The sequence below is a fragment of the Anabaena sp. FACHB-83 genome, from assembly GCF_014697485.1.
GTDB lineage: Bacteria > Cyanobacteriota > Cyanobacteriia > Cyanobacteriales > Nostocaceae > Nostoc_B.
In genome coordinates this window covers 1-115,343 of sequence record NZ_JACJRY010000012.1, presented here as the reverse complement: position 1 = coordinate 115,343, position 115,343 = coordinate 1, and the positions used below count along the sequence as shown (strand labels likewise).

Genomic DNA, 115,343 nt, shown 5'->3' with positions numbered 1-115,343 from the left:
CGGTGCCATCAGAGGATTACGGGTTAACACATAAGATAAGCAGCACCATAAGCCAACAGTGCAGTAACAAATACCAAGAATTACGCCTAAGCTGGGAAGATCACTACTAGCAAACAATGGTACATAGATACCAATATTATTACCGCCATTGGCAATAGTCACTGCGGAAACACGATAAGTTTGAGGATCACGCAGGGTAGCCCAAAGAGATTTTTTACGGTGCTTGGTTTTAGTCGCAGAAAAATCAACTGAGACGGTTTGTACGGTTTCAGCTTCTGTTTCTTTAGTTAATAAATGATTAATTCCAATTGCGATGGGTAAAAAACCTAGTAAACCAATCCAAGCTGTGGGTAAAATCAACCCACCCAAAAAACCAGGAAGACTCGCCAAGACTAATACAGTAAAGCCTAAAAATTCACCAAGAATAATATTTTGTGGGCGGAAATGACGATTAACTTTACCAAAGAAAGCTGTCAAATATAAGTTGTCATCAAAAGTAGTTGCGATCGCAGCAGAGATGCCAATAATTATGGTACTAGTTAGCCAATTCATAGTTGTTGCGTCAGGTAATGTAACACTCCAAAATCTGGAGGATTTATTAGCAATGCCCATCAATCAAACTTGATGTGTTATTTCAGCTAGGTACCTTAGCCGCCTATGTCATAAATATTATGGCTAACCACTAAATAGGAGCAAATATTCTTTTTTGTTAAATCAATAAAAAAAGATTATTGATAGTTGTAGAGACGTTGTATACAACGTCTTTACTTGGTGTAGGAGTGTGAATGGGTGAGGTGTAGCTGGAGAAAATCAACCGCCGATGCAAGAGGATGCACACAGATGCACGCCGATAAATTTTTACAACGCTCAGTCCTGAGTGCTGAGTGCTGAGTGCTGAGTAAGAAGAAAGAGGAAGGAAGTACTTTTGCACTATGGTAAAAGCACCGCCCGATGTTAAGCGGAATCCTATTACTGAGAGAAGGTTAATACACCACCCCTGGCGATGCACTGAGCTTGTCGAAGTGTGGGTGGTCTTTTTAACTCAGCACTCAGCACTTTTAACTCAGCACTCTTCATTTGAGTAGACTAGGAAACGCCATACTGTAGCCTTCACCGAATTAAAACCTTGTTTGATACTCAATCACGGCGCGACTATCATCTTCTAAGTTAGTAGAAGCGCGTATCCGTAATTCATCGTTAATGCGGTAATTTATCCCCCACTGAAAGGGGTCATTGGCAGTTAAAATCTTGATGCTAGAAATCGAAAACTTTGTAGAAATATCCACACCAGCTTCAGCCGCTAATTCTAATGTAGAACTACTTCTCCCAGCTTCGGGATTATCAGAAATTACAGTTGGGAAGATGCGAAATTCACTCAAACCAAAAGCATTGGCAATTTGATTAAATGTTGTTTGAAAGTTATTAAATACGGCGGAACCTGCAATATTAATTAAGCCTAATGTACTATCAGCACGTCCTTGAGTATCAATAAACCCACCGCCTAATAAAGCGACAATTTCGGTTTGACTGCGTGAGGGACTGCTGGTGAGTTCGAGATTTTCGTTGAGTTTACTAGCAGGCCCTTGGACTCTTGCTTCCACGCGCACACTTTCTAATGAACCTAAGCCGCCGATGGAATTGCTTCTGCTAACATCTGATGTTTGCACTGCATCTAGGACTTTGGCAAATAACCGCACATCTAAAATGGGATCACGGGGTGAGTCAGTCCGAAATGTGGCTGTATTTTTATAGCCACCCACTAAGTTAAATTGGGTGGTAAATAAATTCACGCCACCCTTTTGCAGCCGAATTGTACCATTAGGTATAGGCTGATTTAAAGCGCCATTAACTTTTAAATTACCTGTAGCACTAAAGCTCAGAATTGGCGGACGAATAATTTGGATATTACTACCTAATGTTAATTCGAGATTATTTAATCTAGCGACATTAGCATTATTTCTCGCTTCGGGTTTATCTTGTTTATTAGCTTTGACAGCATCACCATTTGTCGCTTCATTAGTGTTAGTTGATTCTGCTAATAAAACCTGACCATCAGATAAGCGAATTTGACCGCCAATCAGGGGATTTAAGGCTGAACCTGTAATTTGTAAATTACCACTGGCACCACCTTTATATAATCCTTTGAGATTTAAATTTAATTTTTCTAAATTAACTGTCAGGGGATTACTTGCGACTTCTCCATTATTAAAGACAGGAATTTCCCCAGCCGCGTTTACTTGACCCCGACTAAATCTGCCTTCAACACCTTCTACAACAATGCGGTCAAAATTGAAATTTATCTTGCCTGTGACTTGCCTAATTTTACCGGGTAAAGCTTGGGAGGCAAAAGTGGCATCTTTGACGCTGGCAATTCCGGTTAACTCTGGGCGTTGTCTGGTTCCCCGGACTGTTAAATCAATTTCACCTTCGCCTTTTTCAAAGGCTATTTGATCTGTTAACAGATTTAGTAGTGCTAATCCTTCATTGCGGACTTTGACATCTAAACTAATTTCATTACTGGCGGGGGCGGTAGTTGCAAAGGGTAATTGATAAGGAATGCTGCCACTAATATTAACTGGTTCTGGCCCGGCAACAGAGACATTACTACCAAAGTTCAAGCGACCATTGATATAGCTAAAGCTGGCGGTAGCTGCTTCTACTGGCTTTTGATTCAGGGTTCCATCGGTAATTTCTAATTCGCCTTGGGCTTGAGGGTTGGTGATTCCACCTGCTAAGGCGGCGGAACCGTTCAAATTACCTGTGATATCAATTGGAAGTTTGACAAAGTTATTAATTAAGGCGATGGGAAAATTATTAACTCGTAACTGACCTGATTGGTCTTTACCGCCGACATTACCTGTGAAAGCTAAGAGACTATTATCTAACTCTATGCGTAACGGGCGTAACTGCAAGACACCATTTTCAAAGCTACCTTGGGCAATGATTTGTTTGGCATTGTAGTAGCGATTGCCTTCGCTTTCTTTACCCCAGGTAAAGTTCTGTCCGTTAATATTAAACTGTACTGATAACCCGTTGGCTGTGGCTGTATCTAAGGCAATATCGCCGTTAAAGGTTCCCTGCAAGTCTGCCAGTTCTGGTAATAAATTGTTATCCCGCCGTTGTTGTTGCTGTTGTGCGAGTTCTGCTTCAATTTCGTAAAAGCGGCGCAGTTGATCAAATAAAGATCGATTGGGTAAACCGCGAGAGTTGGTAGTTAAATCGGCGGCTGTGCCGTAAGCTGGTTCTGATAAACCACGCTGAAAGTCTTGGATTTCAAATATTTGGGCAACGGCTAATACATCTTGGATTTTGCCTTGGCTGATGTTGATTTTGCCTTGGAGTTGCGGCCCTTTGGGACTTTGACCCAAACTCCCCGCAAAGGCATAAATACTGTTACCTTTGACAAATTTACTACTGGTGAGTGTGGCTTTACCATTGGCAAAGCTGAATTGGGCTGTTAATTCGTTGCCTTGAATGCGTCCAATTTTTGGAGATGCGATCGCTAAATTACCATTGGCGGCAAATGTTTGTTGATTAACTTGCAAGTCGCCACTAATTAACCCAGCTACTGTACCTGTACCTAAACGCAAAGCTGGTGGTACAGGTACATTCAAGATTTGTAAGGGGAATTTCTGCACATTCAAGGCGATGTTATTGCCTTGAAATTGTCCTTTGGCTGAGGCATCTTGCCACTGTATAAAAAAGGATTGGGGGCGATTCTTGCCGTCTAAATTGAAGGCGATGCGGTCTCGATTGCCCATTAAATTTAAGTTCAAGCCGCGCCCTTGGGCAGAATCAATGCTACCTGTTAACAGTGATTCAAAAGCAATGTTTTGTACTACCAAGTCCCGTAAGGCAATTTTACCGTTGACGTTTGGTAAGGGTAACTTGCCTGTAACTCTGCCGTCAAAATCTACCTTACCTTTCAATGCCACTTGATTAGGCAAATTAATTGGTAACTGTTGCAAATTATAGTCCTGGGCTTGGACATTCAAATTTAAGGCGGTAATTTCTGGAATGCCTGCTTTCTTGGCGTTGGCTGTGATGTCTCCGGTGACATTTAAACCAGGGGCGGTGAGTTGATTAATTGCTAGTTTCTCACCATTCCAAGCGATCGCAGCTGTTAATGGTCGTTCTAAACCCGGCAAACCTTGGGATAACTGCACCTTACCAGAGGCATTGACATTCGCTAAAGTTGCCGAACCCAGCGCCCCAGCAACTTGTAATCTACCGCCCAATTGCCCCCGCAATTGCTGATTCAACTTGGTTAACTGCACATCAGCCGCATCCAAGATGGCTTGATAACGTCCTTGATTCACCTGAATATTCGTGGCGGTAATTGTCCCCCCGGCAATATTCAACTTGCCTTGACCACTAGCTTGAATGGTTTGGGGTTGGAAGGATGTCACCGAACCAGCCACGTTTAATTGACCTGTTAAATTGCCTTGGAATTGGGGCGGGATGGCTGCTAATTTTTGCAAGGGTACATTATTCGCTGCGACTTGTGCCTGATAACGACCGTCAGCCACGCGAATATTAGATGCAGTGATTGTCCCTCCTGCCACATTCAACTTAGCTTGACCACTAGCTTGAATGGTTTGGGGTTGGAAGGATGTCACCGAACCAGCCACGTTTAATTGACCTGTTAAATCTCCTTGAAATTGGGGCGGGACTTTGGTTAAGCGTTGAACTGGTACATTGTTAGCTTGAATCTGCGCTTGATAACGACCGTTATTAACTTTGATATTTGCGGCATTAATTGTCCCCCCAGCAACCGTTAACTTGGCTTGACCACTGGCTTGGATAGTTTGGGGTTGGAAGGATGTCACCGAACCAGCCACATTAAATTGACCAGCTAACCGACCGCGAATTGGTGAAGTTTTGGGTGTGAGTTCTTGGACAGCCAAATTATTTGCCACTAACTGCGCTTGATAATTGCCATTGGCAAGTTGAATATTAGTAGCTGTAACTATCCCACCAGCAACGCTAAAGTTAGCTTTGCCACTCCCACGCAGCGTTTTTAAGCTGAGGTTATCTCGGTTCCCTGCAATTTGGAAGGTTCCCGCCAAGCGCCCTTGCAAAGCTGGGGGTGCTTGTTTGAGAATACGTCCTACGTTGATATTATTGGCAACTAATTGGGCGGCAAAGTTTTGGTTTTGGAGTTGGACACTGGCAATGGCAATTGTCCCACCCGCAATCTGCACTGCTGCCCCTTGACTCCGAATTGATGTCAGTTGAAATGGCCCGCTAGTCCCAGCTAAAATCAACCGCCCGTTAAATTCTGCCCCATCCAAGGAAACGTTTTGCAGTTGATTTTTATTTACAAAGGGTTCTAACTCTACAGCATCACCTGTGACGACGGCTTGCCAACGTTCTTTGGCATAAGTACCCACCGCCCGGACTACCCCGCGACCAACTTTCAGGGCGACATTTTGGAAGTAGATAGTACGGTCACTAGCAATAATCAATTCCCCTCTACCTGGGTAGGTGGCTTGGGGTACTTGCCACTGTACCGCCGTTCTCACGTTGGTAGGCGTACCTGTAACTTGGGCGGTGGCGGCGACTCTGCCAATGCGGAAAGTCGGGCTGGAATTGTAGATTTTAGCGATCGCATCTCCCGCTAAATTCTTGGCAGTAAAAGCCAAATTCAATCTTGGACTTTTACCCACCGATATTTGACCGCCCCCAATAATTGCCCCACCTACCGTAGTTTCGCCTTGAACATCTCGCAAGGTTAACAAGGCATCATTCGCCGAAAATTCAAACTTACTCGTAATACTTTTAAAGTTAATTTTATCAATCCGAGCCGTGTTAATTGTGGCAACCGCACCAGAGAGAATCGGGTTTGTTGCTTTGCCTGTAATTTGGATATCCGCTTTCAGTTGTCCCGTTACAGGTACAGGTAATTTCAACTTGAGTGTACTTTGGGCATTGGCGACACTCACTGTTTTAATTCGCCCAGTTAACTGAAGGCCTGTTTTACTATCAATAATGCCGTTGGCAACTACAGGAATTTTGCCGTAGTTGGTATTGAGGTTATCCAGCCAGATTTCTGTCCCTTTGAAGTAAATATCCCCTTCTGTATTACTTAATAGTTGGGGGACACGGGGAATTTGCAGCGTCACTTTTTCTAAATCAGCACTGCCATACAATAAAGGAGTTTGCTCCGGCACAAGTTTAACTTGCAAGTCGCCATTCACTTTCCCTGCTTGCAAATTCAGGGGTAACTTGACCAAACTCGTAACTGTCGAAGCGAGTAAATCTTGTCCATGCAACCTGATGTCAGCCACTAGCGTTTTTGGGCGGAATTGTCCTTTAACTGCCACATTCCCACCGCTTTCTGCTTGTCCCGCCACATAAAAATTCACCAGTTGGTTATTCTCCAACAGTTGGGCAGAACCGTTAAGCTGGGCAAATGTCACCACCCCATTTTTCTGTTGACCGAGTAGGTTCACTTTGCCATTCCGCAACCGCAGATGAGCTAAATCCGTTTTAATTAATCCGCTTTTACCAGGTGGTGCAATGGTGGTTGTAATCCAACGTCCTTGACCGTCCTGTTCAATGTAGACATCAGGGTTAACTAAGGTGACATCCAACTTCAACTGACGGTTAAAAATTAATTGCCACAAATTAAAACCCACTTCGACAGCCGCCACTGCTGCTTTATCGGGGTCTGTAGGTGTGGCAGGAATTTCCGAAGCCCCAAAATTGACACCTGTGAGGGAAAAATTGGTTACTTTCCCCAATTTGACGGGACGGTTAATTGTATTGGTAAGGCTTTGTTCTGCTAACGGTGCTAACTCTTTTTGGATAAAACTTTGTAACCGCCAAATCCCTAGAATCAGTCCTACTAACAAGACTCCTAACAACGGAATGCCAGCCCGACTTAAAATCAGCAACCACATCCGCACACGGGTACGGGATTTAATTTGACGTTCTGGATGGCGAGAGTTAGTCATGTGGTTTCACTCTATACTTGCTGAACCTAGGGGGAACGTGACTGGCACTAACAGCATATTTGTTCACTATGCCAAATTCCAGGAACCAAACTAATTTTAGACCTGGGAATTTGCAAGACCTTGGTCAACTCATTTTATTCATAGGAGTTGGGGGTATATTCAATTAAATTTCCGACGATCTGGAAAGTTGGGTGAATAAATAGAGTTCAAGGCTGAGGGAATCTACAGAGAAAGAAGTTACAAAATCCCTGTCCATCAAAATCATTTACCCACATCAACCAATTTGTTATCACTTAGATTTTAAAGGTATTAAGAGTTTCATTTATTTAAGCAATTTCACTATAAAGAAAATTAATTTTTTTGACTGTAAGCCGAAAAATCTCAAATATTGCCTGCTACTATTTATACTATATTTTTAGCGATTCATAAAGATGTAGTAAAGACTGTCAGTACGGAGACAGATGATCAACTTCAAAGCCTGTTACTATCGTTAACTGGTCTGCTAGTATAACTAACGCTAATGCAAATGCGGTTAGAGTATATGTTATCTGGATGAGGTACATTTCTCTAGCCTCTAGCCCCTCTCCCCTTAAAAATTGTTACCATCTTCTACCTTTATAAAATGCCTTCAGATTCCGCAAAGTTTCGCAACCGTGGCAGACATTGACGCTGATAAAAGCTACTCAGGGTAGGAACAGGTAAGCCAAATTCCTCTGAGAGTTCTTTCCAGCTAACTTCCGGTGGTAAGCGTTTGAGAATTAATACCTGGCAGTTTACGTCTGGGCGACCTTTAACGTAAGTACCCCGTAATTCGCCATCTGCATCTATTTTTGCCCATATTTCCACGTTTTCGAGAATCGGCGGTACTTGGGGTGTAGCTTGGAGATTATCAGTTAAATCAACAATTTCTCCATTTCCACCTTGCCAAGACTGGCGCACTTGCAGAGGAACTGTTAAGGCTTGTTCTCGATGATAGTTGAGGTAAAAGTCTTGGAGTCTGCGTTTGAGATAGGCATTTAGCCAAGTTACTACAGTCCCATAGCTGGGGTCATAGGTTTGACCTGTTAAGCCATCACAAATGTTACGACAGAAATATAACCAAGTTTGTTGCAATGCGTCTTGATAATAGGGAGTACTTTCTCGCCAAAGTCTACCGGAAGTTAAACGGATGATTTTGGTCAGCAGCTTTTGACGCTGTGGACTTCCAGGGGGATAACCGCAGGCTTGAATGACTAAGTTGCGTAACTCTTCATCGAGTTCCATGATGGCAATTTTGACGAAAAAATAGCAAGAATATACTAAGTATTGCTTACAATTACATCCAAATATTAACCTGATGTTATGAATTGGCCATCTTAATGGATATAAGATTCCATATTTATTTAGCTTCTCAAATCAATGTTTTAGGTGGGGTTGCTTAAAAAAGCAATCATTTCCGCACACCAAGCCAGCCAAGCCTTTTCCGTCTGAATACCACAACGGAGAGTGACATATTGAAATTTCAATTCATCTGGTAATTCTTGGGGTTGAAGAAAGAACTTTTTCTCAATTTCTTGATAGACTGCTAACCTTTGTTGATGTTGACTTTGGTGAGTTTCGAGTTTTGTCAGAATAATTTCACGGTTTACTAAATACCCAGCATATAGCTTGATAAGTAAATCACTTTTAAATGGGGTTGCTGTTTCGGCTGTCGCAATCCATTCACATAATTGCTGTTTACCTAAGTCTGTGACTGAGTAAATTTTTTTATCTGGGCGATTTTCTTGCAAGACTTTTTCTGCTTGTAGCCAGCCTTGTTCTTCTAAGCGATTTAACTCTCGATAAATCTGCTGAAAGCTGGCTTCCCAAAAAAAACCTACTGAACCTTCTACAGATTTATCAAACCTTTTAGCCAAGTCGTAACCGCTACAAGGGCTATTGATCAACACTGACAAAATTGCGTGGGCTAAAGCCATAGTTTTTTGTTGACATATTCACATAGTTGAATATATCATGTTGATTATATTCAACTATGTGAATAATAACTTAGTTGAATAATTACAACATTCAGAGAATTTAGCCATGACAACAATCATGCCAGGACGCTTCACCGCCGAAGTAGACTCACCATTTGTAGTTTTCTTGATTGGGATGCGTGTTAACCAATTTTGGTCTTTTTCTAAATGGCTACCGGTGGCGCAAGCAATGACTCCAATGCTAAAAACCTTAAAAGAGCATCCCGAAAAAGGCTTTTTGGGTGGAGAACAGTTTTTTCAGGTGTCTCCCTTATCGGCGTTGATGGTGTCATACTGGCGATCGCTTGCAGATTTAGAAAATTTTGCTCGCAATCCTTCGGATCTGCATTTACCCGCTTGGCAACGCTTCAACAAAGCCGTTGGTAACGATGGCAGTGTGGGGATTTGGCACGAAACTTACATCATCGAACCCGGACACTACGAAGCAATTTACGGCAATATGCCAGCTTTTGGTTTAGCTGCGGCGACAAAACTTGTTCCCATCACCAAACGCACTGATACAGCCAGAGCCAGAGTCGAAAGAGTCAAACAATTTTAAATGGAAAAAGTTCTGAAAGGACAAAATTTTACCTTGATCTGCACAATGATGGCGACAGATAGAAAGCCAAAAATTAATTCTTGGTAACTCTGTCACCATCCCTCATGGAATCTAGGAGCCTAAATCTATGACAAGCTTTCGCTCAGAAGATGTACAGCAAATTCTTCAGCGAGCAATGGCTGATCAGCAAAAAGACGAATTTTCGGAACAGCAGTTACAAGAAATGGCGGCAGAATTAGGTATTTCATTTATTAGCCTGCAAACAGCCCAACAACAATGGCAGCAGGAAAAAGAAATCATCAAACGGCGACAAAGGTCTAATGCTCACCGCTTACAAAAAATCAAACCACATCTGATTAGTTATCTTGTGGTGAATCTGTTTTTAATTGTGTTGAATTTAACAACTAGCCCTAGTTACTTCTGGGCAATTTACCCGCTATTGGGTTGGGGATTAGGTCTTGGTCTACATATTATCAGCATTTACCTGCAAAAAGATTAGAAATTGGGGAGTGGGGAGTAGGACAAATCAAGAGTTTGGGGGATGTGGAAGCTCACAAGTGTAAAAATTGTGATTAAAATAATTTAGCTTCCTCATCACTCAATTTTTAGAAATTGGTTTTATAATGCTCAACATTCGCTGTGAAGCTGTGTTAGACTACCCGGCAATAGCTGAGGTAAATAGATTAGCCTTTGGACAAGAAAATGAGGCTAATCTAATAGATAAAATTCGTCTTTCCGACCGCTATATTCCAGAACTTTCATTAGTGGCGGAAATAGATAATCTTCTAGTTGGTCACATTTTATTTAGCTATATTGACCTAGTAAATACAGAAAAAATCAAAGTAATTGGTTTAGCACCGTTGGCAGTTCATCCCCAATTTCAAAGACGAGGAATTGGCAGCGCCTTAATAGCAGCAGGGTTAAAAATAGCCGATGACAGAGGAGAAGTTTTAGTAATTGTATTAGGTCATCCCCACTTTTATCATCGCTTTGGTTTTCAGACTTCTGTTATTTATCAAATCAAGTCTCCTTTTCCCGTACCGGATGATGTTTTTATGGTGAAACCACTGCAAAACTATCAGCCCAAGTATACGGGAAAGGTTGTTTATCCAGCTACTTTTGATGAGGTTTAGACTCATCACTAAGCAGAATACTTGAAAAGTAAAAGACTTTAAATCTGTCCGATAAAGTCACGTTTAGCAAGTTCTAAACAGCAGTTACCAAAAATCACCTCCCATAGGTGCAGAACCAACTATAAAATCAAAGTTGCCTTCACCCTTGCTATTTTTAAGTGTTTCGAGAATTTTTTTTGAGTTATCGTAGGGGCCACTAACAAAGCATGGTTTTCCGTTACGTCCACATTCAATGCGTATTTTTCCATCCCAGTTTCCGACGTGTGAGCGTGATTTTTCAAAGTCTTTGTGTGGTTTAAATCCTAAATTTTCGGCATATTCGCAAGTACTAAATATTATTCCAGCCGCAACTTCAAGCGGAATCTCTTTTGGTGTTTGGGGAAATGGCTCGAATAATAGTTCGACAAAGTTTTTAAATTCTTGTCGGTCTAATGTACGTGGTGGGATTGTATCTTTAATACCCAGGCACCAAACATCTAAAAGATAGCTACAAACCGTGATTTGATTGTATCGAGCTTCTCTGGCAATCACTACTAATCCTAAGCCACGCTCAATATCATCATTTTTCTTTGCTGGGATAATTTTGGTTAACAGATTTTTGATAACATTCTCTGATGAGTTGTGAGGCAATAGTTGGAGCAAATTTTCGCTGGCTAAACACTGGTATACAGGGTTTAGTTCTCCTGAAGCTAATCTATCTAATGTAGTTTGCTGCGCTTGATTTTGAATTGCGGCATTAACCTCTGAAACTTTAATCCCTAATTTTCGGGCTATTTGTTTGGGTGTTAAATTCAATGCCCTTAAATCGTTGATTTCTTGTTGATGTATTTCTGACATAAATTACTACTTTCTACAAACACCCTATGCAGAAATATTAAATCAAATATTGCTTTTATAATTTTAAGTTAGTCAAAAAAGTACACAAAGCATTACCAAATAATTGCTCACTATCGGCTTATTATCGCTTTCATCACCATACTTCAACCCATCCATTTAACCCAATCAGTAGCCACTGCGTTACTTTGGTTCTCAAAACAACCCAGTGGCTTGAATTCATAGAATTTTAGATTCTAGATTAAATGTAAAGTCTCAAGTTGTTTTACCTTTGACAGTCTTATTCCAGCCTGCCAATAAATTAGGATAATTTGCTGGTGTGGGGAACATCTTTTGTAAGCCGTCTTGACGTACTGTGGCTGATTCTTTGGTTAAGTTCCACAGCGTTTCATAGAAAAAGAAAGAGACACCAGCAAAGTTGCGATCGCGTACTTTTTGTACCTGGGTTTGAATTTGGTCAATGGGGACATTTTTGTTCTTCAATCCAGTTATAATTCCAATACTCACAGGTATGTGACTACGCGCCGCTTTCACCTCTGGATATTCTAATTCTTTGATAAATACATTCAAATCATCTCGATATATCTGCAACACCAATTCTTCCACTAGCCCCAGACGTTCCCATTTTTGCCAGTCGGCTAAAAAGTATTCGTAAGAAAAACGCTGAGGATTAGGTGCAACAGATACTAAGCAGTTCTTTTTCGTGGTTTTAATCGCTGTAAATACCCGCTTCATAAAATCGGTGATTTTATTGGCTCGCCAGCGCACCCATTCTGGATCTTTAGAATTTTTCGAGGGTGCTTTGCCACCATGTTCTTTTTTATAAAGTGCCACTGTATAAGCATCGTAGCCTAATTCTGAAGGCAAGCCAAAATGGTCATCAAATTGAATCCCATCAATGTCGTAGTTACGCACAATTTCCACGATTAAATCTTGAATAAATTTCTGAACATCTGGGTGGAAGGGATTTAACCAAACTCGATCATGTATACCTTCTTTGACAATTTTTGTACCATTGCTGCGACTTGTGAGCCACTGGGGACGGTTTTTGGCTAATAAAGAATCAGCAGGAGCCATAAAGCCAAATTCAAACCAAGGAATCACCGTTAGCCCTTGTTTATGTCCTGTATCAACAATTTCTTTGAGCATATCGCGCCCTTGCAACCCTGGTGTGGGATCAAGCGATCGCCCAATAACTTTCGCGGCTACTTTGCTGGGATATAATGTATATCCCCAATTCCACACCGCCGGATAAACAGTATTGAAGTTTAATTCATCCAGCTTTTGTAGAGCATTCTTGAGACGGTTGCGTTCAAACAACACATCACTATCAATATTAGTTAACCATACTCCCCTTAATTCTGAATTTGCTGGCAGGTTTTGTGCTGCAATGGGAAACGAAAGTAGGAATGTAGCGATCGCGCTGAGAACAACCATAACGCCAAAGAAAGCTTGTTTGCGACTTTGACCCACATTCCAAACCACTACCTCAACACACCGCTTGAGAAATCTTTTCATATTTGGTTACAAACAACAGAAAATATGGACAATTGACTGGCATACCCCAACAGAAGTTGCTTACTCATCTGCTAAAACAAAGTACAAAGTGCTGATTATAAACCAGTTACACCCCTACACCCTTAAACCCTTACACCCATTTTTAACAGACAACCTTCGTGCCTCAGTCCTATCTTGCTTTCATGACATTGTAACTATAGTTACACAAAGCCTTATCTATCATCTGTATACAAATCTTAATTTTTTTCCCTAATCTTGGAGGTTTAGGAGTATGCTATTTATTATCAGCAAAAAATTCCACTTATTCCTAACTCCAAAAATGTAATATAAATAACTCTTAATTAAGTAACTTCACTATAATAACTATCTATTTTGAATATCAAATGCAGGGTATGTAATGAATACTACCAGTAATTCCCCAGAAAACTTAGGAAATAATGCAGCCGCAGCAGAGAGGTTAGCAAGAGCAATTAAGGTTGCTGCTGGAGAATTTTCTTTGATACTAGTCTGTTGTGACTCTATCTCTAAACGACAGCAGATATTAAAATTTGTCAAAGAATTGTCATCGGTAGCTATCCAAGAACTTATCTTGTCCCCTACAGATGAAACACTTTATACGACAATCACTAATAATATTGGTCTTTCTCATCCTCAAGCTTTGATGGTGCATGGTTTAGAATCAGTCGTAGCCATTCCGCAACTGCTAATTAGTACGAATCTGATGCGTGATGAGTTTCGCAAAAATCTGCATTTCCCCGTAGTACTGTGGGTTAACGATGAAGTTCTCAGTCAGCTTGTTTGGTTAGCACCAGATTTAAAAAACTGGGCGGCTACTACTATTAGATTTGATGTTAATAACCCTAAATTAGTTGAAAATCAAGTTTTATGGGCTTAACAAAGCCGAGTATTGCATGAGTTATTCTGCAAAAATTTGTTCTCGCAAAAACTCACTTTTTTCTTGAGATAAACGATAAATTCCCGGTTCCGCTTTGCCAATTAAATGACCTTGTACATAACTAATATCTAATTTTCTCAATTGACATAATTTCACTGGCGAAGTCTTATCTAATCCCTCAACAATAATACTGGCAGGATTGAGTGGATTGGTAGATGAAACTATCTGTTGAACAAAATTGATAATCACACTCACTGGTTCACGATGCAGAATTTCTCGATCAATTTTGACATAAGGCGGGTTAAGTCCAGCTAATCGAGAAACTGAAGCATAACCTACACCAAAATCATCAATTCCAAATTTAATTTTTAATTCTTGGACATATTTAGATAATCTCAATTTAAATGTATCTAATGGCGATAGCAGTTTGACTCCATCCTGATACATAGGTAAATCAGCTTTTTCGGAAATTTCCAAAATTAGTTTTCTCGCTGGAATTTGATTGCTTTTTCCTTCCTTGACAATTTCACGCACAGTTTCAAAATAAGCTGTTCGCATCAAAGATTCTGGATATACATTCACAGACAAAGGTAGTATCTCATAGGCTCTATTTTGTTTGGCTTCTATCAATGCTTTTCTGTAGCTATCAGCCGCTAATCTGAGGAGAAATTTATCTAACTCTATGGTAAACTTACGCCCCCACAACTCAGCAGCATAAAATAAATCTACAGGCGCAGTTAAACTATCTGGATCACGGGCTAAAGCCTCCCAGCCACTAATTGAAAATGTGTCTAAATCAAGAATCGGCTCAAAATAGATAATAATTTTAGCTAGGCGATCGCAGAAAAGACTAAATCTTTTCTCATAAAAAGAAATTGGGACAAATCCATATACTTTCTTTAAGTTATCCAGAATGGATGCTTCTACTCTGGCGGATTGGAGATAGAATTTTTGACTAGATAAGTAGAAACTAGAGATAATCGTACAGTAAGCATCACTGAGTAAGTAAGAATCTCGCAGTAAACCACAGACTAAAATAAATTCATTATCTAATGTATCTAAAGGTATTAATATAAAGGCTTTAGATACTGATGCTTGTTCATCATAGTGGATTCTAAAAATTCCATGATGGTCTGAAGTAAATATAGAGTTAATCGGAAGATTAGCCAGGATTTTATTTTTAATAATCTCAGCATAATCATCATCATCAATAACTTCGCTAAAATGACTCTGTGCTTTAATATCCCAAACATTTTGATGGTTAGCACGACTCATGACAAACACTAAGTCTGCATCGGAAGTTAATCTGATGATTTCTAGAATAAAATTTTGAATTACAGGAGTTTCTTCTTTATATTTAGATAAAAGTCTCTCCGAAAATTCGTCTAATTTAGTAATTAACCTACTAATAAATGACTCAAACGGCTGTAATAGACTGGGGATAGGATTATAGTACCTATCATTGTTGAGTTTACTGGAATATTCTAACTTAATTTCTCCGATTTTAATTTTACTATGAGTTGTTCCTAAAACATGGGGAGGATGACATTTAGCTTTTGCTAAAATAATTTCAAAACCCTTATCTCGCATGACAATAATTTTAGGATTGAGATTCGGTAAGAATTCTTGTATCTTACAACTAGCATATTCATGGAGTTCTAAGATTGATATTTGTCCATCTCTATTCAAATCCCCGGCTCCTGTTTCGATACCTTCTATTAAATAACGAGTATAAACAGATAGTTCCGCCCCTTCTTGTTCAAAAGAATATTCAGTACAACTAGAAGATGCAAGCACAACACGCCCTTCTGAACCTAGTTGTCCTTGTAAATCAATAGAATTATCATTTTTTGCAAATAAAATTGGGTCGAATGCTCCACTAAAACAGCAGTCTAAGATAATTACCTGACGTTTGGCTCGACTACGTTTCATTACTTCATGAATAAAACTAGCTGGAACTGCTGTAGACCTAACTAATTCTCCTTTGGAGTTTTTCTTGGTTGCGCGGGTTGCAAAATATAAGTTACCCGCATCATCTTTAATACCATGACCAGAAAAATACAAAAGAATTAAATCTTCTTTTGTTCGTTCTGAGAAAAGTGCTTCAATTTCATATTGCATTATCTGAGGATCAGGATTTTTTAAGCTTTTTAACTCATGAAAATCTCCCATCTCAGGATCTTGTAAAACTCGACGTAATGCTTCAATATCTTTCCCTGCTGCTGGAAGAGGATTTAATCCAGGTTCGTATTCATCAACACCGATTAGTAATCCTATTTTTGCCATATTAATGCCACTATGACGAGTGTTAGCAAGAAGAATGAAAATGCTTACTCAATTGTTGTTCGCAGTCATTTTCTTTGTCTGTTACAAGTTCTGAATTAGCTTGAATAGCTATTGATATTTATCTCCGGCGAAATAATAAATTAGATGCTTATATGTCAGCTTTATCTAAGTAATTACCCTTGGATAGCGGGGGTAAAACGACAATATTACTTACTAAAAATTGGTATCAAAGGATTCTGTAACAAATGTTTACGTTGGCTGATGTAAACGTTAAAAAAGAAAATTATATTAGCAACTCAAAAATACTGATATTAAAAAATACGTTTTTAGCTTCTCTATACTAGATTTCAGCTAAATCTTGGTCATGTTAGCTCAAGTATAAAATCTTGCTATTTCAGCCCGGTAAAAATTTTTTGCGTTTTTGTGCGAAACAAAAAACATCCAGCTAATCAGCAACACCTAGAAGTGTTTCTCATTTTGTGAAATTTGGATAAAGATTAAGGAACAAAGTATTACTATCCCTGCGTCTCTGCTTATGTCTGCTTTTGATGACAGACCTTTAGAAAATTCCAAGTTTATAAGTAGATGGATAAAATTCGCATTTCGACTCCGCTCAATGCTCAATAAGCTGATGAGAATAAGGTTAATCATATTGGTCACAGAGCTTTGCCGAATTGTTGAACTTGGTAATCTCAAGCTAGGTTTAATTTAGTACTTCTACTTATAATTTGGAAACTGAGTATTTTGTTGTCATTAATTACTAAATTTTTGGTTCTTAATTCTTTAAATATTCACAAAGAAGGCATTTTATTTAGGAAAGATATGCGAAAAAATCAACATATTGCCAATCAAGCGAGAATTTTGACAGCCTTAGTTTTGACTAGTATTTTGTCTGTTGGTAGTGGGCTAACGTTGATTAAAAGTGCCACAGCAAATCCAGCTAGTTTTTCGGCAAAAACTACAAATGAAGTTTACGCAAATAAAAATCAATCTAATAACTTACCCACGTTAGTTACTAATGCAGTTCTTCAAGATGTGGTGAGCAGAAATGGTGGCTCTAGGAGAGACCTGCAAGTTATTAATTATAGTCGTAAGACTTGGCGTAATGGTTGTTTGGATCTACCACGACCGAATGAATTTTGCACTCAAGCATTAGTTCCTGGCTGGTTGGTTGTGGTATCGAATGGTGAGCAGAAATGGACTTATCACACTAATAATAATGGGCGTTCTTTGCGTTTAGCTTCAGAAACTAATTCATCACAGAAAAAATTGCCGAAAAAAGTGAGGGATGGAGTTTTACAAGAGGCGCAAGCAGTTTCAGGCTTATCAGTGCGATCGCTATCTATCCTCAATTTTACCGCCAAAAATTGGGCAGATGGTTGCGATCGCTCCACCCCTCCTTATCCTTGTGACCCCATATCAGTTAATGGTTGGCAAGTAACCGTAGGCGCAGCAAATCAGCGTTGGGTGTTTTTCTCAGATAACGATGGTTCGCGCGTCAAGCTGGCTTCAAGTGAAAACCAAACTAACACAGCTCAATCAATTCCCATTCCCGCCAATGAATTACCTCCACCATTAGATCAAGGTGTAGTCTTCCGCCAAATTTCTAGCGGTGGTTTTGCTGGGAGAACCTACCAAACAGTATTACTCAATGATGGTCGCGTGATTCGAGTGCGTATTGGTGATGCGAATGATTCTGAACGCAGTGTCAAGCAAACTTCACGCCGACAACTGCAACAATTTCAAAATTTACTCAAACGTACCCGCAAGGAATTTAACAACCGCAGTTATCCCGCACCCACAGGTGCAGCAGATTTTATTACCTATACTCTTACCAGCAGACAGGGTACTGTGCAGTATAACGATATTTCTCAAAGCAACTTGCCTCAAGATTTACAGCCAGTAATTAAAGCTTGGAATCAACTGTTGGCTAATAGTCAATAGTCCAGGACTGTGTAAGCAGGGAGCAGGGGAAAAAAAATACCTTCTCTCGAAAATTGGATAATTTGTTTTCTTTATTTTCTACAAGTCCCCAACCTCAATCTAACTCCCGCCGTCCTTCTAAGGCTCTGGCTAAGGTTACTTCGTCGGCGTATTCTAAATCTCCGCCTACAGGTAAGCCAAAGGCAATGCGTGTCACTTTTGTAAAAGGTTTCAGTAGTTGACCTATATATAGTGTGGTGGTTTCCCCTTCTACGCTGGGACTAATTGCTAAAATCACTTCCTGGGGTTTTTGCTGACTCACCCGCCGCACTAAGGGTTGGAGATTCAATTGTTCGGGGCCAATTCCATCCATCGGCGAAATTACTCCACCCAAAACATGATATTTACCTTTGTATTCGCGGGTTTTTTCCAGTGCAATTACATCGCGGGAATCAGCAACAACGCAGATAGTTTGATTGTCGCGGTTGGGGTTGCGGCAAATTTCACAAACTGGTTCCGCAGATAAGTGAAAGCAGACTGAACATAAACCTACTTGCTTTTTGGCATCAACTAAAGCCTGCGCCAGAGCTTCTACTTCTGCTTCTGGGCGCTTTAAAATGTGCAGAGCCAGTCGCTGGGCTGATTTGGGGCCAACTCCTGGTAGGCGTTGCAACTGCTCAATTAACCGTGCTAAGGGGCGTGCGTAAACCGTGGTCTTATCTCCAGAATTGCTCAACCTTAACTATGATGACATAGGGTGAAAGGGAGTAGGGGGAAGTGTGGGGAGTGTGGGGAGTGGGGGGAGTGTGGGGAGTGTGGGGAGTGTGGGGAGTGTGGGGAGTGGGGGGAGTGTGGGGAGTGTGGGAAGTGTGGGGAGTGTGGGGAGTGGGGGGAATGACCAAGGACAAATGACTATTGACTCTTGACCATTGATTTTTGACACAACAATGGTTGAGCCGATCGCAATACTGCTTCTAATAAACCAGGAAATAACAATTCTAAATCTTCGCGCCGCAACTGATTAATGTGCTGGGTTCCTTCTTTATGGGTCAGGACTACTCCTGACTCTCTCAGAATCTTAAAGTGGTTGGACATGGTAGACTTGGCGATCGCAAAATCAAAATCCGCGCAGCATTGCTCCCCTTTACTTGCTAATAATCTCACAATCTCTAGCCGCACTGGGTCGCCCAAGGCATACAACACCGCCGGTAATGATATGTCTTTTCTGTCTGGATGATATAAAAATCTCATACTTGTATTATCTCTTAAACTAGCGTATATTTTAATTATTCGATAAAATCGAATAAACGAATTAAAACAGGAAGGCAATTATGTCATCCGTTACAAATGTTACAGAAGCCACATTCAAGCCAGAAGTTTTAGAAAGTGAGGTTCCAGTTTTAGTAGATTTTTGGGCTCCTTGGTGTGGCCCTTGTCGGATGGTTGCGCCAGTAGTCGATGAAGTTGCCAATGAATACGAAGGACAGATAAAAGTAGTGAAGGTGAACACCGATCAAAATCCTACTGTTGCCAGTCATTATGGAATTCGCACCATACCCACACTCATGATTTTTAAGGATGGGCGACAAGTAGATACGATGGTTGGTGCAGTGCCAAAATCTACATTAACTAAGACTTTAGCACAGCATATTCCACAGGAATAAGAGGGAGGAGTGTGGTGATGTAGGGAGTTGTGGGTGTGTGGTGTGTAAGGGTGTAGGGGTGTAAAGGTGTACGTTACTCACTACTCACTACTCATCACTCATTACTCCCACTTCGCTCAGTGTACGAAAAGCACTTCACCTGTAGAGGGGAAGCAATATGGATTTGAAATTAGATAATAAATCAGCGTTGGTTAGTGGTTCGACCACAGGTATTGGTTTTGCGATCGCCCAAACTTTAGCACAAGAAGGCGCAGCAGTAATTGTCAATGGTCGCAGTGAACAACGAGTCACCCAGGCGATTGACAAGATTAAGCAAACCACTCCTGATGCGAAAGTTACGGGTATTGTTGCCGATTTAGCAACACCAGCCGGAGTCGAGCAAGTTTTTGCTCAAGTTCCGCAAGTTGATATCCTGATTAATAATTTGGGAATTTACGAACCGAAAGCATTTTTTGAAATTACTGACGAAGATTGGCTGCATATATTGGAAGTAAACGTACTTAGCGGAGTGCGTTTAAGTCGTAAATATCTGCAAAAAATGTTGGCGCAAAACTGGGGAAGAGTGATTTTTATCTCCAGCGAGTCTGGTGTTCAAATTCCTGTAGAAATGATTCACTATGGGGTGACGAAAACGGCTCAAATTTCTCTCGCCAGGGGTTTAGCAGAACTGACCGTTGGTACAGCCGTGACAGTAAATTCTGTGCTACCAGGGCCTACACGTTCAGAAGGCGTTGAGGAATTTATTACCCAAATGGGGAAAGAAAAGGGAATCAGCGCCAGTGAAGTTGAGGCGGAATTTTTTCAAAAAGTACGTCCCAGTTCTCTTATCCAACGCTTTGCAACTAACGAAGAAGTCGCCACACTTGTAGCTTACCTTTCCAGTCCTCTGGCTTCCGCAACTAATGGCGCGGCTGTCCGGGTTGATGGTGGTGTCATTCGGTCAATTTAGTGCTGAGTAATATAGCAGGGGAGAAGTGACAGGGTAAAAAGTCTGTTGCTATCTAAGTTTGATTATTTACCGATGTCCTAAGTATCAAGACTGACATCAATTTACTGCTGTCTTCTTCTGTCGATAGATATTTAAGTCCAATAGGTAAATATTTATCAATAGTTAAATCTGCCAGTCAGCAGGTAGCCAAATATATAATGCCTGTAACCTATCTTTCAGGGGAAAATCTCATGAATCAAATCGCTCAAACAAAAGCTTTAGATGTACCTACCGCTATTCTTCAGCGTCGTTCGATCAAAACTTTTAAAACAGATCCCATTGCGCCAGAATTACTCAAGCAACTGGTAGAGTTAACTGTAGCCGCACCCAGTAGCTTTAACATTCAAGACTGGCGGATTATTTTGGTGCAAGATGAAGCGCAAAAAGCAGCTTTAGCTGCTGCATCTTGGAATCAAAAGCAAGTTATTGAAGCACCTGTAACTTTTGTGTTTGCAGCTGATGTTACGGCTGGCGAACAAGATTTGACTCCAATTTTAGACCAGGGATTGCAAACTGGGGCTTGGAATGAAGGTACTGTCAACTACTTTAGAAATTCCATTCCACAGTTCCAAGCTGGTTTAGGAGACAAGCGCCGGGAATACGCCATCAAAGATGCGATTATTGCTTCTACTCATTTAGTATTAGCAGCTGAAAGCTTGGGGTTATCCACCTGCTTTATGAATGGCTGGATTGAAGACAAAGTAAAAGAAGTAATTGGTGCAACAGATGATCCAAATTTAGCGATCGCTGTTATCGTTCCTGTAGGTTATGCCGCAGAACCTCGCTTAAATCCCGGCCGCTTACCATTTTCTTACAACGTGTTCGTAGATAGAGTCGGTAATCCATATCAAGGTTAGAAAATAGGGGTGCAAGGGTGTGTGGGTTGTAGGGGAGTGTGGGTATAAGGGTGTGTGGGTGTAGGGGTAGAATTCTGACTCAGCAACGCCAGCCCGCTCAAGTCGGAAGACTCGCCCACGCGGCTGGCTCCTCAGCACTCACACTTCGACTGCGCTCAGTGTACAGCACTCAGCACTCAGCACTCAGCACTCAGCACTTAAATGGGGAATCAAATTTATGATTGAGCTTTACTATTGGACAACGCCCAACGGTCATAAAATCACGATATTTCTGGAAGAAGCGGAAATACCTTATAAAATTGTGCCTATTAATATCGGTGCTGGGGATCAGTTTCAACCAGATTTTCTCAAGATTTCTCCTAACAATCGTATCCCGGCGATTATTGACCATGAACCAGCAGATGGCGGTGCGCCAGTCTCTATTTTTGAATCTGGGGCAATTTTGCTGTATTTAGCTGAAAAAACCGGGAAATTGATTCCTGCTGATTTCAGAAAACGAGTAGAAGTGCTGCAATGGTTGTTTTGGCAAATGGCAGGTTTGGGGCCAATGGCGGGACAGAATCATCACTTTAGCAGCTATGCTCCCGAAAAAATTGAGTATGCAATTAACCGTTATGTCAACGAAACGGGACGCTTATACGCGGTGCTAAATAAGCAACTGGCAGATAGAGAATTTATCGCTGGTGAATATTCTATTGCAGATATCGCCGCCTATCCTTGGATTGTGCCTTACGAACGCCAAAGCCAAAAACTAGAAGATTTCCCCAATATCAAACGCTGGTTTGAAACTATTAAAGCTCGTCCCGCCACAGTTCGCGCCTACGAAAAAGCCGAAGCTTTCAAAAATCAAGCTTTAGATGTGGAAAAATCCCGCAGTTTGTTATTCAATCAATCAGCAAACACAGTTGCAAATTAAATTATTGAGGGGTGTATGGGTTTATGTAAGGGAAAATCCCCGCTATCAACCCTTTACACCCATCTCAGCACTCAGCACTCAGCACTCAGCACTTTATACAGGAGAACTAAGTGGGTAGGTTAATAGGGCAAACAGATAAAACACCTGTTTCTTTGGGATTGTTGGGTGCTGCTGCTTTTATGGTAATTGCCGATGTGCGAGTGATAGATCCGCTACTGCATATTATTGCCAAGGAATTTAATGTTGGTGTGGGTAGCGCGGCGGTGATTGTTTCAGCTTATACCATTCCTTATGGATTATTCCAGTTAGTTTACGGGCCGTTGGGCGATCGCATCGGTAAATTAAAAGTGATTACAGGCGCATTAACAGCCTTTGCTGTGGGGACAGCCCTTTGTGCCTTTGTCTCGAATATTGCCCTACTTACCTTATTGCGGTTTCTCACCGGGATGTTTGCTGCGGGGATTATTCCTATCACCTTGGCATATATCGGGGATAATTTTCCCTACACAGAACGTCAAGCCGCCATTGGTAAATATTTGAGTGCATTGGTATTGGGTCAAATTCTGGGCGGTAGTTTAGGCGGGATATTTGGCGAGTATATTAGCTGGCGCGATATCTTTTTAGTATTTGGGATTGTTTCTTTAGCGATCGCTGGTTTACTATGGCGAGGAACACGTAATTTTCGAGATGGAAATCGTTCTACAGAGCGATTTAGTCTAGCAACATTCAAGCCATATTACCAATTACTCACTCAACCCACTGCCCGGAAGGTAATTACCGCCGTATTTATTGAAGGCTTTTGCTTGATGGGAGCATTTGCTTACTGTGGTGCATTTTTGCGCGAGCGATACGGCTTACCTTATGTAACTATTGGGTTTATGTTGAGTAGTTTTGGTTTGGGTGGACTAGTTTATAGCCGCAGTGTGAAGTGGTTAGTACAGCGACTAGGCGAAGTTGGACTGATGGGAGTTGGTGGCTGGTTAATGTGCATTTGCTTTTTAGCGATCGCATTATTACACAATTGGCTATTATTTATTCCCTTCTGCACCCTGATGGGATTAGCTTTTTATATGATGCACAGCACCCTGCAAACCCAAGCCACCGAACTCGCACCAGAAGCACGGGGTACAGCCGTTTCGTTGTTTGCTTTTAACTTATTTATCGGTCAGGGAATTGGTGCAGCCGTATTTGGTAGGGTGGTAGATAACTTTGGCTATGTACCTTGCTTTATCATTGCCGGAATTGTCCTCGCCTTACTCGCAACTTGGTTATTTACAAAAGGCAAAACTAATCAAGAAGAGGCAAGAGGTTAGTATTTTTACGCAAAATTTGCACTTCGACTGCGCTCAGTGTACAGCAATCAACACTCACACTTCGGTGACTTCGACTGCGCTCAATGTACAACACTCAACACTCAGTATGTCGAGTAGCAACACACATCAATGATAGGGCTGCTTGTGGTGAATCGGGATTGATCCCCGACAAAAATTGAGCAAAGCGATACTTCCATTCCGACTGGCCGTAATTACCCTCAAACGTTTCTGCACCCAAATGATGATTGTGTGGGTAAGTTTTGACAGTAAACCCAAGGGGTTCTAAAGTTCTGTGAAACATTTCTGCTGTGACTCCATCTCCCGGACGGTGATGAACCTCGGTGGCTAGTCCCCAGTTTTGTTCTGCGGCGGAAGCATGACCACCGCGTTTAATTAATCGATAAAGTCCTAAACGAAACTGCCATAACCACATACCCAAGCCTTGAAAATCCCAAGCACTGCGATGAGGGTCATGGTCGGTGATTAAAATTCCCCCAGGACGAACTAGACGCGCCGCTTCTGCTAACACCACATCCATGTGATCACAATGATGCAAAGTAGCATTTACCGCCACAATATCAGCAAAACCAGAAACAAACGGCAAGTTATGGGCATCTGCTAACACCGGGGTATAGCCAAGACTTTGTGCCATTTCCAGTCCGCCATAACTCACATCCACACCAATAAGTAATTTTGGTTTACCCCCAAGTGTGGCAAAGAGATTACCAGGGCCGCAACCGATATCTACTACAATTTTGTCATCCCAACTGCCCGTAGCGGCTTGCCAACGAGATTTGAATATATCGTTACGGTGACAAGCTTCAAAGTAGTTTTTTGCCCATTCAGGATGCCCAAAATAATAACTATTGGCTTCTATTGCTAGGGTTTTTTGGGAGATGCGATAAGTTAAAATACTTTGTGCATCTAAGTCAGCATTAATGTTAGATGCCAGGTAAGGTTTGAGGGTGGAATATTCAACAGTTTTGATAACTATTACCTCCTTTTTACGTAATAAATTAGGCAAATTGCTCAACAAAAACTTAGCCGAGATATTTATTTGGCTGCAATTTTTGTATTCTGTACAATCCGATTTACCTGGGCTGAACGCTGAACTTTAAGTTGTTGAGATTACTTACTTCTTTTTACTTAACTTATCCTGTTTTTTCTACGTAAGTCTTCCGTAAAATCCCGCAATTGCCAGTTTTCATTATTTCTGCGGAAGGTTCATGAATTTAAGATTGAGGATTTTTTAAATTAAACAAAGTTGAGGAAAAGTACGTATTATAATTTGATGCTAAATCTTATACATATTTTGAGTTTATGGGTGTAAATTCGGGCATATCAGCAATTTTACAATTTTATGAGATGCAATTATCTGGGAGAATAACTTAAAGCAGATTTCAAATTCTTGAAGCTGTTGTAAACCCAATTATGATGAATTAGTAATGCCCAAAGTTCAGGTTAACGGAATTGACATATTTTACGAAGTTAAAGGTACTGGCGAACCTGTATTGTTGATTGCTGGGTTTATGTGCGATCGCACTTATTGGTCGCTACTACTACCACACTTAGGTTCTCAGTATCAAGTTATTCGTTTTGATAACCGAGGTATCGGTCAAAGTTTCATTCCCAATAGTCCTTATAGCACTCAGCAAATGGCTCAAGATGCCGCCGCATTATTAGATATTCTTGGTATCAAACAAGCACATATTATTGGTCATTCAATGGGTGGTCAAATTGCTCAGGAATTAACTTTGTTATATCCTGAAAAAGTTAAAAGTTTAATTTTACTTTCTTCTTTAGCTAAAGGTAATAAGCGATTTAATAGTTTAATTGAAACTTGGGGTAATCTTGCTGGAAAAATAGATTTAATGTTATATGAAAAGCTAATATTGCCTTGGATATTTACTGATGATTTTTACGCTATTCCCGAAATGATAGACCAACTAATTGAATGGGCAATTAACTATCCTTTTGCACCTACCACACAGGGAATATACCATCAAAGCCGCGCCATTATTAATCATGACACGACAGAGAGAATTAAAGATATTCATTGTCCAACATTAGTCATGGTTGGTAAACAAGATATTCTCACGCCTGTAGCCTTTTCAGAACAACTGGCTCAAAATATCCCTCAAGCTGAACTGCAAGTAATTGAACATGGTGGTCATGGTTTTTTAATTGAATCAACAGCAGCAGTTATTCAAGCTATACTCAAGTTTTTAGCGAAATTTCAGCAATAGGATTTCAGAGATTGTTGTATAGTTAATAACTTAAATTACTGATATTCATATTAAATAAATTATGGAAGACCTCAAACAAAAAATAGCCAGTTTCTCTAAAAAAGATTTGGAAGTGCGAAAAAATTGGTACTCGCCAGCAGCCGAAGCGTATAACAAAGCTAGACCTCATTATCCCCAAAATTTTATTGAGCAAGTTATTCAGCTTTCCCAGTTATCACCAGATTGCAAAATTTTGGAAGTAGGATGTGGCCCTGGAACAGCAACAATTTCCTTTGCTCAATTAGGTTTATCAAAGCTTGTCGGCAATTTATCAAAAACACGCGCCCTCTCTCGACCGTTATGAAGATTGGGAAGCCCAACAAAAAGTATTTCAAGAATTTGGCAATATATTAATTGATTCAGGCAAATTTCAAGATATTCAATTTGGGCAAGTGAAATCTGATATTGTTTACAGCACTGATGAATATTTAACGTTGCTCAATACCTATTCTCCTTATATTAAATTAGAGCCAGATATTAAAAAAGCTTTATTTGCTGAACTAAGTCAAATAATTGATCATGATTTTGGTGGGAGTTTGCTACTTTCGTATATTTCGGCTTTTCATATTGGCAGAAAAATTTAAAATTATCAAAACAGAATTCAGTAGTCAGGAGCCAGAGTTTAGAATTGAATTCCGTGCAACACTTCTCCTGCCGGAGACGCTACGCGAACGGCAAGCTCAGTGCATCGCTGGTGGATAAATAAATGGGTTTAAAATCACTAATAATGCTTCAATTTAGTGGTCTTCAATTAGCGAAAAATTGCGCTGTAGTAGTGGGTCAGAATCTTCTACTAATTGATTCTGACTTCTGAATTCTTCTTCAAGCAACTTCTGAGAGTTTCTCTTTCAATCAGAGAGAGAATTTTTTTCACTTAACAACTGCTCTAATTCGGAAATTCGTGCTTGTAAAGGAGCCATCATTGCTTCAACTTCATTCATAGAATAGCGAATGGGAATGTGCTGGGGACAATTCTCACTGATGGCTTCGACATGGAACAGAATTACTCGCTCAATTTCTGCTGGGTAGTTGGGAACTTGGAGTTGCTCAATTAAAACAGCATCACCTTCAATATATTCGGCGGTTCCCCAGATTTTGATCCGTTTTCGATGGCGGTAATCCATTAAAAATAGAAATGCTTTGGCTTCTCCTGATAAGTTACCAACTGTGATATACTGCACGTTTCCAGAAAAGTCAGCAAAGCCCAAGGTTTTGTCATTTATAACTTTGAGAAAGCCAGGCGCTCCGCCACGAAACTGGATATATGGATAGCCATTAGAACTGACTGTTCCTAAATAAAATCCATCAAGATGAGCAATAAATTCTGCAATTTGCGGGGTAATTGAATCATTGGCTGGGCCATTAGCAATGTAGCGTTCGTAAGTTTGCCGCGAACCCCTCTGTAACTGTGCGGCTTGAACTTCTGGCGTAAAGGCAATTTCTCCAAATTTGCGTGGCATAATGCACTCCTAAGTGAACTTTATGAGAGTGGACATCAACTCTTGAGATGGGCAATTTTTTTAGTAGTACAGTTCGGCGGAAGTATATCTCCTTTGACAAAAAAATTCGAGGCTAAAATTCCCAGATTTCCCCTAAATTAAACAAGGTGGCCTTGAAAGGGCGAGGAACCTCAAACCCATATTTTCGGTAAACTAAGCATGAGTGGCAAATTAATTGTATTTGAAGGGGTAGAAGGCTGCGGAAAAACAACACAAATGCAGCTTTGTTGTCAGTGGTTAGAAAGTTTGGGTATTTCAGTAATTGTCACTCGTGAACCTGGGGGAACAGAGTTGGGTGTACATTTGCGGCGTTTATTGTTGGAGAAGTCGGAGGATAAACCAGTAGCAGATGTTACTGAATTGTTATTATACGCGGCCGATCGCGCCCAGCATGTTGAACAAGAACTCAAACCCAATTTAGCCGCCGGAAAATATATATTGTGCGATCGCTACACTGATTCTACCGTTGCTTACCAAGGTTACGGTCGGGGTTTGAATATGAGTTTAATTGAAAAACTCAACGATATTGCCACATCTGGCTTAATTAGTGATTTAACGATTTGGTTAGATGTTGATGTTGAGGTGGGACTTAGCCGCAAACGCGGTGACGCAGCAGGTTTAGACCGCATTGAACAAGAAACCATCGCGTTTCATCGCCGTGTCCAACAAGGATATAGCCAGTTAGCTGCGGCTCACCCATCCCGCATTGTGCGTGTTGATGGTAGTTTGAGCAAAGAAGCTGTCAGCAGTGTGATTCAAGAAATTTTGCGTCAACATTTACCAAAAACAGGGGTTTGAGGTTCCTCACCCTTATAAGGTAATAGTCCATAGTCAAGGGTAATTCACTTTGACTATGGACTATTAATCGTTGATTTCTTGTGTATGTGTAGCCTAATTTGTATGAGGAAAGTACTGATGGTTTAGAGATTTGCAGAAACTCAGTTTATACTCAACACTCAGTACTCAACAATACTGCGAAACATCCTCGCCACATTCATCTGCTAGATAGCATAAGGCGCGGAAACGCAAACTCACGACTTCCTCATATAAAGGGTTGAGTTTGCACATTGGCGGGATGTGTAGGATGGTTTTGCCGAATAACTTGATATCGCGTTCAAAAGGACATTGAGCGGGGATCAGTTTGCACAAACGATGAGCTAATTCGCGATCGCGGACTTCTATATTGTTTAACCACTGCCGCAGGGGTAAGAAAATATCAAAGCCTGACTGAGAATTTGGATGGTGTAACTGGGTTACATAGGTTTTGCTAACCTCTGCCGAATTGAGTGAAACCCAGCTTGCCAGAAAAATCTTCTTTGTGGTATTATCGAATACCTTCATGGTTTAGCCTCTGTGTTATTGAGGTTATTCACCTTTCTGATGAATATATACAACGTGACAACCACACGTACCGGAAAAATCTTGTTCTGACCAAGATACAATAGGACATTAAAGTAACTGTTGAAGTCAGAACTTCTTTCTGTCTACGTTCAGTAAATCGCAATTTTCTCGGAAACGGTAGTGTAGTATTCCGATCTTGTTTATAACTTGACACAGTTTAAATTCTAATGAAGACATCTATCACTGGAGAGAATTTCGTCTAATAGTTATAAAACTTAATATAACAATTGAGATCAGTATTTTTCGCAGATTTAAACATCAGCTACAGCGAGAAAGGGGCAGATAGGCAAAATTTGCCAAGACAGAAAGATGAATATTCGGATATTTCTGCCATAAATAACGCGATCGCTCTAGTGATTGTCAATTAATTTGCAATTTATCTTTCCCGGCTGGTGAGCGATGCCTTAAGACATCCTTTGCACTTCTTCCACAGATAAGCTCAAAGCTTGGGCGACTTGTTCTATGCTTAAACCCATTTGTAAAAGTTGAGGAATAGCATTACGTCTTACTTGTTCTGCTTGTTCAGCACGTTGATGTTCTTGTTCGGCACGTTGGTGTTCTTGTTCTAAGCGTTGAGAAATTTCTGAATAGCTTAAAAAATGCTCTCCGTCGGGGCGATAAAGTTGTAAACCTTCTGGAGATGGTACAAAGCGAATTTTTAACCGAGGACTCACCCAATCTTCCATCTGGGGGATGACATCTAATCCATCTTCACCACGTAACCAACCCTGTAAACTATTACTGTCAGGATCGTAAATGTAATACTCTTCCACACCATAACGGTCATAGAAAAGTAATTTTTTGTCCATTTCAACTTGAGTATTGCTGGGTGAAAGGATTTCAAATACTACCTGGGGAGGAATCCCGCCTTCTTTCCATTGCAGGTAAGATAATCTATCTCCTTTGGGTCTACCAAGAACGACCATGACATCAGGAGCATTGACAATCTTATTGCGTCCTTCAATGGGATACCAAAACAAGTCTCCAGCAACAAATACGTTAGGATCAGACGCAAATAGCCAATCAATATTTTGCTTGATTTCGACAATCCATCGAAACTGTATGGTATTGTTTGCCACTGGTTGTCCGTCACTATCTGGGTAGATAACTTCTGGTTGGGTCTGCGGTTGGATTTGCGTTACCATAGCTTCGCCCTCAGCAGGATGTTTAATTGTGATGCTTTTAAATTAGCAGACACGGGAGGATGTCTGTAGTGAGAATATAGGCAAGCCTCAATTAAAATAGTACTATTGTTCTGGTATTAGGTGAGTAAAAATAGTATTATTAAGAACTGTTTCATACTGCCTCCCACTTATCAGCCTGCCAATATGTCAGATAACAAGTTAGCCGCCGCATCCCTTCTCAATGGACATCTTCCCCAAATCAACCAGAATAGCCAAAATACCATTAGGATTCGGGGTGCGAGGCAGCATAATCTGAAGAATATTGACTTGGAGTTGCCGCGCGATCGCCTGATCGTATTTACTGGTGTATCAGGTTCGGGTAAATCTTCGCTGGCGTTTGATACGATTTTTGCTGAGGGTCAACGGCGTTATGTGGAATCTCTCAGTGCTTACGCCAGACAATTTTTAGGACAGTTAAATAAACCGGATGTGGAAGCCATTGAAGGTTTAAGTCCGGCCATATCTATTGACCAAAAATCAACCTCCCATAACCCCCGTTCCACTGTGGGGACGGTAACGGAAATTTACGACTATTTGCGGCTGTTGTTTGGTCGGGCTGGTGAACCCCATTGTCCAATATGCGATCGCTGTATTGCCCCCCAAACGATCGATGAGATGGTAGACCGCATCATGGACTTACCAGACCGCACCAAGTTTCAAATTCTTGCGCCTGTGGTGCGCGGTAAAAAAGGCACACACCGCAAGCTGTTATCTAGTTTGGCTTCCCAAGGTTTTGTGCGGGTACGGGTTGATGGCGAAGTACGGGAACTGTCAGACTCGATTGAGTTAGATAAAAATATTACCCACACAATTGAAGTTGTCATTGACCGTTTGGTGAAAAAAGACGGTATCCAAGAGCGTTTGGTTGATTCTTTGTCTACGTGTTTAAAGCAATCAGAAGGTATCGCCACTATCTTAATTAGTCCTGCTACAGAGAACCCAGAAGCCAAAGAAGAAGAATTGGTATTTTCCGAAAACTTCGCCTGTCCTGAACATGGCGCGGTGATGGAAGAGTTATCGCCACGGTTGTTCTCGTTCAATTCTCCTTATGGCGCTTGTCCTCACTGTCACGGTATTGGGACTTTAAGAAGATTTTCGGCGGAGTTGGTGATCCCCGATCCTGAAGCACCAGTATACGCTGCGATCGCACCTTGGTCAGAAAAGGAAAATTCTTATTATTTGGAACTGCTATATAGTTTGGGTCAGGCGCACGGTTTTGAATTGCAAACTAATTGGAGTAAGTTGTCAGCAGAACAACAGCAAATTATTTTAAATGGTGAAGAAAATAACAAAGAAAATGCGAAAACTCAATTTAAAGGTGTTTTGCCAATATTACAACGGCAATACGAAGGTGGTTCAGAGTTAGTTAAACAAAAATTAGAACAATATTTAATCGACCAACCTTGTGAAGTTTGCGGTGGAAAACGTTTGAAACCGGAAGCCTTAGCAGTGAAGTTGGGACAATATGGAATTTTAGATTTAACAGGCGTATCGATTAGAGATTGTCGGGAGCGCGTTGAACAGTTAAAATTAAGCGATCGTCAAATGCAAATAGCTGATTTAGTCTTGCGCGAAATCAAAGCTAGATTGCAATTTTTATTAGATGTTGGCTTAGATTATCTCACCCTCGACCGTCCCGCCATGACGCTTTCGGGTGGGGAAGCGCAACGCATTCGCCTCGCCACACAAATCGGTTCTGGCTTAACAGGAGTTCTCTACGTTTTAGACGAACCAAGTATTGGTTTGCATCAACGAGATAACGGTAGATTGCTCAAAACCTTAATTAAATTACGAGATTTAGGTAATACCTTAATTGTAGTTGAGCATGATGAAGAAACCATCCGCGCGGCTGACTATTTAGTTGATATTGGCCCCGGTGCAGGTATTCACGGCGGACATATTATTTCCCAAGGTGATTTACCAGCATTATTAACAGCAGAAAAATCCTTAACAGGTGCATATTTATCAGGTAGAAAAGTCATACAAACACCAGCAGAACGCCGCGAAGGGAATGGACGCAGTTTAATTATTAAAAATGCCCATCGCAACAACTTAAGAAACATCGATGTGGAAATTCCCCTCGGTAAACTTGTGGCTGTAACTGGCGTATCTGGTTCGGGTAAATCAACTTTAATTAACGAATTACTTTACCCTTCACTACAACATCACCTCACCAAAAAAGTCCCTTTACCCAAAGAATTAGAAAAAATTCAAGGCTTAAATGCAGTTGATAAAGCCATTGTCATCGACCAATCTCCCATCGGACGCACACCCCGTTCTAACCCTGCAACTTACACAGGTGTTTTCGATGTCATTCGGGATGTATTTTCGCAAACTGTCGAAGCCAAAGCTAGGGGTTATAAACCGGGACAATTTTCTTTTAATGTTAAAGGTGGACGTTGCGAAGCTTGCAGTGGACAAGGTGTCAACGTCATTGAAATGAATTTTTTACCTGATGTATATGTACAGTGTGAAGTTTGTAAAGGTGCAAGATATAACCGCGACACTTTGCAAGTGAAGTACAAAGATAAGTCTATTTCTGATGTTCTCAATATGACTGTTGAGGAAAGTTTAGACTTTTTCCAAAACATCCCCAAAGCAGTTACAAGGTTACAAACATTAGTTGATGTTGGCTTGGGTTACGTGCAACTAGGACAACCCGCAACCACCTTATCTGGTGGTGAAGCACAGCGCGTCAAATTAGCTACAGAATTATCTCGTCGTGCCACTGGTAAGACACTGTATTTAATTGATGAACCCACAACGGGATTATCTTTTTATGATGTGCATAAATTATTGGATGTGTTGCAAAGATTAGTAGATAAAGGTAATTCAATTTTAGTAATTGAACACAATTTAGATGTCATTCGTTGCGCTGACTGGGTGATAGATTTGGGGCCAGACGGCGGCGACAAAGGCGGTGAAGTCATCGCTTTTGGAACACCGGAAGATGTGGCGAGAAATTCCAAGTCTTATACTGGGCAATATTTACAGCAGGTTTTAAAACAGTATCCGGCTGTAAAGAGATAGTAAGTGCATTATTTTCAATAAAATATTTAATGCTTAACAGTTGTATTACAGTATAAGTGAGTCAGTTGTGCATTATTTAATGTACCCAAACCACCATCTGCTTTTCTTTTAATATGGTCTATGGAGTTAATACGACTGGGGATATAACCACCACAAATTTTACATCGTGGAGTCCCAGGTAAAGCGTCTCTAATAAAAGCTGCTGCTTTTGTTTCCCGCGAAAATTCCTTAGTTTGTATCTCACTTGTATTATTTCTTGCCTTAGTTTTTAAAGAACCAAAACTTTTTTCAGCTATGATTTCTTTTATGATATTTTTCTTATCTATTTCTTGAAGTAGTTTTTCAATAATTCTGATATAAAAATCTTTAACTTTCTCTCTTGCCTTAACTGCATTTCCATGTTTGCTAACAATTTGTGGCACCATATCATCTTGCCAAATTACCCACTCAAAGTCTTTTCTGACTTTTATAAATTGAGAAAAATATTTCGTTTTTTCCAAATACAACATTAAAGTGACAATGCCATAGAATGATCCAATTTTCGGCTTTCCCGCACTAGTGTAAAAATATATGATGGGGTGTAACCCCAGAGATGAAGGATGATTACTATTTATCCTTTGCACTACCTTCTTGCAATTTTTTAGTAGCTCTACAGTTTTGTCTCCTGTTGGATCTTCTCCTAATTGATCATCGACTTCTATATAATTAACCATATTTATAAACTCTAATATGACTTCAAGTTTTTCAGAAGTTGATAGATTGCCTACTATTGGTACATCTAAGGTTTTAATAGGATTTTTTAATTTAGGTTCAAAAATTAGTTGATGTATTTCTTGAGCTAGTTCTTCAATTTCGTTTTGTTTATCTTGTGAGAAGTCCGACCAATACTTATGACCATTACCACTTCTCATAATTGCACGAGCGGCGACACCATTAGGTGTTTTTCGTGCTTTTAATAAACGCATTTCAGTTTCACCAATTGGTGCTGCTTTCTGGTTAATTTTGAAGAAAGATGCTTCTGCTTTTTCTGAATCACCTTCAACCCACTGAAGCTGGATACCTAAAGCTCCTAAGTTTCTTGCTCTATCAAGGAACTTTTGATCTATTTGACTTTGATTTTGTGTTAACGATTGATAATCTTTGTAAGAACCTATACTTACTTTAATTAACTTTCTTACTTCCAAAGCCGCAGATTTTTGCTCTTCTGTAATATCTCCATCATAAAATTCTTTAGAAATTTTACCATCACCATAGTCATCATTTATCCAGGCTATTAAAGAACTAAGACGGTGAGAGCCATCAATTACAAAATAATAACTACTTGAACTTCGCCATAGAATAACAGACGGTATTAAATCGCCATCTAAAAAACTTTCTATAAATTCACATATTTTCTGAGCTTCCCATTCATTAGTTTCTCTTTGAAAATCAGGTTTACGTAGAAATGGATAGAAAAAAGAACTCTTCTCTAAATCCCGAATTGATATCATCGGAATATTTCGTCCTATATTTTGACCTTGTTGTCCTTGTACTTCAAATGCTTCTCTAGGGATAAGTGCGTCTAAACTAACTTTCTGGCTATCTTTTACCATACGAATCTCCTTATTAAAACAGTGGATATTTATACTATATTTAGTAGCTACTTAAAAAAGCAAGTTATGAATTTTTATTCTAAATGTTATATTTCGCAATTTAACTAACTTTAAACCGCAACTATCAAAACCTTCAAATTACCAAATAACATTTATTCCAGATGCAGTTATTTTGGAGTCTCGGCTAATTAAGGGTAAACCCAAATGCTTGGCTGTAGCGGCAATTATTCTATCAGGCATATCAGGAATACTATCTCGTGATATTGTTGCCAATGCTGCGACTACCTCACCTGTAAGATGCGCTAAAATTAACCCACTATTTTCAGCTATTAATGCAGCACTAGCTGAGTCTTCATTTGTGCTGATATACGCCCTTTTTCTTGTAGATAAACAATTTCTACAAGGCAAATTGTCGGAATGTAAATAGAAATTTCACCGCGATCGCATCTTTCAAAGGCCTCATTAGCAGCATTGCTGAGGTTTTGACTATCTTCTAAATACCATATCAAAGCATGAGTATCAGTGACTAAATCATTCATCAAATATCCTCACGGGGAAAATTTGACCACGTTTGTTGTCTTACCTCAGCAATATCTGACTCAGTTATGTTACTACCCTTCCAAATTCCTCTTAAGGAAGTGCGCTTTGGTGGCTGAATTTTGACCAACTCTTGCTCAATTTGAGGTGCAATTTGTTCAATCAAGCGTATTTTATCTACTAACGAAAGTTGCTTTATTAATGCAAGCGCATTTTCCAGGGTAACTGCTTTGTCCATTTTTGCTGTCTTGAGCCATCATTAACAGCTTATCATTCCCATTAAAGGTTGTGTTATTTAGCTAAAACCCTTACACATCATACCCTTGCACCTCTCAACCCAGTCTCCATAGACAGCCTTTGTGCGTAAGACTTGGGATATAAACTTTTGTAACTGAGAAATCTTGATAACTTTCTGGTACAATCTACGGTAACTGGACAGATTTATAGTACTTTATTTAAAAGGTCTCATACTGTTACTGGATAAAAATGTAATTTATTAGTTGTTGTAGGAACTTTGTTTACAAGGTCTCTATAAACTTTGTGGAATGCAGATGCTCATAAAATGAATAGCAAAAATAGGCTTGATCAAAGCCACTATTTTTGTTAGAAAAAATATTTTTAGCCTGATATTTATGAGATATATTCTGTAAATTATATGGTTAAAAAATTGTGAAAATATCATATTTATTCAGAGTTTGGTCATTAGATAAGAATACAAATATAGTTGACAGGATTCATCGGATAATCATTAAATTATAAAGTCGATATTTTGACTAAAGCCAATTATTTGATTACTCAATCACACAAAAATATGCGTTATAACCAACTAGGTGAAAGTGACCTCAAAGTTTCAGAGATTTGCCTTGGTACGATGACTTATGGGCGGCAAAATAGCATTGCAGAAGCCCATCAACAGCTAGAATATGCTATTGCTAATGGTGTTAATTTCATTGATGCGGCGGAAATGTACCCAGTACCACCGCAAGAGGCTACTTATGGTTTGACAGAAACATACATTGGCGAATGGTTGAAAGACCAGCAGCGAGATAAAGTTATCGTTGCAACTAAAATTGCTGGCCCTGGACGTGGTTTTAAATGGTTACGTGGCGGGGCAGATGCCATTGAGCGCGATAATATTAAACAAGCTGTAGATGATAGCCTGAAAAGATTACAAACAGACTATATTGACCTTTATCAAATTCACTGGCCCGACCGATATGTGCCACGTTTCGGTCAGACAATTTTTGACCCCACCCAAGTAAAACCATCTGTGCCGATAGTGGAACAGCTAGAAGCTTTTGCTGATATTATTCAAGCCGGAAAAATTCGTTATCTTGGGTTGAGTAATGAAACTCCTTGGGGCGTTGTGCAGTTTAGTAATGCTGCTAAACAGTTAGGATTGCCAAAAGTGATTTCGATTCAAAATGCTTACAACTTACTCAACAGAGTATTTGATGGAGCTTTGGCTGAAACAGTTTATTACGAAAATGTTGGTTTATTAGCTTATAGTCCTTTAGCTTTTGGTTTTTTAACTGGTAAATATCTCAATGGCAAACCAGAAAATACCAGAATTACCCTATTTGAAAACTTTGGTCAACGCTATCTCAAACCAAAAGTCACCTCGGCAGTTGCAGCTTATGTAGAACTAGCCAAACGTCATCAACTTAGCCCTGCACAATTAGCTTTAGCATTTGTGCGGAGTCGTTGGTTTGTTACTAGCACAATTATTGGTGCAACAACCCTAGAACAACTCAAAGAAAACATAGACAGTGCGAATGTAGTTCTCAGTAAAGAGATTTTGGCAGAGTTGGATGAAATTAACCTTCAACATCCCAACCCAGCACCTTAAAAGTTTTGCATTCTGCTACTTGAACTCCAAAATTTAGCGATTTCCCAGGTAGAACATGACTCTCGCTACAACGTTTGTTGAACAAAATACTATCCGTCGTCGGGGTACTGGCTTAAAAGCTTACAATCCTGAGAAAGTTTTCAAAGGTTATACACTCTTTACACCGTTGACGGGTAATGGAGAAGTATATCTTTTGGACTTGCAAGGGGAAGTGGTACATCAATGGAATTTGCCTTATCCGCCAGGGTTATATGGTTATCTTTTGCCGAATGGCAATTTGTTCTATAACGGTAAGACTCCAGAGATTCCACCGCGTTTTCCTTTGTGGTCGGCGTTTAAAGGTGGCGTAGTTTTAGAAGTAAACCCCAAAGGCGATATTATCTGGGAATATCAGCATCCAGATCATCATCATGATGGGCGAAAACTCCGCAATGGCAATGTAATTTTATTAGCCATTGAAAAGATACCTCAATCTCTGGTTCCTCGCATCAAAGGCGGTATCGCTGGCACAGAAGCCGATGGTGATATCTATGCTGATGTACTTTACGAAGTCACACCCACAGGCGAAATTGTCTGGACTTGGCACGCCTACGAACACCTCGACCCAGAGAAATTTGTCATTACTCCCCAAGACCAACGACATGAATGGACTCACGGTAATACTGTGGGGGAACTGGCTGACGGGAATATTATTGTGAGTTTCCGGAATATTTCTACCGTTGCTATTATCGATCGCCAAACCGGAAATATCATCTGGACTTTGGGTGATGATGTACTGGCACAGCAGCATTTTCCTAACGAATTACCTAACGGCAATATCTTGATTTTTGATAATGGCGCACATCGTCGTCACACAGCGTTGAATTTTTCTCGTGTGATTGAAGTTAACCGCCAAACTCAAGAAATTGTTTGGGAGTATACCGATAGTCCACCACACAACTTCTTCAGTTCCTATATATCAGGAGCGCAACGCCTTGCGAATGGTAATACTTTGATTACCGAAGGTGCTTATGGACGCATCTTTGAGGTGACTGGAGAAGGAGAACTAGTTTGGGAATACGTCAACCCCCATTTTGCTGCTCGTAATGTCCCTGGGGAGAAGTCGTTGGTAGCTCGTGGGGAACAGAATTCAGTCTTTCGCGCCTTCCGTTACGCACCTGAAGAAGTGCCTTGGCTGTAAAGAAGGCAGTGGTTCGACTCCTTTCGACTGCGCTCAAGGCAAGTCGCTCACCAACCGACTGCGGTGGATGGGTTTCCCGGCATAAAGGAGACAGTGCCGTGGGCGGGTCTCCCGACTTGAGGCAACTGTCGTCAAGTGGCGTTAGCGCAGCGTTAGCGACGCAGGAGCTTCACCCGAAGGGCAGGAGGTAAGAAAGTTTTTCTGTCTCTGCCTGACTAACAGATTTGGGATGAAACTGTCCCAAAACCGACTACAAATTCCGATTCACAAAGGAACGTAAACATGGCTGAAGTTAAAATATATAGCGCCGTCGTTTGTCCTTTTGCTCACCGTTCTCGCTTGGTATTGCAAGAAAAGGGAATCGACTTTGATTTGATTGAAATTGACTTGCAGAATAAGCCAGAAGGATTTACAGATATTTCCCCTTATGGCAAAGTACCAGCTTTGGTGCATGGCGATCGCCGCGTTTGGGAATCTGCTGTTATTAATGAATATCTGGATGAAGTATTTCCTAATCCGTCATTGTTACCCAACAATGCCATAGGTAAAGCCCAAGCTCGCATCTGGATTGATTTTGCTAACACTAGATTCGTTCCCGCTTTTTCTAGCCTGTTGAGGAGTCCAGATATCCAAAAACAAGAAGAAGCGAAAAAAGAACTCTACAAACATTTAGAATTCATCGAAAACGAAGCATTTGGGAAGTTGTCGAAAGATGGCCCCTATTGGTTTGGTGAATCTATTAGTTTGGTAGATTTTACCTTCTTCCCTTGGTTCGAGCGTTGGGCTGCACTCAAGAAATATCGTGATTTTCCCCTACCAGCCGAATTCACCCGTCTGAAACAGTGGAAACATGCTCTCAAAGAAAGAGATTCTGTCAAAGCGATCGCTAATTCCAAGGAATTTTACATAGAGCGTTATGCTAGATTTGCGACACCTGTTGCAGTCTAGTCTGGCAATTATTGAGATTGCTAAACTTAGCCAAGCATCCATAATGTAAATACTTATACAAGTTTAAAAAGTATTTACCACAGATACCTGATCTAACTTAAGGCACTTTTCCCTGTTTTTAAAGGGGAAAGTGCTTAGTTTTCTATATTATTATTTTTATTGCTAGTATAATTTTAAATCCGAGTTTTTACTCAAAGCTAAATTCGTAAAATTAAGCATAAGTACGGTGGATAAATGCTGAGATACACAGCACAATAAGATTTATGAAGTTAAGGCAAAGAAGGGTATCAACAGAAATTTCTTATCAGGGAATCTACCTTTTCATAACCTTAAACTTGAGATTGCTTGCAGTAGTTGTTCTTTCCTTATGACTCTTGGCATCTTTGCGTTAGACCAACAAACATCTATGCAGGACTAAGTTAACCACAATTAGATATTGCTGTTGAATATTCATCGCCAACTTCAGTTAACACAATTAATTGAGGAACCAGCAATGATTCGTCGTCTTTTTATCGCTTCAGCTTTGATTTTAGGAAGTTTTGCTGTTACATCTAAAACATTTGCAGCTGATACGGAAAATGTGCCGTTTGGTGGTTCAGTTGTTGCGGCTTGTTCTTTTCCGGGTACACCTGGTAATGGTACTTTAGGCAACCCCACAGCTACTACTTTGAGTAGTGCGTTAGCAGATGGAGGAACCAAAGGAACTGCACAGGTATCATGTACAGGCAGTACTGGGAGTCTCAATATTACAGGTGTTACCCAAACAGCCGGGCCGACTCTCGCTTCTCCTGTATACACTGCAACTGCTGCTGGAGGAACAATTGCTGCCACTTTTACTGCTGGAGTGGCTGGTGCGCCTCAAACGGTGCTTCCTGGTACAACTATTCCTTTAGATGTACACATGCTTGTGGTGAATAGTAGTGCTTTAACAGCAGGAACATACGGCTTTACTGTTAATTTAACAGTCACACCTTAAAGATATTAGCTTGTTTGTTATAACTTGAGTTCTGGTTTAAAGGTAATCCCATAAATCTTGTTTACTCAACTCAAGTTATATCTACCTTATATTACTCAAGAGATTTAGAGAAAAACATCATGATTAGTAATTTGACTATAACAAAATTGGGAGTCTTACTCAAGAATTTCCAGCAGCAACATAGTATGATTATTGCCGCTACTTCTCTGAGTGGTTTGGCATTATCAGCAGGATTTTTTAACCCTAAGACGGCACAAGCACAAGTCCAAATTTCTCCGATGGTAATTACGGCTAAGGCGCACCAAGGACAAGCAGAAGGTGTAATTAATGTCAAAAATATGACTAATGAACCCTTCCGCGCTCGTGTATATGTTCAGCCTTTTACATATCATCGAGATACAGGATTTCAATCTTTGAAATCTAGCCCAACAGACCTTTCCCCTTACTTACAATTTTCACCAGGGGAACTGACAATTCCGGCTGGTGCGACTCGACGCATTCGGTTATTAAGTCAACTGCCACCTAACTTACCAGATGGTGAATATCGAGTGGTGATTTTTACTGAAAATCTCAAAGAAATTCGTGCAGAAGATGTTAATGGCAATGCCATTAGTATCATTGGTAAAGTTGGTTCTACTTTCTATGTTCGTAAAGGGAATGTATCACCTAATTTAATAGTAGATAGCGCCCAATTAAATGCTTCTGCAAAGAAAATTCAACTGTTGGTTAAAAATACAGGTACGGCTTCGGTTTTACCCACAGCTATATGGAATTTAAAAAGAGCAGGAAAAGTGATCAGAAGTGGACAATTACCACCAACAGCTATTGTGGCTCAAAGCGATCGCAATTTTTTCCTCAACCTTGTAGCTCAAAATCAGCCAGAAATTACGCCTGGTCAATATGAACTCAGTGGTGAGCTATTGTGGAGTGAAGGCTTGGCAGAAAAAACGGTTCCTTTCAATGTCAATTTGACTATACCTCAAACTGCGGCATCTGCTCTTCGTTAATCAGGTCAGACTATTTCCTGATAGATTCAGCATTCTTTCTACTTTGTACCTTTGTGTATTTGGAGTTATTAATTCACGAAGGTACAAAGATATAAATATAGCAGAAGGCAGGAGGCAAAGTCTTACTATTCCTGGCATTCAAGCTTTGAAATTTTCCTAACATTTCTGACTACCGCTATAGTTTTGATAGTTGTAATAATTATGCAGATTTGACGCTACAAAATTCTGATAATTATTACTAGACCTCTTGCATAAATCAGATTATGCCTACTAAACAAGCGAATGATCTGTAACTCTTTGCGCCTTTGCGCCTTTGCGTGAGACTTAAAATTCGTGTTTCATAACATTCGTGCAAGAGTTCTACTAATTTTGGTAAGCATTCAGACTTGCTCAAGCTTAGATAATCAATCCTATAAAAAATTAATTTAATTTGTAACTCTTTTAAAATACTGTGTCTTACTTAATATCTAATACTGAACTTTCCCCAGATACTAATTATTTACCATCTGTAAATGCGATCGCTCAACCACAAACTGCTGCATCATTGTCTTCAGCAAGTTCCACTCCAGTAGTTATTAAACCTAGCGCACCCGAAAATTTACCGCCTCAATACTCTCCCATCGACAAAACTTTAACTCCCACAGCAACTATCAAATCCTCCGCTTCGCAGACTCGTGAATCAGAAATACAGCAGTTTGCGCCAGTCGTCGCACCGCCCGAAAGCTTTGCTCCCGAAGCTTCTTTATCTCATCCAGTTAAATTATCAGATGACTCAGAAATACAGTTTGCGCCAGTCATTGCACCGCCAGAAAGCTTTGCTCCTGAAGCTGCTTTATCTCATACAGTTAAATTATCAGACTCTTCATTGCAGACTTCCCCAGAAGAGAAAACAAAAGCGAGAAGCGAACCACCATCGATTAAAGTGCCAATCTCAGAAGAGTTACGGGTTTTTCCCGTGGGGTTAGATGTAGACCAACGTCCCAGCATTAAAAGTGTGTTAATGCGTGGTCGAGAAGATGGTATGCAAGCAATTAATTTTGAGCAATGGTTGATACCTTATGAGGCTGTAGTTAGGGCTTTGCAACTCAATGTCACAACTTTAGCTGATGGTCAATTAGAAATTCGCGCTCCTGGTTTGGTGACTCGAATTAATCCGCAAAAACTCACAAATGATCCGCAATTGGGATTGGTGTTTTCTGTCGCTCAGTTGCAAACTTTGTTAGGAGTCACAGCCAAATTTGATATTAGTGATTATGCTGTGCGCTTAGAACGCCCTTGGTTGCTCAAAGCCACCCAGGTAATTGCACCACCAGAACCCATTGTAGAATTAGCTGGATTACCAGAAGTTCCGGCTCCTGGCTTGACTTTGACCGCCGTTGAGCAAAAATTGAACGTTAGTGGTTCAGCTAGTGGTGCGTCTAATTATCAAGGAGACTTCGCCGCAGTGGGTACAGCTTTGGGTGGTAGTTGGTTCGTACGTGTTAATCAACCTCAGTTTCAAAATCCCACAGCTTGGCAAGTTGCAGAAGCACAATTTCTCCGACAAACAAATCAAGCTGATTATGTGATTGGTTCACAGGCTCCTTTTTGGTTGAGCCAAGGTACTGGTGATTATTGGGGGTTGACCACAATTCAACGCTGGGGATTTCAACCGCCCAAAACTGTTGGTGGTGGTTTATCGCCCAATCAAAGAATGCAGTCTGATCAAATTGGGCGGGTAATTACGGGAAAAGCCGCACCAGGAACTTTAGTGAGACTAACTCAAGGTTTAGGCGATCGCATTATTGCCGAAGTTTTGGTAGATTCTTCGGAAATTTATCGCTTTAATGATGTCAAAGTTGATACGCGATTTTTAGGGGCAACTTATCAACTGTTGCTTTATCCCCAAGGAAGATTAACAGAAACACCAGAAATTAGAAATGTGACATTTTCTACCTTACCCGGACAACTCCCCGCCGGCGCAAGTGCGTTGGTAGTTTCTGGTGGTTTCCGCAGACAATTTGCGGAGGCTAATTCTGTAATTGGGGAGTTTGCTGATTTTCGTGGTGGTGTGGCCCAACGCTGGGGTTTATCTCCTGATTTAACAGTAGGTTTGGGTGGTGTTTACGATCAATCATTTCGCGGTTTGGCAGAAATATTTTATCAACCCCAAAATCTGCCGTTAAAAGTGGCTTTATCGGCTTTGAGTGGCGATCGCTGGGATATTAATACTAATGTCACATTTGATATCTCACCTCAGATTAATACGCGATTTACGAGCGATCGCTATAAAAGCCGATTTGATTTTGATTGGCGAATGTCTCCTTGGTTGACTTTACTTGGTGGTGTCGATAGCAAAGAAGGCGGATTTGGCGGTGTGCAAATTGCTCATAACCGCAAAAATTCTTTTACCTTTGCGCGGATGACTTTCAATACCCAAAGTCATGTACGCTGGAATTTATTGCATCGTTGGGGACAACTAGAGTTAAACAGCAATGGTAACGAAATTGCTTCAGCATCGGAATTAGCTTACTATCTTTCTCCCAAGAAATTTACTCACCAAGGCAACGCCTTATTTTTGGGTTATGAAACTAGTAATATTTTTACTCAAAGCGATCGCCTCGCTACCTTGGGATGGCGCTATCGTTCCCCACAACGCTCTTTGAATGGTAACTATTTTTGGGAAGCACAACTAGCTTATGGTATTGGTTCCCTCGGTTCTGGGATTATTGCAACTTTAGGCACTAATATTCTCCCTGGCTTATTACTCCGGGGACGTTATCAAGGCATTTCCACCACATCCAATGAACCAAGTTTTGGCTTAGAGTTGGTATCTAGTCTCGACTTGCAAAGAGGTATCAAGCCTCACCCCTCTCGCCAAGCGAACAACTTACGTACTCAAGGCGGAATTTGGATTCAGCCATTTTTCGACCGCAACGGTAACGGTAAACGCGATCCCAATGAACCTATATATTTGGATCAGCCAAACTTACTATTTACCATTAACAATCAACCTTTACAGTCTTTTGCACCCACAATTCAAAATGATGGCGCTTTGATTTATTTATCTCCCGGCAAATATCGCCTTGACCTCGATCCGGCTGGCTTTCCAGCCAACTGGCAAACAGCCATTGAAGCTTTAGCCGTGGATGTAGTTGCTGGCAGTTACACACCTGTTATGCTACCCATGATTCGTTCTTTTACTCGCTCAGGCGTGGTTACTGATTCTCGCGGTAAACCAATTCCCGGTGCCAAAGTCGAAGCCATAGAACTAAATTCGGGACAAAAGCGATTCTCCGTTACCAATGGCGCAGGAGTCTATTATTTGCAAGGTTTACAGCAAGGTAACTACAAAATAGAAGTCAATGGCCAGCCGCTTAACACCGAAAATTTACAACTACAAGAAACCTCAGCACCATTTCAAGAACTCAATCTTCAGTGAAATAAACTGGGTTAGCGGTTATGGATCAAAGCTAAAGGCGGAAATATATACAGAAATGAAGTATTTTGTCTAATTTTGGCTAAAAATTTTACATTATAAATATTAATCAATCTGTATCAAATGATTCTAATTTAGATTTAGTTAAGAGTTAAGATGACCAGATTACGTTAAATTGTGGTTAATCTACAAAAAATTGTCACAACAATTAATTCATCCTGTTTTCCCAGCCTCGATTTTAAAACTTGATAATGGTCTAACATTGATTCATCAAGAGATTCCGACTACTCCCGTGGTTGTGGCGGATGTATGGGTGCGTGCTGGAGCAGCCAGAGAGCCAGAACAGTGGTTTGGGATGGCTCATTTTTTAGAACACATGATTTTTAAAGGGACAGCCACAATTGCCCCTGGAGCTTTTGATTATAAAATTGAAAACCGTGGTGGCGTGAGTAATGCAGCCACCAGCCACGACTACGCTCATTACTGCGTGACAACTGCTGCACCTTATTTAGAAGATACCTTGCCTTATCTGGCAGAAATACTAGTCAATGCGGCTATTCCTGACGATGAATTTCTGCGCGAACGAGATGTAGTACTAGAAGAAATTCGCTCTTGTTATGATGATCCTGAATGGTTGGGATTTCAGTCTTTGATCAAAAATGTGTATCCGCAGCATCCTTATGGACGTTCGGTGCTGGGTACAGAGCAGGAACTGATGCAGCACTCAGCCGATGACATGCGCTGTTTTCATCGCGCTCACTATCAGCCAGAAAATATGACTGTGGTAATTGTGGGCGGAATTGAAAAAGCCAAAGCCTGGGAATTAGTGAATCAATCATTTGCTAATTTTGCTCCACCTGTTGATTGTCCACCATCTATTACAGCCCAAAAACCGTTAATTCAAGGTATACAGCGTCAAGAACTGTGTTTACCCAGGCTAGAGCAAGGGCGGTTACTCATGGCTTGGATTGCACCGGGAGTTGACCAACTCCGCACGGCTTATGGCTTAGATGTGTTATCTGTATTCTTAACAGAGGGGCGGACTTCGCGCTTAGTGCGTGACTTGCGGGAAGAACAGCAATTAGTGTATGGAATTTGTAGTAATTTTTCTCTACAAAAAGAATCGAGTTTATTTACTATCACTGCTTGGCTAGAACCAGAAAACATCGAGAAAGTAGAGTACTTAATTCGCAGTCATTTACATGATTTGCAAACTGACGGAATTAGGGAACAAGAATTAGCGAGAATGCGTAGGTTGTTATGTAATGAGTATGCTTTTTCGACGGAAACGCCCAACCAATTAACAGGGCTGTATGGTTACTACAACACTATTGCTCAAGCGGAAGTAGCCACAACTTATCCAGAGCAAATTCAGTCATTTACTACCCAAGAACTGCAACAATTAGCTAAACAGTATCTTTCACCGCAGAATTATGCAGTTACTATCCTGAAACCATGTTAGTCCAGATGTTTTTCTAGAAAAGGCAAGGGAGCAGGAAGGCGGAAGCATACAAAATGACCATTGACTATTGACCATTGACCATTGACTATTAAAAAATGACTCCAACTGTAAAACCTTCCCTGTCTCATTCCTTGATTCATCGCACCGTACTCAACAATGGCATTGTTGTGTTAGTGGCAGAAAATCCGGCGGCGGATATTATTGCTGGGCGAATTTTTCTCCGGGCTGGTAGTTGTTACGAACAACGAGAACAAGCCGGGTTAGCACATTTGCTTTCGGCGGTGATGACTAAAGGCTGTGAAGGGCTTTCGAGCTTAGAAATTGCCGAACAAGTAGAATCTGTAGGGGCTAGTTTGAGTGCAGATACCTCTACAGATTATTTTTTATTGTCTTTAAAGACTGTCACCTCAGATTTTCCAGAGATATTGGCATTGACGGGAAAAATTTTGCGATCGCCCACCTTCCCCGATGAACAAGTAGAATTAGAACGGCGGTTAGCCTTACAAGATATTCGCTCCCAAAAAGAACAGCCTTTTACTTTGGCTTTTGAGCAAATGCGGCAAGCAATATACCAAAATCATCCCTATGCGATGTCGCTGCTAGGTGATGAAACTACCATGAGCCGCATTACTCGCCAAGACTTGGTGCAGTATCACCAAACTTATTTTCGTCCCGATAATTTAGTTGTGAGTATTGCTGGCAGAATTACCTTAACAGAAGCTGTCGCCTTAGTAGAGCAAGTGTTTGGTGATTGGCAAATACCCCCACAACCGTTACCAGCATTGCATCTGCCCGAAATTCCCGTGAATCCCCAAAGTCTAATCAAGCCGCTACAAACACAACAATCTATTGTGATGTTGGGTTATTTAGGGACAGCCGTCAATTCTCCAGATTACGCCCCACTGAAACTGCTGTCTACCTACTTGGGCAATGGCTTATCTAGTCGTTTATTTGTGGAATTACGCGAAAAACGCGGTCTGGCTTACGAAGTCTCGGCTTTTTATCCCACACGCTTGTATCCTGGTGCGTTTGTTGTTTATATGGGTACAGCCCCAGAAAATACTACCATTGCCATTGACGGACTGCGGACAGAGGTAGATTTACTGTCGGCGACGGAAGTTTCTACCAACGCCTTTCAAGCTGCGAAAAACAAAATTCTTGGACAGTATGCTTTAGGTAAACAAACTAACGGACAAATTGCCCAGATTTACGGCTGGTATGAAATTTTAGGTTTAGGAATTAATTTTGATAGCCAATTTCAACAGCTAATTGCGGACGTGACTGTTGCAGATGCTCAAGCTGCTGCTAGTCGGTATTTGCAAACCCCTTACTTATCTTTAGTTGGTCAGGAAGAGGCTATTAATTTGGCATTGAATTGATATGTGAACATATAGAGACAGGGGGGACAAGGTAGACAAGGGAGACAAGGAAGATAGACAAGATAGATTCATATCTTGCAGCATTCTCAATAACTGTAGGGTGGGCAATGCTCACAGTAAATTTTTAGCATTGCCCACCTTATACCATTTTGGATTTTAGATTTTGGATTGGGTAAGGGTTGATCGGTAAGCTTTTGAGCCATCAATCTGTCGCAATCATTTTTTAATTTGGTATTACCTTAATTGCAAGTCCCCAACTGCTGCAAGATGTAAGTAGACAAGGGAAGTCAGGACTACTATACGGCAGTCCTGACTTCTCTAGTAATACAAAGATGGTGATTTTGGGACAGGAAACAAGGAATAGAAGAGAGCTAACAATATAGTTCTAAATGAGAACCAAACCAATCTGTTCCCCGTTTCCCGTCCTCATTCCATGAGATTGATGTTTCTAGATGTTACTCATACTTTAGAGTGCCATCAATATTGGCAATGTGGTCGTCAAGGTTTATTGTGGTGGAAACCCACTGTTGAGCGCGGGTTTTACATTGAGCACTTAGACGTGAACCAACTAGTTGGGTTCCTCTGCAAGTCTCAATAAAGTTACCGGGTTGCCACTTCAGACTACCATTAACATTTTCAACTTCTGGGTTCAAATTAATAGAACTAGTTTTGTAAACGCCACCACTCGCTCTTTCGCAAGTAGATGTTAGAACAGAACCTTGAATACTAGTGTTACGACAAGTCAAGCTAAACTGACCCAAAGCCAAGGCAGAATTTGTGGTCATAAAAGACACAACAAATGTGAACAGGACGGCAATACATAGTTTCAGAACTGATTTCATTGTTTTCATCTCCAAGATAAAGAAAATCTAAACAAGGACAGACATTACAGCTATCGCTTCTATACAAACTCTATCCAATTGGGTGGTTTGTACGGGGCTATTATCAAGCAAGAATTTTTAAAACGACAAGGGTAATGATATAAAAGTTTATACTTGTGTTCAGAGTATTTTCAGTAGACAGCAAAGTTGAGCGATCGCACAAAAAATGGCATCACTGGTAGTTGTTAATACAAGGGTTAACTACCCTCTACTTTTTTAATTACAGGATTGTGTTAAAAATGCTTTCACTCGATTGACAAAATCTTCTAGTTCTGCAATTAGTTCTGTACTGCCGCGACGTTCTTGATAAAGAGCGAGTTGTTCTAACTTTTCCGCCGCTAAATACATAGATTTAGCACCAATGTTGTTAGTAGTACCTTTAATTTGATGGGTTTGTTGTGCCATTTGCTGAAAGTCACTGTTAGCGATCGCAGCTTTGATTGACTCTAAACGAGACTGCATATCTTCAACAAAAATTTCTAATAATTGCAATTCAAATTCGGCATCATTTTCGGATAACTGATGTAAATGTTCCCAATCAATAAAGAATGTATTACTATCCTCATCATTAATAGCAACTGGATGTTCAGTAGCAATTAAAAACTGACTCCAATGTTCTAAGACTGCGGCTAAATTTTCTCTAATTACAGGCTTGCTTAAATAATCATCCATACCTGCATCAAGACATAATTGTTTATCTTCTTTCATAGCATTGGCCGTCATCGCAATAATCACTGGACGACGACGGTGAGCAAAATCACCTTCATACCAACGATGAATTTCTTTGGTCGTTTCCAACCCATCTAAAACGGGCATTTGGCAATCCATAAAAATTACATCGTAAGGAATTTTTTCTAATAGTTGTAAAACTTCTTGACCGTTGGCAGCAACATCGGCATTGTAACCCAAGCTTTTTAGTTGTTTGAGCGCAACTTTTTGATTGACTAAATTATCCTCAGCCACGAGAATTCTTAATTTAGAGGAGCCAGTAGCCAGACGAGGGTGACTATTTTGTAAATTGTTCATTTCTAACTCCTGATTATTTGGTAGATGCTGTGGTGGGGAGTGGAAACCTAAAATAGTAATGAGAGTATCAAGGAGCCGAGATGGCTTCACAGGTTTGACTAAATAGGCTGCAAATCCCATTTCTAGCGATCGCTGCATTTCATCCCGTTGATTGGTAGATGTCAGCATAATCAGAGGGATCTCCGCCATTGCAGATTGAGCCTTAATCATTCCTGCTACAGCCATCCCATTGATTGGGGACAGCATATCAATTAAAACCACATCATAGGGTTTTCTTTGCTTGTCAGCCGCTTCTATCGCCCGGATAACAGCCTCCGCACTATCAGCTTTGTCCACCTGCATTCCCCAACGAGTGGCTTGATAATCGATAATTTTGTGATTAGTTGTGTTGTCATCTACTAAAAGCATCCGGCGATCGCGCAAAATTCCGCGATCGTCCATCATGGTGACTGGTTGCAGTTGCTTGGTAAAAGGAATCTCAAACCAAAATTCCGAACCTTTACCTAACTGGCTGTCTACACCAATTTCCCCTCCCATTAAAGTTACAAGTTGCTTGCAAATTGCCAATCCTAAACCAGTACCACCATACTTGTATTTATTAGCAGTATGCACTTGGGTAAATGGAGTAAATAATTGATTTTGGTTTTCTGTGGTAATTCCCAAACCAGTATCGATCACCGCAAAACGAATATTAGCTGTTGTGGTATTTTCCCAACGCAATTCGGCTTTAATTAGTACTTCTCCCACACTAGTAAATTTGATGGCATTACTAATCAAGTTCATCAAAATTTGTCGCAGACGACTAGCATCACCTTGGAGTTGTGTCGGCACATTGCGATAAATTAACGCAGCAATTTCTAAGTTTTTTTGATGCGCTTGGGGGGCTAATAAATCTAAGACTTCTTCTACACAATTGGCTAAATCAAAATTGAGGGTTTCTAAAGTCATTTCTCCAGCCTCAAGTTTTGATAAATCCAAAATCTCGTTAATCAGACTTAACAGTGCATCACCACTAATCCGAATGGTTTCGATAAAATCTCGCTGTTCTTGATTGAGGGGAGTTTCTAACATTAAACTAGTCATACCCAAAACAGCATTCATCGGTGTGCGAATTTCATGACTCATATTCGCTAAAAATGCACTTTTGGCTTGAGAAGCTAATTCTGCTTGACGACGAGCTACTTCTAATTCTTCTCGTTGTTGGGTTTCTACTTTGAGCAATTGAGCTTGGGCAATAGCAATCCCGACTTGATCAGCAATTTGCCGCAAAAGATGAGTTTCAAAACTTGACCATTGGTGAGGCGAAGCACATTGATGAACAATTAATAAACCGCAGAGTTCCTCTTTAACCAGAATTGGAATGACTAAATTGGCTTTGACCCCAAGCTTTTGCAATAATTCTAGATGACTTTGTTGAATACTTAGTAAATCTAACTCGCTATTGATGGCGATTTGCTTTTGGCGGTATTGTTGTAAATAGTATTGTTGTTGATATTCTGTTTGTAAGTAAGAGTCGGCAATATTTTGTTGTTTGATTGATGGCCAGTCAGAAACTACAGCCTCAACTAGCATATTATCTGAGCCATGACTAGATATTTGTGAAATTAATACCCGGTCAGTTTGCAGAATTTTTTGGACTTCTTTGGCAGTGATTTCCATAATCTCTGCTATTTCTAAAGATTGACGAATTTTGAGGGTGATTTCTGTCAATAATTGCGATCGCAAGTTTTGTCGTTGTAGTTCTTCTTCCGCTTTTTTGCGTTGAATAAACTGCCCGACTTGTTCCCCAATCGAATTGAGAATTTTACCTAACTCTTGGTCATATTGTTGAATTTGCTGGCTGAAACAAGTAATTACCCCAAAGATTTTATGTTCGCTGCGAATGGGGAAACCAAAAGCGCCATGCAATCCCATTTGGTTCGCTAGTTGATGGCGCAAAAACCTGTGGTTATTGGCAACATCAGTAAACCACACCAGTTCACAATTAGCCCAAGCGCAACCAGGTAATCCGATTCCTGGTGCAAATGAAATTTCCTGACTCACAGTGGTAAACTCTTGTATTTCTAAAGAATCCCGATGCCAAGAGTCAGAACATCTGAGTACATTTGTTTGTTGGTCAACTATCCAAATTTCGCTGACATCCCATTCCAAGTTTTCACCAATAGCTTGCAAAATCTGGGGAATGGTTTCGGCGATCGTGGTAGATTCTGCTAAGACACGGGTAATTGCATATTGTGTCTTTAGTTGCTTTTGGGCGCGTTTGCTATCAGTAATATCAATCCCTGTACTGATGACATATTCCACTGCGCCTTCGTAGTTTTGCAAAATCGCATTTGACCAAGCAATTAGTCGTCGGCTACCATCTTTTGTTACCCAACAGCTTTCGTAATTTTGATAGCCTTGATGCTCACTTGATTGCAACTGAGCAAACGCAACTTTGACTGGCTCGATTTCTTCAGGTAATAAAAATAAATTCCAGAAATATCTTCCCCTGACTTCATCAAATGAGTAACCTGTAATTTGCTCACAAGCATGGTTAAAGCGAACAATTTGCCCTTTGGCATCAAGTACAATCACCAATGCACTAGCTGTATCTAAAACTGCGGAGATAAAGTTGCGTTCTTCGTTGAGTGTATCTTCTGTTAACTTTCGGGCTGTAAATTCACAATAAATCAGGTAGTAAACCACAGCTAAAATCACAAAGCTCAGACAAATAGCAAAAGCCAGAATTAAAATTGTGTAGCGCGTGCTAACTCTGTCTGTTTGTGACTGCTCTTTTAATAACTGCTTTTGTTCATTTTCTATGGCATCAATAGCTTGGCGAATATCAGCCATTAAATTGTTTTTTTTATCTGCCAATATAGCCTGCAATGCTACATTAAAGCCTTTATCTTGACGCAAATTAATAGTTTTTTCGAGGATATTTATTTTATTATTTATTAGGCTTTCTATGACGATTAATTGCTGTTTTTGACGCGGCTTATCTGTTGTGTGTTTTTGCAGATTTCTGATTTGTCCATTAATATTTTTTAGTGCTATTTGATATGTGTCAAAATCAGCCTGATCTCCTGTAAGTATATAATTTATTTGCCGAGCTTCGGCATCTTTAACATCAGACAGCAGTGTTTCTAAACGGGAAATTTGCTTTTGAGTTTTTTGAATTTGATGGTTGATATTAATAAATATTTTGGTATTTTTATAAGAAATTAAGCCGATTAAAACTAAAATTATCGAAGCTAACCCAAAACCGCCAGTAACTCTTTTAAAAAAATCTCTATGTACCTTTTGTTTGTGTTTACGTTCATTCGTTATGCTGGCTAAATTTGCTAAATTCCGTTGCAATTCCATCTGTTTGATGACTTGTCGCCCCAGAATGCGTAATGCTTCGATTTGTTGTGGAGATAAATTACGAGGCACACGGTCAATAACGCAAAGTGTACCCAAGGCATAACCTTCAGGGTTAATCAATGGCACACCAGCATAAAATCGAATGTGGGGATTAGAAGTAACCAAGGGGTTTTTCGCAAAACGTTCGTCAGCTGTGGCATCAGGGACAATAAAAACATCAGACCCTAAGATAGAATACCCACAAAATGCAATATCTCTGGGTGTTTCTGTTTCGTTCAACCCAACTTTTGCCTTAAACCACTGCCGATTTTGATCAATTAAGCTAATTAAGGCAATTGGTGTTCCGCAAATATACGAAGCTAAATTAGTCAAGTCATCAAATGCGGCTTCTGATGGAGTATTGAGGATTTTATACTCTAAAAGTGCCTCTATTCTTTGTGCTTCGTTATCGGGTAATGGTGCTTTCATCCTAATTATTTACAGATGTGTTAAACAACTTGGCTAATGCAATCCCTGAATTTTTTAGTGAAGAAGAATTATATAAATCAAAATTCTTAGTAAAATTTACTAATTAATAAACAGTACCGATTATCTGCTGTTGGTTCATAAGTTAATTTATCGGCGATCGCTGACATAATTTTTAAGCCTCGCCCTCGTTCTCGATGATTATTTTCAAATTCAGGAACTTGTTGTAATTGCTTTTCTAAATCGAAAGCTTCTCCTTGGGATAATATGCGGATGTCTATTTGTTTATTCGACAGCCAAACTTCTATCTCAATCGGAGTTTCTTGGGGAAGATTTTTATGAGCATGTTCTACAATGTTGGCAAAGCCTTCTATTAACAGGGTTTGGCATTGCCACCAAATTTCTTGGTCAATATTGGATGTTTGATTAATTTGCTCAAACCAAGATAAAATCTCAGACGAGGCATTCAAGTCTGTGTTTACTTTTAAACAAATTTTATTATCCACTTTGAGTTTATTAAATATTTAGCCTATATCATAAGCGGAACTCAATTTATTTAATTTGAGTATTTTCACTATACATTAACAACTTAAATATCGTTAATTTAAAGTTAAGCAAATATTTAATAATCATTTTATTTAGTTAGCTGTAGTTTATGGTAAAAATTCTAGTGATTGATGATGACCCAATTGTGCAGGCGGTACTGAAAAGAACGCTCCAGAATCAGGGTTATGAAATTACTGTGGCGACAAATGGCAAAGAAGGAATTATCCAAGCGCGGTTACTGCGTCCAGCTTTGATTATTTGCGATTGGGTGATGTCATATTTAGATGGGTTGGAGGTATGCAGACAAATTAAAGCTGATCCAGAATTAGCGACAACCTTTTTTATTTTGTTAACTGCGAAGGGTGCAGCTAGGGGAGAAGAAGAAGATAGAGTCAGAGGACTAGATGCGGGGGCTGATGAATTTATTTCTAAGCCGATTGAGATGAATGAGTTAAAAGCGCGAGTCCGGGCTGGTTTGAGGTTGCATCAATTAAATCAAGATTTGCACAGTCAAAAACAAGCTCTAGAAATTCTCAACCAAACTTTGCAAACTCAAAAGCAAATTATGGAAACAGAATTAGCTGAGGCGGCTGATTATGTGCGATCGCTTTTACCGCTACCACTGACAGGAGTAGTCACCACTGAAACCCTATTTATTCCTTCTGCACAGTTAGGAGGTGATTGCTTTGACTATTACTGGCTAGATGATGATCATCTCGTAATTTATCTGTTAGATGTATCGGGACATGGCGTAGGTTCGGCGCTGCTGTCGGTGTCGGTGCTGAATATGTTGCGATCGCAATCTTTACCCCACACTAATTTTTGTCAACCAAGTGAAGTTCTCAAAGCACTTAATCATAACTTTCAAATGAGTAACCAAGGTGCTAAATATTTCACTATCTGGTATGGAGTGTATGACCGCATTAAACAGCAACTTGTTTATGCTAATGCAGGTCATCCACCAGCCATCCTCATCTCAAATCAATCTCCGAATAATTTGCAAGTTCAACAACTAATCTCCTTAGATTTACCTATAGGTTTTTTACCAGAGGTTGACTTTGTAGAGGCTGTTTTTGAAATTACCGAAAACAGCACTCTTTATATTTTTAGCGATGGAGTTTATGAAATTAATCAACCCAACGGTAAACTCTTGGGTCTTGATGCTTTTATTGAAATTTTAATCAAACATAACCAAGCAAACAATTACACGCTCAATCATCTATTATTAAAAATCATGACTTTAAATATTCAACAATCTCCAGAAGATGATTTATCTTTACTAAAAGTTTATTTTGGTAGTGCAACCTAAATCAAATTTTTATTTTTAGAAAATTTTTCAGAATCGACACAAATAAAAAAATACAGTCCAAAACAGAGATATTTTTTGACTTTTTAAGAAGTTGCTAACACTTGGCGTTTACAGTCTTCTTGATCAGCAAAAGTTTGAAATACTCTGTTAATTTTTGTTAATTGAAATAACATATTCACTTGGTCACTTACAGAGCAAACAAACAGTTTGGCATGAGCAGTTTTCACCATTTGAGCGGCTGCAACTAAAGACCCTAAACCAGAGCTATCAATAAAATGGACTTCTTTCAAATCAATCAACAACATATCTGCGCCATTATCCAATAGATTACTCACTTCATGCTGTAACTTATTACCTGTCAGTCCATTTAATACGCCTTGTGGTTGAATGACTTTGATTGTCGAATCCATAAGCTAATTACCTAATTTTGTAATCAAATATACACTTTTCTATTTTGGCATTTGCACTTCCTAAACGCAAGTTATCAAATTAATATCAATCACAAAAATGCAATTTACATGATTTCTTTAATTATCAAAAGCTAATTTTCATAAACTCTTTAATACTTTGGGGATGGTTGCCAAACAGCCGCCCGAATCACACCCCACAAAAGCATTAGATTATAAATAGCCCAAACACTGTTGATGAGAGATATCCCAGGATACTTATTATGATCAATGATAAATAAATAAAAACTCCATAGCATACCTAAACTTGTCAGTATAAATACCAGTAATTGCGGCCAGACCATACGCAGGTAAATACCAGATTGTCGCTGTTTTGGGGTAACTTGGAAATTAATTTTTTGTCCGGTAAACACACTCCAGACAGCTTGAATTAATAAGGGAAATAATGCGATCGCATATTGTTCTGAACGCCACAATTCACCAGCCGGAATCCCCCAAGCCACTGTTAAAAATGTTAAGCGATTGATAATAAAAGCCGGAATAAAATGTATAGCAAAATCATAGCCAAAGGTTTTTACAGGGGCAATTTCGGTAAAGAAATAAATAATTGGACAAACAATAAATACCAGACTAGCAAAGCCTGAAAAATAGCTATACATGGTTTTAAAATATTGTAGGCGTTGCCAAAATGTCAGTCCTGGTTTAGCAAAGGGATTTTCTTTTAATAAAACTTGGATAGTTCCTTGCGCCCAGCGTAGTCGCTGTTTTAAAGTAGAACTCAAATCATCCGGTGCTAAACCTTCTGCTAAAAGTTCGTGATGATAAATCGATTTCCAACCAGCACCATGCAGCCGCATAGCTGTATTCATATCTTCTGTAATACTATTACTAGATACCCCACCTACTAATTTAAATTCATCTAACTTAGTTTCATCTTTACTAAACTCATCAGCAAAATATTGCAGTCCTACATTAATCAGGGCTTCCCGACGGAGGATAGCATTTGTCCCTGTGTAAAATGCTGCATTCATCCCATCTTTGCCCTGTTGTAGTGGCCCGTAAAATAAATTAGCTTGATGTCCAAAAGGATCACCAACTGGAATATTATAAAAAGCTTGTGGTGTTTGGACAAAAGCAATGCGGTTTTGTTCGTACTTACCAGTGAAAAGATTATATGTATAAAAATATGGTAAAACTCGTTTGAGAAACTGTGGTTTAGGAATATGATCGGCATCTAAAGTGAGAATAAATTCCCCCGCAGTTTCTCCTGAAAAAATCGCATAATTAAGATTACCTGCTTTTGCATGGTGAGGCATACCCACCGGCTTAGGGCGTGCAATATAATGAAATCTTACCAGTTGCACTAATTCCTGTTCTTTTTGGTAAATTGCTGTTTCTAAAGCTCGTTTTTCAGTTTTCAGACGTGCAGTTATAGTGTGATGTTCCGGCGGTAAACACAAAATAAACTGTTGTAGACTTGCGAGTAATTCTGCTGCTGATGTTGTCTGAGTATTTTGAGTTGATGATAATTCTTGTAACCACTCTTCCGCCGCTTGAATATTGACTTTGAGATTTTCTAGTTTTTGCAGACGTTCTACTAAATGAGAGCGTTCAGCATCAATACGGTTAGCTTCTTGTTGTAATAATGGTGATTGCAAATCTTGAATACATAATCTTTCGGTCATGGTTCGCATGGCTGGTGAGTTGCCATCATCTAATACATAAACATGCAATTTAGTAACAGGATAATCAATTGCTAAAGCCGCCGTTGCAGTTTGCTCAACAATTTCTGGTGGCTCATTGTAGCAAGTGATAAATACATCTACTGTTGGCCATTCCGATTTTGCTAAAGGTGGGATCATTTGGTCAAGAGATTTAACCTGTCGCACTAAAGGCCGCCACAAACCAATGACAAATAACACACCGCCAAAATAACTATAAATTTCCGCTAATAATAAAGGAATTGACAGCCACAAAGCATCAAAGTTAATTGAATGAGTAATGCGCCATTGTAAATACCAAAAACCGAAAATTAAATTAATTTCGGCTAAGTAGCGAAATAACAATGTGCGTTTTTTGAGTGTTGAGCGACTGTTACCAGGAAAATTAGCCGAGTTATTCAAAGATGCAAAATTCATGGGAATACCAATAATCAAAAAATCAATTTCAAATATTCAATCAGCCTCCAGATGTATCTGTGGAATTTATTTGCTATCTACAATCGCAAATTATTTTGCAGTGCGGTGATTTTCTGGCGGAGATGCCCAGTAATTGCCATTACTATCAGAAATTAGTTTAATTTTTGGCTGAGGAATTCGAGGAAGACCACGGCCGGAATCTCCTTGGGCGATCGCTTCCCACCAGGGAGAATTCAGGGAAGTATTGGCAGCGATTAAGGGTTTGTGGTTGGTGAGTGTATACAACAAAGATTGCAAAATCATACTGTTGGTGCTGCTGGTGAAGCCAACGGCGGTTTTACCTGTAGCTTCGTAAAAGCCTTCGTAAAAACCTGTGAGTGGGTTATATAAGTCAGTTGTACCTTGCAGTAACTTTTGACTGTATTGATTGTCTGGTAACAAAGCAGCATATCCAAAAGCCACAGCAGTACTGACCATTCTTCCTTGGGGTACCGTTTGTCCATCATCGCTAACAGCTTCCCAAGGTTGACCCTGGGCGGTAATGGCGCTGTGGACGGTGTAAGGCTTGCGGTCAATTAAGGTTGTCGCGGCGGCTGTTAAAGTCCCGGTGCGACGGTAACGTTCAACTTGGGCTTGGAAAATGGGTTCAAATAGCGATCGCATTTTTGGATCTAAACCAAACTCTAATCCATAAAGAAGAAACGGATTACTGACGGTGTATTGATTGACTTTGGAGTTAGTATCAGTACGTTGACGCTGAGTTGGTATTTTCACTCCTTCTACTACAGTTGTTTGATATTCTCCACCCACAGCCGAACCTGAGACATCAAATCCCCACAATTGAAAAGCCCGTGCTGCATATTCTTCATACCCTAAACGAGTATCCAGGTTGACGCGAGTCAGATATCGCCCTTGGGGATTTTTAATCACCGTCGCACTGGAAAGCAATCCATCCCGGACTACCCGCAGGTATGACCAATCCAAGACAATTTGATCAACCGCTTTGGTATATTCTGGATGGTAGCTTTTTAAGTTATACAACCCAGCTAACAGTCTGCCAATATCCAAAGCTGACCAACCATTGCCTTCAATGACTGGATTACCGCCGTAGTCTATGGGTTGGAGCGATCGCGTATCATAACCCCGATTCGGTAATTCCCCGGCAAATAACTGTAATTTTCCTAACGCTGCTAATAAATGGCGGGTACGCTGGTCAAATTCTTTTGGGGAAATTACATCCAATGATCGGGCGGTGTGGAGTGCGGCGAGATAATCGCCTAATCCCCAGAGTGTTGCACCTTTGAAATCACTGCGATCGTCAACTAAGCCATTCTTGGGATGATAATTGGCTTGAAAATACCTCCAAGCCGCTTCTGCATAACGCCGTTCTACCACTGTTAATGGTCGAGTTAATTTCAACTGAGATGATGAATTTGGGCTATCAACTGGGGGAATCGGGGTAATCGCCACCTCCTCAACTTGGGGATTCTTGGCTGGGGGATTGGGCGTGACTTTCACCTCTCCCACATTAGAATTATTCCCAGATGTTGGCGGCGGATTTGTGGGTGTGGGAGTCGCCGCAGAATTATTATTACTTGGTGCTTTAGCGGCTGTATTGACATAACCAGTAATTAAAGAACGATTTCCTCTGGCTTTGTAGTACAAAATCTCTAAAATTAGCCCGTTGGTATTCCCAGTTAAGGCTTTATTTGGCTGTTTCGTTTCCTCATAAATCCCTGCATAATAACCACTTTCATCAGGGCTACGCAGATCCTTGACTGCATCAAACAGTTTTTGGGCGTAAGCATTATCTGGGTACAAGTAACGCCAACCAAATGCGGCTTTGGTACTCACACTGCGAAACTGGGGATAAGGTTGGTTAGTATCGGTAATTGTGGCCCAACTCTGCCCGTTAGCGTAAACAGTATTGTAGAGAAAATAAGGTGCTTGGTCGATGTTATCTTCGGTGACTGCTGTTAACTGACCTGTCGCTTCGTAACGGCGCTTCTGCACTTCCAGAACTTTAGCTGCAAAATCGGCTAATTCACCTTGTAAGCCAAATTCAATGCCATCTAAAATATAAGACTCGCTAACAATGTAATTATTAGCGTTAGTACTTTGAAAATCGCGGGTGTCAACGGGAATCTGCACACCATTAATTTCCACTGTTTTATATGGTTCCCAGGCCAAAGCTTTGGGTGCAGAAAAACCCCAGAGTTGATACCCCCGGACGGCATATTCTTCGTAACCTAGTCGCCCTTCTTGGACTAATAATGTTTTGTTATCTGGGAGAACCGTCGCCCCGTAAAGTTGTCCATCCTTGAGCGATCGCGCTACTTGCCATTTGGCTATAATGCCTTTGAGCCAATCATTATATTGGGGATGACAAGTGCGAATCACATCAAACGCCGCTAAAACTCGACCAATATCTAAAGCAGACCAGCCAATACCCCGTTCAATGGCATTGTTACCGTAATCAACCATCTGCCCGGTAGCCGTGTTATAGACTTTATTGGGTAAAGCATCTTCAAATAACTTGATATTGCTTAGACCTGTTAAAAACTTATTCAGCCGAGAGTCAAAATCTGCTTGGTCAGTCAGATTCATCCATCGCGCCGCATTTAACGCCATTAAATAATTCCCCATATCCCACAGGGTTCCTGAAGGATAACCCCCCACAGAATTGGTAAATCCTGTAGCTGGCTGATAATTTTTGACAAAATACTGCCAAGCAGAACGGGCATAAGTTTGTTCTTCGGCTGTCAGAGGCGCAGTAATATTGCTACAGCTATTGGCATTTTGCGATAAAACTGGCGTGGGGATGTAAATTAAAAATTGCAAGATTGTTCCAATTAAGAACAATGCAATCCATCTCCACAATTTTTGTGAAAAGTACTGGCGCATAAGATTTCAAAAAATTTGTAATGGCACGAATTCCAAGTATGAATAATTAGCAATTATTTAAGTAAGTCGGTGTAATAAAACCTATGTGCAGAAAAGTAAATAAGTCTCAAACTCTTTCTTTCCCTGCCTTCTTCCCACAATAATTATTTACGCCACTTTACTTACTTGACTCCTGCCCAAATAATCAAAGGTTGACCAACTTGTTTATAAAGCAAACTTTCTAAAATCACTCCATTATTATTCGCCGTTAGAGATTTATTTGGTTGGCGCAGAGATTCATATAAGCCGTTGTACCAACCTTTTTCTGATTTGAGTTGAGAAAAGACAGTATCAGTTAAAGAACGGGTGTAATCAGTTTTGTAAAGTACGTGCCAGCCGATCGCAGCTTTGGCACTGAGAAAACGTAAATTATTATGTTGTGCTTGAGTATCGGTAATTGTCGCCCAAGGTTTACCGTTGACAAACAAGCTATTGTAAACAAAATATGGTGGACGATCTAAGTTATCTTCCGTTAGGGCGGTTAATTCTTGTGTGGCTTGATAACGCGCTGCTTGAGCCGCTAAGATTCTATCGGCATAAGCTTTTGGCAGTGCTTGGAATCCTGTTTCGATACCGTCTAGAATATATGGTTCGCTGAGGACGTAGTTATTTCCGCCGGAGTTGTTAGCATCCCGACGATCATAAGGAACACCTTGACCGTAAAGATTCACAAAAGCAGTATTCGACTGATAATCTAAGGCTTGTTTAACATCCAAACCCCAAAGCTTCAAACCATAAGCAGCATAATTTTCATAGCCCAAGCGACCTTCTTGGTTATACTGCTCTTTACCTTCAACAACAGATGTACCGTACATCTGACCATTTTTTGTGAGGCGCTTGACTTGCCAATGTTGCCACACAGCTTGTACAGGCGATCGCATTTTGGGATACTTAGCTTCCACAATCTTCAGCCAAATTGCCATTCTTCCCAAATCAATGGCTGACCAACCAATTTCTTCTGGTTTATCGAGTTGACCGTAATTAACAGGTATGAGAGTTTGAGCGTTGTAGACTTTGTTCGGCAGTTCACCTTTATATAAAGGTAAAGATGCCAGAGTCTGCAACATTTTGGTCATCTTCGTTTCAAATTCTGCGTTAGTAATAATGTTGAGTTCTTTGGCGCTAACCAAAGCTGCGATCGCAGCTGCTTGATCCCAAATCGTGACAGATGCAAAACCATCCACAGAATTAACTAAGCCGGTTTTCTCGTTCCAGTTTTTTTGGAAATATGACCAAGCTAAACGCGCCGCCGCCATCTCTGCTGCATCGAGTTTGCCTACTCCCGGCGCAATGTAAGGTGTTTTGCTTACAAGTTCACTGGCGGCGATTGGTGTTCCTGGTAAAACGGCGGAGTCAGCATCAAGTTTGGCGATTTTTTGGGCTTGTGGATCTACCTGATCTATGGGAGTAGCAGTTTGAGAGGCTGATACTTCGGGTGTTTGTGTCTTTTGGGAAAGACGACCAGACCAAAAATTTAACCCAGCGATCGCAATTATCGCTGTCACCACCCCTCCAACATAACTCAGGATAGATAAGCCTTTGGGTGGTGGTTGGAAATCAGAACTCATGTTACTCAAAGCCTTATAATGTAAATCATTTTTTAGTTATCTTCATAACAAGCTTATTTTTCCCAACGTTAGGGAATAACTCACAAATGTTAGTTGTAACCAACTGTTAGTTAAGAGTGTAAAATCCCCTTTATGAAAGGTTTTTCGGGTTTATTAACTTATATAAATTTGTCTCACTTCGTGATCAAACACTGTTAGGACTAACGCTTATATATACGCAGTCCATATAAATAACCAGTATAAAAATTTGCGAATTTTCATTTAATTGAGTAGCTAAAAATACTGGTGATGGACAGTTAAAATTTGACACGTAACTGTCCGGTTAAAGAGTTACTACCATAGCCACCTCCCCCCGTGCTTTGATTGCGAACATTACTAAAGCTGTAGTCTAGTTCAGCGTCTAGAATGGGCGAGAACTTAGTTGTACAGCGACTACCGTAACCATAAGCATCGTCCAATTCACCATTTAACCGTTGTTGTCCTAAAGTGGCGAACAGCCGACAACGCAAAAAATCAGCAATCTCGCCTTCCCAAGCAACTTCAGCGTTGTATACCAAAAAATCTGATGGAGAAAAATAGCCATTTGTGATTTCTGCATTGCGGCTATAACTCCAGTTAAATAAGTTAGCCGCCAGAGAAAATTGTCCCAACTTGCGTTCTAATCTGCTGAATGATTGAATTTCAAAATTCCCATCATTGTAGTTACCCAAGCGCAAAGAAGAAAACAAACTTGTGTATTTATCAATTTGCCAATATAAATCAGGGCCAAACCGCCAAGCTGTAATTTGATTTTCTAAGGTTTGAGCATTAAATTTATAAGGACTGTGGTCTACATTGGCTGATATTGTGACACCCGACAGTAATTTTCCCGTAGAAGAAACTTGAGGCGGCACTATTGGGAGTTCAAATTTAGCATTGAAATTGATGGCTGTGGGTAAGCGGTCAAAAAAATCAACTCCGGCTGTGGTGTGTAAAGTTGCGTCACCGATTTTTCCTTGCCAGCCAAGTTTTACAGGAATATTGATGACTGATTCCACACCCCGTTGTTCAAATAAATCAAAACCAGTAGTCAAAAATATTTTATTACCATTAGGCGATCGCCACTGCAAAGTCGGTTCAATAAATAAATTACTTTGCCCAAAGTTATCTGTATCATTGCGAAAATTAGTTTGAATGCCTTCTAAAACTACAGGCTTAGTTGGTTTCTCAGGCTTTGATGTTGGAGGTGGACTAAGTTTTTCTGGTGGTTTTATGACTGGTGGTTTGGGTAATGGTGGCGGTACTCGCAACCCCGGATTAAAATTTTCTGGTGCAGCAATTAAAATTGGTGCTTGATTGAATTGTTCCAGAAGTTTAATTTCCTGAATTTTTTGATTCTGAAAAAGCACAAAATCAATTGATTTTGAATTGCTTACTATTACTGGTAATGAACTCAAGTTTTGATGCAATTGAGCCGCTTGGGAATTTCCTCCAGATAAATTCCAAAAGCTCAATATTAAAACTACTTGCCATCGAACATATTGGTAATTCCCAATCCAACCCCAGTAAAAGTTATCCCGAAATCCCAAAATATAACATTTAAATATATTGCTCATTTGTAATGACTACAATTTAAGACAAAAAAAGTTACAAAAAAATGCTTGAGCAACTCCTAAATTGCTGAGACTTGGCATTATGATGCCCAATAAAGTACTGCATCACTACACCTCCACACCCCTAAACCTCACAAGTGTAGATTTTTAACAGGGTGATGAGTAGCGACTCTAAAAATCACGATTTAATCAGAGTTCCATCCCCCTCACCCGGATTTCTCACCACACCTTTCAAAGCCTGTGCAGGGGAGCAGGGGAGAATGAAGGTACTCTCTCCCCTGCCCCTCCGCACCTCTGCCCCTCTGCCCCATCAAACGCCTGAAGCTTGTGAGAAATGCGGGCTCATACCCCCACACCCTAAATCAAGGTTTTTGGGGCATAACGTAAAAAACCTACACCCTTACACCCCTAAACCCTTAATTTCTTCAGCCCTGTTTGCAATACTTAATGTTCGATTAACTAACAATTAGATTTTCATGATATTGTGTTGTACAGCACATCTTTTCTGGATCTAGATGTGTAAACTGTATATGCTGACTCAGATTACTACATCAATTTGTGGTATAAGCTCAAGCGCCAAACAGCAGCATTACTAGTTTTGTCAAGCTCAAACAAGAGTAGACATAGGAGCTTTGACCCATAAAAATTTACTAATTTATCGTAGCGTCAGATATTTGACTGACGTTACCCAAACAGCCTTTAGCTAGACGCATAGACAAGAAAAAGCAGATGAGCAAAACACGTAAGTTTCGTTTAGGTGCATTTATTCAAGCCACTGGACATCATGTTTCCGCATGGCGGCACCCCGATTCACAAGCAGATGCTGGGTTCAACTTTGAGCATTATAAAGAAATTACCCAGACCGCCGAACGTGGCTTGTTTGATGCAGTTTTTCTGGCAGATAGTCCAGGAGTCTGGGGTGGCTCTCCAGAGACTCAAAAACGCAATGGCAAACTAGTGCATTTCGAGCCAGTCACTTTGTTTTCGGCTTTGTCTGCTGTTACTCAAAATGTCGGCTTCATTGCTACTGCCTCCACTACCTACGAAGAACCCTACACCCTGGCACGTAAGTTTGCCTCACTAGACTACCTCAGTAATGGTCGGGCAGGCTGGAACGTAGTTACAACAGGTAATGAGAATGCTGCTGCGAATTTTGGTCTTGAGCATCATCCAGAACATAGCCAGCGTTATGAACGGGCGGAAGAATTTGTCGAAGTAGTCAAAGGACTGTGGGATAGCTGGGACGATGATGCCTTTATTCGTGACCGAGAATCAGGCATCTATTTCGACCCCGACAAGCTGCATATACTTAACCACAAAGGCAAACACTTTTCCGTCAGAGGCCCGTTAAATGTTGGTCGTCCACCGCAAGGTTATCCGGTAATTGTGCAAGCTGGAGCCTCGGAAGCTGGACGAGACTTGGCAGCACGGACAGCCGAAGTAATCTTTACAGCCAATCAAACCTTAGCTGATGCCCAGGAATTTTACGCTGATGTCAAAGGTCGGTTAGCGAAATATGGGCGCTCTCCAGAGGATTTAAAAATCATGCCTGGAGCTTTCCCCATCATTGGCCGGACTGAAGCAGAAGCCCAAGAAAAATATGAGTTCCTGCAATCTTTAATTCATCCTGATGTTGCTTGGGGTATTTTAAAGACCTATTACAAAGGTGTTGATTTATCAAAATATTCTTTAGATGATTTAGCGCCTGAACTACCAAACGACACCAACAATAACAAGAGTCGTCTGAAGCTAGTAAAAGATTTAGCCACTCGTGGGACTCTCACACTCCGCCAGTTGTATCTGGCCTTGGCGACCGCAAGAGGCCATCGCACCATACTTGGTACACCTGAAACCATTGCTGACCAACTAGAAGAATGGTTCAACAATGGGGCAGCAGATGGCTTTAATATCATGCCACCAATACTACCTACAGGGTTGGATGACTTTGTTAACTTGGTCGTTCCTGTTCTCCAGAAACGCGGACTATTTCGGACTGAATACGAAGGTCGTACCCTGCGTGAAAATCTCGGTCTGCGTCGTCCAGTCAATGGTTTTGTTGCTAAACAACAGAATGAAAGATTGGTATTGGCATAAATCAAGCCGTGTGCAACTTTATCTCAAACCTAACCCCCAACCCCTTCCCTTGTAGGGAAGGGGAATAAGATTCAAAGCCTCTCCCCGAAGCAGAGCTACCGTGTACACACAAATCCTCTGATCCCCCTAAATCCCCCTTAAAAAGGGGGACTTGAAGAAAATTCCCCCCTTAAAAAGGGGGGTTAGGGGGGATCAAAGTGCTACTAGGCAACTTGATAAGACTTGTGTGTACACCGTAGCCGAAGCGGAGAGAGGTTTGGAGAGGGGTTTCAAAGGTAAGTATCACGTTAAATCAGCTTTGGATCTCTGCACAACAAAAGTTTGTCGGAATGGCGTAAATCAATTTTTCACAGATGATGAAGCCACACCAGTTAAAGAGCTTTTTCTGTAGATCCCCGCCCTACAGAACATAAAAATTTTGTCATTGGTTAATTGTGGAGCAAAGACAAAGGACAAATGACCAATGACAAAGGATAACCCTACTGCGGATGCTCAGAAAACCTTTGATTTTTGAAGGAAAAAATATGGTTGAATATAGCAGATTAAAAACTTCTCCCTCTGCCGCAATCAGAGCCACCCTTGATTATCCGGTAATTGATACCGACGTTCATACTAATGATTTCACCCCGGCTTTTGAAGATTACATTGCTAAATACGGCGGGTCAAAGCTTGTAGACGAATTACGCAAGGCAGAATCTTCTCGGCTGAACTCTAAGAGCAACGGTAAAGACTGGTATCAACAAACTCCCGAAGAGCGTCAATACAATCGTACAATTCGATCGCCTTGGTGGGCGAGAGTTACTCGCAATACTCTAGACCTTGCTACTTACACTTTGCCTGCACTACTTTATGAACGCCAAGCAGAGCAAGGTTCAGACTATTCGGTATTGTTTCCCAATAATGTGCTTGCACCTGCTGGAGCCAGCCCAGAAAATCGCCAAGCACTACAACGGGCGGTCAATCACTACCACGCTGATATCTATCGCAAATATAGCGATCGCTTGACGGTGGTAGCTGGTATCCCGATGACTACTCCAAAAGAAGCCATCGAAGAGTTAGAGTTTGCTGTAAAAACCCTAGGTTTAAAAGTAGCAAATATTCCTGGTGGTGTGAAACGTCCAATTAAAGCGATCGCCGATAAATATCCCGCCGATCAATTCCCTGAAATCGCCAGATATGCTTCTTACATTGACTTTTTTGGATTAGATAGCGAATACGACTACGATCCATTCTGGGCTAAGGCTGTGGAATTGGGTGTGCCAATTACTACTCACTATGGTAGCCAAGGTTGGACGGGACGCTCTTCCATCAGTAACTATATGAACAACCACATCGGTCACTTTGCCGATGGTTCCCAAGCATTTGCTAAAGCGTTGTTCTTCGGCGGTGTTACCAGACGTTTCCCTCAGTTGCGCGTCGGTATGCTAGAAGGTGGTGCAGATTGGGGCGCTCACGTCTACATTCATTTAGTAGACCGCTTCTCCAAACGTAATATCAAAGCACTGCAAAACTACAATCCAGACCTTACCAATGCAGATGAATTGTTTGAGTTGTTTGAGCGTTTTGGTGGCGAAATTACTGAAGGATATTCCCTCAGCAAAGAAGAATTAACCAAGAGTGTACTTGGTTCTTCCTTCAGCCGTCATAGCCGTGCGCCAATTGGTAGCGAACTTGAAGACTTTGCTGCGGCTGGAATTGAAAACATTGAAGACATCCGCGATCGCTGGGTGAATAGCTTCTTCTTTGGTTCCGAATCTGACGATCGCACCATCGCCGCAGCATTCAACAACAAAGCTAATCCCTTGGGTGTGAAGATTAACGCCATCTATTCTTCTGACGTTGGTCACTGGGATGTACCCGACCTCACCTCACCATTGTCTGAAAGCTGGGATTTGGTGAAAGAAGGCGTAATTACTGAAGACGACTTCAAAGCTTACGTATTTAGTAATCCCTACAAGTTCTATACCGAAGCTAACCCTGATTTCTTCAAGGGTACAGCGATTGAATCCAAGGTAAATAGCTTTACTTCTCCACAAGTTGATCAAAAACTTGTCGTAGCTTAAATCTTTTGCTGAGAGGTTACGAGATCCCCGACTTCTTTAAGAAGTCGGGGATCTAACCACCAAACATACAAGGAAGGAATTATAACTATGGCTATTGAACGTCGCTCTGGTTTATTGCCTTATCTGTTCTCGGCTGTTGGGGAAGATGCCAACAAACCCGCGCCTTTAGTATTGTTTTTGCATGGCGCACGCGATCGCGGTAATGATTTAGATGTGCTGCTGAAATGGGGTTTACCTCGGTTTGTGAATGAATCAAGCTCTTTACCTTACTTCTTTTTAGCGCCCCAACTTCCTGAAGGACAGACTTGGGTAGAGCGAGAATCAGATGTGATTGCTTTGTTAGATAATCTCATTGCTTCCCGGCCTATCGATCCCTCCCGTGTGATTATCTCTGGGTTTAGCTTGGGAACTGCTGGGGCTTGGCATATCGCCGCTTCTCATCCTGGTCGCTTTGCTGGTTTGGTAGCGGTGTCTGGTCGCGTTCCTCAAACCTTAGAATCAAGCCAAATAGATGCACTCAAGGAAATTCCCATCCAAATATTCCAAGGTGCTAAGGATGAAAAACTCTCAATCGACGCTACACAGCAGGTTGTTGATACCTTACGGGGAGTGGGTGGCACAGTAGATTTTACTGTATTACCTGAAGGTGATCACTTTATCGCCGATGAAGTGTATACAGACTTGAAATTGCAAAATTGGCTGATTTCACAGAGCCGTCGTGCTTCTGTAGCTGTTTAAAGCAGAAATCATAGATTTGATGTGAAATCTTCAATACGGTTCAGATAAGAATAATTAACCGCAGATGGGTGCAGATATAGACGCGCAAGCGGCTTACCGCAGGCTACGCGGATGAATCAAGATTTCTAATTAACTGAATCGTATTTGCCCATACTCCAATACCGTTCATTTAAGCAGTTTTTCTTATCTAGGACTTACGCAAAAATTCCCACAAAGCTTAATTTATCGAACCGCCAAGTCGCCAAGAACGCCAAGAAATCTAGAGTCTGCGTAAGTCCTATTATCTTTGAGTCCTTTGTGTCCTTTGCGGTTCGTTAAAAAACTTTGCTTTCACAAAGGACTTAAGCCTTATCTAAACGGTATTTACCTATACTCATCCCCAACTAAACCAACAACTATGACATTACCAACTACGAAACTTGGTCAAACTGGATTGACTGTTTCGCGCCTTGTTCTAGGTACAATGACCTTTGGCTTGCAGACGGATGAAGAAACTTCGATAAAAATCCTCGATACAGCCGCCGAGGCGGGAATTAACTTTTTAGATACAGCCGATGTTTATCCTTTAGGTGGTGGTTTAGCTACGGCTGGGCGTACCGAAGAAATTATTGGACGCTGGTTAAAAGGTAAGCGCGAACATTTTATTTTGGCTACCAAGGCTGTGGGCAAGGTTGGCCCTGCACCTTGGGATCAAGGAGCTTCACGCAAACATATTTTAGATGCGATCGATGCTTCCTTAAGACGACTGGGAACTGATTATGTTGACTTGTATCAACTGCATTCTGATGATGCGTCAACTCCCCTTGATGAAACACTAGAAGCATTAGATACAGTGGTGCGTGCTGGGAAAGTGCGCTACATTGGGGTTTCTAACTATTTAGCTTACCGTCTTGCCCGTGCTTTGGGTCGGGCTGATGTGCGGAATTTAACTCGCTTCGTCTCGATTCAACCCCGCTACAATTTGTTATTCCGGGAAATTGAGCGAGAATTATTACCTTTGGCGAAGGAAGAAGGACTGGGTGTAATTCCTTACAATCCTTTGGCGGGTGGTTTGTTAACAGGTAAACATAATTTTAATCAAGGCCCCACAGCCGGCACTCGTTTTACCTTGGGTACAGCCGCAGAACGTTATCAAGAGCGTTACTGGCGCGATCGCGAGTTCAATACTGTGGAAGAATTACGCACAGTGGCGGATCATGCTGGTTTATCTCTGACAACTTTAGCATTAGCTTGGGTTTTGGCGAATCCGATTATTACTGCTCCTATTATTGGCGCGAGTCGTCCCGAACAACTCAGTGACAGCCTCAAAGCTTTGGAAGTCACACTTGATGAAAATTTGAAACAAAAACTCGACGATATTACCGCCGAATACAGAAGAGGAGATTCGCTGCGTTAGTACGAGATAGGTAAGGCAAAAGGTAAAAATAAAAGCAGAATTATGGTTAACCGCCGTCGTTTTCTCAATGTTGCCACATCGGGTATATGTGGTTTTTCTATGGCATATATGTTGGGAAGTTGTAGTCAACAAACCCAACAGCAAGTAATCAAAACTGCCAATTTAGAAATTAAAACTAAAGTCCTCCGTATGGGCTATCAGAGTGCGGGGGATTTGGTACGAAATCGCCAAGTTTTAGAAAAACGCCTAGAACCATTGGGAATTAAGGTGGAATGGGCGCAGTTTGTCCAAGGGCCGCAACTGATGGAGGGAATGGCCGCAGGTAAAGTTGATGTGGGTTCTGTAGGAGAAACGCCGCCAATTTTTGCACAAGTCGCTGGTTCCAAATTGGTTTATGTCGTTGGTACACAAAGAACGCCAACAACAGGAACAAGTAGTGTGATTGCTGTACCACCGGAATCTTCTTTAACTAAATTTGAAGAAATTAAGGGACAGGAAGTATATTTTCAAAAAGGTTCAGCATCCCACTATTTTATTTTGAGAGCTTTACAATCTATTGGTTTGACTATCAAAGATATAAAAATCAGAAGTATACCGACTATCGAAGCACGGGCGGCTTTTTTAGAAGGGAGAATTCCGGTGTGGATGACTGGTGATCCCCATTATGCGATCGCCCAAAAACTCAACCGGATTCGTGTCCTCAGAGATTCTGTAGGTTTAGATTCTCCTGGTGGCTACTATATTGCAGATCGAAAATTTGCGGAAGAAAATCCTGGCTTACTCAAAATCATCATCGAGGAACTTCATGGTCTTGATAAATGGGCTGATGCAAATCGAGATGAAGTCAAAAAATTGATGATTACAGAACAAAAACTAGCACCAGATGTAGCCGATTTAGTAATGTCTCGCCGCACTTTCGCCGGACGCAGAGGTCTAAGTCCGTCTTTGATAGCAGAACAACAACGTGTAGCCGATTTATTTTTTGAATCAGGTGTCATACCCAAGAAAATCAACATTCAAGAAGCCTTACTTCCACCTGAGTTATATGCTGCTATCACACCATCAGAAATTATGGTTTAGTTTCTTGCACAGGACATAACCACAAAGATTGTCTGTGAAGATAGGGTGCAAGGGTGCAAGGGTATATAGGACTCATATTTGATTTATGAAAAAAATCAGTACACCCAGATCAGCCGTCTTTCCTACTCCCTACTCCCCATTCCCTACTCCCTACCTACATAACTAGATTCAGGAATCAAACCGTATTCCTATAGGGGTGTAAGTGTTTTGAAAACCTCCTCCTTTCTCTACAACCTGAATTTTTTGTTTTCTTGCATCAGTTTTTTTGTAGATAGTTATGGCCTTCTTTCAGCAATTGGACGGCGGATTTAGTCGTCCATTTTTATTCCGTCCATCAGTTTAAACAATGCTACGATATCGACTTTACATGACGAAAAAGATTAGAAAATCCAAATCTTTTCAACGTGCTGCGACTGCGCCAAATTTACCTGATACACCATTCAGATTTATTTGCTATTTTGTTAACCAGTTTCGCTGGTGGTATTTAGTAATGGTACTTTTGGAAATAATGCACGCAACTTGTGGCATTATGTTACCTTATGCCATTGGCGAAATTATTCGTAGTGTGACGCGATCGCCTAACAACAGTCAGCAAATTTTTGATGTTATTCGTCAACCTCTGATACTGTTCACAGCGTTGAGTGTGGGTGAAGTAATCTTTGGACGTGCGGCTGGACTTTTGCAAACGATTCTGCATCCCATCCACCGCCAGCACATCGTCAGATCCTTATATGCTTATTTGCAACATCATTCCCATCGTTACTTAAGTAGTAGTTTTGCTGGGGCTTTAGCACATCGCATCGGGGAAACTTCTCTGGGTGTTACCCAAACGATGCAAATGTTAATTACAGAATTTATGTCTGTGATTGTCGGGTATATTGTCGCCACAATCTTACTGTATCGCGCCTATCCTCCCTTAGCGGCGTTTGTTGGGATATGGGCAGTTTTGTTTATTACTATTTCCTTTTGGTTAGCGACTCGCTGTCGAATTTATTCTCGCAAAGCCGCCGCCGCCAGAAGTGAAACTACAGGCATTATTGTAGATGCAGTCACAAATCTCAGTAGTACTCGGCTGTTTGCGCGTTTGGGTTTTGAACGACGCTATTTAAATGAACAATTAAAGGGCGAACTCAAACAGGTAAGAAAATCTAACTGGTATTCTGAGCGAATTCGCTGGTTTCAGTTTATTTCAGCAGCGATTCTGAAAATTGGCACGCTGTATTATTCTCTCACCCTCTGGAGTCAAGGTGCGATCGCTGCGGCTGACTTTGTTGTCGCTACTAGTTTGTCATTGTTAATCATCAGTGAAGCACGTAATTTAAGCCGTCGCTTTCTGGAATTTTTTGAACATATCGGGAATATTGCCAATGGTGTGATGACAATTGTGCAACCCCATGAGTTGATTGATCGAGAACAAGCGATCGCTTGTTCCATCACCCAAGGTAAAATTGAGTTTCGCCAAGTTAATTTCAGCTACACAGAAGATAAGAAAGTATTCGATAATCTTTCCATCACTATTCAACCAGGTGAACGTGTCGGTTTGGTAGGTTTTTCTGGTTCTGGTAAATCTACCTTCGTGAATTTGATTTTGCGTTTATTCGATCCCCAGTCAGGACAAATTCTGATTGATGGGGTTGATATCCGTGATATGACGCAGGATGCTTTACACGGGCAAATCAGCTTGATTCCCCAAGATCCATCGCTGTTCCACCGCACATTGATAGAAAATATTCGTTATGGGCGATTGGATGCCAGTGATGAGGAAGTAGTTGAGGCTGCACGTAAAGCTTACGCCCACGATTTTATTAGCCAAATCAAGGAAGGCTACAATTCTTTGGTGGGTGAACGGGGTGTAAAATTATCGGGAGGACAAAGACAACGAATTGCGATCGCACGAGTCATCCTCAAAGATGCACCAATCCTAATTTTAGATGAAGCCACTTCCAGCCTTGATTCCATTACCGAAAAAGCCATTCAGGATACTCTAGACTTAGCAATGAATGGCAAAACCGTTATAGTCGTTGCTCATAGGCTGTCTACAATTGCCCACCTCGATCGCATTTTAGTCTTTGACCACGGTCGAATTGTCGAAGATGGTAGCCACGCCAAACTTTTAGCACGCGGCGGTGCTTACTATAGGTTATGGAAAATGCAAGCTGGTGGATTTCTCCCCGTAGAAGCGAACAACAAGAACCCATCAGATTTGCAAATTAAATCCTTGTGAATAAAAAGGATTCAGGAGTCAGACTGGTGTAGGTTAGGTGGAGGAACGTAACCCAACATTCACCCATACTTTGTTGGGTTACACTATCGCTATACCCAACCTCACTATTCTCTTAACTGAACTATTTCTAACCCCCCTTATCCCCCCTCTCTCCCTTGTCTCCCTTGTCTCCCCTCTCTCCCTTATCCAGCAAATATCCCCTGAATGCAGCGAAAAAACCTGCTAATCTTACATCAAGACTAGCAGGATTAGGGATTTTATCAATCGGAGCGGCGGGATTCGAACCCACGACCTCCACTACCCCAAAGTGGCGCGCTACCAAGCTGCGCTACGCCCCGGTCAGAATTATTATTGTATCGCAACGCTTGGGGAGAATCAAGGGTGAAGTTTAAAAAACTTGCAACATCCCAGCAGCTTGCAACAGACCAGGTATAGCAGAGGCATTCCATTTACCTTCTGCACAGCGTCCTGTATTTAGGATAAAGCGCAGATTGTATTCATGGGGATAACCTTCCACTTCCATCCATAATAAATCGCTTTCGGCCTCACAAGCAATTTTTTCTTCATCCATTAATTCTGCTGCGAGTTGTTTCATGGTTTCTGCTAACTGTGCTAACAAACGGCAAAATTCATTTAACTCAGCCTCGGTTAACTCAATCGCCCAATCATCTGTACCCACTAATCCTTTAAATTCAGGTGCATTAGGGTTCCAGCCAATACGCCAACCTACACCGCTTTTCATCAGACGTTCCATCTGCAAATTTTAGATTTTGGATTTGAGATTTTAGATTGTATCTTTTTTTGTCTGTGATGAGATTTGAGGGGCGATCGCTCTTTCACTACGGATATAATTTATCGGTTGTTGTAGGTAGAGACGTTGTACACAACGTCTCTACAAATATTTCAGCAAGTCGGGGGAAAAAATAAAACTATGTTTAAGAGAGGTTAATGAAACTAAAACCCTCTTCCCTTCTGCCTTCTCATGTCACTTTAAGAGTTCAGCACCGCCTGTTTGGGGTGGTTGGGGAGTGGTGGAAGTACTAGGGCGAGGTTTTTGGCGAATGTTCTGCGCGTTGGGGTTAAAAACATCGACTAATGTTTGGACTAAAGCATCTCGTTGATGGCGACTCAGGCGAGAAATGGCAGCGCGATCGCCCTCTATCGGATTCTCGCGTAATATATCATTACCGGGATAGGTAGCATCATACATAATTTCATTGGCTCCCAGGTAATCAGCCAATGTTAGCTTCCAGTCAAAGCGATAAATTGGCGATCGCTCTTTGACGTAAACGTGATAACGTATCAGGCGACTAGCTAAGGTATTATTTTCCGCCTTTTTGCCAGTTTCTTTGTTGACGTACTGGTTTTCTTTCGGCAGGTCTGGTAATTGCTGATATACTAACTGCCAAACATCGGAAGGGCTAATTCTTTGAGCTAGAGCAGGCTGAATGCCAATAAAACTAGAGTGTTGTAGTTGACTTGTGCCTAAACTCACAACAAGTCCAACTACAACCAACGCCATAATTAATGCTGAATTAAACTTCACAACCATCAGTAGGATAATTGAGCAACGCAGAATTATTCTTCTTGTACCATCAGCTATAAGTGCATTAAAACCCGCGCAGGCAGTCACTGAGCTTGCCGAAGTGCGGGTTTTGTTCGTGTAGCCGCGACTTTAGTCGTTAGGCTGGACTAATTTTACATTTCACCGATAATTTCTGGCTGAGTTAGTTCATCAGACATTTCAATGATTGCCCGTAAAACAGGTTTCATCAGAATATCTTCAGAGCTTTCAAAATCTTCATAACGCCGACGCTTGGCACGATTTGCCACCTGAACCGTGATGCGGTAGCGATTCGAGGCTGCACTAATTAAATCCTCGGCGCGGTGCATAATCTGAGATTGGGTTGTCTCGAACTTGGAACGCTTGAGCATAGTTAATGGTTCTTGGGGACATTCCCCAGTTTAGCAGTCCTAGACAAGATACGGCTTATACATCAGCCAATCGTCATTTCATCTGCATCATATTCATATTCATAAAAGCTGCAAACCCTCTTCCTGCTCCCCTGCTGTCTCAATATGCTTGTTTATATGCTGAACCTGGATTTCTCTCTTGTGAGAAATCCAGGGGTGTGGGAGGATGGTGAAGAAATCTTTCCCCCCACACTTCCCACCCTCCCCACATCCCCTACGTGAGAAATTCGGGTTAACAACTAATTTTCCGCTACCTCTCCGTTGATAGAGGTTAATAGTTTTGTATCAATTTATAACTAAATTTGTCAGACTATCTTGATATCGTAATGGCTAACATTTGGGAAACTGCTGTTAAAGCAGGCAATTTTAACACTTTAGTAAAAGCGGCTGAGGCTGCAAAAATTATACACACTCTGCAAAGTTCTGATTTTTTTACACTGTTTGCACCCACAGATGAAGCTTTTGCCAAGCTACCAAAGGGAACCTTAGAAGAACTACTGCAAGATACTGCCAAACTAAGGAAAATTGTCGCCTATCATGTCACTTATGGCGATGTGAGGTCAGATGACTTAATACAAATCGCAGAAGCTGAGACTCTGGAAGGATCTGTGTTAGCAATTGAGTCTACTAACGGGGATATCACAGTGAATGATGCTCATATCCTGCAAACCGATATTTTGGCAGACAATGGTGTAATTCACGTTATTGATGCAGTTCTCATCCCTGCGATGGTGGCTGGACATTGAAAAATTAGGGCGTAAACCGCCTCAGAATTCATTCCGAGTCTCATAGCGCCAGTTATCTGAAGATGACTCAACTAAAAATGTCTGACAGTCCACTTAAGTGGACTTTGGCTATGAGCCTGGAACTTTAGTTCTAGGCGGGATGTGGTTGAGGATGAAAATTTTTGTGCGTCAGTCCTAAAGCTGTTTGATTGATCGCATTTACCAGTGGGAATCATAACAAAAATTCCCTACGGTAAAGATAAAATGGCTTACCAAAATATCACCGCCTCCCTTTCTCCAGAAGATATCCAAGAAATTAAAGCCGCCTTTGCAACCATTCAAGCAAAGTTGCCGTTTCTCGTCACCCTCAGCGCCGAAGAACGACGCAAGTTATTTAAAATGGGCGATAAAAGACTATCTTTTGTCAACACTAGCCTAATTGCTGCCCAGTCGAACCGCGATATTTTACCAGCGAGTTTTGATTTAGAAGAATTTGTCCGGGATTATCAATTAGCTACCAATCTCACCGAACTGTTAATTGGACTGCGACAACTGACAGAACAAGTAGATGATACCTTAATGGCAGTTGGTAGCGAAGCCATGAGCAGTAGTTTGACAGTTTATGATTACGTCAAGACTGCGGCTAAGAAAACACCGGGGTTAAAAACCATTGCTGAACAGATGGGTGAAAAGTTTAAAGCTATTAAAAGTAAACCTGCTAAACCTGCATCGGGTTCTTAGAGGATTTTTTAAAAGTCTTTAGAGATGTAGCAAAACATTTTAGATCCCCCTAAATCCCCCTTTTTAAGGGGGACTTTAACTCCAGTCCCCCCCTTTTGAAGGGGGGCTAGGGGGGATCAAAATGCTAGTAAACAACTTGATAAGTCTTGTGTATACACCGTAGTTTTCAAGGGAATCAAAATAGTGAATTTAATTTTATTTCACACATTTTCAATGAGTTGAAAGATATAAACTGTCTAAAAGATGAGGAACAAACTTAACAGTAGCGATTTCCATTTACCTTACAATCCAAAGCTTGTAGAAAGAGCAAAAGAACTTCGCAAAAACATGACTCCAGCAGAAAAAAAGCTGTGGTGTGATTATTTAAGGAATTTTCAATTTCGGGTTTTGAGGCAACGACCGATTGATCATTTTATAGTTGATTTCTACTGTCCTACTTTACAAGTAGTAATTGAAATTGATGGGGATAGCCATTTTACAGATGAAGGTCAAGACTATGACAGAGATAGAACAAGAATTTTAGAAGGGTATGGTTTAAAGATTATTAGGTTTACAAATAGTCAAGTTTTAAATCACTTTGAGAGCGTGTGTGAGCATATACAGGGTTTGATCCCCCCTAGCCCCCCTTAAAAAGGGGGGAATAAGATTTAAAGTCCCCCTTTTGAAGGGGGATTTAGGGGGATCTAAATGTTTGGCTACCAAAAAACAGACTTTCAAAACAGCCTTTGACAATTGAAAAACGAGAAGTATCTTTTAACGAATGAACCTCTGAGCATGGACGATAAACCTTTGAGGTTAGTCAATGAACCTCTGAGGTTAGCGCGTAAACCTTTGAGCATTGGCGATAAACCTCGGAGGTTAGCAAATGAACCTCAGAACATCAGCAATGAACCTCGGAGGTTAGCGCGTAAACCTCTGAGCATTAACAATTAACCTTTGAGGTTAGCAAATGAACCTCAGAACATTGGCGATGAACCTTTGAGCTTCTTTAATGAACCTTTAATTATCATGAGCGAGTATTAAAAGCTCTAAATCAGGAATTACATATTGCAAGACTGATATTATACCGATAGCCGCGTGTAATCTGCTGCCTTGCCCCAAATTATGCTCACCACACCCCGTCACGCTCAGAAGCTTTCGCTGTTTTTCCTTTTCTGCTTCACCCTACTGTTAACTCTCTGCCTCTCCCTACCTTGGGTAAACGCCAAAGAACAGCCCAAACCCAAGCCGGAAGCGTGGCAGATTAACGGGATAGTCGCTGCCCTTGATGATGGACATGACCAAGTTAAGGGATATGCACTCAGTAAATTAGTTGAATATGACTTGCAAAACTTAAACTCTATTGGACGGAAGCCGGAGGATATTGCTAAGAAAGCTGCCCAAATCCTCAAAGATGAAAAGGTGGACTCAGGAGTTCGTGGCAGTGCGGCAGAGGCATTAGGGAATCTGGGACAGGCGGCGGCAATGTATGTGCCTGACATCGCCCAAATCCTCAAAGATGAAAAGGTGGACTCAGGAGTTCGTGGCAGTGCGGCAGAGGCATTAGGGAATCTGGGACAGGCGGCGGCTAACTATGTCCCTGACATCGCCCAAATCCTCAAAGATGAAAAGGTGAACAAGTATGTTCGTAGCAGTGCGGCAGAGGCATTAGGGAATCTGGGACAGGCGGCGGCTAACTATGTCCCTGACATCCTCAACTTCCTCAAAGATGAAAAGGTGGACTCAATTGTTCGTGGCAGTGCGGCAGAGGCATTAGGGAATCTGGGACAGGCGGCGGCTAACTATGTCCCTGACATCGCCCAAATCCTCAAAGATGAAAAGGTGGACTCCTATGTTCGTGGCAGTGCGGCAGAGGCATTAGGGAATCTGGGGCAGGCGGCGGCTAACTATGTCCCGGACATCCTCAAGTTCCTCAAAGATGAAAAGGTGGGCAACTCTGTTCGTGGCAGTGCGGCAGTGGCATTAGGGAATCTGGGGCAGGCGGCGGCAAACTATGTCCCTGACATCCTCAAGTTCCTCAAAGATGAAAAGGTGGACAAGTATGTTCGTGGCAGTGCGGCAGTGGCATTAGGGAATCTGGGGCAGGCGGCGGCTAACTATGTCCCGGACATCGCCCAAATCCTCAAAGATGAAAAGGTGGACTCCTATGTTCGTGGCAGTGCAGCAGTGGCATTAGGGAATCTGGGGCAGGCGGCGGCTAACTATGTCCCGGACATCGCCCAAATCCTCAAAGATGAAAAGGTGGACTCCTATGTTCGTGGCAGTGCGGCAGAGGCATTAGGGAATCTGGGGCAGGCGGCGGCTAACTATGTCCCGGACATCGCCCAAATCCTCAAAGATGAAAAGGTGAACAGCAGAGTGGCATCCGCATTAGGGAATCTGGAACAGGCGGCAACTCCGTATGTGCCTGACATCCTCAAGTTCCTCAAAGATGAAAAGGTGAACTCAGAAGTTCGTGGCAGTGCGGCAGTGGCATTAGGGAAAATTAGGCAACTGAATTTAGAAGAGGTTGTTGTAGTTTTGAGTTATGTCTATGAACCAAATCAGAAATTCTTTGAATCTTACTCTGAGAATAATAACTTTGAATTTTGGCGCTTTTGGTCTTATTTACTGGGTGGCGGCGATGAACAAGTCAAAACCTTGCTGACATGGCTAGGTAGACCAAAAACAACTCCTGATAAACCAGAACGCGCTCAAGCTGTCAAAACACTAGAAGTATTCCGCGACGTTTGGCAACCCAGCAAAGATTTAACAAGATTACAACAAGACTTAGCCAGCCAAATTGCCGTAGTATCTAGAAAAGTCGCTTGGCAACCGCAAGAGATTACCATTTTAGAAACCCACTACCACAACCTCAAAAAAGCCGGATACAACGAAGCTGACTCACTGCAATCAGTGATAATTAACCTCAAGGGTTGGCAGTGGTTTTTCAACGCTAGAATTACCGTCATCTCTCACGCCGCCTTTTGGCTTGCCCTCATCTTCGCCTACCCCAAATTTCCCCAAGTCCAAGCCATCTTCTTCTGGAACCCTTGGGTACGCCGCATCTTAGGCGTGGGTTACGTCGGCTTTCTCCTCACCTGGGTTCCCTTTTTCCGCCGCAAATTATTTGAACCCTTCAAGCCGTCTCTATTAGCCGATGCCGGGTTAGATAATTTTCATGACCAATCATACTTTCCCCAGTCGCAAGTCAAAGTCCCATCCGGCGACATCCAACCAGTTACCGCCGCCCTCCCCAAAATTCACGGGCAAGTTATCTTACAAGGTGATTCCGGCTTAGGCAAGTCGATGTTTCTCCGCCATCTGCTGACAAACTCCCAGCGCATTATCGTTTACCTCCCCGCCCAAAAATGCCATAAAGGCGTAATTGAAGCTGTTCAAGACAAACTCCACGGGCAAGCCCAAGATGCAGGATTTCTCAAAAACCTGATTTACAGTGGCGCGATAGATATCTGCATCGATGGACTCAACGAAGTCACCGCCGAAACCAGGGCGAAAATCTGCCAGTTTGTCGAAAGCTATTTCCGGGGCAATATTATCATGACTACCCAGCCCCTAGAGTGGACACCACCCTCAACCGCCAAAATCTACGAACTAAAGCCTTTAGAACAAACCCAAATTCAAGAGTTTTTGCTTTCCCGCCAGCCGCTACTACCCAAAGATGCCAAAATTCAAGGTGCTGATTACACCCAAGCCTGCACCAACTATTTAACAGAAGTCCTCAAAGACCAGCAAGCCCAAGAAGAGTTAGATGCTGTGCGGCGCATTCTTTCTAACCCAATGGATTTAAATGTAGTCGCGCTGATGTTATCCCAAGGCAAACATCCCAACTTATTCCGCCTGCAAGAACAGCAATACAACCTAATAGCAGCAGAATACCTGAAGGAATGGAATCAAGAATTTCCTTTGAAGAAATTCGCCGCCGCCGTCTACGAAATGCGAATGCAAGACAAACAAGCTTTACCCGCCGATGAATTTTATCCAGTTGTCATGTCTTTAGAAGATGACAAATACAAAATGGTAGTCAGCCGTCAATGGCAAGATGAAAAAGGTGAACCCAAGCAAGAATGGTACTTCCGCCACGATAAAATCATGGACTTTTTCTTAGTGCAGAATTTCCTCGGCAACAGTAATGAAGCGGAAGTACTGTTAGTAGATAGAATGGGCGATCCCCGTTTTCGTGGTGTGTATTTCTTGTTAGCAACCTTACTCCCGTTAGATGCAGCGAAAGAATTGCGGGAGAAGTTGATTCAATACGCGGCGGATACTAAGGATAATACGGTGAGTAATACTTTCGTGCAGTTGTTACGGACTCGGTAAGCATATAAGCTATTAAGCACCTAATTTGCAGTGTAGACCACATAGGAGTAGAGGAAAGAATTTTTAACATCACCCCCAGCCCCTCTCCTACGAGGATATGGTGTACACACAAATAAATGTTCGTTGAGTGCATCTGTCCCGCCTCGGAATCAATTCCGAGTCTCATAGCGCAAGTCATCTGAAGATGACTGAACTAAAAATATCTTCCAGTCCACGCTTTGTGGACTTTGGCTATGAGCCTGGAACTTTAGTTCTAGGCGGGATGTGGTTGAACACGAAAATTTTCGATATAAGCTATTAAGCACCTAATTTGCAGTGTAGACCACATGGGAGTAGGGGAGAGAATTTTTAACATCACCCCCAGCCCCTCTCCTACGAGGATATGGTGTACACACAAATAAATTTCGTTGAGTGCATCTGTCCCGCCTCGGAATCAATTCCGAGTCTCATAGCGCAAGTCATCTGAAGATGACTCAACTAAAAACATCTTCCAGTCCACGCTTTGTGGACTTTGGCTATGAGCCTGGAACTTTAGTTCTAGGCGGGATGTGGTTGAACACGAAAATTTTCGACTTGTGTGTACACAGTAGCCTACGAGGCAAGGGGAGTAAAATCCACGTTCTATTTAAGCCAAAATACAACCAGTACGGGGAGGAACTGTGAGAGAAAGTTGTTTTGTTTCGCCTGCGGTATTCCACTCAAATTCTGTATGGCCAAATAACAGCTTGCTGGGTTGAGTTTGCAAACTAGCAATATCTATGTTGGCTTTGACTGATGCTGTACCAGCATTCACAGCAATGATTAATTCTTCTGTGCCTAATTTCCTGGCAAAAACGTAGAGTGTGCCTTGGGCGTAGAGTACTTGATAGTCTCCTGTTCGCAAAGCTGGGTAAGCGTGGCGAATTTCAATTAATTGGCGGTGAGTTTGCAAAATTTCTTGATCCCAATTCGCTTCTAAAGGAAAGCCACGCCGGGAGTCAGGGTCTATTGCACCGGGTAAACCCACTTCATCACCATAATATATACTGGGCGCACCCGGAAAGGTGAGTAACAGTAAAGTTGATAATTCGATGCTGGCTTTATCGCCACCAGCAATAGTCATTAAACGTGCGGTATCGTGACTAGCCAGTAAGTTGAGTTGCGTTAGCTGAATTTCCCAAGGATATAGTTGCAATAGTTCTTGGATTTTAGTGGCGTACTCGGCAGCAAATAAAGGTGGATAAGGTTGATAATCGCGGCTTTGGACTTGTTCTAAGACTACGCGATCGCCTGCGGTAAAGGCAATTGTCGGCCCAGCAAATAAATAATTCATCACGCCGTCAAATTGCGTTCCATCTAACCACTCGCGCGAATCTCCCCACACTTCCCCCACAATATAAGCTTCGGGGTTAATGGCTTTGACTCGCTCTCGAAATTCTTGCCAAAAACCAGGAGCTTTCACTTCAAATGGTACATCCAACCGCCAACCATCAATGCCAAATTTCATCCAATATTCGGCAATCTCCATAATATATTCCCTAACTTCTGGGTTGTTATGGTTAAAGGCTGGCAAAGCCCGATTATCCGCCCAACCTTCATAATTAGCCGGAAAATCACCGTTGTAAGCAGAAAGCGGCCAGCCGTGAATTTTAAACCAATTCACCCAAGGCGAATGAGGGCCATTTTCCAACACATCATGAAAAAAGAAAAACCCACGACTGGAATGATTAAATACTCCATCCAAAACCACTTTTATATTCCGTTGATGGGCAGCTTCTAGCAATTCTTTAAAAGCTTCATTTCCTCCCAACAACGGATCAACTTGATAATAATCGTGAGTGTGGTAACGGTGATTACTCGCAGATTGAAAAATCGGCGTGAAATAAATCGCGTTAATTCCTAAACTTTGGATGTAGTCTAACCCTTCTAGAATGCCCCACAAATCACCGCCCTTATAACCTTGTAATGTTGGCATTGCTTCCCAGTCTTCCCAACGGGCTTCGTGTAACAATCGTTTACGCGGCTGTTTACTTCTGGCAAAGCGATCGGGAAAGATTTGGTAGAATACAGCGTGCTTAACCCAGTCTGGTGTTTGAATTTGCATAGGTAATTATTTCTACTTTCAGGAGAGATTGTGACAAATATTTCTCCAGTTATGACTCTCACCTATGATGGAAAAATCTCCAAGGTTTTAATTGTTAATTTTAGATTTGAAATTTATTACTCACGCAGAGACAAGGCAGCGCGTTGGGCAGATTTCCCGACTTGAAGCGACTGCCGTGCAGAGGCGCGGAGAATCAGATATGAAGGGAGGGAATTTGCGATATATGATGATTTACTTCTCTATCTGAAGTTAGTTGACAGTTATATTAAATTTTTGCGATTTTTATTCATGAAATTTCCATAGAATCTCAGCACTATAGCAATTCTATCCGAGTCGTGAAAAAGTATTCTTTTTAACGTAGACGCGAAGCGGCTTCCCGTTCGCCGTCAGGCGTTCCCGAAGGGTAGGGTACCGCAAAGGACGCATAGACGCGATAGCGGTGAAGCAGTGCGTTGGGCGGGTTCCCCGACTTGAAGCAACTGCTGAACCCGAAGGGCTTCCCGCAGGGTAGGACACAAAGAAGAAGAGGAAGGAAAAGAAAGGAAATTTCACGAATGATTTAGGACTGCTATATAGCAATTCTAAATGACTTACAAACATCTTGCTTCCTTCTCTACCTTGTCCTCCTAGTCTCCCTTGTCTGTGTTGTTCACATATCATCCAACAGGACTGCACTATTCACAGTGAATGTTACTGAATTAGTTAAAATTTCCATTATTCTCTTACTAGTTGCCACTGGTGTAGCTTTAGTATCCCGTCGATTGCGCGTTCCTTATGTGACAGGTTTGGTGTTGGCGGGGTTGCCGATAACCGAATTATTATCCTACCGCATTGGTTTAGATCCTGCTTTAGTTTTGAATTTGTTTTTGCCAATTCTAATTTTTGAAGCTGGGATCAATACAGATGTTAGTCGTTTACGCAGTACTTTTAAACCTATTGCCCTGTTAGCTTTACCTGGGGCTGTTATTTCTAGTGGAATTATTGCCTTATTACTCAAACTAGGGCTGGGATTAGCTTGGATACCAGCTTTACTTGTGGGTGTGATTCTAGCAAACACAGACACTGTTTCGATGATTGCAGTGTTTAAGGAAATACCCGTACCTTCTCGACTGTCTACGATTGTTGAAGGCGAAACTTTATTCAATGATGCGGCGGCATTAGTTTCATTTAACCTGATTTCGCAAGTATATTCCACAGGTTCAATCACATTATTAGAAGGAATCCAACAACTGCTATTGATCTCTTTAGGTGGTTGCGTTGTAGGTTTAGTATTAGGTTACTTAAGCATACCTGTATTCACCCGTTTAGATGATCCTCTGAGTAGTCTGTTGCTGACGGTTGCGATTGCATTGGGTACTTTTCAGGTGGGGCAGTTTCTCGGTGTGTCAGGCGCGGTGGCGGTGGTTGTCGCTGGCTTAATTTTCGGGAATCAGGGACTTTCGCGCAATACTTCGGCTTCGAGTCGCATCACTTTATTGAGTTTTTGGGAATATGCCAGTTTTACGGTGAATACGTTTATTTTTCTGTTGATTGGTTTAGAAATTAACTTAGTCACCTTCTGGAAAACCTTACCTGCGGTTTTACTGGCAGTTTTAGCTTATCAAGCTGGGCGAATACTAACAGTTTATCCACTACTGGCGATCGTTCGTTGGTTCGATCGCCCGATTCCTCTGCGTTGGCAACATTTATTGTTTTTAGGCAACATCAAAGGTTCACTGTCAATGGCTTTGGCTTTGAGTTTACCAACTACTCTACCGGGTAGAGATGTTTTAATAGCTTTAGTTTTTGGTAGTGTGCTAGTTTCATTAGTTGGACAGGGTTTAAGTTTGCCTTGGTTAGTTAAACGCTTAAAATTATCGAAATTCTCCGCAACTCAGCAGCAAGTTGAAGAATTACAAGCCCAACTGATGACAGGGAAAGCCGCCCAGGATGAATTAGATAGTTTGTTGAAAACAGGGGTATTACCAAAATCAGTTTACGAGGAAATGCGATCGGCTTATCAAGTCAGGGTAGCTGGTGCGGAAAAATCTTTGAGAGATTTGTACAATCGCCGTGTTGATAATTCAGATGCTAAAAATCATGATTTAAGCAAATTGGATGCTATTCGTCGTCGTTTATTATTAGCAGAAAAGGGCGTTCTGAATGAAGCACTACGCAAGCGCATTCTTTCTGAGGAAATTGTGCAGGTACGGATACAATCTATTGATGAACAATTGCTGCAACTTGATGATGATTGATCATCTGTTATACATTTAAAACTGAATCATCCAGCAATCATAGCGTCTATAAAGCAATTATCTTTATCCATTGTCAGAATGATACAGTGTCCAAAAAATATATTCCCATCGTTATAATAAAACTCCACTTCACCATCTGGAGAAAAGACTAATCCTTCAAGTATTATTTGGTCTTTGAATTCTTCAGACGTTAAAAATGTCTCGTCTTCATCAAGCCATGTTTCATTCTTAAGTTCTAACAATTTTATTACAGCATATTCTTCTGCATCTTTAGCATAATGCTTCAGATTTCTGACAACACCACTAGCTCTAGCCAATATTAATTCAACCTCATGATTATTTTCCATTGAAAGACTGAGGGAAATTAGTGTTTCATCAACAACAATTTGACTTTCATACCAATCCAATTCAGCATTATAGACTAGCTGTCCTAAAATTTCATGTTTAATAATAGGTAAATCCATTTATTTATCAATTTATTTTTTATTTGGTATTATTTTTGTTACTGATAACTTTTCCCGGACTAATAAAAGAAATACCTTGCTGAAAGTCAGTGCCAATCATCACAGCTTCAACTATTGGCTCAGATATTTTTGTTGATGATACCCACTCAACAATAAAATTTGCCCCGACACCGCCCCGGCTATCATTACGATTCACAAAAAATTCGGTGGAAGCCAGGGCATCTAGTTGAATTGGCTTTTCTAAATATGGTTCAATTAATTTACCACTAGAGTCATAATAGCGGACACCAGTAATAATTATAGGATTAGCCAAATCTGTATTCCGAATACTGAGTGTAGCTGCTAAATTAAAAATTTCTTGGCGATTGTGATGATAAATTTCCGAATAGATGGGAACATAAATAGTCTGACCCATTGCTATTTTAAAATTTGGATCTAAATTGACTGTTTTGTATGTCTGACTAATTGGAGTTGGTTTAGGTTGTGAATTTAGGGAATTTTCGGATGCTTGACAAGCAGCCAGGAAAATAACTGCGATCGCTAAAATAATCTGTAAATGAAATTTCATGAAAACTACTGGCAACCTTCAATAAAATCAATGACTTGATGTACACTTCCTGGCTTAGTCGCAATCAATACAGTCGAACCTGGTTCGAGGACTGTACTACCATTCGGAATCATCAAATCTTCGTGGGGGTGAGGTTGATAGCCAATGATGAGAGAACCACTAGGAAAGCGAGAATCTTGTGCTATTTCGGCAAGACTGCGATTCACTACATAGCAATTATTAGGAATCGCTAGTTTTAACACTTCAATCTGTCCCTGCTCAAAGTGCATCATTGATTCTACTTGGGGATATTCAATGGCATTGACCATTGTAGACACTGATAGTTCAACGGTGCTAATCACATGGTTTGCGCCTGCTAAACGCAGTGGTTCTGCAAAATCACCATGACGTAACCGACTCAAAATATGTGGTACACCATAATGTTTAGCCAAAGTCACCATCGCCAAGTTCAAAGCATCACTTCTCAAGACTGCTACTAAAGCATCGGCTTTGCGAATTCCGGCTTCTAACAGCACTTCTGTACTCACAGCACTGCCTTCAAACGCCATTGCTCCCACTTGTTCACGGGCATAACGGCAAGCATTCGGCTCAATATCAATGACAGCAACCGTATGTCCTAGTTCTACCAATTTTTGAGCCAAAGAAAGCCCTACTAATCCTGCTCCACCCACTAGCACGTACATGGCTACTCCTGATACTCAAAAACTGTCTACTTTACAGGTTAACAAGAAAGTACTGAGTAAACATACTAGTCGCTCTTTCATCCAAGGCTCGTGAAACCAGTTCATCGGGACTGACTTCTGCTCACTTCGACTACTTCGGCTGCGCTCAGTACAAGTACGCTCAGTGAGCCTCCTGGCTTATCACAACTACAAATATTTACGCTGCTCTAGTTCAACTTTTTCAATTCTCTGGCACATCAACCACACGCCACTCCTGAATACCCCAACGTTGCAGAATTGCTTCAGCACGACGAATATCAGCTTCTGTGCTTTCGATTGTGACCAGATAATTGCCTTGATATACTTGCTCATGATAAAGTTGCGCTGCTTCTTCCGGCAAAAACCAACCCCGCAGCGCACCAATAATTCCACCTGCGGCCGCACTAGCACCACTGCCTAAAAGTGTGGCTAAAGCAGACTCGACAGCTAAGGCTGGGCCAAACCCCGGAATCAGTAAAATCCCGAAACCGGCAACTAAAGTCAGTAAACCTGCGGTTCTGGCGCTGGCTAATGCACCTATAGTTGCACCTTCAGTTTGCGTCAGATGATTTTGTGTTGTATCGCTATTCTCAAGTTCTGGCTTGCGAGTAATTACAGAAATTTTATTCATCGAAAAGCCAGTATTTCTTAACTCGTCGATCGCTTGTAGTGCAATTTGGCGATCGCTAAATATACCAATAGCATGTTGCCATTTACCTGAAGCCATTTTACCTCCCCAAAGTCTGGATGAATCTACAAGGTTTGGATCTTTGCTGGGTTGGTTTTTAGTCTTACCAAGAAATCTGACCAAAAAATGACTATCTACAGGCATGATTGATGGGAGTAAATTTTGACATCAACTACTAATTTGCCCCAACCTGATTAGCTTAAATATTCTTGATATAACAGGAGGCAGAAGTTTAAATGATTTACAAACATCTCTCTCCCTTGTCTTCCTTGTCTCTGCTGTTCGCTATAAATCTTTCCGTAATTATGAGCTTTGGTGATGTATGAATCAAAAGAATTGCTGAAAAACGTCTAATTTTAGATGCTGTTCGCTGATGAACTCAGATAATCACCTCTAGGATTTTTCTTGACATCAGAGTATTTCAGCAGTTACAACAACTCAAATAAGGAGACAAATAATTTATAAAAATCAGCAAGAGAGCAAGATTTTAGCCTTAAAATTTACAAGTTACTCACACATTTCTCAAATTATTTATTCACTATAATATGGTGAATTTTATTACTGAATTGAATAGAGGTTGAAGCCAAAATGAGACACGAAAAACTTTCTCCTGGTTTGCTGTTAGCAGTTGAAGATTATCAACATGAAGGTTTGCCAGCTTTGATGACACACAAGCGATCGCTTGGGATTATGGCTCCTAAAAGTATTGTCAAACCAACCAAGAGCCTAGTTTTTATCTACTGTGATGATGACGCAGATTTAAGCCACTTGGCACAATATGGCATAGAAGTTAATCAAAATTCCGGCCATGTGCGTACTGCTTTCCTACCCGTTGATAGTTTAGATGCTTTATCTGAAGAACCTGCCATCCAGCGAATTAAACCATCACGCAAACTCAAGCTACGGATGGATGTTGCGCCCCAAGCCGTGAAGTTACCAGAATTTAAAAATAAAACTGGACTAACTGGCAAAGGCGTAATTATTGGTGTAGTTGACAGTGGAATTGATGCCAAACATCCTGCCTTTGCTGGGCGCATTTTACGGTTATGGGATCAAACCATACCAGGGCCAGGCGTGAAAGAAGGCGCTTATGGTGCGGAACTAACGGGTTCCCTACTATCTGTTTCTCAAGATACTGACGGTCATGGTACACACGTCGCAGGTATCGCGTCTGGTGCTGATGCTACTTATGGTGGTGTCGCACCAGACGCAGAATTAATCATTATCAAATCTGACCTCCAAGATGCCCACATTGCTGATGCTGTTCGTTACGTTTTTCGGGTAGCGGCTGAATTAGGCAGACCCGCAGTCGTCAATCTCAGCTTGGGTGGACATGCTGATGCCCATGATGGTACTGATTCCCTCTCGAAAGTCATTGACGCAGAAACTGGCCCTGGCAGAATTGTTTGCTGTGCCGCAGGTAATGAAGGTAACGACAATATTCATGGTCAAGCCATCATCCCCAGCGGCCGAATCAAAGGAATGCGCTTTAATGTACCCTTCAATCAAGTAGGCATTGTTTGGTTAAATGCTTGGTATGGCAAAGACAGCGAATTAGAAGTTTCTGTACGCAGTCCTAACGGATTTGTTACTCCCTTCCAAAAAATTATTCCTCAAGGCAATCCCGCAGTAGATCATCAACTACCCGACTCACGGGTACAAATTGTCACTCCCGGCCCAGATAAAGCCAACGGCGACCATAATTTCTTTGTACAGATTCGGGGTAATGGCCCTTCGCCAGTTATGGGAGGGATTTGGCAGTTACGAGTCCGCAACACTTCTTCTCAAGATACTCGCCTAGATGTATGGACACTAGATGATAGTTCTTCAGTGTTTTTCACAGGTACTAGTGTCCAAGATGCTGTAAAAATTGGTTCCCCAGGATCTGCCAGCACTGCTGTAACAGTTGCAGCTTACACTACCAAAGTCAAATACACCGATATTGATAACCAAGTACGCGAAGTGGGTTTAGAACTCAACAGTATTTCTGATTTCAGTAGTGAAGGGCCGTTACGCAATGATGCTCAAAAACCGGATGTTGCTGCACCAGGGGCGATGATTGTGGCTGCGCTTTCTTCTAATGCAAATTCTGACCGTTCGATGACGATTAATTCTAAATTTCAGGCGATGGCTGGTACTAGTATGGCCACACCTTTTGTTACCGGGTTGGTAGCGTTATTATTACAGCGCGATCGCAATTTAGACCCCAACACCATCAAAGAGTTATTCCGCAAAAATAGCTCAATTCCTGGCAAAGCAGTCGGCACTTTTGATAATAAATGGGGTTACGGGTTAATTAACACTGAGAATCTGTAGCAGGGGGAGAGAGGGGAGTGTGGGGAGTGTGGGGAGTGTGGGGGGAAAGATTTCTTCACTATCTTTCCACCCCTCCCACATCCCTGGATTTCTCTTTTGTGAGAAATCCAGGGTATAAAGTCTGTACAAGGGTAGGTAATCAAAAACGAAAAATTTGATAGGTTAATCTTAGGACAGTTTGCAACTGCCTACCCTTTTACGCAGGAAACACTTATGAACTATCAGAAGCTAGGTGCGGCATTGTCGATCGCACTGAATGATGTTCAAGACTCAACCACACCGAGTTTAACTGTATTTATTCATACAGAACCAATCACAGATGAAGCGATCGCGGTTTTACAAAGTGTCGGCGTTAATGATGTAACTCCAGACAAAGATACCTTTACGGCTACATTATCCGCAAATACTATTTCCCAACTTTCAGAACAACCGTGGGTGACATCTTTGCAACTTTCCCAACAATTGCGTTTGCTGAATGGCGGAAAAAAAATGCCGGGATTCAAAATGTGAAGATTTAAGTAGAACGGCTTAAATAATCCACGCTATGTCATTGCAAATGAAACGAAGTGGAATGAAGCAATCGCAAGGGTTATGCCAATTTTACATTCTGTTACATAGTTGGGTTTATTCTCACCGACTTACTTAATTCGGCAGATAAGCAGGTGGACAAAATTAAACATAACTTGAGATTCCAGGTCTTGAGACTTCGGCAAAACTCAGTGACCACTACCCTTAACCCTCTTCTAGTCGGCTGATTGAGCATTTCGACTTCTCCCCAAGGGAGACGCTACGCGAACGCTTAATGCGTCTTGTAAATTATTTTTTCTAAATACTGATTAACGTTAATAACTCTATCAATAAATCAAGTGATCGCTTATCAAAAAATTTCCCGTTATTAGCTACTAGTAATAACGGGAACGCAGATTATTTTTAATAAAAATAGCAGTCGAAGTATAGGTTTAAGACTATTATTGATGACTGAAAACTGAGTTCCTACTCAGCACTCAGCACTTTGCTATTAGCGAGTAGCTACTTGTGGCCCTGACCATACTTCTTTGTGTTCACCAAAAGTTACAGGCTGATCAGTGTCGTTTGTATTAACTGTTTTACCATCAGTAGCAACTTGTACTAAAGGCCAGTCTTCTTCACCCATTTCGCCTTCGCGGAACAGTACATGATCTGGTTGGTTTTTACTCCAACCTAGCAATACAGCAATTTTTTCATGTTCATCGTCTTGACGTGCGGGTGCAACGGTGTTGGTATGATTTTTTTGTCGATCCCAAATCACTGCATGATCTGTAGCATCGCCAGTATTGAATACACCCTCAAATTTGCGTGCTAAAAAGCGATCGCTTTTTTCTGACCAACTAACCGGAACCAACACCCCAATATTGCCATTTTCTGGCATCTGCTCTGGCGGTGCAACTTGATTACGGAGTAACGGATCTTTGATCTTGGAAGTTGAAGCCATTACCCGCAATTTCTTGGTTTCTCTGTCTTCAACAAACATGGTGCTACTCACGCGGCTGTTATACATTTCCGGTTGAACGTCCATCTGTACCCGGCTATAAACAGCATACTTACCATCAGGAGACACCACAGGTAAACTCCGATAATAACGCACCCCAGAACTACCCTTCGAGCCAACCGCTTCTTGAGTCGCTAAAATCCATTTCCAAGGAATGGGATGGGGACTACCGATAGGATCTACCTGTTCGGCTTGCTCCTCACTCGGTGCTTCCATTGCAGGTAAATCATCTGTAGATTCTGTTTCTGGTGTTTGGGGAATTGCGTCAACCCCTGGAATGCGATTGAATCCTGATGAACCAACAAGAGAATCTTTAGCTGATGCCAAATTATTTTCTTGCATTAACGCTTCAATTTCAGATGCTTGGCCTTTTTTGTGATGACCACGAATATTGGGAACAGGAGCCAGTTCTACTGCTGCGAAAGGATCAGCACCACTTGTCTGAGAGCCATTGCCAATTGCATAATCCGCTACTACTAAAGATTCGATTTTGTGTGCTTGTAAAACTGGCTGTTTCCCCACTCCCAGTAGATTCTGTGACAATGAAATCGATTCTCCGGGGGTGGAGTTATTCGGAGCATCTTGAAACATTGCTGCTAAATCTGGTTCATTAGCTGTTTCTTGAGTTACAGCTTCTGATTCTCCAACTTCAGCAGGAAGTTTAGCTACTACTTTGGATTGTTGAGCAGAGGTAGAGTGACCTGATGCTGCAAATAAAGGCGCAATCAGCATCACTAGAACAACAGAATTAAGAAATGGTTGCACACGGAACCATCCTGACAGCAAGAGGGGTTTGAGCATGTGTGGACTCTCTAGAAGTGCGGGTGCTGTGTGAGGAGCAATCGAGGCTTATGTAGTAGGAGGAAAAGTGATGACTACAGGTATAACAATAAACTCACGCTTTTAACTACTAATTGTGAGAAATATTTTTTTTAAACTTGCACCTTGTCACAAAAATTTATTATCATTGCCTGCACCTTTTTGCTTAATAAATACTATTGATTAGCGAAATTTCTGCCATAACAAAGTTAATGCAGATGAACAACATAATTACTGCATAAACCAAATTTTTACGCCTTTAACCAGCAATTAACCACACCATAAAACTGGTGCTTGATTTAACTGCATTAGGCGCATTATGTTGGCTACAAGGCATTTGTAGCCTCTAGGTAGAGCGAAAAGCTGAACTGTTGGGATAGACTTTAGCAACTGCCAAGCCGCAGGAGGCTCCCCTATTTATCCCTGCTACAACAGTGCAGACCCCTGTAACGATGAAACTGAGTGAGGCGTTTCTTTTAAAAGCTGGTAAAGCTGACGCACAACATATAATACTCGAAAAATCGAGTTAGTATCCACCCCTGGAAGTAAATTAATATCTAATCTCTAACAATTGCAAAAATGCCGCTAAACTTGTAACTGCATTTTGGCAAAAACTGAATCAACAGCTTTGTTTTGGCAACCCTCGCAAAGCTTGTGTATGGTCTCTAGGGGAATCAGCCGACTAATAAAGTGTCAAGCTGGTATCAATCTATCAACATATTGGGGTAAATTACTTTTAGTCTATCAATAAAACTCAATTTCGCCAACTTGTGTGTAGAAAATAGTGAGCAAGGAGGATAATAATAAATAACTAAGTAAATATTACCTATTGATGTTTAACTATTGATTATTGATTAATGAAAGTTGTATTTTTTGGTACTCCTGAATTCGCTATTCCTACTCTCGAAAAATTACTGAATCATCCAGAATTTGAAATTTTGGCAGTGGTGACTCAACCAGATAAACGTCGAGAACGGGGAAACAAACTGACTCCTTCACCTGTAAAAACCCTTGCTCTCCAGCATAATTTGTCAGTGTGGCAACCAGAGCGAGTCAAAAAAGATCGTGAAACTTTAGCTCAACTGCAACAAACAGAAGCAGATGCGTTTGTAGTGGTAGCTTATGGGCAGATTTTATCCAAAAAAATCTTGAATATGCCCAAATTAGGCTGTATTAATGTACATGGTTCAATTTTGCCGAAGTATCGCGGTGCGGCTCCGATTCAGTGGTGTCTCTTTAATGGTGAACCAGAAACAGGAATTACGACCATGTTAATGGATGCTGGGATGGATACAGGGGATATGCTGCTAAAAGCAACCACACCCATTGAATTGTTAGATAATGCTGACAATTTAGCTGTAAGATTAGCAACAATTGGTGGAGATTTGTTAATAGAAACGCTGTTAAAACTGAAGCACCAAGAAATTCAACCAATTCCGCAAAATAACGCAGAAGCTACCTACGCACCTTTGATTCAAAAGCAAGATTACCAGTTAGATTGGACAAAGAGTGCAATACAATTACACAATCAAATTCGGGGATTTTACCCTAATTGTTGGACAACTTTTCGGAACCAGACTCTGAAAATTACAGCTACCCTTCCCCTTGGTTCTGCTGACGCTGAAGAAATACCACCAGAATTAGCAACCATACGCCAAAAACTACCTGATTTATCCAATATATCTGGCATTCCTGGAGAAATAGTCAGCATTACCAAGGGAATAGGTGCGATCGCCCAAACTGGAGCAGGTTTATTATTATTACGGGAAGTTCAGTTAGCGGGTAAACGTCCCCAGTCGGGATGGGATTTTGTTAATGGTGCGCGGTTGACAGTGGGAGAAATTCTGAAGTCTGAAGTGTGAAGTCTGAAATTTTTCATACTTCATACTTGTTCATAGTAGCGACAGTCTTGGCAAGGGCCTTGGGGGTTGACTGCACAGCGAACAATTTCAGAATGAGCATTATAAACACAAGTAGCGTCACCAACCACCCAGCGTCCATTTAGTAAACTTTTTTCTGCTGGTCTTTGAGCAGATTGGACGTAGATTGCTATATTGTGCAGTCGATAACGCCCAGATTTAAATTGATATCTATGGCGACGCTCTAGAACAGCGTAGGTTTTACCTTGAAAATCAAGATAGTTTCCTGGTTGGGGTGTCCAGTCAAGTTGCAATTTACCGAGGGACTGACGCGGGTGCGTCAGTATCACCTCGGTTGGTAAAGAGTCTGGCTCCATAGGTTTATGTGATGTGATTTACATTATAAAAATAGTATCGCAGGAGCCTACTTTTGCTGATCTGACCTCGACTATAATTAACGATCGCCTTCATAGTGATCCACTTTAGGATGCGATCGCTCTAGCGTGGTAGTGTCAAGTTTAAGAATCCAAAAAATTATCTGTAAAGGCTGGGAGTGGCGAGTAGGGAGGGGTATTTCCCTCCTGCCTCCTTAATACTTGTCTCGCTATTTCAAAACAACTTGGAAAGAATTCAAATACCCGGTAATAGTTTTGTTGAGGGTTTGTTGTTGCTTTTTCGTAGTAATAGCCATGACTTGATACAACCTACCTTCGGCAACATACATCCGACTGCGAGTAATTTTACCGCCGGGATTAATAAACTCAATTTCTTTGCCGGGATGACCATTAGAACTGCGAATATTACGCTGACGAATCAAATTACTTTTTGTCGTTTTTAGCACCATAACTTGTGCTTGGTCTAATATGGTCTGCGGATTGGTCAATGTGCCGTAACTGTGGGGGAAATCATTATAAACAACTACATAAGCAACTTGCTGTTTTGGTGGTTGAGCAAAAAATATATTTAAGTCAATTTCCCCTATCTGGGTTTTTTGAGTTTGGGTTTCTTTGTTTGGTGTTCCCGGCATTAACACGGTAAAACGTCCATCAGGCGCACGGAATAATTTCCATTTTGGTTGGACTGGTTGCGCGGCGGTTTCTGGCTTCTTAACTGCCGTTTGGGGTTGACGTGCTTCTACAACAAAACAGCTACCACAAACCAGTGTGGCAGCTATCAAAGGTAATAATTTAGGGAATGTCATAGTTTTAGCTTTACTGATGCAGATATCACTGATGATGATAGTGTTATAACCTAGCTGCACACAAAGCCGCACCTATTAATCCTACTTGGGGGTTGAGAATAATATATACTGGTACTTCTTCTAAAAGAGAACGCATTCTGCCTTTTTGAGTGAAGTTCAATAAAAAACTACCATTTTGAATTAATGGCAGAATTTTTGGTGCAATTCCCCCAGCAATGTACAAGCCACCGTAGGGTAAAAGTTTCAAGGCGAGGTTGCCGGCTTCTGCACCGTAAGCATCAACAAATAATTGTAATGTTTGTTCCGAGAGGCGATCGCTTTTTTGAACTGCGGCTTTACCAATCACGGCACCGGGATCAACACTTTTTTCTGGCTGTCCGGCTTCCTGTTCCCAGGTTCTCACAGCTTGGGCAATTTCTGGCGATTCTGTAGCATGTTTGCGGTCACGCAAAAATTGGTAGATAGCAACAATACCTAAACCAGAAACCACCCGTTCTACCGAAACACGCTGAATATCATGTTTATCCAGCAAATATTTCAGCAATTGAAATTCTAACTCGTTGCGGGGGGCAAAGTCGGTGTGACCACCTTCGGAGGGAAAAACTTGATAATGATTTCCCTGCTTGATTAAAAAGCCTTGTCCTAATCCTGTACCGGCACCAATTACAGCGATGGGTGCTTCTGGTTTTGGTTTACCTGGTTGTAAAGTCAGTAAATCTGGGGAACTTAACCCAAAAATGCCATAGCCAACAGCCGCAAAGTCATTAATCAAGGAAATTGCCGCGATACCTAATTCTTGTTGCAGACGTTCGGTATCTAAAAACCAAGCTAGGTTAGTAAGTTTAGCAGTGTTGTTGACCACTGGCCCGGCGATCGCAAAACAAGCCTTTTGGGGAGTGGCTGTATTTGCTTTGAGTAAAAATTGCTGTACCATCGGCACTAAATCAGGAAAATCCCCACTGCGATAACTGTCCTCATAAACTGTCTGCAATTCTGATGAATTTGAGGTTTCCACCAATCGCAAAATAGTTTTTGTGCCGCCGATATCTCCTGCTAGTAACAAAGTCATAAATAATTACTTAGTAGTTTAGTTATTGTTTTTGTAGAATTAATTCCCGTCTGAAAATAGATTCAGACTTCATCTTTCATCTTCCTTACGGCTCATAACCCCAGTCTTCTCTCCTGTTACGGAATTTACGCAAATCGAACCACTTCTTCGACTTGAGTTAAATGAGAAGTATCCCCCTTGAGTTCTAATAACCATTCTGGGCCTTGAAGTACAACCTTGACTAAAGAACATAAAGAAGCTTTAACTTCGGTTTTGGCAACTTCTCCCACTAACCCCATTGCTGCGCCTAACACAGAAGCACCATGCGCTACCAATAAAATCTGTTCGGGAAAACATTCTGTGGCTAAACATCTGGCTGTTTGTCCAGAACGTGCGCGTACTTGTTCGTGAGTTTCGGGATATTTAGCGGCGATGCGTGGTGTGTAGCTATGGTCAATCCTGGGAAATAATTCTTTTAAGGCAAGAGTAGAAAGTCTTTCTGGTTCTTCTGTCATCCATTCAGGATTTAACCATTCACTCAAACCTGTTTCTAATTTGATAGATAAATCCAAGGCTTCGGCTACTGCATTAGCTGTTTGCACCGTTCGCAAAAAGGGAGAAGCAAAAATATGGGTGATTTTCTCACTTTTCAAGCGTTGAGCTAATTGTTTTGCCTGCACGAAACCATCATCAGATAAAGGCGGATCGTAACGTCGTTCGGCGGTGAGGAACCAATCAGGATTTACAAAGTCGAGGCGGTTGGCGTGTCTTGCTATCCAGACTATTTGACTCATGGGTGTTTTCAGGCCAGTAAAGTTTACACCTAGAAAAAATTAAGGTGCTAAAAGATGGTTGCAAACCCAATATTATGACAAATCTTGTAATGTTTTGTAATAATTAAATGTTTTCACAGGTATAAACTCAGATAATCAATTTTCTAAATATTTAGGACTTACGCAAAAAAACGAAAAAATAAGGTTTTAGTAAAGGGTGCGGGGGTATGAGGGTATAAGAGTGTAAGTATTCAAAACTCTTACACTCCATACTTTTTCACCCCCACACCCAATCCCCATAGACAATTGTGGTGCGTAAGTCCTGAGATTCTGGACTGCGATCAACAAACACTCCCTAGAAATATAAGTATAAAATCTGTAATATATGATACTTAAATCCAGTCTTCCTGATCTATCCACCTACATCAGATTTACATTTAGTCACAGTTATTAAAGATTTATTGTAGAGGTAAGATGGTAGAGAAACAGCGTGGTATCACAATCTGGTTAACTGGTTTGAGTGGTGCTGGTAAAACCACTATCTGTCAGTTTTTGGAAACAGAACTGCGATCGCAAGACTATAAACTGGAAGTACTCGATGGTGACGTAATTCGTCAAAACTTAAGCAAAGGTTTAACCTTCAGCAAAGAGGATCGAGACGAAAATATTCGGCGGATTGGTTTTGTTGCACACTTGCTAACGAGAAATAATGTGATTGTGATTGTTGCGGCTATCTCGCCATATCGAGCAGTTCGAGAAGAAGTCAAAGCCAAAATTGGAGATTTTATTGAAGTATATGTCAACGCTCCATTAGAAGTTTGCGAACAGCGTGATATTAAAGGTTTGTATAAAAAAGCCAGAGCCGGGGAAATCAAAAACTTTACTGGTATTGATGATATCTACGAAGTACCTCTGACACCCGATGTTGAATGTAAAACCAATCAAGAAACAATTGCTCAAAGCGCCAGTAAAATTTTAAATAAATTAGAAGAATTAAGATATATCCAACCTTTCACATCACCCCAATTACAAAATCATCATTTACCTGTAGGATAAAAATTATGAATTTATGGATCTTCTCTAGTATTAGTTGATAAATCAGTTGGGATTTTGCTTGAAGAGACCATTTATAAAGTAAATATGAGAAATTCTAGTTTTACTTTATAAATCATCTCTAAGTTATTTGAACAATAGAGAAGTTATGTAGGACTCATATTTGATTTGGGAAAAAAATCAGTACACTCAGATCAGGCTTCTTTCCTACTCCCGACTCCCCATTCCCTATTCCCGACCTACACAAATAAATTCAGAAATCAAACCGGATTCCTATACCATTGTTGTATGTAGCTGTTTTTGAAAATAATTACGGTAAAGTTCGCAACGCGGTAGAATGCGATCGCCATCAAAACAAATCAATCCTAGACTTTCCAGTTTATAAGCATCAATAGGGTCAACAGACATGCTTGCCTGTGAGCCAACTAGCTCAGTATATTTTTTAACCAAATTGGGATTACCTTGTAATTTAATCCAGTGTCGCCAGAGGTGATGGCGATAGATCCCTCCGTTGGCGATCGCTTCTGTGATCAAATCTTGTAAAGTAGTAATACCAGAAGCTAGATGATATAAAGCTAGTTGAATTAAAGCTGGATGACCACCAACTAAAGACATCAATTGAGTAGATTCTTGACCAGGACTCCAGTCTAACTCATATCTTCTGGCTAAATCTTCCACCTGGGTTTGAGTAAATTCACTCAGACGTATAGGTAAGCCAATATTAAATGGAGAACGATTAATATCTAGAGAAACATATTGTTCTGTAGAATATACCACTACTAATCTCAGTTTTTGCCAAGTTTGATTTTGACGTGCTTCCTCACACCAAGAACGCAACAAAGCAAAAAATTCTTGAGCTATGTGGGGATAATCAAAAAACCGATCCACATCACTCAATACCAATACTATGGGGTTATCACTTTGTTGCAGAATATACTTTTGTAAGTAGAAACTACAGCTTAATTTATAACCAACCTCTTCATCCCATTCATCATCCAAGTTAGGCTCAATTTCTAATTGTTGGGCAATTTCCCAGCAAAGACAACGTAAAAGCTTATTTAAATCAGTCAAACAATGGTTATCTATTTGATGACAATTAACATTAACAGTCCGATATTTTTTGAGATTTGCAAAAGCTAAAAGACGTAATACTAAAGAACTTTTACCCATCTGTCTCGGAGCGCGAATCCGAATCAAACAACCTGGGCGAGTAATTTCTCGACAAACTATTTCTTCTATTGGTGGACGTTCAATATATAAGGGAGAATCTAAAGCTACAGGGCCATTGGGATATAACCAATACTGTTCTTGGTGATGAGAAAATTGAGCAAAATTATCTGTTTGCAAGGATGAATATTTTGATAGAAAACTGAATATTCCTGTTTCTTCTGCGTCATTTAAAATAGTGTAATCTTCTTTTTGTAGTTTTAAATTAAATGCACTAAAGCATAATTTGAGAGTCTTTTGATCTACACCTTTACTCAAAGACCATAATCGGCTTAAAGTTTTTGTAGAAATATTTACCTGTCTACTCAGTTCCTCTAGAGTTAAACGATATCCCTGATTTTTAAGAATTTCCCAAGATATAATTGCTTCTTGTAAACGTTGTATACCTGTGGAAGTGAGAACAACACCTCTCCTTCTCTTAGTTTTATGTTGCTGTAAATTCATGGTTTTTGGAGCAAAATTTTTGGCGTACATAAAATCTAATGGATAAATTGTGATGGTTTATCTATGCCGAGAATTAGAGGGAAACTAGTATGTATTTTGCTCTACTTGCTTTAAGTGTCAAGAGTTATAGGAATCCGGTTTGATTTCTGAATTTATTTGTGTAGGTCGGGAATAGGGAATGGGGAGTCGGGAGTAGGAAAGAAGCCTGATCTGAGTGTACTGATTTTTTTCCCAAATCAAAGATGAGTCCTATATTTAGCAAAGTAATTGTGATTTAGTTCACAGTATCTGATACCAATTTTATGTAAATCTGCACAGTATTTTACCCCTCCCTAACCCTCCCCTTATAAAGGGGAGGGAACTAGATTGTCTTATTTCCCCCCTTGGAAAGGGGGGAATAAGGGGGGTAATTGATTTTTATATGCGTCTTCATATTAAATTGGTATGAGATGGCAAAACATGATATTGTTTGTGGCTTATTTATTATTTAAAGAACAGATTCACATTCAGGTTGTACACTCCAGCCTAAAGCGCAAATAATTTGCTCAGGTAAAGTTAAGGGGTTAAAAGGTTTAGCAATTGCTTTCACCACACCAAGTTGCTGGAGTTGTTGTGAGGTAAACCAATCAGCAATTACACTCAAAAAAATTATTGGAATTAATTTAGTTGAATGTCTTTCGTGAAATCTATGCAAAAATGTCGTAACGTCCATACCGGGCATAACAACATCCAGCAGGATAGCATCAGGAGATTCTACCTCTAGGTGTTGAAGGGCGGCTTGGGCGGAAGCGGCAGTTATAACTTTCCATCCCACCAAATCGTGTAAACAAATTTGTACCAGTTCTCGAATAGTCGGTTCATCATCAATTAACAATATTGTCTTGATGGTCATGTAAAAAACGCTGGATAAATAGTGATGAACTCAGCTTAAATCAAGAAAATAAGAAACTGATAAGGGTGTTCAATGATCATTTGTTATTGGTCATGATTATCTACCTCCAGGGGTGTGGGAAGGGTGGGAGGATGGTGAAGAAATCTTTCCCCCCACACTCCCCACACTCCCCACACTCCCCATACGTGAGAAATTCGTTATCTACTCCCAACTCCCCTAATTAGGCTTACCAAGCAAGGATTTGAGCTATTTGTTCACAAATCAGAACGGGGTTAAATGGTTTATTGATGATGCCTTCTATATCTAATTGAGCAAAACGCTTGTAGTCGTCTGGTAAGACTTTGGCGGTGAGTAGAATTATTGGAATTGTTTGGGTTTTAGGGTTGGCTTTGATTTGCTCGTAAAATTGAAACCCATCCATATCAGGCATAGACACATCTAGGAGAATAGCATCTAAAATCTGCTCTTGGACTTGTAAAAGTCCTTCATGACCTGATTGGGCGGGTATTGTTTCCCAGCCACCTAAATCTTCTAAGCATGTGCAGGCTAAATCTCGAAGTGATTCTTCATCATCGATGACAAGAATGCGTTTGCTCATGGTTCTGTTAATGCTACTGACAAAATTGTGGAAGTGCGATCGCTTGGGTAGTAAGGTAATTAATACAGCAGATTCGATGTTGATGAATGATTGAAAAAAGTAACGAGTAAAAAATTTACTTATTACTCATTACTCATTACTTAATACTCAGAGTACTGTATGAGTGTGGTCTTATTAAGTCAAGAGTTGTTGCTGTACACGATAGCGATCAATTCGGCTCATAACACGATGGATTAAATCTGTCCCCACTACAGGCTTACCAATAAAATCATCGGCTCCTGCTGCTAATACTTGTTGAACAGATTTCATATCTTTATGGGCAGTTACTACTAAAATTGGTAAATTTCTCCAATGAGGATCTTGTCTCACCACCCGACACAAGTCTACACCACTATATGTCGGCATTTCTAAATCAATCATTAATAAATCAGGTTGAGTTTCAACCAGTGTTTCCCAAAATTTTTGCGGATTTTGCAATGTCTTGACTTGTAATCCCCAAGATAGCAGTATGTTGCTCAATATCTCCAGCATCATCGGATCATCGTCTAAAATCATCACCTTAGCTGGATGAGCCGGAGTTTTGGGTAAAACTTGGGTGATTACTTGAAAAACTTCCCTAGTGTTGGGGTTAGAGAGAAATCCTTGGACACCAGCACGAGCCACCGCAACTCGCTGCGTTAAATTTTCCTGCTCGGCGATGACAAAAATTGGGATTTTAGGAAACTGTTGTTTGAGTTGATTCAGCAGTTGTAAACTCTTTGGCATTGATGCTTGCTCATTTAAATAAAGCAAAATCACCTTGGGCAGTTGTGAAACTTGATGTTGAATACTCTCCCAATTCATCGCTACTTCTATCTGCATTCCCCAATTCACAGCTTCCGTTTTGAGTTGGTGATTAAAAGATTGATCATTGATAGCCAGCACGAGAGGAAGTTGGATATTGACAAATTGCTCAAGGGTGCTGGATGTGGGTGGCTGAGTGAGTGTTTCTTGGATTTGAGTAATTAATTGCGATAGTTTCACTGCATCCTGTGAGGTGAGATTTTTATCCTGAATCAGTAAATGTTCAATAGACTGAGCTAACTTTGAGCCTGTGCTGTAACCAAACGAGCCTAATGTTCCGGCTAGTTTATGTGCTTCTTGACTGGTTTGCTGTCGTAGTTTAGATGATAGTTGTCCTTGCTGTAAGGCTTGTGCAGCTTGTTCTAGCAAACTTACTCGTTGGTGAAATGTATCTTTGTAGCGTTCTAGAGTTTTCTTAATAGAAGCGATCGCAGTTTGCCGTTTTGCTGTTACTGTGGTGTCTGTCTGCTGAGTTTGTGGCACAGTCTTCAGCCGATAACCCAAACCATAAACTGTCTCTAATAATTCCGCAGACATTCCTGCTGTTTTCAGCTTGTGTCGCAAGTCTTTAATCAAATTAGTCACAGCGCCTTCACTAGGTGACGTATCGATTGACCAAAGACGGTCAATAATTTCACTGCGACTAAATACGCGCTGTGGATGACGCAAAAACAGCCCTAGCAAACTATATTCCTTGGGACTTAAAGATATAACTTTATCTTGGTATGTCACTTCTGCTGAGACGGTATTAATGCAGAGATTTTCCCAACGCAGCAGACTTGGTGTTAGTTCTGTCTGTCCACGCCGCAGCAATGCTCGTATCCTGGCTAATAATTCTGAAATATCGTAAGGTTTTGTGACGTAATCATCTGCACCTGCATCCAATCCTGTAACCACATCATGACTGTGGTCTTTCGCCGTGAGCAACAGAATCGGCTTCTGCACCCCCTGAGCGCGGAGTTGACGACAAAGATTAATTCCATCGAGTTTGGGTATCAGCAAATCTAACAATATCAAGTCAAAATTAGACAAGCTTGCTAAAGCCAATCCATTTTGACCATCGGTTGCTAATTCAACTGTATAATACTCCGCCTTGAGAACATCACTCAGTACGGATGCAGTTGGTAAATCATCTTCTACCAGCAGAATTTTCACAACTTCTACGATTTCCTAACCAATGAGCCACCCTACTCAGCACAGCCAAAAAAATCTTAATTTCTGAAAATTAAGCTCATAAGGCGAAATCGCCTCAGATGGTTTTAGCTATGACTTTATTTAGCAGACACTTTTTAAGATACATCTGTTTGCTTGATAGAGCAAGCATAAATTATGCCTGATCGCCAGTGGGACTTACGCAAAAACTTTGTCTATTAAGAATGGGTGTAAAGATAAGTAGTTAGTGCTGCAACTACGGATACCTTTAAAAGTATACAGACAAATATACGCAAGTTGATCTGCAAAGCATCTGGGATACTGCCTGTAGCATTTTTGCTTTAACCTGCTGACTCTGCGGATTGAATAATCAGGCTTTACTCAACAAAACTTTATACTCCCTTGTCTCCTTATCCCCCTACATACATACATAAACCCTGATAGGAAAGTTAAGGATTCAGAACAAACACTTACTTCTGTACTGGAAGTTTTGTCGTAGTTTTACTTGGATAGCATCTATTGAGATTTTGGTAATTTTTCGCTTCTTCATAGTTGATGAAATTGTTAAATTAACAATATCGAAAGCAACAAAATTGAAGAAGAAACACCTAAATAACTTCTAATATTGTTTGCTTTTCAAATCACTGAGTGTCAGTAATTGGTTTGATGTTTGGTTGAGCATTTCAGCTAATTAATATTAGCTAAATGCCAGCCTTTGGAACATTAAATTCTTTGATAAATCAATTCCATTAACTTATTGAATAGGGGGGATTTACTATGGTTCGTCGTTTTTTAGTTACTGCTACTTTATTGGTTACAGGTACTTTATTGGCTGCTCCCAGAGCCTTTGCTGAAACTCAAAATGTTTCTGCAAGCGGTACTATTGCTCCAACTTGTGTTTTTGGAAGTGCTACCGCAGGTACTTTAGGAGTTGCAGGTGCTAACTCAACTTCTATTAGTACAGCCAATGGTAGTACTGGTTCAACCAGTGTTACTTGTAACTATGCTGCCAAATTGAGTATCTCTGCACCAACTCAAAGTGGTAGTGATACTGTTGCTTTAGGTAGTGCCACAAAGACTAGTACATTAACAGCAACTAGTACATCTTTAAATTCAAGTAACACCACGACAAATGCTGGTACTCCTGTGACTTTAGCGACTGGTGAAGCCACAAATATTTCAATTGGGATGAATGTCAGTAATGGTTCGACTATTATTCCAGCCAGTACATACAATTACACTGTTACTTTAACAGTTGCACCATAAGTAATTCTGAACTTGATGTAGGGGGGTTAACGGCTCCTAAAAACTTTTTTAGGAGCTTTAATTTTTGAAAATGATTACCAAAAATTTATTTATTAAATCAACTTTAAAACTAGCAAGTTGGAGTTTACTAGTAACTTTGTTAGCGAATATTCCTGCACATTCACAAGTCAATCTTTCACCAATGATTGTTGAGTTGCAGGCTAATCGTGGTCAAGCCCAAGCTAGTATTAATGTTAGTAATACAAGTGATCAGCCCTTTCGCGCTCGTGTCTATGCTCAACCTTTTACCTATGACCGCGTGACGGGATTTACAACTTTAACTTCTAGTCCCAATGACCTGAATCCATATCTGCAATTCTCACCGCGAGAGTTAGTCATCCCTCCAGGAGTCACCAGAAAAGTGCGTTTGATAACTCGCTTTCCGCCTAATTTCCCTGAAGGAGAATATCGGGCGGTAATTTTTACTGAAAAATTGGACGAGGTGAAAGATAACAGTGGTAATAAAGTTAATATTGCCACAAGAATAGGCGCAACCATTTATGTCCACCAAGGCAATTTATCTCCCAATTTAGTAGTTGATAGTGCCGTTTGGAATCCAGAACAGCAGCAAATTCAATTATTAATTAAAAATTCCGGTAAAGTCTCTGCTAAAACAACAGTTAAATGGACTTTACAGCAAGATAACAAGGTAATTAAACAAGGTAGGGCAGAGTCTAATTATATTATTGCTGAAAGCGATCGCTACATTCCCATCAATTATCTCCAGCCAGGAAAAACAGCTTTAGCATCTGGTCAATATCAGCTAACAGGTGAATTGCTCTGGGGTGATAAACAACAAAATCAGCAGAAATTCAATGTCAATTTCATAATTCCTGTGCATACCGTTTCTGGTAAATGAATCAATTTCCCTGGGTGCTAGTATTTTTTACTTTTTCTCTACTACCAATCACTTCTTGTCAAGTATTTGCGGCAGATTCTCACTCAAATTTATTCCGCCAAAACACACAATCCTCTGCACCACAAATCGGGGTACCAGAGGAATTTTCTATTTTTCCCGTAGGAATCAATGTCGGTAAACAAAATGTACTTCCCAGTGTATTTGTCCGTGGTCAAGAAAACGGCACAGCAGCCGTTAACTTAGAACACTGGTTGATTTCCTATGATGCGGTGATTCAAGCTCTCAAATTATCTGTGACATCTTTAGGCGATGGTCAGATAGAAGTGCGTTCTCCTGGGTTCGTAATTCGCCTTGACTCCCAGCAATTAATTCATGATCCAGAATTAGGTGTAGTATTTTCGATTCAACAATTACAAACTTTGTTTGGGGTAACAGCAGAGTTTGATATTAATGATTATGCCATTATCTTAAATCCGTCTTGGTTAAACCAAACAGTATCTTCTGTTGAGCAAAAAAATGTAATTCCTCTGCAATTAGCTGGATTACCAACTGTTAAAGCTCCTCAACAAACTATTACAGCCATTGAGCAAAGAGTTAATACCAGTGGTTCAGGTACTTCAACGCCTACTTTTGTAGGAGAAACTATAGCTGTTGGTAGTATTTTTAATGGTAGTTTCTTTCTGCGTGGGCAGCAAAAAGACTTAACAGACTCCCAGACTTGGAATTTAGCAGAAGCTCAATATTTAAGAGAAACAGATAACGCTGATTATATTGTTGGTTCTCAGCCAACTTTTTGGCGTAGTCACAGCAGCAAACAATATTGGGGTTTGACTACGATTCAAAGACAGGGATTCAAAGCATTAATCCCCCAAGAAGGTGGTAGTTTTAGCCCCACTCAACGTTTACAAGCTGAAAAAATTAGCCACACAATTGTTGGTGAAGCTGCACCGGGAACATTAGTTAGGTTAATGCAAGGTTTAGGCGATCGCCCAATCGCCGAAATTTTAGTAGATTCTGCGGGGATATACCGCTTTGAAAATTTAACTAGTGGACAATTATCAGCAGGTAACTATCGTGTCTTTCTGTATCCCGAAGGAAGACTAACAGCACAACCAGAAATTCGCGCTGCAACTTTCTCCAATATTCCCGGACAAATTCCCCCAGGTGCATCAGCAACAATTGTTTCCGGTGGCTGGCGACGAAAATTATCTGGCGAACCAAGTCAAAATTTTTTTGGAGATTTGCAGGAATTTCAAGGGGGAATCGCCCGTAGGTGGGGTGTGTCAGAAAATTTAACATTAGGCGCTGGCTTGATCTACGATCAAAATCTTCAAGCATTAGGAGAAATATTTTTTCGACCAGATAATTTTCCTCTAGAAGTGGCGGCTTCTGTGCTTTCAGGCAATCAAGATGGTAAGTGGGATCTTGATGCGAATGCGCGTTTCTTTCCCACTCAGAATTTAACTGTCAAATTGAATACTGATAAATTTTCCAGCCGATTGAATTTGGATTGGCGCTTTTCGCCTCATTTAACTTTGTTGGGTAACTATGACAGTCGTCATGGTTGGGAAACTGGTGTGCAGACATCATTTAGTTTTGGAGAATGGTTTTCTTTAGGTCGTTTGAGCTTGGATGCAGAAAACCATTGCCATTGGAGCCTTGATCAACGTTTAGGGTTATTATCTTTGAGTCATCAAGGTAATGAAATTGCTACCAGATCCCAACTAAATTACAACTTATCTGGTGATACGGTTTTACAAAGTGGACATTCTCTCAGACTGGGTTATGAAACACGCAACTTAAATCACTTTGATAACTTAGCAACTTTAGCTTGGCGTTATCGTACACCAGAACGAACTGCTGATGGTAGAAATCTTTGGGATGTGGAATTGGGATATGGTATTGGTTCTCGTCATTCAGGGTTAATCGTCACTTTGCAAACTGCGGTGATTCCGGGGCTATTAGTGCGAGGAAGATATGAAGGCGGTTCCATTAGTTCTGATCAAACTTCTTACAGTTTAGAGATTGTCTCTAGTCTGAATTTTCATAACGGGATATTTCCTGGCGATCGCCAATCAGATCGATTGCGTTCTGTGGGAGGATTATTGATCCAACCATTTTTTGACAAAAATAATAACAACAAACGCGATCGCGGTGAACCAATATATACAGAAAACTCTGATTTACTCTTCATCCTGAATAATTTACCCATCAAATCATTTCGTCCAGATGTTCAAAAAAAACGCATTATAGTCTCGTTAGTACCTGGAACTTATCGTCTGGACATTGATCCTTCAGGATTCCCGATAGATTGGGAAACCGCAGTTGATAGCTATGCAGTTGAAGTCATTGCTGGTAGTTATACTCCTGTGCTTGTACCTTTTCACCTCTGCTATAGTCTCTCTGGAATAGTTACAGATGAATCAGGTACTCCCATTGCAGGTGCGCGTGTCGAAGCAATTGCGCCCCAAACACAACAACGCCGTTTTTCTGTAACTAATGATGCTGGCGTTTACTATTTAGAGCGGTTGCCCCAAGGTACTTATCACATCAAAATTAATGAGCAAGTAGCAAAACCCGATAAATTAATTTTGAATGAATCTTCTCAACACTTCCAAGAATTAAACCTCAAACAGTAGGAGCAGATATTTCTCTGTTCCTACTAACAAGTCATAAACAAGGTAAAGTAACACTAATCTTAGTGCCTTGACCAGGAGTACTATGAATGAAAAATTCACCTTGATACAATTTCACGATATGCTGCACAATCGCTAATCCTAAACCAGAACCTTGTTGTTCATATAACTTGCGATTAAATTGAATTAATGCCCCAATTTTTTCGATTTCTTCAGATGTCATACCTTGACCATGATCAATGACATCTAATTGATATTTATCACCATTTACCTGGCTCAAGACTTGCACTTCATTACTGGGGAGCGAAAATTTCAAAGCATTATCTATTAGTTCTTCAACCAGAATATGCAATTTTTCTTGCGGTAATTTTAGCAGAGATTCGGTTAATCCTAACTTTAAATCTTTTTCTCTACTTGCTGCTTTCACTTTCTGAAAGCAAATCTCACTAATTACTGTTTTACTCAAGCAGTTATCTAATTCTTCTTGAATTTGTCGCACCTTTTCTGGGTTTCTGGCGACTAGTTCCAAATTACTATAGAGTAAAAACCTTTGTGCTAGTCTATGCAACCGATTAGCTGATGTGTAAATCGATTCGACAATTTCAATTTCTTCAGATTCATCAATCATATCTGAATGCTCAATTAACAATTGAGTCATCCCAATAATGCCATTTAAAGGCGTATTAATTTCATGGGGTAATGAGTGGATAATATTCATCCGTAACTCATCTAGCTTGGCTTGCGATTGGCGATCAACCATAGCTTTTTTGTTCAGCCGGACGGCAATTGCATTCAGCAGTTCTTCGGGAGTAAAGGGCTTAGTTAAATAGTCATCAGCACCAAAATCCATTCCTACACGAAAATCTGAACGTTCTGCTTTTGCCGTCACAAATATTAAAGGGATATTAATCGTTGCTTCATTTTGACGCAGCGCCGACAGCACACTATAGCCATCTAACTCAGGCATCATAATGTCGCAGATAATTAAATCGGGTAATTGTGTCTGAGCAATTTCTAATCCTATTTTGCCATTGGGTGCTGCCAAGGTTTCAAAGTTGGAAAATTGTAAAATTTCCAGAATATTTTCTCGAACTTGGGGTTCGTCTTCTATAATCAAAATTGTGTTCATCTAAAGAATTTAAAAAGATAAATTATTGTTTTTGGGAATAGAATGACAACCCTGATAGCCTTAAAAATATATAGGTATTGGAATCAATAATCTCAGGCATCAAATACAATTTATTTACTGTGATGAAGTAAATTAAACTTTTGCAAAATTTTGGCATTTTCTGGAGTTAATAATGCTTGTAAATTTTTCATTTCATTTAAAAGCATTATTTCCCGGTCATACTCTTCTTGTAAAATCTTCAAGTAGCGATCGCGGTCATTATCTGATTGCACCTGCTTGAGCATATGCACCGCCATATTAATATTAGAAAGCGGATTACTTAAATCTTGCAACAGCTTTTCTAAAACATCATTCCGCATATCAGCCAACTGCTTAGTTTCTTCTAACTTTTGCTGGCTAACTTGAATTTCTTGTTTGAGTTTGATATTTTGTTGACGTTCTTTTTCATACTTTTGTTTCATCAAGGTAGGTTTTACTACCCGTGCTAATCTCATCTCAATTGCCTTCAACAGTTCTTCTGGTGAAAAAGGTTTTGTGATGTAATCATCTGCTCCTAATTCCATGCCATAACGTAAATCACTACGCTCAACTTTTGCTGTCAGCAAAATTACCGGGATAGAATCAGTTTCCGGGTCTTCACGTAAGGCTTTAAGTACGCCATAACCATCTAAATCAGGCATCATAATGTCACAACATATCAAATCTGGTTTGTCTGATTTAGCTAGGCTTAATCCATCGATGCCATTATTCGCACTAATAGTCTGAAAATCCGATAAACCTAAAATCTGCTGAATGTTCGAGCAGATTTGAACTTCATCTTCAATCACTAATATTTTTTTGGTCATTAATTTTATTAAAAAATTATCTCAAAAGTTTCCCCATATTCATCCACGCACAAGAAAGTCTACGCGTAATTTTTCTAAGTTAAGCGTTTAGCAAACTTAGGCTGATTTCTACATAGATTCTCTATATTTATATTTCCCAAAAATCCGTGATGAATAACATCAAATAAAATTTAATTTACTGATTTAACCACCAAGGGTAATTCCACTCTAAATGTTGTCCCAAAGCCGACTTGACTGGCGATGGTAATTCTGCCTTGATGTAGGTCTACACACTTATGAACGATTGCCAAACCCAATCCTGTACCGGGGACATTCCCCACATTACTAGCTCGGAAAAATGGCTCAAACAAGTTTTGATGTTCTTCGGGAGAAATGCCAATACCTTCATCTTGAATGAGAAAAACAGCATTTTGATTTTGAATTAATAAATCAATTTGAATACGACTGTTATTTGGTGAGTATTTGACTGCGTTAGAAAGCAAGTTGCTTAAGATTTGTCGCAGGAGTTTTTTATCCATATAAGCCATGACTGACTCACCATCTAGCTGGCTATTTTGAGGCGGATGACAAAAAACTAAATGATGTTCAGGAGAACTCAGTTGAATTTCTTCGACTAAGGTATGACAGAAATTGACTAAATCAAGATAATTTGGCTCAAAAGCTAATTTACCTGCTTCAGCTTTATTAATTAGCAAAATATCATCTAAAAGTTGAGTAGTGTGCTGTACATAGGTTTGAATGCACTGGAGATGTTTTTGTTTTTGTTGTTCCTCCAGTTTATGGCTGAAGCTTTTTAAAATACCAGCCGAAGAAGCAATGACAGCTAAAGGAGTGCGGAACTCATGGGAGGTCATGGAAATAAACCGAGATTTTAACTCGCTGAGTTCTTTTTCTTTGGCTAATGCTTTGCAAATATCTGCTTCTGCTTTTTTGCGATCGCTAATATCCCGACAGACACAAATTAAATCACCTTGTTCGGAAATAGTTAAGGATACTTCCTCAGCAAAATAACTACCATCTTTACGTTTGGCGATCGTCTCCCCTCGCCAATGTTTCTGCTGCATTAAAGTGGGAAAAATTTCGTTTTCAAAACGTTGAACTTCTTGTGGCTCGTAAATTTCTGACCAACTCTTACCAATCAGTTCTTCTGGATTAGTATAGCCAAACATCTCAACATGAGCTTGATTCAGATAAGTGTAGACATTACCACTTAAAATTGCAATTCCATCTATAGCTGCTTCAACTGCGGCAAATTGACGTTTTAAATCTTCTTCGGCTTGTTTTTGATTCCGAATATCTTTCACTATTCCCACCGAATAAAGTGGTTTACCAACCACATCTCGAATTAGAGAAACTGTGAGATTAATCCAAATCGGATGACCATTTTTATGTAAACACCGCTTTTCTATGGAAAATGTTTCTATTTCTCCTGAAATTAATTTTGCTAAGTTTTTTTGATGATGGGCAATATCATCTGCATAAGTCAAATCTTTAAAGGTTTTATTCATCAGTTCTACTTGGCTATAACCCAACAGTTCACATAATTTTTGATTGACCTTGAGTAACTGCCCATCTAAAGTTTCTAGTTTAATTCCTACAGCAGCTTGATTAAAAATAGCTCTGAGTTCAGCTTCACTTTCTTGTAATGCTAAAGTGCGCTGCTCAACCCTAGCTTCTAAATCTCGATTCAGTTGTTGCAGTGCTTCTTGCGCTCGTTGTAAAGCAATTTCTGTTTGCTTGCGATCTGTAATATCGTTGGTAATAATTACTGCACCTGTAACTTGTTGGTTGTGCCAAATGGGGCCAATCTGAGAGTGACAATATTGCAAATTTGTTTGCCTGTCTAAAGCACGAGTTTCGTAGCTGACAACTTCTCCTTGGGCAAAAACCTTCTCTAAAGCAGAACGTTGAATTTCCGAGTCTTCTGGTAATACATAGTCATCAATACTTGTACCTACAACTTCCTCCCAGGATAGATGAGGTGTAGTTTGGTTAATAAAAGAAATTTTCCCTTCAGCATTAACAACTCGTACCATGCTAGGTGTACTTTTCAAGACAGAGCGCAACATGGCTTCTGATTCTGCTAAGGCAATTTCTGCTTGCTTGCGTTCTGTAATGTCAATTCCCACAGCCACCGCCGCCGTGTTTTGTTGATATTTTTGCGCTATGACTAAGTATTTACGTGTGAACCCGTTGATTTGGGTATCGACAACACTAGAATCAGCTACATCTTGTCGATGTAGAAAGTCGTGCATAAACTCTGTAAATTGGGGGCTATTTTGCAGAAAACCCAATTCTTGTCCCACAAAATTATCGGCTGTTAAGTTGAAACTTTCCGCCAAATGACGATTCACCCCTAAATAATAGCCATCCGTACTTACCCAAGATACAAACCCTGGTACTGCATCTAAGACTGTTTGTAATTGTTCTTTGGCTTGTTGCAGTTCTTCTTGGGCTTGGCGACTTTCGGTGATGTCTATCCCTGTACAGACGATATAGTGAATTTGGTCATCATTATTGAGTAAAACTTTATTTGACCAGGAAATTAAGCGGCGATCGCCATCCTGATTAATTAAAATAGCTTCATAACGTTGGGGAAACTCTCTGGTTGCCAAATTTTGAAAGAGATTTTTCAGACATTCTGTGATGTCTGGTAACATCAGCACATTCCAAACAGATTTTCCTTGAGCCGCTTCAAATGCGTAACCTGTAGCTTGTTCGCAAGTCTGATTAAAGCGGACAATTCTTCCTTGACTATCTAAGACAACTACTAAAGCATCTGTCAGATTAAAAATTGTCGAAATAAAATTACGCTCTAAACGCAACTCAGCCTCAATGCGTTGGCGTTCGGCAAGCTTGACTCGCGCATAATTATATAGTCCAGCTTGTTGAATAGTAACTGCCAGTAGACTCGTAGGTGTCACTAATCCAATCAATTCCTCTTGCTCCCCGATAATTGGTAGATGACAAATCCGATGTTTTCTCAGTAAATTTAACGCTGTAAAAACATCTTTAAAATCTTCTATCTTCAGCGTTACTAACTCTGTTGTCATCACTTCAGCAACACTGATACCTTCTAGATTCTTTCTTTCGGCTGCCATTTTAATTAAGTCTCGCTGGGTGAGAATCCCGACTAACTGCGAGTCATCAACCACTAAAACACAACTAGCAACTTGAGATGCAATATTATTAATATCTTTAGTGAAGTTGTTTGATGCAGAATTATTTTTGCTAGGCGCATCCCGAAAATTAGCTTGTGCTTCATTTATGAGCGCAATCACATCCAGAAGCCGCATCTTGGGATGAACCGTTAGCGGCTGACGGACGATAGTCTGGTGTATATTATCGGGGCTGTGATAGTTGAGAAGCATTATATAGATGTCTGGAACAAGATAGATGATGAGATGTCAGGTATCATTAATATTTTTGCTTACAAAAATTTAATACACCTCAGTATTTTCTATGATCAGAATTAATCTTAAACTTGCCAGTCAAGGATGGTAATATATCGACCTTTTTGCAGGGAATAAAGTTGTGGGAATTGATGGCACTACTTCTATCATACAAAGTGTTCCCATCAAGGCTGTAATAATTCTTAAACCAGACTTGGTAACTATTACTTGATTTAGTTGCTGATAAATTGGGTAATTGAGACGTTTTTTAGATTTTTTATCCTTACCAACCCTGATTGTTAGAGAAAAATGCTGCTTTGGTAAAGGAATAGAGAATTTGATATCCACAGCCGCACAATTACTAAATTTTTGTTGAAATGCTTGTTGAATTGCTATTAATTGTATTTCCGTAAACGTTGCTGCTGTTTGCGGCGGAATACTAGCTAAAAACTGTTTTAGAAAAGCATGATGTTTGTGCGTAGTACTTGTTAAGCTATGGCAATACATATCTCTATGAAGGATTGTGACGGAGGATTAAAACATTAAGTTATGTTCATGATCCCAACATTTATTATCCTGCCAACTTCTGCCAGTATGTCTACAGTCAGACTCATTATTAATCCAAGGAATAGATGTCGGATGAGCCGTAGGTAATGAAAGGGCAGAAGTAATTGCAGGAATAACAGAAGAGAGGATCATCAAGCTAGAAGTTGATAAAATGATGCAGGAACTTACAAAAAACACGATGTTAATAGGATTAGCAAAAGTTTGGGTGTTTTTTGCTGTGTGTAGTGCTTGATGAGAATGACTTGGGATACCTGCGAAAGACATAATTCTACACTCCTTTGGTGATTGTAGCTAAATCTACTTTTCTCAAAGAAACTAACGACAATTACAGAAAATCTATTCTTATGTCTAGCTATTAGCTAGGAGGAGAAAGAATTGAGAATTGGGAGTTAGTGCCAATTGAGAATTAAAAAACCTCAAGGTAGATGCAGAATTGATTTGAGTTTTTGAATTTAGATAACTGAAAATTCAAAAGCCTCTGGCAATGACATTAGGAAGTGACTAGCTTCTTTGTCTTTACCATAACTTTATTATTCAAGTTTTTGAGCAAAAAAGAATCGAGGAAAAACAGGAAATTTGTTACTGATGAATTTGAGAGAATTTACTTGTGTATAAATTTGGGATGAGGGCGAGAATACGGAGGTGCTTGACTGGATAATCTGAGGATTTACGCAAAAAAACGAAAAATAAGGTTTTGGAACAGGGTGTGGGGGGTGTGGGAGGTGTGGGGGGTGTGGGGAGAGAGGGGAGTTTGGGAAGTGTGGGGGGTTTGGGGAGTTTGGGGGGTTTGGGGAGTTTGGGGGAAAGATTTCTTCACCATCCTCCCACACCTCCCACCCCTGACAGGTGTAGGTTTTTTACAATTAGGAGGAGTTAAAGCAGAAGAAATCGTCAACAGGAGTAGAAGGAAAAGAACTCCAGCGATGAAGATGAATCGGAAGGTGATTGAGAA

91 protein-coding genes and 1 tRNA gene (1 of these 92 running past the window's edge) are annotated in these 115,343 nt (G+C 40.7%); 44 read left to right on the top strand and 48 right to left on the bottom strand.

Features of this window, described 5'->3' with window-relative positions; all coding sequences use genetic code 11:
* The 4 genes from H6G79_RS16385 to H6G79_RS16370 form a co-directional block, all read right to left on the bottom strand.
* Positions 1–552, bottom strand: partial view of a cadmium resistance transporter gene (locus tag H6G79_RS16385; RefSeq protein ID WP_190591697.1) — the 5' portion only. Its footprint begins 120 nt before the window's first position; the window shows 552 of its 672 coding nt (coding positions 1–552); it begins with the start codon at positions 550–552; the stop codon falls past the left edge of the window.
* Between the two features lie 566 nt (positions 553–1,118).
* Positions 1,119–6,959, bottom strand: a complete 5,841-nt coding sequence (locus H6G79_RS16380; RefSeq protein WP_190591698.1) for a translocation/assembly module TamB domain-containing protein — start codon at positions 6,957–6,959, stop codon at positions 1,119–1,121.
* Positions 6,960–7,574: 615 nt separating this feature from the next.
* Entirely contained in the window at positions 7,575–8,225 is a 651-nt protein-coding gene (locus tag H6G79_RS16375; RefSeq protein ID WP_190591773.1) for a sigma-70 family RNA polymerase sigma factor, read from the bottom strand.
* 137 nt (positions 8,226–8,362) lie between these two features.
* Positions 8,363–8,914, bottom strand: a complete 552-nt coding sequence (locus H6G79_RS16370) for a PadR family transcriptional regulator (RefSeq protein ID WP_190591699.1) — start codon at positions 8,912–8,914, stop codon at positions 8,363–8,365.
* A gap of 106 nt (positions 8,915–9,020) precedes the next feature.
* On the opposite strand from H6G79_RS16370, the gene H6G79_RS16365 reads away from it, so the two are divergent.
* The 3 genes from H6G79_RS16365 (at position 9,021) to H6G79_RS16355 (ending at position 10,645) form a co-directional block, all read left to right on the top strand.
* The gene (locus H6G79_RS16365; RefSeq protein WP_190591700.1) at positions 9,021–9,512 is read left to right on the top strand and encodes a DUF4188 domain-containing protein; all 492 of its coding nucleotides are present in this window, start codon (positions 9,021–9,023) and stop codon (positions 9,510–9,512) included.
* A 127-nt stretch (positions 9,513–9,639) separates the two neighbouring features.
* Positions 9,640–10,011, top strand: coding sequence for a 2TM domain-containing protein (locus H6G79_RS16360; protein ID WP_190591701.1), 372 nt, complete (start codon positions 9,640–9,642; stop codon positions 10,009–10,011).
* Between the two features lie 124 nt (positions 10,012–10,135).
* Positions 10,136–10,645, top strand: coding sequence for a GNAT family N-acetyltransferase (locus H6G79_RS16355; protein ID WP_190591702.1), 510 nt, complete (start codon positions 10,136–10,138; stop codon positions 10,643–10,645).
* Positions 10,646–10,729: 84 nt separating this feature from the next.
* Here H6G79_RS16355 and H6G79_RS16350 read toward each other — a convergent pair whose 3' ends face one another.
* Together H6G79_RS16350 and H6G79_RS16345 are read right to left on the bottom strand one after the other, a co-directional pair.
* The gene (locus H6G79_RS16350; protein WP_190591703.1) at positions 10,730–11,482 is read right to left on the bottom strand and encodes a DNA-binding response regulator; all 753 of its coding nucleotides are present in this window, start codon (positions 11,480–11,482) and stop codon (positions 10,730–10,732) included.
* Between the two features lie 252 nt (positions 11,483–11,734).
* Positions 11,735–12,997 (bottom strand): glycoside hydrolase family 10 protein, encoded by a 1,263-nt coding sequence (locus H6G79_RS16345; RefSeq protein WP_190591704.1) that lies wholly within the window; start codon positions 12,995–12,997, stop codon positions 11,735–11,737.
* Between the two features lie 397 nt (positions 12,998–13,394).
* On the opposite strand from H6G79_RS16345, the gene H6G79_RS16340 reads away from it, so the two are divergent.
* Positions 13,395–13,892 carry a hypothetical protein gene (locus H6G79_RS16340; protein WP_190591705.1) on the top strand — a complete coding sequence of 166 codons (498 nt, stop codon included), beginning with the start codon at positions 13,395–13,397 and terminating at the stop codon, positions 13,890–13,892.
* A 21-nt stretch (positions 13,893–13,913) separates the two neighbouring features.
* Here the strand turns inward: H6G79_RS16340 and H6G79_RS36790 are convergent, their stop codons facing one another.
* Positions 13,914–16,178: a caspase, EACC1-associated type gene (locus H6G79_RS36790; RefSeq protein WP_242048408.1), complete on the bottom strand. Its 2,265-nt coding sequence runs from the start codon at positions 16,176–16,178 to the stop codon at positions 13,914–13,916.
* A gap of 822 nt (positions 16,179–17,000) precedes the next feature.
* Between H6G79_RS36790 and H6G79_RS16325 the strand changes: the two genes are divergently transcribed.
* Positions 17,001–18,122 (top strand): hypothetical protein, encoded by a 1,122-nt coding sequence (locus H6G79_RS16325; RefSeq protein ID WP_190591706.1) that lies wholly within the window; start codon positions 17,001–17,003, stop codon positions 18,120–18,122.
* Positions 18,123–18,216: 94 nt separating this feature from the next.
* Here the strand turns inward: H6G79_RS16325 and recR are convergent, their stop codons facing one another.
* Positions 18,217–18,837: a recombination mediator RecR gene (recR, locus tag H6G79_RS16320; RefSeq protein ID WP_062294354.1), complete on the bottom strand. Its 621-nt coding sequence runs from the start codon at positions 18,835–18,837 to the stop codon at positions 18,217–18,219.
* A gap of 176 nt (positions 18,838–19,013) precedes the next feature.
* Complete coding sequence (locus H6G79_RS16310) at positions 19,014–19,352, bottom strand: helix-turn-helix transcriptional regulator (protein WP_190591708.1); 339 nt, start codon at positions 19,350–19,352, stop codon at positions 19,014–19,016.
* Positions 19,353–19,432: 80 nt separating this feature from the next.
* On the opposite strand from H6G79_RS16310, the gene trxA reads away from it, so the two are divergent.
* The 5 genes from trxA (at position 19,433) to H6G79_RS16285 (ending at position 23,839) form a co-directional block, all read left to right on the top strand.
* The gene (gene trxA, locus H6G79_RS16305; protein WP_190591709.1) at positions 19,433–19,765 is read left to right on the top strand and encodes a thioredoxin; all 333 of its coding nucleotides are present in this window, start codon (positions 19,433–19,435) and stop codon (positions 19,763–19,765) included.
* 157 nt (positions 19,766–19,922) lie between these two features.
* On the top strand, positions 19,923–20,714 hold the full coding sequence (locus H6G79_RS16300; protein ID WP_190591710.1) for an SDR family NAD(P)-dependent oxidoreductase: 792 nt from the start codon (positions 19,923–19,925) through the stop codon (positions 20,712–20,714).
* 230 nt (positions 20,715–20,944) lie between these two features.
* Positions 20,945–21,610 (top strand): nitroreductase family protein, encoded by a 666-nt coding sequence (locus tag H6G79_RS16295; RefSeq protein WP_190591711.1) that lies wholly within the window; start codon positions 20,945–20,947, stop codon positions 21,608–21,610.
* Positions 21,611–21,827: 217 nt separating this feature from the next.
* Positions 21,828–22,526, top strand: coding sequence for a glutathione binding-like protein (locus tag H6G79_RS16290; RefSeq protein WP_190591712.1), 699 nt, complete (start codon positions 21,828–21,830; stop codon positions 22,524–22,526).
* A 110-nt stretch (positions 22,527–22,636) separates the two neighbouring features.
* Positions 22,637–23,839 carry an MFS transporter gene (locus H6G79_RS16285; protein WP_190591713.1) on the top strand — a complete coding sequence of 401 codons (1,203 nt, stop codon included), beginning with the start codon at positions 22,637–22,639 and terminating at the stop codon, positions 23,837–23,839.
* A gap of 94 nt (positions 23,840–23,933) precedes the next feature.
* Here H6G79_RS16285 and H6G79_RS16280 read toward each other — a convergent pair whose 3' ends face one another.
* Positions 23,934–24,863, bottom strand: coding sequence for a class I SAM-dependent methyltransferase (locus tag H6G79_RS16280; RefSeq protein WP_242048407.1), 930 nt, complete (start codon positions 24,861–24,863; stop codon positions 23,934–23,936).
* Between the two features lie 421 nt (positions 24,864–25,284).
* On the opposite strand from H6G79_RS16280, the gene H6G79_RS16275 reads away from it, so the two are divergent.
* From H6G79_RS16275 to H6G79_RS37650, 3 genes are all read left to right on the top strand, one after another.
* On the top strand, positions 25,285–26,085 hold the full coding sequence (locus H6G79_RS16275; RefSeq protein ID WP_190591714.1) for an alpha/beta fold hydrolase: 801 nt from the start codon (positions 25,285–25,287) through the stop codon (positions 26,083–26,085).
* Positions 26,086–26,146: 61 nt separating this feature from the next.
* Positions 26,147–26,428, top strand: a complete 282-nt coding sequence (locus tag H6G79_RS37655; RefSeq protein ID WP_313933923.1) for a hypothetical protein — start codon at positions 26,147–26,149, stop codon at positions 26,426–26,428.
* Positions 26,382–26,708 carry a hypothetical protein gene (locus tag H6G79_RS37650; RefSeq protein WP_313933922.1) on the top strand — a complete coding sequence of 109 codons (327 nt, stop codon included), beginning with the start codon at positions 26,382–26,384 and terminating at the stop codon, positions 26,706–26,708. Before H6G79_RS37655 ends, H6G79_RS37650 begins: the two co-directional genes overlap by 47 nt.
* Positions 26,709–26,972: 264 nt before the next feature.
* Here H6G79_RS37650 and H6G79_RS16265 read toward each other — a convergent pair whose 3' ends face one another.
* Positions 26,973–27,584: a pyridoxamine 5'-phosphate oxidase family protein gene (locus H6G79_RS16265; RefSeq protein ID WP_190591715.1), complete on the bottom strand. Its 612-nt coding sequence runs from the start codon at positions 27,582–27,584 to the stop codon at positions 26,973–26,975.
* A 198-nt stretch (positions 27,585–27,782) separates the two neighbouring features.
* On the opposite strand from H6G79_RS16265, the gene tmk reads away from it, so the two are divergent.
* Positions 27,783–28,421 (top strand): dTMP kinase, encoded by a 639-nt coding sequence (tmk, locus tag H6G79_RS16260; RefSeq protein WP_190591716.1) that lies wholly within the window; start codon positions 27,783–27,785, stop codon positions 28,419–28,421.
* 165 nt (positions 28,422–28,586) lie between these two features.
* On the opposite strand, the gene H6G79_RS16255 is transcribed toward tmk, so the two are convergent.
* On the bottom strand, positions 28,587–28,964 hold the full coding sequence (locus H6G79_RS16255) for a Mo-dependent nitrogenase C-terminal domain-containing protein (protein ID WP_190591717.1): 378 nt from the start codon (positions 28,962–28,964) through the stop codon (positions 28,587–28,589).
* Between the two features lie 287 nt (positions 28,965–29,251).
* Between H6G79_RS16255 and H6G79_RS16250 the strand changes: the two genes are divergently transcribed.
* Positions 29,252–29,392 (top strand): hypothetical protein, encoded by a 141-nt coding sequence (locus H6G79_RS16250; protein ID WP_190591718.1) that lies wholly within the window; start codon positions 29,252–29,254, stop codon positions 29,390–29,392.
* A 36-nt stretch (positions 29,393–29,428) separates the two neighbouring features.
* Here the strand turns inward: H6G79_RS16250 and H6G79_RS16245 are convergent, their stop codons facing one another.
* Entirely contained in the window at positions 29,429–30,169 is a 741-nt protein-coding gene (locus tag H6G79_RS16245) for a Uma2 family endonuclease (RefSeq protein ID WP_190591719.1), read from the bottom strand.
* Between the two features lie 183 nt (positions 30,170–30,352).
* Between H6G79_RS16245 and uvrA the strand changes: the two genes are divergently transcribed.
* Positions 30,353–33,238 carry an excinuclease ABC subunit UvrA gene (uvrA, locus tag H6G79_RS16240; protein WP_190591720.1) on the top strand — a complete coding sequence of 962 codons (2,886 nt, stop codon included), beginning with the start codon at positions 30,353–30,355 and terminating at the stop codon, positions 33,236–33,238.
* A 26-nt stretch (positions 33,239–33,264) separates the two neighbouring features.
* Here the strand turns inward: uvrA and H6G79_RS16235 are convergent, their stop codons facing one another.
* From H6G79_RS16235 to H6G79_RS16225, 4 genes are all read right to left on the bottom strand, one after another.
* Positions 33,265–34,830 carry a DUF262 domain-containing protein gene (locus H6G79_RS16235; RefSeq protein ID WP_190591721.1) on the bottom strand — a complete coding sequence of 522 codons (1,566 nt, stop codon included), beginning with the start codon at positions 34,828–34,830 and terminating at the stop codon, positions 33,265–33,267.
* 138 nt (positions 34,831–34,968) lie between these two features.
* The gene (locus H6G79_RS37740) at positions 34,969–35,238 is read right to left on the bottom strand and encodes a type II toxin-antitoxin system VapC family toxin (protein WP_396019806.1); all 270 of its coding nucleotides are present in this window, start codon (positions 35,236–35,238) and stop codon (positions 34,969–34,971) included.
* Complete coding sequence (locus H6G79_RS36785) at positions 35,160–35,369, bottom strand: hypothetical protein (protein WP_242048406.1); 210 nt, start codon at positions 35,367–35,369, stop codon at positions 35,160–35,162. The genes H6G79_RS37740 and H6G79_RS36785 overlap by 79 nt, the downstream gene beginning before the upstream one ends.
* Positions 35,369–35,605 carry a hypothetical protein gene (locus tag H6G79_RS16225; RefSeq protein WP_190591722.1) on the bottom strand — a complete coding sequence of 79 codons (237 nt, stop codon included), beginning with the start codon at positions 35,603–35,605 and terminating at the stop codon, positions 35,369–35,371. The genes H6G79_RS36785 and H6G79_RS16225 overlap by 1 nt, the downstream gene beginning before the upstream one ends.
* A 573-nt stretch (positions 35,606–36,178) precedes the next feature.
* Between H6G79_RS16225 and H6G79_RS16220 the strand changes: the two genes are divergently transcribed.
* The 8 genes from H6G79_RS16220 (at position 36,179) to H6G79_RS16185 (ending at position 47,586) form a co-directional block, all read left to right on the top strand.
* Positions 36,179–37,216, top strand: a complete 1,038-nt coding sequence (locus H6G79_RS16220; RefSeq protein ID WP_190591776.1) for an NADP(H)-dependent aldo-keto reductase — start codon at positions 36,179–36,181, stop codon at positions 37,214–37,216.
* A 55-nt stretch (positions 37,217–37,271) separates the two neighbouring features.
* A complete protein-coding gene (locus tag H6G79_RS16215) occupies positions 37,272–38,396 on the top strand; it encodes an aryl-sulfate sulfotransferase (protein WP_190591723.1) in 1,125 nt (374 codons plus the stop codon).
* A 282-nt stretch (positions 38,397–38,678) separates the two neighbouring features.
* On the top strand, positions 38,679–39,344 hold the full coding sequence (locus H6G79_RS16210) for a glutathione S-transferase family protein (protein WP_190591724.1): 666 nt from the start codon (positions 38,679–38,681) through the stop codon (positions 39,342–39,344).
* Between the two features lie 442 nt (positions 39,345–39,786).
* A complete protein-coding gene (locus H6G79_RS16205; RefSeq protein WP_242048405.1) occupies positions 39,787–40,320 on the top strand; it encodes a hypothetical protein in 534 nt (177 codons plus the stop codon).
* A gap of 119 nt (positions 40,321–40,439) precedes the next feature.
* Positions 40,440–41,327: a P pilus assembly protein, chaperone PapD gene (locus H6G79_RS16200; protein ID WP_190591725.1), complete on the top strand. Its 888-nt coding sequence runs from the start codon at positions 40,440–40,442 to the stop codon at positions 41,325–41,327.
* 451 nt (positions 41,328–41,778) lie between these two features.
* Positions 41,779–44,748: a carboxypeptidase-like regulatory domain-containing protein gene (locus H6G79_RS16195; RefSeq protein ID WP_313933921.1), complete on the top strand. Its 2,970-nt coding sequence runs from the start codon at positions 41,779–41,781 to the stop codon at positions 44,746–44,748.
* Between the two features lie 193 nt (positions 44,749–44,941).
* Positions 44,942–46,207: a pitrilysin family protein gene (locus H6G79_RS16190; protein WP_190591726.1), complete on the top strand. Its 1,266-nt coding sequence runs from the start codon at positions 44,942–44,944 to the stop codon at positions 46,205–46,207.
* Between the two features lie 95 nt (positions 46,208–46,302).
* Entirely contained in the window at positions 46,303–47,586 is a 1,284-nt protein-coding gene (locus H6G79_RS16185; protein WP_190591727.1) for a pitrilysin family protein, read from the top strand.
* Between the two features lie 455 nt (positions 47,587–48,041).
* On the opposite strand, the gene H6G79_RS16180 is transcribed toward H6G79_RS16185, so the two are convergent.
* The 3 genes from H6G79_RS16180 to H6G79_RS16170 all read right to left on the bottom strand — a co-directional run bounded on the left by H6G79_RS16180 (position 48,042) and on the right by H6G79_RS16170 (position 53,812).
* The gene (locus H6G79_RS16180; protein WP_190591728.1) at positions 48,042–48,428 is read right to left on the bottom strand and encodes a CVNH domain-containing protein; all 387 of its coding nucleotides are present in this window, start codon (positions 48,426–48,428) and stop codon (positions 48,042–48,044) included.
* A gap of 255 nt (positions 48,429–48,683) precedes the next feature.
* Positions 48,684–53,309 carry a GAF domain-containing protein gene (locus H6G79_RS16175; protein ID WP_190591729.1) on the bottom strand — a complete coding sequence of 1,542 codons (4,626 nt, stop codon included), beginning with the start codon at positions 53,307–53,309 and terminating at the stop codon, positions 48,684–48,686.
* An 86-nt stretch (positions 53,310–53,395) separates the two neighbouring features.
* Positions 53,396–53,812: an ATP-binding protein gene (locus H6G79_RS16170; protein ID WP_190591730.1), complete on the bottom strand. Its 417-nt coding sequence runs from the start codon at positions 53,810–53,812 to the stop codon at positions 53,396–53,398.
* A gap of 149 nt (positions 53,813–53,961) precedes the next feature.
* Here H6G79_RS16170 and H6G79_RS16165 point away from each other — a divergent pair, with 149 nt between their 5' ends.
* Entirely contained in the window at positions 53,962–55,161 is a 1,200-nt protein-coding gene (locus H6G79_RS16165; protein ID WP_190591731.1) for a PP2C family protein-serine/threonine phosphatase, read from the top strand.
* A gap of 83 nt (positions 55,162–55,244) precedes the next feature.
* On the opposite strand, the gene H6G79_RS16160 is transcribed toward H6G79_RS16165, so the two are convergent.
* From H6G79_RS16160 to H6G79_RS16140, 5 genes are all read right to left on the bottom strand, one after another.
* Positions 55,245–55,571: an STAS domain-containing protein gene (locus H6G79_RS16160; protein WP_190591732.1), complete on the bottom strand. Its 327-nt coding sequence runs from the start codon at positions 55,569–55,571 to the stop codon at positions 55,245–55,247.
* Between the two features lie 149 nt (positions 55,572–55,720).
* Positions 55,721–57,706 (bottom strand): glycosyltransferase family 2 protein, encoded by a 1,986-nt coding sequence (locus H6G79_RS16155; protein ID WP_190591733.1) that lies wholly within the window; start codon positions 57,704–57,706, stop codon positions 55,721–55,723.
* Positions 57,707–57,796: 90 nt separating this feature from the next.
* Positions 57,797–60,610, bottom strand: coding sequence for a DUF3131 domain-containing protein (locus H6G79_RS16150; protein WP_190591734.1), 2,814 nt, complete (start codon positions 60,608–60,610; stop codon positions 57,797–57,799).
* Positions 60,611–60,771: 161 nt separating this feature from the next.
* Positions 60,772–62,217 (bottom strand): DUF3131 domain-containing protein, encoded by a 1,446-nt coding sequence (locus H6G79_RS16145; RefSeq protein ID WP_190591735.1) that lies wholly within the window; start codon positions 62,215–62,217, stop codon positions 60,772–60,774.
* A 296-nt stretch (positions 62,218–62,513) separates the two neighbouring features.
* On the bottom strand, positions 62,514–63,812 hold the full coding sequence (locus H6G79_RS16140; protein ID WP_190591736.1) for a hypothetical protein: 1,299 nt from the start codon (positions 63,810–63,812) through the stop codon (positions 62,514–62,516).
* A gap of 726 nt (positions 63,813–64,538) precedes the next feature.
* Between H6G79_RS16140 and H6G79_RS16135 the strand changes: the two genes are divergently transcribed.
* The 6 genes from H6G79_RS16135 (at position 64,539) to H6G79_RS16110 (ending at position 73,404) form a co-directional block, all read left to right on the top strand.
* On the top strand, positions 64,539–65,903 hold the full coding sequence (locus H6G79_RS16135) for an LLM class flavin-dependent oxidoreductase (protein WP_190591737.1): 1,365 nt from the start codon (positions 64,539–64,541) through the stop codon (positions 65,901–65,903).
* Positions 65,904–66,427: 524 nt separating this feature from the next.
* A complete protein-coding gene (locus H6G79_RS16130; RefSeq protein ID WP_190591739.1) occupies positions 66,428–67,966 on the top strand; it encodes an amidohydrolase family protein in 1,539 nt (512 codons plus the stop codon).
* Between the two features lie 87 nt (positions 67,967–68,053).
* Complete coding sequence (locus tag H6G79_RS16125; RefSeq protein ID WP_190591740.1) at positions 68,054–68,704, top strand: dienelactone hydrolase family protein; 651 nt, start codon at positions 68,054–68,056, stop codon at positions 68,702–68,704.
* A 397-nt stretch (positions 68,705–69,101) separates the two neighbouring features.
* Complete coding sequence (locus tag H6G79_RS16120; protein WP_190591741.1) at positions 69,102–70,100, top strand: aldo/keto reductase; 999 nt, start codon at positions 69,102–69,104, stop codon at positions 70,098–70,100.
* Positions 70,101–70,142: 42 nt separating this feature from the next.
* Positions 70,143–71,180 (top strand): ABC transporter substrate-binding protein, encoded by a 1,038-nt coding sequence (locus tag H6G79_RS16115; protein ID WP_190591742.1) that lies wholly within the window; start codon positions 70,143–70,145, stop codon positions 71,178–71,180.
* Positions 71,181–71,547: 367 nt separating this feature from the next.
* On the top strand, positions 71,548–73,404 hold the full coding sequence (locus H6G79_RS16110; protein WP_190591779.1) for an ABC transporter ATP-binding protein: 1,857 nt from the start codon (positions 71,548–71,550) through the stop codon (positions 73,402–73,404).
* A gap of 264 nt (positions 73,405–73,668) precedes the next feature.
* Here the strand turns inward: H6G79_RS16110 and H6G79_RS16105 are convergent.
* The 4 genes from H6G79_RS16105 to H6G79_RS16090 all read right to left on the bottom strand — a co-directional run bounded on the left by H6G79_RS16105 (position 73,669) and on the right by H6G79_RS16090 (position 75,339).
* Positions 73,669–73,742, bottom strand: a tRNA-Pro gene (locus H6G79_RS16105).
* A 50-nt stretch (positions 73,743–73,792) separates the two neighbouring features.
* Positions 73,793–74,158: a DUF1818 family protein gene (locus tag H6G79_RS16100; RefSeq protein ID WP_190591743.1), complete on the bottom strand. Its 366-nt coding sequence runs from the start codon at positions 74,156–74,158 to the stop codon at positions 73,793–73,795.
* A gap of 231 nt (positions 74,159–74,389) precedes the next feature.
* Positions 74,390–74,956, bottom strand: a complete 567-nt coding sequence (locus H6G79_RS16095; protein ID WP_190591780.1) for a hypothetical protein — start codon at positions 74,954–74,956, stop codon at positions 74,390–74,392.
* A gap of 146 nt (positions 74,957–75,102) precedes the next feature.
* Positions 75,103–75,339: a DNA-directed RNA polymerase subunit omega gene (locus H6G79_RS16090; protein WP_190591744.1), complete on the bottom strand. Its 237-nt coding sequence runs from the start codon at positions 75,337–75,339 to the stop codon at positions 75,103–75,105.
* A gap of 365 nt (positions 75,340–75,704) precedes the next feature.
* Between H6G79_RS16090 and H6G79_RS16085 the strand changes: the two genes are divergently transcribed.
* From H6G79_RS16085 to H6G79_RS16070, 4 genes are all read left to right on the top strand, one after another.
* A complete protein-coding gene (locus H6G79_RS16085) occupies positions 75,705–76,124 on the top strand; it encodes a fasciclin domain-containing protein (RefSeq protein ID WP_190591745.1) in 420 nt (139 codons plus the stop codon).
* 243 nt (positions 76,125–76,367) lie between these two features.
* Positions 76,368–76,844: a hypothetical protein gene (locus H6G79_RS16080; protein WP_190591781.1), complete on the top strand. Its 477-nt coding sequence runs from the start codon at positions 76,368–76,370 to the stop codon at positions 76,842–76,844.
* Between the two features lie 243 nt (positions 76,845–77,087).
* Positions 77,088–77,474 (top strand): endonuclease domain-containing protein, encoded by a 387-nt coding sequence (locus H6G79_RS16075; RefSeq protein WP_190591746.1) that lies wholly within the window; start codon positions 77,088–77,090, stop codon positions 77,472–77,474.
* A gap of 474 nt (positions 77,475–77,948) precedes the next feature.
* On the top strand, positions 77,949–81,164 hold the full coding sequence (locus tag H6G79_RS16070) for a HEAT repeat domain-containing protein (RefSeq protein WP_191049363.1): 3,216 nt from the start codon (positions 77,949–77,951) through the stop codon (positions 81,162–81,164).
* A gap of 625 nt (positions 81,165–81,789) precedes the next feature.
* On the opposite strand, the gene H6G79_RS16065 is transcribed toward H6G79_RS16070, so the two are convergent.
* Positions 81,790–83,247 (bottom strand): glycoside hydrolase family 13 protein, encoded by a 1,458-nt coding sequence (locus H6G79_RS16065; protein ID WP_190591748.1) that lies wholly within the window; start codon positions 83,245–83,247, stop codon positions 81,790–81,792.
* Positions 83,248–83,277: 30 nt separating this feature from the next.
* Here H6G79_RS16065 and H6G79_RS37340 point away from each other — a divergent pair, with 30 nt between their 5' ends.
* Positions 83,278–83,412 carry a hypothetical protein gene (locus H6G79_RS37340; RefSeq protein ID WP_277877255.1) on the top strand — a complete coding sequence of 45 codons (135 nt, stop codon included), beginning with the start codon at positions 83,278–83,280 and terminating at the stop codon, positions 83,410–83,412.
* 518 nt (positions 83,413–83,930) lie between these two features.
* Positions 83,931–85,484: a cation:proton antiporter gene (locus H6G79_RS16060; protein ID WP_190591749.1), complete on the top strand. Its 1,554-nt coding sequence runs from the start codon at positions 83,931–83,933 to the stop codon at positions 85,482–85,484.
* A 26-nt stretch (positions 85,485–85,510) separates the two neighbouring features.
* Here H6G79_RS16060 and H6G79_RS16055 read toward each other — a convergent pair whose 3' ends face one another.
* From H6G79_RS16055 to H6G79_RS16040, 4 genes are all read right to left on the bottom strand, one after another.
* Positions 85,511–85,948, bottom strand: a complete 438-nt coding sequence (locus tag H6G79_RS16055) for a DUF2262 domain-containing protein (RefSeq protein ID WP_190591750.1) — start codon at positions 85,946–85,948, stop codon at positions 85,511–85,513.
* A 19-nt stretch (positions 85,949–85,967) separates the two neighbouring features.
* Positions 85,968–86,516 (bottom strand): DUF3124 domain-containing protein, encoded by a 549-nt coding sequence (locus H6G79_RS16050; protein ID WP_190591751.1) that lies wholly within the window; start codon positions 86,514–86,516, stop codon positions 85,968–85,970.
* A 5-nt stretch (positions 86,517–86,521) separates the two neighbouring features.
* Positions 86,522–87,199: a TrkA family potassium uptake protein gene (locus H6G79_RS16045; protein WP_190591752.1), complete on the bottom strand. Its 678-nt coding sequence runs from the start codon at positions 87,197–87,199 to the stop codon at positions 86,522–86,524.
* Positions 87,200–87,419: 220 nt separating this feature from the next.
* Complete coding sequence (locus H6G79_RS16040; RefSeq protein WP_190591753.1) at positions 87,420–87,944, bottom strand: hypothetical protein; 525 nt, start codon at positions 87,942–87,944, stop codon at positions 87,420–87,422.
* A 549-nt stretch (positions 87,945–88,493) separates the two neighbouring features.
* Between H6G79_RS16040 and H6G79_RS16035 the strand changes: the two genes are divergently transcribed.
* Positions 88,494–90,221 carry a S8 family peptidase gene (locus tag H6G79_RS16035; RefSeq protein WP_190591754.1) on the top strand — a complete coding sequence of 576 codons (1,728 nt, stop codon included), beginning with the start codon at positions 88,494–88,496 and terminating at the stop codon, positions 90,219–90,221.
* A 213-nt stretch (positions 90,222–90,434) separates the two neighbouring features.
* Complete coding sequence (locus H6G79_RS16030) at positions 90,435–90,731, top strand: hypothetical protein (protein ID WP_190591755.1); 297 nt, start codon at positions 90,435–90,437, stop codon at positions 90,729–90,731.
* A gap of 508 nt (positions 90,732–91,239) precedes the next feature.
* Here H6G79_RS16030 and H6G79_RS16025 read toward each other — a convergent pair.
* Positions 91,240–92,550 (bottom strand): hypothetical protein, encoded by a 1,311-nt coding sequence (locus tag H6G79_RS16025; RefSeq protein ID WP_190591756.1) that lies wholly within the window; start codon positions 92,548–92,550, stop codon positions 91,240–91,242.
* An 875-nt stretch (positions 92,551–93,425) separates the two neighbouring features.
* On the opposite strand from H6G79_RS16025, the gene fmt reads away from it, so the two are divergent.
* Positions 93,426–94,430, top strand: coding sequence for a methionyl-tRNA formyltransferase (gene fmt, locus H6G79_RS16020; protein WP_190591757.1), 1,005 nt, complete (start codon positions 93,426–93,428; stop codon positions 94,428–94,430).
* A 20-nt stretch (positions 94,431–94,450) separates the two neighbouring features.
* On the opposite strand, the gene H6G79_RS16015 is transcribed toward fmt, so the two are convergent.
* From H6G79_RS16015 to H6G79_RS16000, 4 genes are all read right to left on the bottom strand, one after another.
* Entirely contained in the window at positions 94,451–94,804 is a 354-nt protein-coding gene (locus tag H6G79_RS16015) for a DUF6464 family protein (protein ID WP_190591758.1), read from the bottom strand.
* A 227-nt stretch (positions 94,805–95,031) separates the two neighbouring features.
* Positions 95,032–95,628 (bottom strand): hypothetical protein, encoded by a 597-nt coding sequence (locus H6G79_RS16010; protein ID WP_190591759.1) that lies wholly within the window; start codon positions 95,626–95,628, stop codon positions 95,032–95,034.
* Positions 95,629–95,671: 43 nt separating this feature from the next.
* Entirely contained in the window at positions 95,672–96,697 is a 1,026-nt protein-coding gene (locus tag H6G79_RS16005; RefSeq protein WP_190591760.1) for a glucokinase, read from the bottom strand.
* Between the two features lie 125 nt (positions 96,698–96,822).
* The gene (locus tag H6G79_RS16000) at positions 96,823–97,470 is read right to left on the bottom strand and encodes a histidine phosphatase family protein (protein WP_190591761.1); all 648 of its coding nucleotides are present in this window, start codon (positions 97,468–97,470) and stop codon (positions 96,823–96,825) included.
* Positions 97,471–97,923: 453 nt separating this feature from the next.
* Between H6G79_RS16000 and cysC the strand changes: the two genes are divergently transcribed.
* A complete protein-coding gene (cysC, locus tag H6G79_RS15995; RefSeq protein ID WP_190591762.1) occupies positions 97,924–98,505 on the top strand; it encodes an adenylyl-sulfate kinase in 582 nt (193 codons plus the stop codon).
* A 270-nt stretch (positions 98,506–98,775) separates the two neighbouring features.
* Here cysC and H6G79_RS15990 read toward each other — a convergent pair whose 3' ends face one another.
* The 4 genes from H6G79_RS15990 to H6G79_RS15975 all read right to left on the bottom strand — a co-directional run bounded on the left by H6G79_RS15990 (position 98,776) and on the right by H6G79_RS15975 (position 103,661).
* Positions 98,776–100,203 (bottom strand): AAA-like domain-containing protein, encoded by a 1,428-nt coding sequence (locus tag H6G79_RS15990; protein WP_396019805.1) that lies wholly within the window; start codon positions 100,201–100,203, stop codon positions 98,776–98,778.
* A gap of 457 nt (positions 100,204–100,660) precedes the next feature.
* Positions 100,661–101,065, bottom strand: coding sequence for a response regulator (locus H6G79_RS15985; RefSeq protein ID WP_190591763.1), 405 nt, complete (start codon positions 101,063–101,065; stop codon positions 100,661–100,663).
* Between the two features lie 226 nt (positions 101,066–101,291).
* Positions 101,292–101,663: a response regulator gene (locus H6G79_RS15980; protein ID WP_190591764.1), complete on the bottom strand. Its 372-nt coding sequence runs from the start codon at positions 101,661–101,663 to the stop codon at positions 101,292–101,294.
* 174 nt (positions 101,664–101,837) lie between these two features.
* Entirely contained in the window at positions 101,838–103,661 is a 1,824-nt protein-coding gene (locus tag H6G79_RS15975) for a response regulator (RefSeq protein ID WP_190591765.1), read from the bottom strand.
* Positions 103,662–104,435: 774 nt separating this feature from the next.
* On the opposite strand from H6G79_RS15975, the gene H6G79_RS15970 reads away from it, so the two are divergent.
* The 3 genes from H6G79_RS15970 to H6G79_RS15960 all read left to right on the top strand — a co-directional run bounded on the left by H6G79_RS15970 (position 104,436) and on the right by H6G79_RS15960 (position 108,461).
* Positions 104,436–104,924 (top strand): hypothetical protein, encoded by a 489-nt coding sequence (locus H6G79_RS15970; protein ID WP_190591766.1) that lies wholly within the window; start codon positions 104,436–104,438, stop codon positions 104,922–104,924.
* Positions 104,925–104,994: 70 nt separating this feature from the next.
* A complete protein-coding gene (locus tag H6G79_RS15965) occupies positions 104,995–105,822 on the top strand; it encodes a P pilus assembly protein, chaperone PapD (RefSeq protein ID WP_242048402.1) in 828 nt (275 codons plus the stop codon).
* The gene (locus tag H6G79_RS15960) at positions 105,819–108,461 is read left to right on the top strand and encodes a carboxypeptidase-like regulatory domain-containing protein (RefSeq protein WP_190591767.1); all 2,643 of its coding nucleotides are present in this window, start codon (positions 105,819–105,821) and stop codon (positions 108,459–108,461) included. The genes H6G79_RS15965 and H6G79_RS15960 overlap by 4 nt, the downstream gene beginning before the upstream one ends.
* A gap of 31 nt (positions 108,462–108,492) precedes the next feature.
* Here the strand turns inward: H6G79_RS15960 and H6G79_RS15955 are convergent, their stop codons facing one another.
* From H6G79_RS15955 to H6G79_RS15935, 5 genes are all read right to left on the bottom strand, one after another.
* Positions 108,493–109,587, bottom strand: coding sequence for a response regulator (locus H6G79_RS15955; protein ID WP_190591768.1), 1,095 nt, complete (start codon positions 109,585–109,587; stop codon positions 108,493–108,495).
* A gap of 110 nt (positions 109,588–109,697) precedes the next feature.
* Positions 109,698–110,432 (bottom strand): response regulator transcription factor, encoded by a 735-nt coding sequence (locus H6G79_RS15950; RefSeq protein WP_190591769.1) that lies wholly within the window; start codon positions 110,430–110,432, stop codon positions 109,698–109,700.
* Between the two features lie 170 nt (positions 110,433–110,602).
* Positions 110,603–113,803, bottom strand: a complete 3,201-nt coding sequence (locus H6G79_RS15945) for a PAS domain S-box protein (RefSeq protein ID WP_190591770.1) — start codon at positions 113,801–113,803, stop codon at positions 110,603–110,605.
* Positions 113,804–113,923: 120 nt separating this feature from the next.
* Positions 113,924–114,331: a hypothetical protein gene (locus H6G79_RS15940; protein ID WP_190591771.1), complete on the bottom strand. Its 408-nt coding sequence runs from the start codon at positions 114,329–114,331 to the stop codon at positions 113,924–113,926.
* Between the two features lie 27 nt (positions 114,332–114,358).
* Complete coding sequence (locus H6G79_RS15935; protein ID WP_190591772.1) at positions 114,359–114,655, bottom strand: hypothetical protein; 297 nt, start codon at positions 114,653–114,655, stop codon at positions 114,359–114,361.
* Positions 114,656–115,343 lie beyond the last annotated feature (688 nt).

What these genes read in the sequence shown, in the direction of transcription:
- H6G79_RS16380 (WP_190591698.1), bottom strand. Translation starts at nt 6,959, where the DNA reads ATGACTAACTCTCGCCATCCAGAACGTCAAATTAAATCCCGTACCCGT.
- H6G79_RS16370 (WP_190591699.1), bottom strand. Translation starts at nt 8,914, where the DNA reads ATGGCTTTAGCCCACGCAATTTTGTCAGTGTTGATCAATAGCCCTTGT.
- H6G79_RS16365 (WP_190591700.1), top strand. Translation starts at nt 9,021, where the DNA reads ATGACAACAATCATGCCAGGACGCTTCACCGCCGAAGTAGACTCACCA.
- H6G79_RS16360 (WP_190591701.1), top strand. Translation starts at nt 9,640, where the DNA reads ATGACAAGCTTTCGCTCAGAAGATGTACAGCAAATTCTTCAGCGAGCA.
- H6G79_RS16355 (WP_190591702.1), top strand. Translation starts at nt 10,136, where the DNA reads ATGCTCAACATTCGCTGTGAAGCTGTGTTAGACTACCCGGCAATAGCT.
- H6G79_RS16350 (WP_190591703.1), bottom strand. Translation starts at nt 11,482, where the DNA reads ATGTCAGAAATACATCAACAAGAAATCAACGATTTAAGGGCATTGAAT.
- H6G79_RS16345 (WP_190591704.1), bottom strand. Translation starts at nt 12,997, where the DNA reads ATGAAAAGATTTCTCAAGCGGTGTGTTGAGGTAGTGGTTTGGAATGTG.
- H6G79_RS16340 (WP_190591705.1), top strand. Translation starts at nt 13,395, where the DNA reads ATGAATACTACCAGTAATTCCCCAGAAAACTTAGGAAATAATGCAGCC.
- H6G79_RS36790 (WP_242048408.1), bottom strand. Translation starts at nt 16,178, where the DNA reads ATGGCAAAAATAGGATTACTAATCGGTGTTGATGAATACGAACCTGGA.
- H6G79_RS16325 (WP_190591706.1), top strand. Translation starts at nt 17,001, where the DNA reads ATGCGAAAAAATCAACATATTGCCAATCAAGCGAGAATTTTGACAGCC.
- H6G79_RS16310 (WP_190591708.1), bottom strand. Translation starts at nt 19,352, where the DNA reads ATGAGATTTTTATATCATCCAGACAGAAAAGACATATCATTACCGGCG.
- trxA (WP_190591709.1), top strand. Translation starts at nt 19,433, where the DNA reads ATGTCATCCGTTACAAATGTTACAGAAGCCACATTCAAGCCAGAAGTT.
- H6G79_RS16300 (WP_190591710.1), top strand. Translation starts at nt 19,923, where the DNA reads ATGGATTTGAAATTAGATAATAAATCAGCGTTGGTTAGTGGTTCGACC.
- H6G79_RS16295 (WP_190591711.1), top strand. Translation starts at nt 20,945, where the DNA reads ATGAATCAAATCGCTCAAACAAAAGCTTTAGATGTACCTACCGCTATT.
- H6G79_RS16290 (WP_190591712.1), top strand. Translation starts at nt 21,828, where the DNA reads ATGATTGAGCTTTACTATTGGACAACGCCCAACGGTCATAAAATCACG.
- H6G79_RS16275 (WP_190591714.1), top strand. Translation starts at nt 25,285, where the DNA reads ATGCCCAAAGTTCAGGTTAACGGAATTGACATATTTTACGAAGTTAAA.
- H6G79_RS37655 (WP_313933923.1), top strand. Translation starts at nt 26,147, where the DNA reads ATGGAAGACCTCAAACAAAAAATAGCCAGTTTCTCTAAAAAAGATTTG.
- H6G79_RS16265 (WP_190591715.1), bottom strand. Translation starts at nt 27,584, where the DNA reads ATGCCACGCAAATTTGGAGAAATTGCCTTTACGCCAGAAGTTCAAGCC.
- tmk (WP_190591716.1), top strand. Translation starts at nt 27,783, where the DNA reads ATGAGTGGCAAATTAATTGTATTTGAAGGGGTAGAAGGCTGCGGAAAA.
- H6G79_RS16255 (WP_190591717.1), bottom strand. Translation starts at nt 28,964, where the DNA reads ATGAAGGTATTCGATAATACCACAAAGAAGATTTTTCTGGCAAGCTGG.
- H6G79_RS16245 (WP_190591719.1), bottom strand. Translation starts at nt 30,169, where the DNA reads ATGGTAACGCAAATCCAACCGCAGACCCAACCAGAAGTTATCTACCCA.
- uvrA (WP_190591720.1), top strand. Translation starts at nt 30,353, where the DNA reads ATGTCAGATAACAAGTTAGCCGCCGCATCCCTTCTCAATGGACATCTT.
- H6G79_RS16235 (WP_190591721.1), bottom strand. Translation starts at nt 34,830, where the DNA reads ATGGTAAAAGATAGCCAGAAAGTTAGTTTAGACGCACTTATCCCTAGA.
- H6G79_RS36785 (WP_242048406.1), bottom strand. Translation starts at nt 35,369, where the DNA reads ATGAATGATTTAGTCACTGATACTCATGCTTTGATATGGTATTTAGAA.
- H6G79_RS16225 (WP_190591722.1), bottom strand. Translation starts at nt 35,605, where the DNA reads ATGGACAAAGCAGTTACCCTGGAAAATGCGCTTGCATTAATAAAGCAA.
- H6G79_RS16220 (WP_190591776.1), top strand. Translation starts at nt 36,179, where the DNA reads ATGCGTTATAACCAACTAGGTGAAAGTGACCTCAAAGTTTCAGAGATT.
- H6G79_RS16215 (WP_190591723.1), top strand. Translation starts at nt 37,272, where the DNA reads ATGACTCTCGCTACAACGTTTGTTGAACAAAATACTATCCGTCGTCGG.
- H6G79_RS16210 (WP_190591724.1), top strand. Translation starts at nt 38,679, where the DNA reads ATGGCTGAAGTTAAAATATATAGCGCCGTCGTTTGTCCTTTTGCTCAC.
- H6G79_RS16200 (WP_190591725.1), top strand. Translation starts at nt 40,440, where the DNA reads ATGATTAGTAATTTGACTATAACAAAATTGGGAGTCTTACTCAAGAAT.
- H6G79_RS16185 (WP_190591727.1), top strand. Translation starts at nt 46,303, where the DNA reads ATGACTCCAACTGTAAAACCTTCCCTGTCTCATTCCTTGATTCATCGC.
- H6G79_RS16180 (WP_190591728.1), bottom strand. Translation starts at nt 48,428, where the DNA reads ATGAAATCAGTTCTGAAACTATGTATTGCCGTCCTGTTCACATTTGTT.
- H6G79_RS16175 (WP_190591729.1), bottom strand. Translation starts at nt 53,309, where the DNA reads ATGAAAGCACCATTACCCGATAACGAAGCACAAAGAATAGAGGCACTT.
- H6G79_RS16165 (WP_190591731.1), top strand. Translation starts at nt 53,962, where the DNA reads ATGGTAAAAATTCTAGTGATTGATGATGACCCAATTGTGCAGGCGGTA.
- H6G79_RS16160 (WP_190591732.1), bottom strand. Translation starts at nt 55,571, where the DNA reads ATGGATTCGACAATCAAAGTCATTCAACCACAAGGCGTATTAAATGGA.
- H6G79_RS16155 (WP_190591733.1), bottom strand. Translation starts at nt 57,706, where the DNA reads ATGAATTTTGCATCTTTGAATAACTCGGCTAATTTTCCTGGTAACAGT.
- H6G79_RS16150 (WP_190591734.1), bottom strand. Translation starts at nt 60,610, where the DNA reads ATGCGCCAGTACTTTTCACAAAAATTGTGGAGATGGATTGCATTGTTC.
- H6G79_RS16145 (WP_190591735.1), bottom strand. Translation starts at nt 62,217, where the DNA reads ATGAGTTCTGATTTCCAACCACCACCCAAAGGCTTATCTATCCTGAGT.
- H6G79_RS16140 (WP_190591736.1), bottom strand. Translation starts at nt 63,812, where the DNA reads ATGAGCAATATATTTAAATGTTATATTTTGGGATTTCGGGATAACTTT.
- H6G79_RS16135 (WP_190591737.1), top strand. Translation starts at nt 64,539, where the DNA reads ATGAGCAAAACACGTAAGTTTCGTTTAGGTGCATTTATTCAAGCCACT.
- H6G79_RS16130 (WP_190591739.1), top strand. Translation starts at nt 66,428, where the DNA reads ATGGTTGAATATAGCAGATTAAAAACTTCTCCCTCTGCCGCAATCAGA.
- H6G79_RS16125 (WP_190591740.1), top strand. Translation starts at nt 68,054, where the DNA reads ATGGCTATTGAACGTCGCTCTGGTTTATTGCCTTATCTGTTCTCGGCT.
- H6G79_RS16120 (WP_190591741.1), top strand. Translation starts at nt 69,102, where the DNA reads ATGACATTACCAACTACGAAACTTGGTCAAACTGGATTGACTGTTTCG.
- H6G79_RS16115 (WP_190591742.1), top strand. Translation starts at nt 70,143, where the DNA reads ATGGTTAACCGCCGTCGTTTTCTCAATGTTGCCACATCGGGTATATGT.
- H6G79_RS16110 (WP_190591779.1), top strand. Translation starts at nt 71,548, where the DNA reads ATGACGAAAAAGATTAGAAAATCCAAATCTTTTCAACGTGCTGCGACT.
- H6G79_RS16100 (WP_190591743.1), bottom strand. Translation starts at nt 74,158, where the DNA reads ATGGAACGTCTGATGAAAAGCGGTGTAGGTTGGCGTATTGGCTGGAAC.
- H6G79_RS16095 (WP_190591780.1), bottom strand. Translation starts at nt 74,956, where the DNA reads ATGGTTGTGAAGTTTAATTCAGCATTAATTATGGCGTTGGTTGTAGTT.
- H6G79_RS16090 (WP_190591744.1), bottom strand. Translation starts at nt 75,339, where the DNA reads ATGCTCAAGCGTTCCAAGTTCGAGACAACCCAATCTCAGATTATGCAC.
- H6G79_RS16085 (WP_190591745.1), top strand. Translation starts at nt 75,705, where the DNA reads ATGGCTAACATTTGGGAAACTGCTGTTAAAGCAGGCAATTTTAACACT.
- H6G79_RS16080 (WP_190591781.1), top strand. Translation starts at nt 76,368, where the DNA reads ATGGCTTACCAAAATATCACCGCCTCCCTTTCTCCAGAAGATATCCAA.
- H6G79_RS16075 (WP_190591746.1), top strand. Translation starts at nt 77,088, where the DNA reads ATGAGGAACAAACTTAACAGTAGCGATTTCCATTTACCTTACAATCCA.
- H6G79_RS16070 (WP_191049363.1), top strand. Translation starts at nt 77,949, where the DNA reads ATGCTCACCACACCCCGTCACGCTCAGAAGCTTTCGCTGTTTTTCCTT.
- H6G79_RS16065 (WP_190591748.1), bottom strand. Translation starts at nt 83,247, where the DNA reads ATGCAAATTCAAACACCAGACTGGGTTAAGCACGCTGTATTCTACCAA.
- H6G79_RS16055 (WP_190591750.1), bottom strand. Translation starts at nt 85,948, where the DNA reads ATGGATTTACCTATTATTAAACATGAAATTTTAGGACAGCTAGTCTAT.
- H6G79_RS16050 (WP_190591751.1), bottom strand. Translation starts at nt 86,516, where the DNA reads ATGAAATTTCATTTACAGATTATTTTAGCGATCGCAGTTATTTTCCTG.
- H6G79_RS16045 (WP_190591752.1), bottom strand. Translation starts at nt 87,199, where the DNA reads ATGTACGTGCTAGTGGGTGGAGCAGGATTAGTAGGGCTTTCTTTGGCT.
- H6G79_RS16040 (WP_190591753.1), bottom strand. Translation starts at nt 87,944, where the DNA reads ATGGCTTCAGGTAAATGGCAACATGCTATTGGTATATTTAGCGATCGC.
- H6G79_RS16035 (WP_190591754.1), top strand. Translation starts at nt 88,494, where the DNA reads ATGAGACACGAAAAACTTTCTCCTGGTTTGCTGTTAGCAGTTGAAGAT.
- H6G79_RS16030 (WP_190591755.1), top strand. Translation starts at nt 90,435, where the DNA reads ATGAACTATCAGAAGCTAGGTGCGGCATTGTCGATCGCACTGAATGAT.
- H6G79_RS16025 (WP_190591756.1), bottom strand. Translation starts at nt 92,550, where the DNA reads ATGCTCAAACCCCTCTTGCTGTCAGGATGGTTCCGTGTGCAACCATTT.
- fmt (WP_190591757.1), top strand. Translation starts at nt 93,426, where the DNA reads ATGAAAGTTGTATTTTTTGGTACTCCTGAATTCGCTATTCCTACTCTC.
- H6G79_RS16015 (WP_190591758.1), bottom strand. Translation starts at nt 94,804, where the DNA reads ATGGAGCCAGACTCTTTACCAACCGAGGTGATACTGACGCACCCGCGT.
- H6G79_RS16010 (WP_190591759.1), bottom strand. Translation starts at nt 95,628, where the DNA reads ATGACATTCCCTAAATTATTACCTTTGATAGCTGCCACACTGGTTTGT.
- H6G79_RS16005 (WP_190591760.1), bottom strand. Translation starts at nt 96,697, where the DNA reads ATGACTTTGTTACTAGCAGGAGATATCGGCGGCACAAAAACTATTTTG.
- H6G79_RS16000 (WP_190591761.1), bottom strand. Translation starts at nt 97,470, where the DNA reads ATGAGTCAAATAGTCTGGATAGCAAGACACGCCAACCGCCTCGACTTT.
- cysC (WP_190591762.1), top strand. Translation starts at nt 97,924, where the DNA reads ATGGTAGAGAAACAGCGTGGTATCACAATCTGGTTAACTGGTTTGAGT.
- H6G79_RS15990 (WP_396019805.1), bottom strand. Translation starts at nt 100,203, where the DNA reads ATGTACGCCAAAAATTTTGCTCCAAAAACCATGAATTTACAGCAACAT.
- H6G79_RS15985 (WP_190591763.1), bottom strand. Translation starts at nt 101,065, where the DNA reads ATGACCATCAAGACAATATTGTTAATTGATGATGAACCGACTATTCGA.
- H6G79_RS15980 (WP_190591764.1), bottom strand. Translation starts at nt 101,663, where the DNA reads ATGAGCAAACGCATTCTTGTCATCGATGATGAAGAATCACTTCGAGAT.
- H6G79_RS15970 (WP_190591766.1), top strand. Translation starts at nt 104,436, where the DNA reads ATGGTTCGTCGTTTTTTAGTTACTGCTACTTTATTGGTTACAGGTACT.
- H6G79_RS15965 (WP_242048402.1), top strand. Translation starts at nt 104,995, where the DNA reads ATGATTACCAAAAATTTATTTATTAAATCAACTTTAAAACTAGCAAGT.
- H6G79_RS15960 (WP_190591767.1), top strand. Translation starts at nt 105,819, where the DNA reads ATGAATCAATTTCCCTGGGTGCTAGTATTTTTTACTTTTTCTCTACTA.
- H6G79_RS15955 (WP_190591768.1), bottom strand. Translation starts at nt 109,587, where the DNA reads ATGAACACAATTTTGATTATAGAAGACGAACCCCAAGTTCGAGAAAAT.
- H6G79_RS15950 (WP_190591769.1), bottom strand. Translation starts at nt 110,432, where the DNA reads ATGACCAAAAAAATATTAGTGATTGAAGATGAAGTTCAAATCTGCTCG.
- H6G79_RS15945 (WP_190591770.1), bottom strand. Translation starts at nt 113,803, where the DNA reads ATGCTTCTCAACTATCACAGCCCCGATAATATACACCAGACTATCGTC.
- H6G79_RS15940 (WP_190591771.1), bottom strand. Translation starts at nt 114,331, where the DNA reads ATGTATTGCCATAGCTTAACAAGTACTACGCACAAACATCATGCTTTT.
- H6G79_RS15935 (WP_190591772.1), bottom strand. Translation starts at nt 114,655, where the DNA reads ATGTCTTTCGCAGGTATCCCAAGTCATTCTCATCAAGCACTACACACA.